We start from the raw sequence: 81080 nt of genomic DNA, 5'->3' as shown, positions 1-81080 counted from the left end.
TTGAGTTGGCGCTCTGGGATTTATCCCAAACAGCGAGTGCTCGCAACAACTTACGTGACCTCGGTCCAATTTATTCCGGACAGTAGTGGGCGAAAGCCGGGACCCACTGGGCGCGTGGGCTCGAGCGTGCGCTGCAGAACAGGTGGTGCCTGGCGCCAAGCGTTCCACGCTGCCGAGAGAAGCGTTGGGCTGGGCGGTTCAGGCCAGATGCGACCGGAACGTCGCCGCGCCTGGACCCAGTGGGTCCCGACTTTCGCCGGGATGACCCGAGATTTTCCACGGACAGCAGTGGGCGCTGGCCGGGATGACAACGCTGCAATTGAGTCGACCCATCGGTGAATCGGCTGCATCTTCGATGCTCTCTGGCGAGGCCGCGCCACGTCGCCGAACCCCTTCCACACCACGCTGTCTTTGATCCGTGCCATCACCTGCCGGCCTCGAGCGACTTATGCTTTCCAGCCGCTGACATCGCGCCGCCACAGAAAGGGCCATCGCATGACGTTCCCCGCCACACTGCACCGTGCCGCCGCGGCCGCGGCGGTGTGCCTGCTGGCCGCGTGCCAGGCCTATTCGCCGGGTGGGCTGAAACCGGGCACCACCCGGGCCCAGGCCGAAGCCGGCATGGGGCCGCCCACCGCGTCGTACCCGCTGGCCGGCGGCGGGCAACAGGTCGAATACGCACGCGGGCCGTTCGGCAAGCACACGTACATGCTGGCGTTCGACGCCGCAGGCCGGCTGACCGGCTCCGAGCAGGTGCTCACCGAGGCGAACTTCGCGCGCATCGCGCTGGGCCAGTCGCGCGACGACGTGCTGCGTGCCATCGGTCACCCGTCCGAAGTCAGGCGGCTCGGCTACCAGAAGCGCATGCTGTGGTCGTACCGGTACGACGCCCTCTTCTGCATCTGGTACCAGGTGAGCTTCGACACGGCCTGGCAGGTGGTGGACACCGGGTACGGCCCCGACCCGCTGTGCGACCACGACGAACGCCCGTGGTGAGCAGGGCGGTCAGAGGCCGGGCGTCTTCCAGGCCGCCCGTCGGCGCCAACGCGCCGCGGTGATCCCCGCCAGCCCCAGGCCGAACAGGGCCCACGTGCCCGGTTCGGGCACCGGAGCGGCGACACGCTCGTGCCGCGTGGGATAACCGGGGCTCATGCCCAGGATGAATTCTTCGTCCCCGCGGTACACCACGCCGGACAGGCCCGCCACCCACGGCTGGTCGATCACGTGCGGCGGGGTCGGGAATTCCGGGTCGAACGTGGCGACGAGCCGGTACGCCGCGCTGTCACCCGGCACCAGCGCGCCGAACAGGAACGTGATGGTGTCGGCCGCCCCGCTGCCCGGCGCCGCGTTGTCCACGACGATGGTGCCGCCCGCCCCTTGCAGGCGCGGAAACGTGAAGTTGCTGATGCGCAACCCCTGCAGGTCGAAATCGAGGATGCTGTTCGTGTAGACGTCACGTGCCGCCGACGGGTCGGAATCGGCAACGCTGGTGTCGTGGCGGATCTGGCCCACCGACCACCGGTAGCCCCAGTCGAGCGAGAAGATGTCCGCCCGCGCGGGGTGGGCGCCCCACAGGGCCGAACTGGCCAGCGCGATGGCGCAGGCACGTTTCAGGGTCGTTGTCATGGGAACTCCCGGGCGTGCGACGTGCACTTGGGGAATTTAAGGGGCGTCCGGCCCCCGCGGCGATTCAACCGCGACCGGCGCAGGGCCATCGGGCCCTGCGCACGTCACACGCGGGCGAGCACCGGCTTCAGCGCAGCGCCCGTGTGGCTGCGCACGTCGAGTGCCAGCGCCTCCGGCACACACTCCGCCACCACGGCACCGCCCTTGACCCCACCTTCCGGACCGAGGTCGATGATCCAGTCGGCCTCTGCGACCACGTCGAGGTCGTGTTCGATCACGACCACGCTGTGACCGCCATCGACCAGCCGGTGCAACACGCGGATCAGCTTTTCCACGTCGGCCATGTGCAGGCCCACGGTGGGTTCGTCCAGCACATACAGCGTGTGGGGCGCCTTCTGCCCGCGGCGGCCCACCTCGTCACGCACCTTGGTGAGTTCACTGACGAGCTTGATGCGCTGCGCCTCACCGCCGCTGAGCGTGGGCGACGGCTGGCCCAGCGTGAGGTACCCGAGCCCCACGTCCTTCAGCAGCTGCAGCGGGTGGGCGATGGACGGCATGCTCGCGAAAAACTCGACGGCCTCGTCGACCTCCATGCGCAACACGTCGCCGATGCTCTTGCCACGCCACGTCACCGCCAGCGTCTCGGCATTGAAGCGCTGGCCGTGGCACACGTCGCACGGCACCTTCACGTCGGGCAGGAAACTCATCTCGATGGTGCGCATGCCCTGCCCTTCACACGCCGGGCAGCGCCCTTCGCCGGTGTTGAAGCTGAACCGGTTGGGGGCATAGCCGCGCGCACGCGATTCGAGCGTGTCGGCGAAGAGCTTGCGGATCGTGTCCCAGAAGCCGATGTACGTGGCGGGGCACGAGCGCGGGGTCTTGCCGATGGGGGTCTGGTCCACCTCGAGCACCCGGTCGATCTGCTGCCAGCCCTCGATGCCGCTGCAGCCCGACCACTTCGGCTTCGCCCCCCGCTGGTTGATGAACGTCAGGTTGGCGAGCAACACGTCGCGCGCGAGCGTGGACTTGCCCGAGCCGCTGACCCCGGTGACCGCCACCAGGCGCTTGAGCGGCACATCCACCGTCACGTCCTGCAGGTTGTGCAACGCGGCGTTCGACACCGTCAGCACCGGGCCGTCGGCCATCTGGCGCCGCTGTTGGATCGGGTGCACCAGCGGATGGGCGAGCGAACGGCCGGTGACCGAATCCGGGTGGCTCGCGAGTTCGCTGACCGACCCCTGCGCCACCAGCGTGCCCCCCCGCTTGCCGGCCCCCGGGCCGATGTCGATGATGTGGTCGGCGCGGCGGATGGTGTCCTCGTCGTGTTCGACGACCACGAGCGTGTTGCCCTTCTCACCGAGCTTGTGCAACGCGTCGAGCAGGATCTGGTTGTCTCGCGGGTGCAGGCCGATCGTGGGTTCGTCGAGCACGTAGCACACGCCCTGCAGGTTGCTGCCCAGCTGCGCCGCGAGGCGGATGCGCTGCGCCTCGCCACCACTGAGCGTGGGTGCCGCGCGGTCGAGGGTCAGGTACCCGAGGCCCACCTCCTCCAGGAACTCGAGGCGGCTCCTGATCTCGCTGACCACGTCGCGGGCGATCTCGGCGTCGCGGCCCGCCAGCGCCAGCGATTCGACCCACTTCCGGCAGTCCGCCACCGACCACTGCGCGATCCACGCGATGGAATGGTCCTCGAACTTCACCGCCCGCGAGATGGCGTTGAGGCGCGTGCCACCGCAGTCGGGGCAGGCTTCGTCCACCACACCGTCGACCTCGGGTTCCTCGGACGGGAAACTCTGCTCGCGGCCCTTGTTGTCGTCGTCGCGCACCGAGTCGTCGAACGCCTTGCGCTGCTCGCGCGTGAGTGCGAGGCCCGTGCCCACGCAGGTGCCACACCAGCCGTGTTTGCTGTTGTAGCTGAACATGCGCGGGTCGAGTTCGGGGTAGCTCGTGGCACACACCGGGCAGGCGCGCTTGGTGGAGAACACCTTGACCTCGCCGATCTTGCGCGTAGGGGTGCCGGCGAGCATGGCGCCGCGCAGGGCGTTCAGCGGGCTCAGCAGGTGCATCACGCCCTTGCCCAGGTCAAGTGCCTTGGCGAGCAGCGACCGCAGTTCCGCCTCGTTGCCGGCGTCCACCACGAGGTCACCCACCGGCAACTCGACGGTGTGTTCCTTGAAACGGTCGAGCTTGGGCCACGGCTCGACCTTGACGAACTCGCCGTCGACGCGCAGGTGGGTGTAGCCGCGGGCCTTCGCCCATTTGGCGAGGTCGGTGTAGAGGCCCTTGCGGTTGATCACGAGCGGCGCCAGCAGGCCCACGTGCTGGCCCTTGTGCTGGCGCAGCAGCTGCGCGGCGATGCTTTCGGCGCTCTGCGGCATCACCGGGGCGCCGTCGTGGATGCAATGCTGGATGCCGAGCTTCACGTACAGCAGGCGCAGGAAGTGCCACACCTCGGTGGTGGTGGCCACCGTGCTCTTGCGGCCGCCACGGCTCAGCCGCTGCTCGATGGCCACGGTGGGCGGAATGCCGTACACCGCATCCACCTCGGGGCGGCCGGCCGGCTGCACGATGCTGCGCGCGTACGCATTCAGCGACTCGAGGTAACGGCGCTGGCCTTCGTTGAACAGGATGTCGAACGCGAGCGTGGACTTGCCTGAACCGGACACGCCGGTGACCACGCTGAACTTGCCGCGCGGGATGTCCACGTCGAGTGATTTCAGGTTGTGTTCGCGTGCGTTGACGATGCGGATCGAATCGCCATGGTCGCGGTTGCCACGGATGACCTGCTGCAGCGGGCGGCCCTCTTCCACCACGTGGCCGTTGAGGCCCATCTGGCGGTCGTAGTCGGCCAGCGCGCGGCCGGTGTGCGACGTGGGGTGCTGCTTCACGTCTTCCGGCGTGCCGGTGCACACCACGAAGCCGCCGGCGTCGCCGCCTTCCGGGCCCAGGTCGATCAGCCAGTCGGACGCGCGGATCACGTCGAGGTTGTGCTCGATCACGACCAGCGAGTGGCCGGCATCGAGCAACTTGCGGAACGCGCGCATCAGCTTCGCGATGTCGTCGAAGTGCAGGCCGGTGGTGGGCTCGTCGAACAGGAACAGCGTGCCCTTCCTGGCCACCGCCTGGCGGCTGGCCGTGGCGCCCTGCGCCGCCTCGGCGAGGAACCCGGCGAGCTTCAGGCGCTGGGCTTCGCCACCGCTCAGCGTGGGCACCGGCTGGCCGAGTTTCACGTACTCGAGGCCCACGTCGATGATGGGCTGCAGCACCCGCAGCACCTCGCGGTCGTTCGCGAACAGCTGCACCGCCTCGCTGACGGTGAGTTCCAGCACGTCGGCCACGTTCAGCTCGCGCACCAGGTCACCCGGCAGCCGGCGGTCGATCTTCACCTCCAGCAGTTCGGCGCGGAAACGTTTGCCGTCGCAGTCGGGGCAACGCAGGTACACGTCGCTCAGGAACTGCATCTCCACGTGTTCGAAGCCCGAACCGCCACAGGTGGGGCAGCGGCCGTCGCCTGCGTTGAAGCTGAACATGCCGGCGCCGTAGCCGCGCTGCTGCGCGAGCGGCGCCTGCGAGAACAGCTTGCGGATCTCGTCGAACGCACCCACGTAGCTCGCGGGGTTCGAACGGGCCGTCTTGCCGATGGGCGACTGGTCCACGAACACCGAGTCGCTCAACCAGTCGGCCCCGAGAAGGGCATCGTGTTCACCGGGCGTTTCGGTGGCCTTGCCGAAGTGGCGCTGCAACGCGGGGAACAGCACGTCCTGCATCAGCGTGCTCTTGCCCGAGCCCGACACCCCGGTCACGCACACCAGGTGCTGCAGCGGGAACTCGACGGTCACGTCCTTCAGGTTGTGGTCGCGTGCGCCCTGCAGGATCAGCTTCGCCGTGGCGTCCGTCACGAGGCGGCGGATGCCCATGCCCACCTGCTTGCGCGCACCCAGGTACGCGCCGGTGAGGGTGTCGGCGTGGCGGATGGCCGCGGGGGTGCCGTCGAATACGATGTTGCCGCCCCGTTCGCCGGGGCCGGGTCCCATGTCGATCAGGCGGTCGGCGGCCAGCATCACGGCCGGGTCGTGTTCCACCACCACGAGCGTGTTGCCCGCATCGCGCAGCCGGTGCATGGCCTCGACGATGCGGTTCATGTCACGCGGGTGCAACCCGATGCTGGGTTCATCCAGCACGAACATCGTGTTGACGAGCGACGTGCCGAGCGCGGTGGTCAGGTTGATGCGCTGCACCTCGCCGCCACTCAGCGTGCGGCTCTGGCGGTCGAGTGTCAGGTACCCGATGCCCACGTCGTTCAGGTACTTCAGCCGCGTGCGGATCTCGTCGAGCAGCAGCTTCAGCGCGTCGTCGAGCATCGAGCTGGGCAGCACGATGTTCGCGAAAAAGCGCTGGATGCGTTCGATGGGCACGAGCATCAGGTCGTGCACGGTCAGGCCGGGCAGCGCCTCGACCTGCGTGCGGTTCCACTTCACGCCCTGCGGCAGGAAACGTTTGGCCGGTGGCAGCGCCGCATCGGCGTCGGCCTTGCTGCCCAGCCGCCACAGCAGCGACTCGGTCTTCAACCGTGCGCCGGCGCAGGTGGGGCACGTGGTGTAGCTGCGGTACTTCGACAGCAGCACGCGGATGTGCATCTTGTACGCCTTCGATTCGAGGTACTCGAAGAAGCGCGCCACGCCGTACCACTGCTTGTTCCACTTGCCGCTCCACTGCGGCGACCCCTGGATGACCCAGTCCTTCTGCGCGTCGGTGAGCTGCGACCATGGGGTGTCGCGTGGGATGCCGGCCTCGCCGGCATAACGCATCAGGTCTTCCTGGTTCTCCTGCCAGGCGGGGGTCTGCAACGTCTTGACGGCGCCGCCGCGCAGCGTCTTCTTGGGGTCCGGGATCACGAGGCCCCAGTCCACGCCGATCACGCGGCCGAAACCACGGCAGGTCTCACAGGCGCCCATCGCCGAGTTGAACGAAAACAGCGCGGGCTGCGGGTCGGTGTAGCGCAGGTCGCTCTCCGGGCAGTGGAGCCCGGTGGAGTAGCGCCAGAGCACGGGCTCACCCTCGTCGGCGAGCACGTAGACGTTGACCCGGCCGCTGCCGCGCTTGAGTGCCATCTCGATGGCCTCGATGGCACGGACCTTCTCGGTGCCCTGCAGGCGAAAGCGGTCGGCCACCACGTCGAGCAGCTTGCGCGGCCCGGTGGGCGAGGCGATCTCGCGTTCGGCCTGCACCCGCGTGAACCCGCTCGCCGACAGCCACTGCGTGACCTCCTCGGCGGTGGTCGTGGCGGGCAGTTCCACCGGGAAGGTCACCGCCAGCCGCGGGTCGCCGTCGGCGGTGCGGGCCATCAGCTCCTCGTAGATGGTCTCGGGTGTGTCGTGGCGCACGAGCTGCGCCGTCTCCCGGTCGTACAGCTCCGCTGCGCGGGCGTAGAGCAGCTTCAGGTGATCGTTCAGCTCCGTCATCGTGCCCACCGTGCTGCGCGACGTGCGCACGGGGTTCGTCTGGTCGATGGCGATGGCCGGCGGCACACCGTCCACGCGGTCGACCGCCGGGCGGTCCATGCGGTCCAGGAACTGCCGCGCGTACGCGCTGAAGGTCTCGACGTAGCGGCGCTGGCCTTCCGCGTACAGCGTGTCGAACACCAGGCTCGACTTGCCCGACCCGCTCGGGCCGGTGACGACGGTCATGTCGCCCGTGCGGATGTCGAGGTCGAGGTTCTTCAGGTTGTGCTGGCGAGCGCCGCGGATGCGGATGAGACCGGATGACATGCGGGGGCCTGGGACGGAAGGGAGGCGGAGATTCTAGGCGGTCGAGTTTCCCCTTTCGAATCGGTGTCCGCGCCCCTTGCAGCGCATCAGAACGAGTGGCGAATGCCGCTGGCCAGCAGCGACGACTTGCCGCCGGCCGTCGGGCGCAAATCGGGCGTGATCGACGCCGTGCCCTGCGCACCGTTGTCCAGCGCACCGTAAGCGGCGAACAGCTGCGTGCGCTTGCTCAAGGCATAGCTGTAGGCCATCGACCAACCCGAGGTGTTGTCCACCAGCGCCGAGAACGGTGCCGACATGTTGGCCGCGCGGCGCCCGCGGTGCGCATCGGAGACCTTCAGCTTGCCGTACGACACGCCGACGGTGTGCGGGCCGGTCGGGTACGACGCGCCGATCAGGTAGGTGCGATCCGTGCCCTTGGAGCCCGGGATGGGCGTCGTCGAGCCCAGGGCAGCGATCGACGAGCCTTCGTGCGAGAAGACCGAGGCCATCAGCTTGACGCCGCTGACGGCGTACTGCGCGCCAACGGCGTAGTCGGTCTGCCCGACCTGGTTGCCCGCCAGCTCGGGGATCCTGTTGTAGACGAAGTCGACGCTGAACGCACCCGCGCCGTAGCCCATGCCCAGCTGCGTGAGCTTGGCGGCGCCCGCCGAGAAGGGCCCCCTCTCGCCCGCGCTTTGCAGCAGCGAGAACGAGAAGCCCCCCAGGCGCGGCGAGCTGTACATGACCGCGTTGCTGACGCGGGAGCCGACCGAGTCGACGTTCATCACCGGCGCGAACGCGCTGCCCGAGGCGATGGCCAAGTTGCCCAGCGGATCGGGGGTGAGCCAGCCGGTGGCGGTGTACTTGATGCCGAAGGCGCGCCCGGCCAGGTGGATTCGGCCGATCGTGACGCGGCCGAAGTCGCTTTGGAGGTAGAGGTTGGACTGACGGCCCAAGAACTTGCCGCCCTGGCCCGTCCCGCCGGTGTCCAGCGCCGGCTGGCCTTCCAGCACGAAGCCCGCGACGAGGCCTCCACCCAGTGACTCGGTGCCCGCGAAGCCCAGCGCGTTGGGGTTCAAGCTGCTGTTGATCTCCTTGCGCGAAGACGAACCGGTCGCCGACTGCCGTCCGGCATAGACGTCCACCGCACCGTACACGGTGACGGTGGACTGCGCCGCCGCCAATGGACTGAAGCAGCAGGCGGCGGCCATGGCGGTGCCGTGAAGCAGGGCTGAACGTGAATGGAAGGATGTGGGCATGGTTGTGTGCGGGTTGAATTGCCAGGTGGCGGTGAACGGGTGCGTTTGCGCTGCGGGAACTGGAAGCTGGGCTATGCGTCACTGGCAAGCCGGGCCGGACCGGGCGGCCCGGCCAGCTCCCTGGGCGCTCCAGCGGGAGCCGCGCCGTCGAGCTTCAACAAGCGGCTCGCGTTGCGCTTGAGGATCAGCGGCTTCACGTCGTCGCGAAACCCGGCCTCCTCGAAGTCCTTCAGCCAGCGGTCGGGCGTGATCATCGGAAAATCACTGCCGAACAGGATGCGATCCTTCAGCAGCGTGTTCGCGTACTGCACGAGCTGCGGCGGAAAGTACTTCGGACTCCATCCCGACAGGTCGATCCAGATGTTGGGCTTGTGCATCGCGAGCGATAGCGCTTCGTCCTGCCACGGCCAGGACGGGTGGGCAATGACGATCTGCATGTCGGGAAAGGCGATGGCCACATCCTCCAGCATCATCGGGTTGGAGTTCTGCAGCCGCAGCCCGCCACCGCAGCGCATGCCGCTGCCGATGCCGGAGTGCCCACTGTGGAACACGGCCGGCAGATGGTGTTCGTTGATCACCTCGTACAAGGGCCAGGCCATCTTGTCGGCCGGCTCGAAGCCCTGCACCGTCGGGTGAAACTTGAACCCCTTGACGCCATACTCCTCGACCAGCTTGCGGGCCTCGCGCGCGCCCATCTTCCCCTTGTGCGGGTCGATGCTGCCGAACGCGATCATGATGTCGCTGTTCTGCTGCGCCGCCTCGGCGATCTCCTCGTTGGGAATGCGGCGCCGGCCCATCTGCGTCTCGGCGTCGACGGTGAAGTTGACGAAGCCGATCCGCTTCTCGCGGTAGAAATCGATGGTCTCCTGCATCGTCGGCCGGCGGTTCGACCGGAAGTACTTGTCGGCCGCGCGGTCGTAGTCCTCGCCATAGTTGTCGAACGGATTGCGGCAGGACACCTCGAGGTGCGTGTGGGTGTCGATCGCGATGAGCTTCTCGATGTCCATGTCAGCCCTTCATGCAGCCAGTGCCCGCCCCTCGGTCAGTTCTCGGAAGTGAAGCCGACCTTCTTGACGATCGCCCCCCACGACGTGTTGTCGTCCTTCACAATCTTGGCCAGCTCGGCAGGCGTGCAGGCGCCCGCCTCGAAGCCCGTCTGCGCGAAGGCCTCGACCACATCGGGCGACATGACTGCAGCGCGAATCGCCGCCGCGGATCGCTGCGCGACCTCGGGTGACGCCTTGGCGGGCAGGAAGAAGGCGTACCACTCGCTCATCGTGAGGTTCGCGAAGCCCTGCTCGGCATAGGTCTGCACGTCGGGCGAGAACTTCGACCGCGCCGTGCCGGAGGTGGCCAGCAGGCGCAACCTGCCGCTTTTGAGGTAGGGCAGGAAGTCGCCGATCGGCGAGGTCATGGCACCCACCTGTCCGCCGAGCAGGTCCTGGATGCCCGGGGCCGAACCGCGGTACGGCACATGGCGCAGGTCGATGCCCGATTCCTTGGCCAGCAGTGCGCCGAGAAAATGCGGCGGCGTTCCTGCGCCGGGCGAACCGTAGCTCGCACCACCCGGGTTGGCCTTGGCCCAGGCCAGATAGTCTTTCAGTGTCTTCACCGACTCGGGCACCGCCGGGCCCACGCCGAACCCGAACACGGTGCGGCAGGCCGTGCTGACCGGCGTGACATCTTCGATGCGATAGGCGAGCTTGTCGTAGATGTGCGGGTACAGCGTGACGACGCCCGTAGGCGTGAGCAGCATCGCCGAGCCGTCTGCCGGGCTGCGCTTGAGCTCCTCCACCACGATGCGGCCACCCGCGCCCGCCCTGTTGTCCACCAGCGCCACCTTGGCGTAGCCGCCGCTTTGCAGCTTCTCCGCCACGCGGCGCGACACCCCGTCAGTGGTGCCGCCAGCAGGGAAGCCGCAAAGAATCTTGGCCGCATCGAGCGGCTGCGCAGATGCGAAAGCGGGCCAGCCGAGCGTGACAACGCCCGTTGCGGTGACGAATTGACGCCTGTTCAACATGAAACTCTCCTGAGGAAGCTGGTTGGTAGTGGCAATGGATCCGCGCGGCGCCGCCGAGGCGCGTGGGAAACGTCCGTCGATGTTCATGGTGTGTCCTTGGTTCGCGGCAAGATGGCGTGGGGGTCCGTGCCGCCGTAGAGCGCATCGACGATGGCCGCACGCTGCTTGAGCACGGCGCGTTGGTTGACCGATCCCTTGTCGGTCATCTCGTTGTGCTCCACCGACAGCGGTTCGACAAGCACGTGCGCACGCGCGACACGGTTCGCGCTGCCGGTGCCTTCGCGCCAGAGGCGATCGACAAGCTGCTGGAAGAACGCTCGCACCAGAGGATGGGCCAGCACGTCGGCCGCGGCGGTGTCGGCGCGAAGACCGGCGAACCTGCGGCACTCGTGGATGCGCGGAAAGACCAGCAGACTGATGTCATCGCGGTTGATCCCGGCCACCGCCGAGTCCTGCACCAGCGGCGAGCCCAGGGCCAGCACCTTCGCGCGCATGGTCCCGACGCTGACGAAGGTGCCGCTGGAGAGTTTGAAGTCCTCCCCGAGGCGGCCGTCGAACACCAGGCCCTGGCCAGGGTCGGCAGGATCGACGAAGGTGACCGCGTCGCCGCTGCAGAAGAATCCCTCGTCGTCGAAGGCCTCGGCGGTTTGCTCGGGCGCGCGCCAGTAGCCTGGCATCACGTTGGGGCCGCGAAAGCGGATCTCGGTCTTGTCGCCAAGCGGCACGAGTTTGACCTCGACACCCGGTGCCGGCAGGCCGATCCACCCGGCCTTGACGTCAGTGCCAACCGCGAAGGTGCAGCTTGGCGCCGTCTCGGTCATGCCAAGGCCGGTGATGACGCGGACGCGCTGGCCGATGGTGCGCTCGCCGTGGCGGTCGAGCCGATCCCACACGGGCTGTGCGAGGCTTGCGCCCGCGAACATGAAGGCCTTGACACGGGCGAAGAGCGATTCGCGCAGCGCGTCGTCGTGGTCCATCGCGAGCGAGAGCTCCTCGAAGCCCTTGGGCACGTTGAAGTAGATCGTGGGCGAGATCTCGCGCAGGTTGCGCAGCGTTTCGGCCATGCCGTTGGGCGTGGGCTTGCCCTCGTCGATGTACAGCGTGCCGCCGTTGTACAAGGTGATGCCAACGTTGTGGTTGCCGCCGAAAGTGTGGTTCCAAGGCAGCCAGTCCACGAGCACCGGCGGCTCGTCTGCCAGGAAGGCGAGGCACTGGCGCAGCATCTGCTGGTTCGCGCACATCATCCGGTTCGTGTTGATCACGCCCTTCGGGTCCTTCGTCGAACCGGAGGTGAAGAGGAACTTGACGATCGTGTCGGGTCCGGTGGCGGCATGCGCGGCCGCGACCTCCTCGCCGGGCGCGTGATCGAGCAACGCGCTGAACGGCGTGGTTGCACGACCCTCGATCGAGCCTTCGGTCAGCACCACGTCGACATCGGGTGCGGCCACGGCCTGGATCGCGCGGGCGTAGGCCGGGTCGCTGGCGAACACCAGGCCCGGCGTCGTCACCGCGAGGATGTGACGCAGCTTCGCATGGTCGATGGACAGCAGCGAATAGGCAGGCGACACCGGCACGTACGGAATGCCGATCCACATCGCAGCCATGGCGAGCGTCAGGTGCTCCAGGTCGTTGTCCGAGAGAATCGCGATCGGGCGCGCCACCGAGAGGCCGCGCCGCAGCAGCGCCTGGCCAACGCACTGGATGCGGTCGAGCATCTGCGCGTACGAGATGCGCTGCCAGTCGCCGCCATCCCGGCGCTTGGCCACGAAGATCCGGTCCGGAGCCTCGCGGGCCCAATGCGCGAACCGGTCGGCCAAGCGCGGCGGACAGGGCTCCAGTGGTTCGGCGGATCGCAGCCGGATGATGCCGCCTGGATGCCTGTCCGCGATCAACGAAGGGCAGCCGCCGACGCGCACCTCGCGAACAGGCCCGCTCATGATTGACGAACCTTGGCGGCACGCCCGTCGAGGCACGCGCGTACGCGCCCCTTGGCCGCCCTGCCGCTGATCGGGTGCCCGGTGCGCAAAAGGCCGGGATCGTCCCGCAGCGCTTCATGTCGGATGGATTCGTTCATGGTCGGATTCGCAATCTAGTTAATTTACTTAATTACTTTTCGACAAACAGGAGGGATTCCCCCTAGTTGACCGTCCACCGAAGAGCCGACGGCAACTGACACCCCCCTGCAACCCCCGCAGGCAACGGCATCCGAACGCGCCCGCCACACGATTAATTGCATTAATCAAATCAGGTGTTGCCAGGCCGAACCGGGAAGGCCCCTTCCCTCTGCCGTGCCGCCCCCCCTAGGATGCAAACGGACACAAAAACCGGCCGTTTCCCAAACGCCAACGCCTTAGTCTCTCGCCCCATCACACCGGAAAAAAGCAGCATGAGAACAAAGCTGAAACATTGGGGGGCGGTGGTGATGCTGGCGCTCGGGGCTTCTTCGTCAAGCCACGCGCTGGTATTCGCCGTCAATGAAGGCGTGACCTATCGGGTCACGAACGACGAGATCGCCGCGAAGTACGCAGCGATCGCGGCCGACCTGGGCAAGCTGCTCAAGCAGCCGGTCACGATCGAACCGGTCGGGTCGTACCCGGTGTTGCGCAAGGGCCTCGCCGCGAACTCGTACGACCTCGCCATGGTGCACCCGGCCCACGTGTCCATCCAGGCCATCAAGGGTTCGGGCTACCGCCTCGTGGCCATCACGAAGGGATACGAGGCCTACAGCGCCAACTTCCTCGTGAAGCCCGATTCGCCGCTGAAGTCACTCGCCGACCTCAAGGACAAGAAGATCGGCGCCCCCGACGAAGACTCGATCACGTCGTGGATGGTGCGTGCCACGCTGCGAGACGCGCTGGGTGGCGCCGACAAGGTGACGTACATCTACACCCGCTACCAGGACGCCGTGCCGTTCATGGTGGACAACAACTTCACGCCGTCCGGCGCCACGGCCGCGGGCAGTGTCATCAAGGGCTGGGAAGGCAAGGGGGGCCGGGTGCTCGCGAAGTCGCGTCCGGTGCCCATCAAGCACATCATCGCGGCCCCGAGCCTGACGGCCGAGCAGGTGCAGAAAGTGCGCGATTACCTCGTGTCCCTCGACACCACCGACGAAGGCAAGAAGAAACTCGAAACCACGAAGTACAAGGGCTTCGCGCCGTACGGCGAGGCCGAGATGCTGGCCATCGGCACGTGGCTCGGGTTGTGACCATGGCGCAGCGCGCCATCAGGGAATTCACAGGCCCGCGGCGCGGCACGGGCCACCCATAATCCGGCGCTGACCCTCTCCACACCGAGGCCACGCCAATGCAGCGCGGCCCGATCTCAGGGAAGATATTGTGATGACATCCACGCTCCAGCAGCTGCTGTCCGCCGGTGCCGACAACGACGTCGCCATCTCCGCGCCTTCGCGCCCGCCGCTCACGTACCGCGCGCTCCGCGACCTGATCGCCGGCACGCTGGCCAGCCTCAACGGGCTGGGCGTGGGCCGCAACGACCGCGTGGCCATCGTGCTGAACAACGGCCCCGAGATGGCCACCTGCTACATGGCCGCCGCCTCCGGCACCACCAGCGCTCCGCTGAACCCGGCCTACCGCGCCGACGAGTTCGAGTTCTACCTGACCGACCTGAACGCCAAGGTGCTGATCGTCGAGGCCGGCAGCACGTCGCCCGCGATCGACGTGGCAACAAGGCTCGGCGTGCGGGTGGTGAACCTGGTGGTGGCCCACGGCGCGCCGGCCGGCAGCTTCACGCTGTCGCCGCGCGAGGCCACGGCGGCCACGGCAGCGGCCCGGGGCGGGTACAGCGAGGCCGGTGACATCGGCATGGTGCTGCACACGTCGGGCACCACGTCGCGGCCGAAGATCGTGCCGCTGTCGGTGGGCAACCTGGTGGCCTCGGCCACCAACATCCGCACCACGCTGCACCTCACGCCCGCCGACACGGGCCTGAACATCATGCCGCTGTTCCACATCCACGGCCTGATCGCCGGGGTGCTGGCGCCGCTGTCGGCCGGCTCGCAGGTGTTCTGCACCCCGGGCTTCAACGCGCTGAAGTTCTTCGGCTGGATGGACGAGGCCAGGCCCACCTGGTACACGGCGGTGCCCACCATGCACCAGGCCATCGTCGGCCGTGCCAAGGGCAATGCCGAGACCATCGCGCGCAACCCGCTGCGGTTCCTGCGCTCGTCGTCGTCGTCGATGCCGCCGCAGGTGATCCGCGAACTCGAGGCCATCTTCAAGGCCCCGCTGATCGAGGCCTACGGCATGACCGAGGCCACGCACCAGATGGCATCGAACCCGCTGCCACCGCTGGCCCGCAAGCCCGGCACGGTGGGACTGCCCGCCGGCCCCGAAGTGGCCATCATGGGCGAGGGCGGCCAGCTGCTGGCCGCAGGCGAGATCGGCGAGATCGTCATCCGCGGCCCGAACGTCACGGCCGGCTACGAGAACAACCCCAAGGCCAACGCCGAAGGGTTCCTCGACGGCTGGTTCCGCACCGGCGACCAGGGCACGAAGGACAGCGACGGCTACGTGAGCCTCACTGGCCGCCTGAAGGAAATCATCAACCGCGGCGGCGAGAAGATCAGCCCGCGCGAGGTCGATGAAATCCTGATGGACCACACCGCCGTTTCGCAGGTGGTCTGCTTCGCGATGCCCCACCCGAAACTCGGGGAAGAAGTGGCCGCGGTGGTGGTGCTCAAGGAAGGCCAGGCCGCCACCGAACGCGAGCTCCAGGACTTCGTGGGCCAGCGTGCCGCCGAGTTCAAGGTGCCGAAGAAGATCCTGTTCATGGACGAGATCCCGAAGGGCGCCACAGGCAAGCTGCAGCGCATCGGGCTCGCCCAGAAGCTCGGGCTCTGAGCCCGCCGCACACAACAGCAGAGCACCCGGCAGAGGTGCCGCGGGCGTTGCACGCCCCACCGGTTTAGTCATCACTGGACTCAGGAGAGGAAGACCATGAAAAGCCGCACCGCCCTAGGCGCCGCCGCCGCCGCCGTTTTCACGAACGTCACGCTGGCCCCTGCCGCGTTCGCCTGGGAACCCACCAAGCCCATCGAGTTCATCGTGCCGGCGGGAACCGGCGGCGGGGCCGACCAGATGGCCCGGTTCATCCAGGGGGTGGCGGCCAAGCACAAGCTGACGTCGCAGCCCATCGTGGTCGTCAACAAGTCGGGGGGTGCCGGCGCGGAAGGGTTCCTCGACGTCAAGGGCGACAAGGGCAACCCGCACAAGATCGTCATCACGCTCTCCAACCTCTTCACCACGCCGCTCGCCACTGGCGTGCCGTTCAATTGGCGCGACCTCACGCCCGTGTCCATGCTCGCACTCGACCAGTTCGTGCTGTGGGTGAACGAGGAGTCGCCGTACAAGTCGGCCAAGGCCTACCTCGACGCCGCGAAGGCCCAGCCCGACAACACGCTCAAGATGGGCGGCACCGGCTCGAAGCAGGAGGACCAGATCATCACCGTGCTGCTGCAGAAGGCCGCCGGCAAGAAGATTACCTACGTGCCGTTCAAGGGCGGCGGCGACGTGGCGGTGCAACTCGTGGGCAAGCACATCGACTCCACCGTCAACAACCCCATCGAGGCCGAGTCCCACTGGCGCGCCGGCAAGCTGCGTGCGCTGTGCGTGATGGACAAGGACAAGATGCCGTACCCGGTCAAGCTGACCGCCTCGCAATCCTGGCAGGACGTGCCCACGTGCGCCTCCGCCGGCCTGCCGGTCGACTACCTGATGCTGCGAGGCATTTTCATGCCGCCCGGCGTCGCGCCCGACCAGGTCGCGTACTACCTCGACCTGTTCAAGAAGATCCGTGCCCTGCCCGAGTGGAAGGACTTCATGGAAAAGGGCGCGTTCAAGCAGACCGCCCTGGCCGGCCCCGAGTACGTGGACTGGCTCGGCAAGAACGAGCAGTTGCACCGCGAGCTGATGAAGGAAGCCGGTTTCCTGGCGAAGTGACGCCGGGGGCCCAGCCCCGCCTTCGGCCCCTGTTGGTTGATGCGGCCCCGCTTCGCGGCGGCTGCAGGGAGACGTGCATGAACGACAAGTCCTCGCCCACCGTGGGCAGCCGCTGGCCGGAGGCCATCGTGTCCGCCGCGCTCGTGGGGGCCGCGGCCCTCGTGATCGTGGACAGCCTGAGGGTCGGCAACGGCTGGGCCGACGACGGTCCGCAGTCCGGCTACTTCCCCTTCTACATCGGTGTGTTGCTGCTGCTGTCGAGCGGCACGGTGCTGGTGAAGACGCTGCTGCGCTGGCGCGGCGAGAACCCGGTGTTCGCCGACCGCACCCAGCTCGGCCGCGTGCTGGCCGTGCTGGTGCCGATGACCGTCTACGTGGGCGCCATCTGGCTCCTCGGCATCTACGTGTCGTCGTTCACGCTGATCGGCTACTTCATGCGGCGGCACGGGAAGTACGGCTGGCCGGTGACGGGCCTCGTGTCGGCGGCGGTGCCGCTGGTGGTGTACCTCGTGTTCGAGCGCTGGTTCCTCGTGCTGCTCCCCAAGGGCCCGCTCGAGAACCTGTTGGGGATGTGATGGACGAAATCTCCAACCTCATGCACGGGTTCAGCGTCGCGCTGACCCTGCCGAACATCGGCTTCATGCTCGTGGGCATCACGCTCGGCGTGCTGATCGGGGTGCTGCCGGGCCTGGGCGGCGCCAACGGCATCGCGATCCTGCTGCCACTGACACTGTCGATGAACCCCACGACGGCCATCATCATGCTGTCGTGCATCTACTGGGGCGCGCTGTTCGGCGGAGCCATCACGTCGATCCTGTTCAACATCCCCGGGGAACCGTGGTCGGTGGCCACCACGTTCGACGGGTACCCGATGGCCCAGCAGGGCCGCGCCGCGCAGGCGCTGACGGCAGCATTCACGTCGTCGTTCGTGGGCGCGCTGTTCGCGGTGCTGCTGATCACGTTCCTCGCACCGCTGCTCGCGAAATTCGCCATCCGCTTCGGCCCCGCCGAATTCTTCGCGGTGCAGTTGCTCACGTTCTGCAGCTTCGTGGGCATGAGCAAGGAACCTCCGGCCAAGGTGATCGCGTCGATGATGCTCGGTTTCGCGCTCGCCTCGGTGGGCATGGACAGCGTCACCGGCCAATTGCGCATGACGTACGGCTTCCCGGTGCTGCTGAAGGGCTTCGACTTCCTGATCGCGGTGATCGGCCTGTTCGGCATCGGCGAGATCCTGCTGACCATGGAGGAAGGCCTCGCGTTCAAGGGCAAGCACGCCAGGATCGATCCGCGTGTGGTGTGGGCCACGTGGAAGACGTTGCCGAGGTACTGGCTGACGTTCCTGCGGTCCACCGCCATCGGCTGCTGGATGGGTATCACCCCCGGCGGCGCCACCCCGGCCTCGTTCATGAGCTACGGCATCGCGCGGCGCATGTCGAAGGACCCCGACACGTTCGGCAAGGGCCAGATCGAAGGCGTGCTCGCGCCCGAGACGGCGGCCCACGCGGCCGGCACGTCGGCGCTGCTGCCCATGCTGACGCTCGGCATCCCCGGCTCGCCCACCGCCGCGGTGCTGCTGGGGGGCTTGCTGATCTGGGGCCTGCAGCCCGGCCCCATGCTGTTCGTGGAGCAGAAGGACTTCGTCTGGGGCCTGATCGCGTCGATGTACCTGGGCAACATCGTGGGGCTGCTGGTGGTGCTGACCACCGTGCCGTTCTGGGCCGCCATGCTGCGCATTCCGTTTTCGGTGATCGCGCCGGTCATCGTGGTGATCTGCGCCATCGGCGCGTACACGGTGCACAGCTCGATGTTCGACGTGGCGATGATGCTGGTGTTCGGTGTCGTGGGGTACCTGTTCAAGAAGTTGCGCTACCCTCTGGCTCCGCTGGTGCTCGCACTGGTGCTGGGCGACATGGCGGAGGCGAGCTTCCGCCAGTCGATGCTGCTGTCGCAGGGCAGCCTGTCGATCTTCTGGAGCAACGGGCTCGTCGGCGGCATCGTGGGCCTGGCACTCTTGATGCTGGGCTGGCCGCTGTTCGGAACCCTGAAATCGTGGCTGAAGCGCCCGTCGCTGTCGGCCCCCGCGCAAGGAAACGCATCATGAAGATTGCCGTGGTCGGCGCTGGCGCCATTGGCGGCTTCCTCGGCGCCCGCCTGTCGCTGGCCGGCGAGGACGTCACGTTCATCGCCCGCAACCGCAACCTGGCGGCCATCAACGCCAACGGCTTCCGCCTGATCGGCGAGGACGGCCGCGAACAGCACGCCACCGCCGTGCGCGCGGTGCAGGACATGGCGGCCGCGGGCCGCCAGGACGTGGTGCTGCTCACGCTGAAATCCCACCAGGTCAAGGACGTGCTGCCGGAACTGCGCGCCCTCTTCGGCCCCGACACCACGGTGGTCACGATGATCAACGGCGTGCCGTGGTGGTACTTCAACAAGCTGGCCGGGCCCCACGAGGGCCAGCGCCTGGAAAGCGTGGACCCGGGCGGCGTGATCGCGTCGTTCATCGAACCCGAACGGGTGATCGGCAGCGTGGTGTACCCCGCCGCCGAGCTGGTGGAACCCGGCGTGGTGAAGGTCATCGAGGGCAACCGCTTCACGCTGGGTGAACCCGACGGCACACGGAGCCCGCGCATCGAACAGCTGGCCGCCACCATGATGAAGGCCGGATTCAAGTCGCCGGTGTCGAAGGACATCCGCGCCGAGATCTGGGTGAAGCTGTGGGGCAACCTGAGCTTCAACCCCCTCAGCGCCCTGACCCACGCCACGCTCGAGGACATCTGCCGCTTCCCCGCGTCGCGCGCGCTGGCCGCGGCCATGATGCGCGAGGCCCAGGCCGTGGGCGAGCGGCTCGGCGTGGAATTCAAGATCTCGCTCGACAAGCGCATCGCCGGCGCGGAAGCCGTGGGCGCCCACAAGACCTCGATGCTGCAGGACGTGGAAAACGGGCGCGCCCTTGAACTGGAAGCGCTCGTGGGCAGCGTGGTGGAACTGGGCCGCATCACCGGCGTGCCCACCCCCACCATCGAGGCCATCTACGCCACCACCCAGCTGCTCGCCAAGACGCTCGGCGAACAGCGCGGGCGCCTCGCCATCCAGCCGGCCTGACACCGGCCGGCGGCGTCAGGCAGCCACGCCGTAGGTGTTGGCCAGCACCCCGATGCCATCGATCTCCACCTCGACGGTGGTGCCGGGTTTCATGGGCAGCACCCCGAGCGACGTGCCACAGAGGATCACGTCACCCGGCTGCAGCGTCATGTCGCGCGAGATCAGCGACACCAGCTCGGCCGGGCCGAATGTCATGTCCGACAGCGGGTAGTTCTGGCGCTCGCGCCCGCCCACGCGGGTGCGAACCGACGCGGTGGCCAGGTCGACCCGGGTCTCGATCACCGGGCCGAACACGCCGAACGTGTCGAACCCCTTGGCCCGGGCCCACTGCGGGAAACTCGGGTCGCGGGCGAGCAGCTCGATGGCGGTCACGTCGTTGGCGCAGGTGTAGCCGAAGATGTGGGCCGGTGCGTCGGCCACCGTCACCGCCGACGCGGTGCGCCCGATCACGATGGCCAGTTCACCTTCGTACGCCACGCGGCCGTCGTAGTGCGCGGGCGGGCGGATGGGCTGGCCATGGGCTGCGAAGCAGCTGCCGGCCTTCAGGAAGTACAGCGGTTCGGCGGGGCGCGTCCAGCCGTTCTTTTCGGCCGCCGCGTTGAAGTTGTTCCACAGGCCGATCATCTTGCCGGGCTGGCAGGGGATGAGCCACTCGATGCCGCTGGCCGGCAGGCGCTCGCCGGTGGGCTGGGGCGCCTCGAAGAGGTTCCCGGTGTGCACCACCACCTGGTCGCCGTCCAGCAGGCCCAGGGTGTCGCGTCCGCCATGGCGGAAACGCATCCATTTCATCGGGAGTCTCCTCGGGGTGTGCGCATGCGCATGCGTGTGCCGGCGATTTTGCCCGCTGGGGCGCGGGGAACAATCAGGGGCAGACCCCAAGCGGCGGCTACACCGGCACAGGACCGGAACGAGACGAAGAGGAAGCGCTAACCACCGTGGCGGACGCCAGGACCGCCACGGTGACTGCGGCCATGCGGTGAACCCTGTCCATGGCGCCCTTCTCCCTGAGCAGGTTCCAGTGTGCCGTCACCCGGCCCCGGCGACAACCTGTCAGGTCTGTCAGGTGACAGGGCGGTTCGAAGCTCGTTCGGAAAGGAACAGGCCTCACCGGCGCGCGGCACGGATGGCCCGCATCTGCGGCGACACGGCGGTGGCCGCGCCGTCGAACGGGACGTCGGTGGCCCCCACCCGGCGCAGGATGCGCGCCACGTAGGCCAGCGTCTCGGCATACGGCGGCACCCCGCGGTAGCGGTTCACGGCCCCTTCGCCCGCGTTGTAGGCGGCGGCCACCAGCGCCACGTCGCCCTGGAAGTACGCGAGCAGCCAGCGCAGGTACGACACCCCGCCGCGGATGTTCTGGGCCGGGTCGTACGGCCGGGTCACGTTGAACCGGGCGGCCGTTTCGGGGATCAGTTGCATCAGGCCCCGGGCGTTCTTGGGTGACAGCGCCGCGGCGTTGAAGTTCGACTCCGCCTCGATGATGGCCAGCACCAGCTGCGGCTGCACCTTCATCTCGGCCGCGGTGGCCTTGACGAGTTCGACGATGTGGGCAGGCGCGTTGGCTGGCACCGACAGCGGCACGGCCGGCACGCCCGAGCGCCCCTGCGCCACCACCGTGGCGCCCGGAACCGCGGGCAGCATGCACTCGGGCAGGTCGGCGCTGGGCCCGCCCACGGTGGTCAGCATGCGGATGGCCTGCGGCAGGCCCTGCTCGGCCGCGGCGTGGAAGAAAAACGCGGCCGTGGCGTCGCTGCGTTCCACGCCGCGGCCGTGGCTGTACATCCAGCCGAGGTTGTACTGGGACTGGGCGTCACCCATGCGGGCGGCCTGGCAGTACAGCGCGGCGGCACGGGCCCCATCGCGCGGCACCCCCTCACCGTTTTCATACTGCGCGGCCTCGTCCCGGATCAGCTTGGCCAGGAAGTTCTCGACGGCGGGCTTCTGGATGGGCACCGGCTCGGGGTCCGCCTCGGCCTGCGCGCGTGCAGCACCCGTGCCCAGCAGCAGGCAGGCGACCAGGAACGCGGCAATTCGGGAGGACAACGGCATGGACCAGGAAGCGGCGGGACAACACACTGCCTCCACTTTAGGCGGGCACTGCGCCTCCTGGCCACCCGCAAGGCCCCCGATCCCGGGGGGCCCGTCCCTCAGCTTGGGGATCAAGGCCCTAAAGCTTGCTGCTGCCCACCTCGCGGCGCGGCAGGCGGTGCCGCGGGTCGGCCTGGCCGCCCACGAGCGCCCGGCGGAGTCCCGACATCAGGTGGGCGCGGTCGACCGGCTTCACCCAATATTCGTACGCCCCGAGGCTCATGGCCTTGATGATGTCCATCGACAGCGCATCGGCCGTCAGCAGCGCCACCTTGAGGCCATCCGAGATCTCGATCATCAGTTCGCGCACCACCTCGAGCCCGCCGAAATCGGGGAGGTGCATGTCGAGCAGCACCAGATCGGGCTTTTCAGAACGGGCAAGCCGCACCCCATCGGCACCTGTGGTGGCCTTGATCAGCCGGATGCCCGGAAGCCCCGCCAACTGGGCTTCCATCAGCACCTGGTTGATTTCTTGATCTTCGATGTAGAGCACCGTGCCCTTGACTTCGTCCATCCCTTCGAGGGTGTGGTCCATGGTTCAGGCTCCTCTGCCATTGGCGCCGGTCGGCCAAGGCGTGAGCCAAGCATAGAACGCGCATCCCCCAAGGCAAGCGGCCAGCGCGTTCGCAACAGGGTCATCGTCGCCTCGGCGACACACGGGGCCGCAACAGGCGTATGCAAAATGGCGGGATGATGACGAACGACAACCTGTTTGCCGCCCTGCGCGACGCCTTTCCGGCCGACCTGGACACCCTGGCCATCGAAACGGCCGGCGACATCCCGCTGCGATACAGCTGGCGCGACCTCGACCGCGCCACCGCGCGCCTCGCCAACCTGTTCGCGAACCTCGACCTGCCGGCCGGCAGCCGTGTCGCCGCGCACGTGGACAAGTCGGTTGAGGCCCTGATGCTCTACCTGGCGGTGCAACGGGCCGGCCTCGTGTACCTGCCGCTGAACCCGGCGTACCAGGCCGGCGAGATGACCCACTTCCTGCGGGACGCCGAGCCGGCCGTGGTGGTGTGTTCCGGCGCCAACTTCGGCTGGGTCAGCAAACTGGCGTTCACCCATGGCTGTGGCCACGTGTTCACGCTGGACACCGACCGCACCGGCAGCCTGCTGGAGCGCGCCTCGTTCCATGCCGACGAGCACACGGTCGTGCAGCGGGCAGCCAGCGACCTCGCGGTGATCCTGTACACCAGCGGCACCACCGGCCGCAGCAAGGGGGCCATGTTGACGCACGGCAACATGCTGAGCAACGCCCGCACGCTGAAAACGTTCTGGGGATGGCGCCCGGACGACGTGCTGGTGCATGTGCTGCCCATCTTCCACATCCACGGCCTGCTCGTGGCGTGCCATGGCGCGCTGCTGAACGGCAGCCCCATGGTCTGGTTCGACCGTTTCGAGCCGGCACGGGTGCTTGCGCGGTTGCCCGGTGCCACGGTGTTCATGGGGGTGCCCACGATGTACGTGCGGCTGCTGGCCGAACCCGGGCTCACGCCCGAGGCCTGCCGCACCATGCGCCTGTTCGTCTCGGGGTCGGCCCCGCTGCTGCCCGAAACGTTCCGGGCATGGCAACAGCGCACCGGCCACACGATCCTCGAGCGCTACGGCATGAGCGAGACCGTGATGCTGACGTCGAACCCGTACGACGCCGCCCAGGGCGAACGCCGCGGCGGCACCGTGGGCCGCCCGCTGCCCGGCGTGGACCTGCGCATCGCCTCACCCGACACCGACAGCGGCAACGGGGGCATCGAGGTGCGCGGCCCGAACGTCTTCGCCGGCTACTGGCGCCTGGCGGAAAAGACGAAGGAGGAATTCACCGCCGACGGCTGGTTCCGCACCGGCGACGTGGGCCACATCGACACCGACGGCTACGTGCATATCGTGGGCCGGGCGAAGGACCTCGTCATCACCGGCGGCTTCAACGTCTACCCAGCCGAGGTGGAAGCCACCCTCGACGACCTGCCTGGCGTGCAGGAAAGCGCCGTCATCGGCGTGCCCCACCCCGACTTCGGCGAAGCCGTGGTCGCCGTGGTGGTGCCGAGACCGGGCGCCACCCTTGACGGCCCTACCCTCATCGCCGCCGTGAAGTCACACCTTGCGAACTTCAAGGTGCCCAAACACGTGGTTGTCACCGCCGACCTGCCACGCAATGCGATGGGGAAGGTGCAGAAGAAGGCGCTGCGGGAGCTGCATCAGGGGTTGTTCACTCCCTGACCTCCCCTCCCGGTGCGGGTCCACTGCGCGCTGCGAGTTGGGTTTTCTCTCTGGCGAGGCCGCGCCGGGTCTCGGCCCGGCAGCCGAACTCCTTTCTCTTTCCCGGCGGAAAGAGAGAAGGAGTCAAAGAGAAACGCCTGAACACCAGCTTCCCGGAACTTTGCTCGGGGGCTTCGAGTGGCCAATCCCCCGCGCGACCACTGTCTCCAGCGGCACCGTTACCTATCCCGCGCATCAAGGGTGCCGGCCCGCTTGGCCTCGCTGCGCATCGGCTGGTTCTCTGGTCACCCCGACGAAAGTCGGGGCCCACCGGCCCAATGGGTCCCGGCCGTCGCCCGAACAACAAGGTGGTATTGGGCGAGCGAGCGAAGCGAGCAACGCCCCGAAGCGCGTGCGCCAGGGGAGCCAAGCGCAGCGAGCGACAGATCAAGCTACCACCGAGCCCGGGTCCCCGGGCGACCGTGGGCTCCCCCATGGGGGGACCGGCGCGAAGCGCCGTAGGGGGCTCAATCCAAACTGAATTGGAGGCCAATCGAGATCATGTCGCCACCCGAGCCTCCGATGTTCTCGAAGTCCGCCCGCAGCGCGGCCTGTGGCACGAACTGCCACTTGACGCCGGCGCCGATGCCGAGTTCGACGGAGCCGTCGGAGTACGAGCGGCCCGGGCCGGTCTGCTTCATCTTGAAGTAGTGCGCGCCGAGCTTGCCGAACACCGACAGCGAGGTGGCGACCGGGAACGACGCGGTGCCGTAGGCGCCGGCAGTCCAGGCGGAGTCCTTGTACGTGTAGGCGCCGTTCTGGTACTTGTTGGAACCGTAGCTGGCGATCTGGCCTTCGATGCCGAAGATGTTGGTCAGCGAACCGCCGCCGAACAGGCGGATGCCGGTGCCAAGGTCGGTGTCACCGACGCTGCCGCCGAGGTAGGGCTTCGAGAAGCTGACCTGGGCCTGCGCACCGGCGGCCGCGGCCAGCGCGATCACGACGGCGGCGGCACGCAGCACGGCACGGGTGGTGGAATTGCGTTGCATCGTTCTTCTCCTGAGGTTCGAATGTGGCGGCCATTCCCCAACGGCCGACTGCGGCGCAGCTTACGGGCGAAGCGCGCCGGAGCCCCACCACGGCTCGTCAAACACGTGACAAGCCTTTGCGGCGCGTTGGTTGCCCACCACTCGTCGTAAGCAGACGCATCGAGGCGAAACCTGCGGCAACGCCGAGGCGTCAGCGGCCGTGCCAACTCGGTCACGTTCTGCGGGGCACCAGATGCCGCCCGGGGTCCGCGCCGGGCACGCCGGCCTGGCGCCACCCGAGACCCCGCCATACACCGCGTAACAACCTGCCACATCCAGCCCGCGACGGGCGGGATGAAATCGCGGCAGGCCTCCAGGGAAGGCCTGCGCGCCTGCGCCGTCCCAACACAACGACAACGAGACCCACACCATGGTTCCACACTCCGCCGCACCGGCCCCAGAGGCCGGGCGAGCCGACAGCACGGCCCTCGCGGGCGTCGTCACGGCCATTGCCAGCGCAGCGGCGCTCGCGGCCTGCGGCGGTGGTGGCATGCGAGACCCCATGGGTCCCACCGGCACCATCGAGCAACGCAACCTGCCCGGCTCCGGCGGTGACGAACCCGCAGCGTCCAGCACCACACCCACCCAGGTGGACGCCGCACGGTTCATGTCGCAGGCCACGTTCGGCCCCCGCTCGGCCGACGACATCGAGAAGGTGCGCGACCGCGGCTACGACCGCTGGCTCTGGGACCAGTTCAACGCGCCGGCGATGCTGCACTTCAGCTACCTCGACTGGCGCCGCATCACGCGCGACGACAACCGCGTCACCGACGACATGGCCTACGAGGCCATCTGGCTGCACTGGCTGCAGGGCGACGACCAGCTGCGCAGCCGCGTGGCGTTTGCGCTGAGCCAGATCTTCGTGGTGTCGAACAGCTCGGGCGCGCTGAGCCCGTTCGGCATGGCTGCCTACATGGACCTGCTGTACCGCGAGGCCTTCGGCAACTTCCGCACGCTGCTGCACGACGTCACGCTGCACCCGACGATGGGGTACTACCTCAACATGATCGGCAGCGAGAAGGAAAACACCAAAAAGGGCATCCGGCCGAACGAAAACTACGCGCGGGAGATCCTGCAGCTGTTCTCGATCGGCCTCGTGCGCCTGAGCCCTGACGGCAGCGTGCTGCGCGATGCCAACGGCACGCCGGTGCCCACGTACGACGAGGACGTGGTAAAGGGATTCGCACAGGCCTTCACCGGTTGGTCGTCCCCGAAGGGCCGCAACTTCCACGACATCGACGTCAATGTCGAGGCCAACTGGTTCGAACCGTTGAAGTCGTACCCCGAGTACCACTCGACCGGCGACAAGCTGCTGCTGGACAGCTTCGTGCTGCCCGCCGGAGGCACCCCCGAGGCCGACCTCGAGGTGGCCATCGACAACATCTTCAACCACCCGAACGTGGCGCCGTTCATCTGCCGCCAGCTGATCCAGCGGCTGGTGACCAGCAACCCGAGCGCGTCGTACCTGAGCGCCGTGTCGTCGGTGTTCAACAACGACGGTGCCGGCACGCGCGGCAACCTGCGTGCGGTGGTGCGGGCCATCCTGTTGCATCCCGAGGCACGCGACCCGGCACTCGGCGCCAACGGCCGCTTTGGCAAGCAGCGCGAACCGGTGCTGCGGTTCGCCAACTTCCTGCGCGGCCTCAACGCCACCAGCAGCAGCGGGCTCAACGACATCCACGAACTGGACGGCTCGGACAACTCGCTCGGCCAGAGCCCGATGCTGTCGCCCACGGTGTTCAACTTCTTCAAGCCCGACTTCACGCAGGCGGGCCCCATCATGGACCTGGGCCTCGTGGCACCCGAGTTCCAGATCACCACGGAAACCACCCTCGTTGGCGGTCTGAACTTCTTCGCCCGGTTCATCAACAGCGAAGGGTTCGGCAGCGGCGGCACCCGGCTGCGCGTCGACTACACCGCACTGCAGGCACTCGCGGCCGACCCGGCCGCACTCATCGCCCACCTCGACCTGATGTTCTTCAACGGGCAGATGAGCGCGTCCACCCGCCAGCGCCTGGCCACGATGCTGGCGGCCATCCCGGCCAACGACCCGAAGCGCCGCGTGAAGGCCGCGCTGATCGTCACGTCGCTGTCCCCCGACCACGTGATCCAGACCTGAGCAGGCGCGACCATGAACAACAAGAAGACCCACCGCCACTGCGCCGACGCCTACCCGCTCGGCACATCCGACCTGATGCCGCACCTGCCCGACCCGGCGCGGCGCACGCTGCTCAAGATGATGGGCGCCACCGGTGCCATCGGCGCCGCGTCGCACCTGCTGGCCCCCCTGACCGCGTTTGCGCAGACCACCACCGGCTCCGACTACAAGGCCATGGTGTGCCTGTTCATGTACGGCGGCAACGACGCCAACAACATGGTCGTGCCACGCGACGCCACCGAGTACGCGCTGTACCGCACCGGCCGCACGAACCTCGCGCTGCAGCAGAACCAGCTGCTGCCGCTGACCACCACGCCGGTGGCCGCGGGCACCACCGACCCGTCGCGCTACGGGCTGCACCCGGCCATGACTGGCCTCGCGAACCTGTACACGCAGCAGAAGATGGCGGTGATCGCGAACGTCGGTCCGCTGATCGCCCCCACCACGAAGGCCCAGTGGAATGCCCGCTCGGTGCCGCTGCCGCAGGGCCTGTTCTCGCACTCCGACCAGCAAGACGCCTGGCAGAGCGCCCTCTACGACACGATGGGCAAGACGGGCTGGGGCGGCCGCATGATGGAACGCCTGATCGCCGAAGGCAGCGTGAACCGCGGCTACGCGTGCATCTCGCTGGCCGGCGGCAACCTCTGGGAAACGGGCGACAGCAGCCTGCTCGCGTACAAGATGTCATCGTCGGGCAACTTCGGCTTTGATTTCTACAAGGCCGGCAGCACCACCGACCCGCTGACGCTGGCGATCCAGCAAACGCTCGCGGACCAGCGCCCCCACCTGTTCCAGCAGGCCTGGCTCAGCACCATGGGCCGTTCGATCGACATGCAGCAGGTGCTCAGCACGGCGCTGAAGTCGTCCACCGTGGGCACCGCGTTCCCGAACAGCGACCTCGGCCGCCAGCTCAATACGGTGGCCAAGCTCATCTCGGCCCGCACGAGCCTCGGCCTCAAGCGCCAGGTGTTTTTCGTGTCCATCGGTGGGTTCGACACCCACGGGGACGACCAGATGCAGCAGCAGAACCGCCTGTTCGGCGAGATCAGCCAGGCCGTCTCGGCCTTCTACCAATCCACCGTGGACATGGGCGTGGCCGACGGGGTCACGCTGTTCTCGGCCTCCGACTTCGGCCGCACGTTCGCGTCCAACGGCCAGGGCTCCGACCACGGCTGGGGCAGCCACCAGTTCGTGGTGGGTGGCGCGGTCAAGGGCGGCCAGGTGCTCGGCACGCTCCCGAACCACACGCTGAACGGCCCCGACGACACCGGCAGCGGCCGGTGGATTCCGACGATGTCGTCCGACCAGCTGTCGGCCTCGCTCGCGCGCTGGTTCGGCGCGCAGCCCGAAGTCATCAGCACCGTGCTGCCCCACGCCTCGGCGTTCAACACGCTCGACCTGTTGGCCTGACCGGCCGATCCGCCCGCCCTCCGCCAGCCTCACACCGCGATCCACCATGCCGTACACCCTCCCCACCCGCCTTGCCACCGCCGCCCTGTTCGCCCTCACGCTCGGGGCCACGCCGGCCTTCGCCCAGACCTCGGGCGACCCCGTCCGTGGCAAGGCGCTGTTCGAGGACACCCCCGGCGCCTCGGGCATCAACACGCTCGGTTCGTGCACGAACTGCCACGCGTCGATCCAGGACCGCCGTGCGTCCGTGGCGGGCAGCTCGGCCCAGTCGCCGGTGATCACGTTCGAGACCGCGATGAACAAGTTCGGCACCGCACTCGGCCGGGCGCAGATGCAGCAGTTCACGGCGCTGTCAGTGGACGACCGCGGGGCCATCGCCGCGTACATCGCCGACACCCCGGCGGTGAACGCCGCCACGCTGACCTTCACCGCCACGGCCATCAACACCATCACGGCCAGCCAGACGATCACGGTCACGTCGCCGCAGGCGCCGCTCGGCACGCTGGTGGTCTCGAAGATCGAGATCGCCGGCACCGGGGCCGCGAACTTCGGGCGCACCTTCGAATGCGATGCCAAGACATTCACCACCGCGGGCTCCGCCTGCTCGTTCAGCGTCTACTATTCGCCGAAGAACACCACCCTGTCGAACCCGGTGGTGACCATCACGATGAAAGAAGGCTCGAGCCCCGACATCCTGCGCCGCGTGACGCTCAACGGCAGCGTCTCCACCACCACGACCCCTCCCACCACCACGGCGCCGGAGGAGGATTCGGGTGGTGGCGCCATCGGCTGGGCGTGGCTCGCCGGCCTGGCAGCGGCCACCGTGGCCCTCGGCCGCCGCCGCCGCGCCTGAGACACCGAGGCCACCGCCGCATGGACACGAACAGCCTCTGCCCCCGGTGCGGCGGCGCGTTCATGTGCGAGGCCGAAACCGCGCTGCAGGCGCCCTGCGCCTGCTTTGCGGTACAGCTGTCGGACGCCGCGCGGGCGCTGCTGCGCGAGCGCTACACCACGTGCCTGTGCGTGGCGTGCCTGCGTGCGGTGCAGGCGGCCCTCGAGGCCGCCCCCGACCAGGCCGTCACGCCGCCGACACCGTCCCGCATGGCGTGACCCGCGTGCGGTGTGGGCCCCGCACCCTCGCCACCGTGTCGCTGGGCGATTCGGCAAACACCGCGCGGTAGTTCGAGGCGAACCGGCCGAGGTGGTTGAACCCCCAGTGCATGGCCGTGTCGGTGACGGAGCGGGTGCTGCCGGGGTCCGACAGCTCGGCGTACACCCGGTTGAACCGCGCCATCGTGAGCCACCGTTTCGGCGGCATGCCGGCGCCCTGGCGCATGGCCTGCTCCACCAGGCGCTCCGACGCGGCGCACAGCCGGCTCAGCGTGGCCGCGTCCACCTCCGCGCTCTGCGCGCCGAGCCGTACCACCGATTCCAACGCCCCCAGGATGCGCCGGCGCGTGCGGGCTCCGCGGGGTTCGGGCGAGCCGGGGCCGTGTGCCAGCGCTTCGGTCAGCGCATCGAGGAGCCCCATGTCACACAGCAGCATGGTGCCGGGGTCGGTGGCCGGGTCGGCGGCAAGCCGGTACCCGGCCTCGATCTGCTCGATGAGCTGCAAGGTCATCACCGGGTCGGGTTCGAATTGTTCGCACCCCGTGGCCGGCAGCACCAGCTCACGGCCCAGGCGGCGCACGGCGTGAGCCTGCAGGTGGTCGCGCGTCACCGTGACGGCCCGCCAGTGGGCGCCATGGGTGGTGACGTAATCGACCGTGGCGCCCTCGGCGAACACCTGCAGCGCGTCGGCTGCCAGCGGGCGCCCGTTCGTGAACACCAGGCCGCGCCGGAAGGGGGCGAGGCCGATGGTCAACGCCTGTCGGGGCAACACACCCTGCGCGTAGACCGCACAGCCGTAGTCACCCGCGTCCACCGCGAACTGCGGACCCACGCGGTTGCGCACGCGGATCTCCAGTTCGCCGGCACCCAGCAGGCGGTGTTCGATGTCACTCTGATGGACCACGGCGCGCAGGGCTTCGGGATCGAAGCGCCGGAACGTGCGGTCCGAGAAAGGATGTCCCATGGTTGTTCTCCCTGCGGTCTGAGACCGAATTGCCGGGCGGGTGTCTGCGCGGCGAACCGCTGCAGCCCGGAGAACATGGGATACCGGGCCCACCCTGGCGCGCAAAGCTTAGTACACACTCACGTGTTTGTGCAGCTTTTCCGCGCCATTCCCTGGGGGGGTGTCCATGCGGAATGCGGATAGTGGCGAGAAGGGGGCGCTCCTAGACTGGCCTTCCCTTGGCCTCCCACGAGGACTCCTCCATGTCCACGCTTCTTGCCTTCGAGATTCCCGTCACGGACAACACGCTCGACGACACCGGGCAGACGTCGATCGTCCACACCTCGTTCGAGACCGATCGCCTCGATCCCACCCGGCTCGAAAGCGCGCACAGCCTGCCACTGCGCCAGTTCCGCCTGCTCGCGGCATCGCCGCGGCGCCTCGTGCACCAGGCTTGCGATGACGGCACCCAGCAGGTGCACCTGCTGCAGGTCGACGCGGCGGTCTGCCTCGAGCTGGACCTGCCGCCCGGCAGCCGCTATCGCCTCACCAGCGGGTTGCCCGAAGGCCTGTACGTCGACCACGAGCCCGCGGTGCTGAACACCGTGCTCGAATCCGCCATGGGCGGACCGCTGCGCATCGTGAGCCGCCGGGGCTTTTCACTGGAACTGGTTTCCCGGCGCATGCCCGACGGCTCCGCGGCCCGGCGGCCGGGTACCACGGTGGATGCCCCGTCCGAACAGGTCGTGCGCCAGCTGCTCGACATCGCGCGCAGCCTGTGGATCACCCCCGCCGCCACACCACGCCGCCGCACGCCGGCCTCGCACGTGCTGGAGGTGGTGGAGCAGGTGCTGGCGGAACAGCCCTACGGGGTGCTGCATCCGTCCGACTTCGCCACGCCGGCCCGCATCTCGGTGCGCTCCCTCGAGCGCGCCCTCCAGCGTGCATACGCCATGGGACCGAAGCGATGGATCACCAACACGCGGATGAACACCGCGCACCGCCACCTGCGCGACCCGGGCCCCGACGACCGCACGGTCGCCCAGATCGCCCGGCGTTGCGGGTTCCTGCATGCCGGCCGGTTCTCGAAGGAGTACCGCGCGCTGTTCGGCGACTACCCGCACGAGGTGCTGTCGCCGCCCATTTCGTCGGGCACGGTGGCTCCGCGGGCCCTGACCGCGCCGCTCCAGGAAGCGCCGAGCCGCCCCTAGCTTGAACCCCCCATCGGGGACGGGTCGGGCGTAGCCCGCCCCTGGGGCCGGGGCCTTCAGAACCGGTGGGAATACCGCAGTTGCAGGAAGTCTTCGCCGGGGTTGGGTTCCTTGATGCCGGCGTTCGAGAAGTGCTGGAAGCGCACCGCCACGTCGTGTTCGCCCCGGTCCCCGAACGTCCGGCCCAAGGCCAGGTGGTCGCCGAAGTTGAAGCTCGTGCTGAAGCGCTTGTCCTCGGTGCGGTAGATCGGCAGCAACACGTTGGCGCCGATGCCCCCCTCGAGGTACCAGCCGGGGCCGGGGCCGCGCGGGTACAGGCGCACGACCGGTGTGATGCCCAACTGGGTCACCCAGGCATGCGAGCTCGTGGTGCGGTCGGCGCTGTCGCTGGCCCAGCGGCCGAACGAGATGTCCCAATAGCCGGTGAGCCGGCCCCAACCCACGTCCCGCTGCCAGGACCAGTCCCAGACGGCGCCCACCACCGCGGCGCTGGCGTGTTCGGCCACGCCGAGTTGCACGAAAACCCGCGTGGGTGCCCAGCGCGAACCGGTGTCGCCGGCCTGTGCGGCCACGGGCAGGAGCAGCAGCGACAACGCGGCGGCCAGCGCGTGCCTCGACAGGGGCCTGCGGATGTTGTTCGTGTTCATGATCACCGCATCGCCAGTGCTCACTTCCGCGGACGACCCTAGCGGGGTAGTGGAAACACAGCGGACAGATGGACGGATGCTAGGCCAGCATCCCGCTCCGGCACGGCAGAGGGGTCACTGAAAGATTGGCCGAGCCGTGGTACGGTCAACGGTTCGCCCCGACGCGGCCCCTGCCGGGGCCGCCTCGTGCACCGGCACGATCAGGAACCGGCGACGTCCGAGCGCGCCAGGGCGGCACGTTGCTGCATGGCCTGGCGCACCGTGGCGAGTTCGTTTGCAGGCACGGTGCGGCCGATCAGCTGCATGCGCTGCGTGTAGGCCTGCACCAGTTCCGCTTCCGTGGCGGGTTCGCGGTCGGCTGCCACGGCGGCAGGGGCCACCTCGTCGAAACGGGCGGTGCGGCCGGCCAGGGCGGTGCGGGCAGCCCAGGCGTCGTGGCCGGAGGCAGCGGCGTCAGCAGCCACCGGCGCGGCCGGCAGTTCGTCGAAGCGGGCGGTGCGGCCAATCAGCTGCATGCGGGCGGCGTGTTCGGCGTGTGCGGCCTGGGTCGCTTGGGTGTCGGCCGGCGCGGCGACCGCGCCTTGGGCTGCCATCAACAGGGCGCTGGCAGTGGCGAGGGCCACGGTGGCCGTGGTCAGGTGGGTGCGGAGGAAGTTCGTCATGGTGTGTCCTTGAGGGGGCGGAGTTGATAGGGTTAATACTAGGTTCATTCACCCAATCGAAAAAGCCTCCCCGACAGAACACGTTGTTGCCCCTGGTGCAACAAACCCCCCGGAAGATGTGCCCCGCGACCCGCGGTGCGGCGCGAACGGCTGATCGCCAGGCAACAAAAAGCCGGCGCCCCCCGAAGGTGGCGCCGGCCCAGGCAGGACCGAGTCCTGCGGCTGACTAGGGTTTCGACGCGGCCGAGGCCGCCGACTCAGCGGCGGGCGCCTCGATGCCATGTTTCTCACCGCTGATGTCGACGTCACCCCCCTTGCTGAGGAGCCACATCGCCAAGGCGGCAAACACGACGAATCCTGCTACGAGCTTCCACATGCCGGTCAGTCCTTTGCGTAGATGTCCACGTCCTTCGTCTCCTTGACGAAGAGCATGCCGACCACGAACGTGATGCTCGCGAAGATGATCGGGTACCAGAGCCCGTTGTACATGTTGCCCGTCTGGGCCACGATGGCGAGGCCGGTCGCCGGCAGCAGGCCGCCGAACCAGCCGTTGCCGATGTGGTACGGCAGGCTCATCGAGGTGTAGCGGATGCGGGTCGGGAACATCTCCACCAGCATGGCCGCGATCGGGCCGTACACCATCGTCACGTAGATCACCAGCAGCGTCAGGATCGCGACGATGAGCGGCTTGTTCATCTTCGCCGGGTCGGCCTTCGCCGGGTAGCCCTGGGCGCGCAGCTCATCGACGATGGCCTTCTTGAACGCGGCGTCCTTCGCCTTGGCCTCATCAGCCGGCAGGCCCTTCGAGCTGTACGACTCGATGACCTTGTCGCCGATCTTGATCGTGGCCGCACCCGTGCCCGACGCGTTGTCGTAGCTCACCGAGTTCGCGGCCAGCACCTGCTTGGCGATGTCGCACGAGCTCGTGAACTTCACCGTGCCGGTCGGGTTGAACTGGAACGAGCATTCCTTCGGGTCGGCGACCACCGTCACCTGCGACGCGGCCTGGGCCTTGGCGAGGTCGGGGTTCGCGGCTTCGGTCAGTGCGCGGAACAGCGGGAAGTACGTCAGCGCGGCAACCAGGCAACCGGCCATGATGATGGGCTTGCGGCCGATCTTGTCGGACAGCACACCGAACACGATGAAAAACGGCGTGCCGATCAGCAGGGAGATGGCGATCAGGATGTTGGCGGTGGCGCCATCGACTTTCAGCGGGCCGGTCAGGAAGAACAGCGCGTAGAACTGGCCGGTGTACCAGACCACGGCCTGGCCCATCGTCAGGCCCACGAGGGCCAGGATCACGATCTTCAGGTTCTTCCACTCGCCGAAGGATTCGGTCAGCGGGGCCTTGGAGGTCTTGCCCTCTTCCTTCATCTTCTTGAAGGCGGGCGACTCGTTCATCGACAGCCGGATCCACACGCTGATGGCGAGCAGGAAGATCGACACGAGGAACGGGATGCGCCAGCCCCAGTCGGAGAAGGCTTCCTCGCCGATCGCGGTGCGGGTGCCGAGGATGACGATCAGCGACAGGAACAGGCCGAGCGTGGCCGTGGTCTGGATCCACGACGTGAACGCGCCGCGCTTGCCGTGGGGTGCGTGTTCGGCCACGTAGGTGGCGGCACCGCCGTACTCGCCGCCGAGCGCGAGGCCCTGCAGCATGCGCAGCCCGATCAGGATGATCGGCGCGGCCACGCCGATCGAGGCATAGCTGGGCAGGATGCCGACGATGAACGTCGACAGGCCCATGATCAGGATGGTGACCAGGAAGGTGTACTTCCGGCCGATCATGTCACCGAGGCGGCCGAACACCAGCGCACCGAACGGCCGCACGATGAAGCCGGCGGCAAAGGCCAGCAGCGAGAAGATCACCTGCGATGCGGGGTCGAGGTTCGAGAAGAACTGCTTGCCGATGATGACGGCCAGGGTGCCGTACAGGTAGAAGTCGTACCACTCGAAGACCGTGCCGAGGCTGGAGGCGAAGATGACCTTCTTCTCCTCGGGGGTCATTGGCGTGGCTTTCGCCGGGGTTCCCGGCGTGGCTTTCGCCGCTGCAGTTGCCATGATGGATCTCCTGATTCAATGCTGTGGGGCTCACCCTGAAAGGGGGCTGGACGCATCTTGTGCGGGAGCCCTGACGGCGTTCTGACAGGAAGCTGAACGCTGGCTGACAAACTCCGGGGGAACCCTCGCTTTTCGTTTCTCATCGCGAGAGTGGCGCGTTTTGGCGGATAGGGACTTTCGCTAGTGTGGCGTTCCGCAGCGGCCGCGGCGTCGGTATCGTCCCGCTTTTGCCCGGCCACCGCCTCTTGTCATGAACACCTGCCTGTTCCGGTCCGCGCTGCTTGCAGCGCTCATCGCGATGCCCCCCGCGCTGCGCGCCGCCACGGTCACCGTGTCGCCCGACCAGGCCGGGCCGGCCGTGCCGCGCGCGGTGCTCGGCGGCTTCAACTATGGCAACTGGATGCCGGTCGCCGAGCAGCGCGAGGCCCTTGCCGCGGTGCCCGCCGGGGCGCTGCGTTTTCCCGCCGGCAATGCCGGCGACGACGCCGACCTCGACGCAGCGTCGCTCGGCGCGTTCGCGGCGGTGCTGCCGCTCGTGCCGGGCCGGCCCGGCCTGATGGTGCAGACGCGCGTGTACCAGGGCCGCGACGGCCGCCCCGCGGCCAACGGGCCGGAGGATGCCGCGTCGGCCGTGCGCCTCGCCCGCGAACACGGGCTCGACGTCACGTACTGGGAGATCGGCAATGAGCCCGACCTGTACGGCCCGGTGCGGGGCGATGCGTCGTGGACGGCGGAGCGCTATTGCGCCGTGGCCCGCGCGCAGGCCGCCGCCGTGCGGCGCGAGCAGCCCTCGGCGTTGATCGCCGGCCCGGCGGTCTCGGGCGCGGTGCCTTCGGCGCAGCACTTCCTCGAGGCGTTCGTCGAACGCTGTGGCGACGTCATCGACGTGCTCACGTGGCACCTCTACCCCACCGAGGGCAACGGCACCGACGAGGCCGCGCTCGCCACGGTGGCCGACGTCGATGCGTCCGTGGCCCGCTACCGCGCACTCTGGACCGACCCGAAGCGCAACCCGCTCGGGCACACGCGGCCGGTCCGCCTCGGGGTCACCGAGTACGGCCTGTCGTGGCGCACCGACCGGCCTCGCTTCCTGTCGGACCAGGTGGGGGCGATGTGGGCGATGGAATCCGCGCTGCGGCTCGCACGCGGTGGTGTCGAGGTGGCGCACTACTTCGCGTACACCACCACCGGTTTCCACGGCCTGCTCGATGTGGGCGGCGCGCCGCGCCCCACGTACTACGCGTTCCGCCTGCTCGGCGGTCTCTCGGGCCGCTTCGTCGGCGCGGCGTCCGACGACCCGTCGCTGTGGGCGCACGCGGTTCGCGATGGCGACGATGTCAGCGTCGTGCTGCTGAACACGCGCACCCGCGCGGCGGCCGTCAAGCTCGACGCTGGCGCGCTGAAGGTGCGGGACGCGCGCTGGTTCGACGCGCGCATCGCCGACGCCGAGCGGCCGCTGGGCATCCTGCCCGCCCGCAGGCAGCTGACGCTGCCGCCGCGATCGGTCACGCTCGTGCGCCTGCGCCGCTGAGCCGCGCGACGAGATAGTCGATCAGCACCCGCACCCGCAGCGGCATGTGGCGCTGCGCGGGGTACACCAGCGACATGGGCCGGGACCGCCCGGCGTACGGCGCGAGCACCTCCTTGAGCGTGCCGCGCGCGAGGTCGTCCTCGACGATGAAACGGTAGGTCTGGAGCAGGCCGCCGCCGTGGCGCACGAGCGTGACGGCGGCCAGCACGTCCTGCGCGCACAGGATCCCGCCGTCCACCGGCACCTCCAGGTCGGCGCCGTCGGCGCGGAACTGCCAGTCGATGGGCTGACCGGTGCTCGGCAGGGCGAAGCGGATGCAGTCGTGTGCCGCCAGGTCCGCGGGAGTCCGGGGCATGCGATGGCGGCGCAGGTAGGCGGGCGTGGCCACCACGACCAGGCCGGCATCCTCGAGCTTGCGGGCGACGAGCCCCGAGTCGGGCAGCGCGCGGGCGCGCAGCGCGAGGTCGAAGCCTTCCGCGGCGAAGTCGACGTTGCGGTTGTCCACGTGCACGTCGAGCCGGATGCCCGGGTGCTTCGCGCGGAACGCGGGCAGCAGCGGCAGCACGCGGTGGTGGGCGTACGGCGTGGGCAGGCTGAGGCGCACGGTGCCCGACGGTGCGGCCTGCGCGCCGCCGGCCGCCCGCTCGGCCTCGACGAGCTGGTTCAGCGCCTGGCGGCACTGCGCGAAGTACGCCTCGCCCGCGGCGGTGAGCGCCACGTGCCGCGTGGTGCGCGTGAACAGCCGCACGCCGAGCCGCGCCTCGAGCCGGGCGATCGAGCGGCTGACCGCCGCGGGCGTGAGCGATGCCGCCGCGGCGGCCGCGGTGAAGCTGCCGCGCTCGGCCGACAGGCAGAAGAGTTCGATGCTGCCGAGCATCACGTCGTCGAAATGGCGGGCCATCGATTCATTACCTCGCTGAACAAATGAAGTGATATGGGGTGACTTTATGTCATGAGACGTCATCAATACAGTCTGCCCATTCCCTTCACCCCACGGAGTTCAGCATGACCACACCCCGCATCGCCATCGTCTACCACAGCGGCTACGGCCACACCGGCCGCCTCGCCCGGGAGGTGGCGGAGGGCAGCGGCGGCACGCTGCTCGCGGTCGACGAGCACGGCCAGCTGCCCGAGGCCGCGTGGCGGCAGCTCGACGAGGCCGACGCGATCGTGTTCGGCTCGCCCACGTACATGGGCACCGCGAGCTGGCAGTTCAAGCGGTTCCTCGACGCCACGTCGGCGGCCTGGGCGGCCCAGCGCTGGAAGGACAAGCTCGCCGCGGGGTTCACGAACTCCTCCGGCATCAACGGCGACAAGCACGGCACCCTCTCCGCGCTGTTCACGATGTCGCAGCAGCACGGCATGCTCTGGGTGGGCACCGGCATGATGCCGGCCAACGTGAAGGCCTCGACGCGCGACGACGTCAACGCGCTCGCGTCGTTCGCCGGCCTCGCCGCCGCCACGCCGGCCGACGCGACGGTGGACGAGATGGTGCCGGGGGACCTGCGCACCGCGCGGCTCTTCGGCGAGCGCGTGGCCGCGGCCGCACGCCGGCTGGCACCGCGGGACTGACGCCGTGGACGCCCGGTTCGACGCGGTGGTGGCACTGCTGGAGGACTACTTCGACGGTCTCCACCACAGCGACACCGCGATCCTCTCGCAGGTGTTCCACCCGCAGGCGATGTACGCCACGGTGAGCGACGGCACGCTGCTGCAGTGGTCGATGGCCGAGTACTTCCCCGTGGTGGACCGCCGCCCGTCGCCGGCCTCGAAGGGCGAGCCGCGCGAGGACCGCATCGTGTCGATCGCGTTCGCCGGGCCGGTGACCGCGATCGCGCGGGTCGAGTGTGCGATCGCACCGCGGCACTTCATCGACCTGCTGACCTGCGTGAAGCTCGGCGGCCGATGGCAGGTGCTCGCGAAGGTGTTCCACGCCGAACGGCGCGAGGCCGTCACGCCGCAGGGAGCGCAGCCAGCAGGCGGTTGATGGCGTCGGGGCCGGCGAATCGCTGGTCGCCCCACACCACGGCGGGCAGCGGCCCGCCGGCGGCCGGGGGCACCACGGCGGCCGGGTTGCCGCGGGGCGCGAGCATGGCGCCCACGGCCTCGGGCGACCCGGTGGTCCATTGGTGCAGCACTTGCTGGCACGCCCACCGCCCGGCGCCACACGCCACCAGCAGCCGCACCCACGGCTCGGCGGCATGGCCCGCGGGCGGGGCCACGGGGCGGTAGTCGATCACCACCGAACGGCCTGCCATCGCCTGCGGCAGCTGCTCGAACAGCGCGAGCGTGCCGGGTGTGGCCAGGTCGAACTCGAACGACAGCGCGATCATGCGGGCAGCGGCGGGAAGCCGGGGTGCTCGCGCTTGCGGGTGTCGAGCACCACCAGCAGCGCGCGCCGCGCGTGGTCATCGATCTTCGACCACGAGGCGATCTCGTCTCGCATCCGGTAGCAGCCGCGGCACAGCCCGGACCCGGGGTCGATCTTGCAGACGTCGGTGCATGGCGACATCACGGACTGCACCACGTCGGCCACCGGCGCGTCGGTCATCGCTGCCAGCTGTTGCGGCGCCACGGCGAACACGCCGTTCGGATGGCCCGCGGCGGCCCACACCACGTCGAAGCGGAACAGCTCGCGGTCGATCAGCGTGACGGGGCGGTGCAGGTGCGCGACGGGCGACACACCGCCGATCGAGAAGCCGCTGCGCTCCTTCACGAACGCGGCATCGGCACGGCCCAGCGGGCCGGTGATGGCCGACACCTTGTGTTCGTCGACCCGCTGGTCGCCCGAGGTGACCACGAGCACCGCGGCGTCATCGGCCACGCGGCGGAAGATCACGCTCTTGGCGATCTGCCCGAGTTGCACCCCCAGCCCGTCGGCCGCCTCGCGTGCGGTGCGTGCAGCGACCGGCAGCGCGATGGGCTTGTGCACGTGGCCATGGGCCTCCAACCAATCGGTGACGCGTTCGAAACCGTCGTTCATGATTCGGCCCTCCCGCGGCGCGCGAGCAGCGCCTTGCCCACGCGCGACGACACCGGCCGGCCCAGCGCCGCCGCGATGGCCGCGGCCGCGTCGACGAGCCGTTCGATGTCGATGCCGGTCTCGATGCCCAGGCCGTTCAGCAGGTACAGCACGTCCTCCGTGGCCACGTTGCCGGTGGCGCCCTTCGCGTACGGGCAGCCGCCGAGCCCGCCCACGCTGGCATCGAACGTGGCGATGCCCATCTCGAGGCTGGCATAGACGTTCGACAGCGCCTGGCCGTAGGTGTCGTGGAAATGGCCACTGACCTCGGCGAGCGGGTAGTGCTTCAGCGCACGCGCCATCGCCGCCTGCACCTTGGCCGGCGTGCCGGTGCCGATGGTGTCGGCGATGCCGCAGTGGTCCACGCCCGCGTGCTTCATCAGCCGCACCACACGCTCCACCTCGTCGGCCGACACGTCCCCCTGGTACGGGCAACCGAGCGCACACGACACCGCGCCACGCACCTTGATGCCATGGCGGTGCGCCTCGGCCACCACGGGGCGGAAGCGCTCGAAGCTCTCTTCGATGCTGCAGTTGATGTTGCGCTGGCTGAACGCCTCGGTGGCCGCGGCGAACACGACGACCTCGTCGGGCCGCGACACGAGCGCGGCCTCGAACCCTTTCAGGTTCGGCGTGAGCACCGAATGCCGCACGCCCTCAGGACGCGCGATGGCGGCCATCACGGCGGCGTTGTCGGCCATCTGGGGCACCCACTTCGGGCTCACGAAACTGGTGACCTCGATCTCGCGCAGGCCCGATGCCTGCAGGTGGTGCACCAGCGCCACCTTGTGGGCCGTATCCACAGGCCGGGACTCGTTTTGCAGCCCATCGCGGGGCCCCACGTCGACGAGCGTGACGCGCTCGGGAAATGCCATGACTTATTCCTCACTTTGGTCACACGCGGGGCCAAACCCTCTTCCAGGGGGTATCTGCTGCGTGTGCATGGGAGGAAGATACCTGAACTCGCCAGGAAACCAACGTGTCAAGCCCTGCTCAACTGCGCATCGCCGCCCGCATCCACTACGCCCTCAAGGGCATGCTCGGTGAAGGCATCGATGTGGCAGCCATGCTGAACGACCCGGCAGAAGCACGCGAAGTGCTGTACGTGTGCCAGGCCTCCGGCAACGCCGAGCTGGTGGCCCTCGCGAACCAGTTCTTCGTCGCCAGCGAAGTGGCCCGCCTCGCGGACTCGTCGTCGCTGTCGAAGCCCAAGGCCAAGCCCGCGAAGGCCCATGCCGCGCCGCAAGACGCCGCCTGGGGCCAGGACACCTCCGGCTTCGGCATCTCGGAACCCGCCGACCTGCCCACCCAACCCAACCCGCGCACGCGCTGGTTGAAGAACTTCGCGCAGCGCCTCACGCGTTAAATCGGCCCCCCAGTCGGCTATCGCCTCCTGCCCCATGGGGCGACCCCGGGTCGGCCGGCAAAGCCGGTCCTCGCGGGTGGCTTGATGGGGCGCGTCGCTGCGCTCGCTTAGTCGACGCTTTTCACCACGGTATTGGCGTGCCGTCGTGGTCGAGGAAATGCCCGCTGTGGCTCGGGACCAAGTCGGCGATGGTCGACCGCATCGTGGTGACACTGTGCTCCACCGTGAGGTCGGCGCCCGCCCCGCCCATGTCGGTCTGCACCCAGCCCGGGTGGAGCGCCACGCAGACGGCCTGGTCGCCGAGCGAGATGGCCGTGTCCTTGAGCACCGAGTTGAGCGCGGCCTTCGATGCGCGGTACAGGCCGCCGTCGGCGTGGGTGCGTGCGCCGATGGACCCGAGGCGCGACGACAGCACCACGAGGCGCGCGCCAGGTGTGAGCGAATCGACGAACTGCGGAATGACCCGCATGGGCCCGAGCACGTTGGTGTGCATCACCGTGTCGAACTGGGCTTCCGTGGGGGCCTGCAGGCCCGGCAGGCGCGGGCCGAACACCCCGGCACACACGATGGCGGTGTCGAACGACTCGCCGTCGAGTTGCCAGGCCAGGCCCGCGGTGCTGTCGAGCCGCGCCACGTCGAGCCTCAGCGCCCGGGCGCCCAGCGCCTCGATCGCGGCGAGGCCTTCGTCGCTGCGCGCCGTGGCCACCACCCGGGCGCCGTCGGCCCGGTACTGGCGCACGAATTCGAGCCCGATGCCGCGCGACGCGCCGACGACGAGGACGTTCTGCCGCTTCACACCATCTCCAGCGCGAGCGCGGTGGCTTCACCACCGCCAATGCACAGTGCGGCCACGCCGCGGCGGCGGCGCAGCTTGCGCAGCGCTCCGAGCAGCGTGACGATGATGCGCGCGCCACTGGCGCCGATGGGGTGGCCGAGCGCACACGCCCCACCGTGCACGTTGACGATCTCGTGTGGCAACTGGTACTCGCGCATGGCAGCCATGGCCACCACCGCGAAGGCCTCGTTGATTTCCCACAGGTCCACGTCTCGCGGGGCCCAGCCAGCCTTGGTGAGCACCTTGTGGATGGCCCCGGCCGGGGCGGTGGTGAAGAGGTTGGGCGCCTGGGCATGCACCGCATGGCCCACGATGCGCGCGAGCGGCGTGGCCCCGAGCTGGACCGCGGTGCTTTCGCGCATCAGCACCAGCGCGGCCGCACCGTCGGAGATGCTGGAGGCGTTGGCGGCGGTGATGGTGCCGTCGGCCTTGAAGGCGGGTTTCAGCGTGGGGATCTTGTCGAGGCGGGCCTTGAACGGCTGCTCGTCCCACTTGATGACGTTCTCGCCGCCGCGCACCTTCTGCAACACGAGCGCCATCTCCCAGTCGAAGCTGCCGTCCTCGTTGGCGGCCTTCGCGCGCTGCGTGGACGCGATGGCGTAGTGGTCCTGCGCCTCGCGCGAGAAACCGAACTGCGCGGCGCATTCCTCGGCGTACACACCCATCGCGCGGCCTCCGGTGGGGGTGCGGTCGTAGGCGTCCTCCAGGCCGTCGAGGGCCATGTGGTCGAACATCTGCGCACCGCCGTAGCGCACACCCTTGCGCGCGAACACGAGGTGCGGGGCGTTGCTCATGCTTTCCATGCCCCCGGCCACCACCACCTGGGCGCTGCCGGCGGCGAGCATGTCGTGTCCGAACATCACGGCGCGCATGCCTGAGCCGCACATCTTCGACAACGTGACGGCACCCGCCGACTGCGGCAACCCGGCCCCGAGCGCGGCCTGCCGCGCCGGCGCCTGGCCCTGGCCGGCCATCAGGCAGTTGCCCATCAGCACCTCGTCGACCGAGGCGCCCTGGATGCCGGCACGTGCCACCGCGTTGCGGATGGCGATGGCCCCCAGCTCGTGGGCGGGCATGGCGGAAAAATCGCCGAGCAGGCCGCCGATGGGCGTGCGTGCAGCGGACGCGATCACGATGGGGTCGTTCATGGCCATCTCCTTCATCCTTCACAGCAGCAGCATCGTGCCGCGTTCGTCCTGGGCCAGCGCCTTGATGTAGGCCTGGAATTCGGGGTCCTCACCACGCAGCAGCATGGGCATCGCGTTGAAGAAGTCGTCGCGGCGGAGCCACTCGCGCATGTAGTCGTCCCACGAATTCCAGCGCCGCTGTTCCGTGGGGCTCATCTCGGGTTTGTACCCCACAAGGTACGCGCGCTCGAACAGGGAAATCAGCATGTCGAAGATCACGAGCCGCCGTTCGTTCTGCTCGGGGGTGGGGTCGGGCAGCGCGGACGTGCTGCGCAGGCGCAGGTCCGCATTGGCCAGCACGATCTTCAGGAAGTCGTTGTAGGCGTCGGAGAGCAGCTGGTAGCCCTCCTCTTCCTCGTTCTCCCGCTCGCGGCGCTGTTCGACGAGGAAGGCGCCGATGGCAAACGGCAGGCCGATCACCGTGACCAGGAAACTCGCCAGCTCGAGGATCTCATGGACGGTCATGCCGGCCCCGCCGTCATTTGGCGAGGGTGGCCTGGGCGGCGGCCTCGCGGGCACGCCGGAGGTTCTTGAACCTGCGCCGGGTGTCGTACGGGAAGACGTCGTGCACGTGGCCCGACAGGATGCGCTCCTTGTGGCCCTGCCAGAACGCCGCGTCCAGCAGGTCGGCGTGGTGCCGCATGAACACGTCGCGCACGTCGGGGTTGCCGAGCAGGAAGGGTTCGAAGGTCTCGGGGAACACGTCCTTCGGCCCCACCGCGTACCAGACCTCGGCGGACATCTCCTCCTCCGCGTTGCGAGGCGTGGGCACCTTGCGGAAGTTGCAGTGGGTGAGGTATTCGATCTCGTCGTAGTCGTAGAACACGACCTTGCCGTCACGCGTGACACCGAAGTTCTTCCACAACATGTCGCCGGGGAAGATGTTGGCGGCAACCAGGTCCTTGATGGCGTTGCCGTACTCCACCACCGCGTGTTCGATCTGCTTCGGCGAGGCCTCCTTGAGGTAGATGTTGAGCGGGATCATGCGCCGCTCGATGTACACGTGGCGGATGACCAGGTCGTTGCCGTCTTCCTCCAGCAGGCTCGGGCAGAAGTGCTTCAGTTCGGCGACCAGTTCGTCCTCGAACCGCGAGCGCGGGAAGGCCACGTTCGAGAATTCGAGCGTGTCGGCCATGCGGCCCACGCGGTCGTGCTGCTTCACGAGCAGGTACTTGCCCTTGATCTGCTCGCGCGTGGTGTCCTTCTGCGGCGGGTAGAAGTCCTTGATGATCTTGAACACGTACGGGAACGACGGCAGGTCGAACACGAGCATCACCATGCCCTTGATGCCGGGGGCGATGCGGAACATGTCGCCGCTGTGGCGCAGGTGGGCGAGGAAGTCGCGGTAGAAGAGGTTCTTGCCGTGTTTCTGCAGGCCGAGCGTGTTGTAGAGCTCGGTGCGCGGCTTGCGCGGCATCATCGACCGCAGGAACTGCACGTACGCCGACGGGATCTCCATGTTCACCATGAAGTACGCGCGGGCGAAGCTGAACAGCATCTGCAGGTCGGCCTCGCCGAACAGCGCGGTGTCGATGGTGAGCAGGCCGCTCGGCGCATGCAGGATGGGCAACGCGAACGGCGTTTCCCGGAACCCGTTGATGATCTTGCCCACCACGTAGGCGCCCTTGTTCCGGAAGAACAGCGAGCTGAGCACCTGGAACTGGAAATTCGCGCGCGGGCGGAAGTCGCCCAGCTCGGCGGCCACGGCTTCCTCGACGTGGCGCACGTCGCGGTGGATGTCCTCGAACTCGAGCTGCAGCTGGAAGTTGCCGATCACCCGCACCCACGTGTCGTGCATGCGGTCCTTGTCCGGGTAATACGCGCGGTAGGTGGGCAGCGCCGCCGGTTCGTCGTTCTCGATGTACTCGGTGGAGATGGCGGGCCGGACGAAGATGAAGTCGTTCTTGAAGTACGCGCGGTGCAGGATCTTCGTGGTGACCGAGTTGAAGAAGGTCTCGGCCAGCTCGGGCTGGTGGTGGTTGGTCAGCAGGCCGATGTAGTGCAGCTTGACCTGCTGCCACACCTCCATGCTGAGCTCGTTCACCTTGAACTCCGTCTGCAGCCGTTCGGCGGCCTCGTCCACCCGCACGTCGTAGAACTCGATGCGTTCGCTCTGGCTGCGCTGTTGGCCGTGCCAGTCGGCTTCCTCGAAGCGCTTCTTGGCGTCGGCACTGGTCTGCCGGAAGAGGCGGTAGTGGCGGTCGAAGCCGTCGAGCATGGCCTGCGCCACATCGAAGGCCCGCAGGTCGGTCAGGGCTTGCGGGAAGACGGCCAGTCGCATCGTCAGGTCTCCTGGGGGGCGTAGCGGCGGTGGATCGCGGCCAGCGCGAGGTCGTAGGCGTCGGTCAGGTGCCCGGGGCTCGACACGGAGATGGACAAGTCCTTCAGCCGCCCGTCGGCCAGCCGGTAGAACCAGCCGTGCACCGAGATCTTCTGGCCGCGCTCCCAGGCGTCCTGCACCATGGTGGTCTGGCACACGTTGAGCGATTGTTCGATGACGTTCAACTCGCACAGCGCATCGACCCGGCGGTCGGGCGGCACGGTGTCGAGCCACGCCTGGTGGTGGTGCCGCACGTCCTTCACGTGGCGCAGCCAGTTGTCGGCCAGGCCCACGGACACGTCGTTCAACGACGCGGCCACGCCGCCGCAGCCGGAATGGCCCACGACGATGATGTGCTTGACCTTCAGCATGTCGGTGGCGAACTGGATCACCGACAGGCAGTTCAGGTCGGAATGGACCACGACGTTGGCGACGTTGCGGTGCACGAACAATTCGCCGGGCAGCAGGCCGACCAGTTCGTTGGCGGGCACGCGGCTGTCGGCGCAGCCGATCCAGAGGTATTGCGGGGCCTGTTGGGCCAGCAGGTTGGTGAAGAAGCCCGGGGTACGGGCCTCCGTTTCCTGCGACCAGCGCAGGTTGTTCTCGAAAAGCTCTTGGAGTTCGGAAGGCATGGCCCGATTTTACCGGCCGGGGCCGCCGGGCCGGCCGGACGGGGCGATCCGGCGTGGACGCCTGAGCGACAGCAAGGGGACCCGGTCATCCCTAGAATGGGCCAAACGACCTCCTCGCCGCGCGTGGCGACTCCCCCATCATGGCGATGAACGAACTCGAACGACAACTGCAGTACCCCCTGGGGGAAACCCTCCCCGATCCGGGCCGCGCCCTCGAAATCGCTCCCGGCGTGCGGTGGGTGCGCATGGGCCTGCCCTTCGCGCTCGACCACATCAACCTGTGGCTGCTGCGCGACCGGCTCGACGGCCGCGAAGGCTGGACCATCGTCGATTGCGGCATCACGAATGCCGACACGCAGGGCCTCTGGGAACAGGTGTTCGCGAACGAACTCGACGGCCTGCCGGTGCTGCGCCTCGTGGTCACGCACATGCACCCCGACCACATCGGCCTGGCCGACTGGCTCACCGAACGCTGGTCCGGGCCGGGCCGCCCGTGCCGCCTGTGGATGAGTGCCACCGACTACACCAGCGCGCGCCAGGCCAGCCAGTCCACCACGGGGTTCGGCGGCGCCGCGGCCGCCGCCTTCATGGCCAGCCACGGGCTCACCGACCCCGGCTCCATCGAAAAGATCAAGGCCCGCACGAACTACTACTCGTCGATGGTGCCGAAGGTGCCCGCCAGCTACCGCCGCCTGCTCGACGGGCTGACGTTCGACGTGGGCGGCCACACCTGGCGCTGCATCTCGGGCTACGGGCACGCGCCCGAACACATGTCGCTGCACTGCGAGACGCTCGGCGTGCTGATCTCGGGCGACATGCTTCTGCCGCGCATCTCCACGAACGTCATGGTGACCGACATGGAGCCCGAAGCGAACTCGCTGACGCTCTACCTGCAATCGATCGAACGCTACCTCACGCTGCCGGCCGACACCCTCGTGCTGCCGTCGCACGGCCGCCCGTTCCGCGGCATGCACACGCGGGTGGGCCAATTGCACCAGCACCACGACGAGCGCCTGGCCGACGTGATGGCCGCATGCCGCGATGCCCCGCAAACAGCCGCGGGCCTGCTGCCTGTGCTGTTCAAGCGCCCGCTCGACTTGCACCAGACCACCTTCGCGATGGGCGAGTCCATCGCGCACCTGCACGCGCTGTGGCTGGGCGGGCAGCTGCAGCGCACGTTGGGCGACGACGGGGTGTTCCGCTTCTCGGTGGCCTGAGCAGGTGTGACCGAACCTGACACCTGGTTTCCAGGTGTGTCCGCCGGTGCACCCTGTATGCGGGGGGTACCGCGGCCGATCCCACGAATGGGGGGCGAGAAGCGCGCCGGTAGTGCCTAACATTCCCTTCGGATCTTAGGCACAGCGGGCCGCAATGCACGGCCCAAGGGAGTTATCTTGAACAAGTTTTCATTCATGGTGGCCGCGCTTGCTTGCGGCATCGCGTCTTTCGCCCACGCGAACACCACGTACGACGCTCGCTTCGCACTCGAGGACGGCCGGTTGCCGGCCCTGCGCACCGGCAGCCCGGTGTTCGACGGCCCGCACTCCCTGGGTGGCGAGTGGACGAACTATGGCAGCATCGATGCCACCGCCAACTCACGCGACTTGCTGTCGTCTGCGGTCAACCCTGACACCGGCGTGCTGGAGCACACCTGGGGCCAGTCCAACCACTCGGACAACATGCACCGTGCTGGCGGCCCGCCGATCTACATGGGCGAAAGCCACGCCTACATCAACGGCCCCAACGACTGGACGCACACGAACGTAGCCGCCACCGTCGGGTGGACCACCCTGCGCGCCGGCGTCGAGCTGACCGACCGGCAGGCTGACGCCAACGCCCGCGCCACGTTCACGCGCGATTTCTCGCTCGACGCCCATTCGTCGTTCACCTTCAGCGGTTTCGCCACGATCGACATCGTCGGTGATGCCAATCCGCTGTCCGCGTTCACGGCGTATGACACCAATGGTTCGTTCGCGTCCCTCACGCTCGGTGACCTGTTCGGCCGCGTGCGCACCACCATCGGCGCCAGCATCTGGGGCCTCGGTTCGGGCCTGACCGACATCTTCAGCTACAGCGTCGGCCCCGGCGGCCTGCTGGCGCTCACCATCACCAACAACAGCGACGCGGCGCTGCAAGGCTCCATCAACGCCGGCTCGTACGTCAACGTGTCCCCGCCCATCCCGGAGCCGGAAACGTGGCTGCTGTTGCTGGCCGGCGCCAGCATCGTGGGCTTCACCGCACGCAAGCGCCGGCCCGCGCACGCCGCACTGACCGTGCCGGCCTGACCGCGGGCAAACGCGTCACTTCACCGCTCCCCGCCGGGCCTCATACATCGCGGCCCGGTCGTTGCCTCCGAGTTGCCGGTACAGCAGCACCAGCTCGTCGAACACGAACGGGTCCGGTGCGCCGGCCTCGTCCCACTCGCGTTCGAGGCGCAGCTGGATGGCGATGGCCTCATCGAGGCGACCCAGCGCCCGCAACGTCCACGCCACCATCCACCGGGCCACGCGCGTCGCACCGGCCTGCCCGTTCTGCTCGCGCCACACCAGCGCGCGCTCGAACACCGCCAGCGCCTCGGGGTATCGCCCCATCGCATGCAAGGCACACCCCGCGTTGTTGAGCAGCGGCGCGCGCCACCGCGCGGCCTCGGGTTGCGCCGACCTCTCGGCAATCACCAGGGCTTCCTGCGCCCAATGCAGCTGCGCTGCGGATGTGTCGTCCACGAACGCCAACATGTGGAGTGCATCGATGGCCAGGCCGTCACGCCCGGCCTCGCGGGCCCACTGCACCGCGGCCAGATAGTCCGCGCGTGCGAGCGCACGTGCCTCGGGCGAGCGCTGCGCGGGCAGGTGCGTGGCCGAGACCCGCGCACGCCCGCGTTCCAGGGCGAACCAGGCCCGCGCCTCGGGCCCGGCGCCGGCCAGCTGCGGCGCCAGCGTGTCCAGCAATGCCAGTGCGCGGGTGAAATCGCGGCGCAAGCCATGCACGCGCGCCACCTGGGTGGCGAGGATCAGGCGGTCGTCGCCGGCGGCCGTGGCCATCGCGGTGGTGAACCTGCGTTCGCTCTGGTCGGGGCGAGAGAAGTCCCACAGGGGAGCGATGTCGATGGCCATGGCCGTTCCGAGGTGAAGGGTCAATGCGAGCAGGGCGGGTGTGCGGATCATGGGGCCGCCCGTTCGGGCAGATCGCGCGGCGCACCCTGGTCGCACTTGCGGCAAGCGAGGGTGCAGCCGAGCACCCCCTGGCGGCCTTCGGCGGTGGTGACCCACGGGCGCGAGGTCCAGGGCGGGTTGTGCCGCACGTGCTGCACGTGGCCACAGGCGAGTTCGGCCACCCAGTCGTGCTGGTCGTCCTGGTGGAATCCGACGATGGGCTGGTTCAAGGTCAGAGGCCGAGGCTGCGGGCCAGCAGCAGCCCCGACACCGGCAACGACAAGAGGAAGGGGGACTTCGGCACGGCCGCCACGCCGATGACCGAGGTGGTGAACACGTACCCTCCGACGATGCGGATCAGGGCCATGTCACCCGCGGCCGCGGCATGCACTGCCGTGTGCCCGGCAAGGATCAGCAGCGGACCGAACAGCGCGAACCAGAGCGCCGTGCGGCGCTCCTCGGGCCACTTGAACTGATTCGTGAAGCCATCACCGGCGGCGGCCTTCAACGGCCCGCGGAACTTGGCAAAGGTGTAGGCGACATGGCCGAGACCCAGCGCCAGCAACGCCCAGGCGGCCTCGGTGGTCATGGGCGGCACGGGCATGTGCGGGATCAGACGTCGGTGCGGCCGTGGTGCAGGATGAACTTCTGGAACGTCAGCACTGCCACGGTTGCCGTGGTGACGACGCTGAACAGCGCGATGGCGCCGAGCGCGCTCCAGAGCAGCACGGTGGCGAACGGCACGTCAGGCCAGAGCTGGGCCCCTGCCACGGCGGCCACGGCCGCCACCAGCACGACGGCAATCGCGGCCCTGGTGGCAGCCAGCGGAGAGATGGACAGCGGACGCATGGGGGACCTTTCGGCCGGTGCGGTGCGCACCGGATCCATCCGGATGCTGCCACCAATGCCGGTACACCACCACCCCCAGTTTCATCGCGGCACCGCCCCCTCGCCGGGACTCAGGGCGCAGCCGCCGCGATGGCCCGGTGGGCCCATGCCACGAGCAGGTCGCGGTCGTCGAGCAGCGCCTCCGGTGCACGGAAGTACGTCCGCACCTGGACCACGCCCTTTTTCGTGGTGTAGGAGAACGGGGCACTGCCCGCTGCCTCGTAGTCCGGCCGGGTGGTGTCGTTGACCCGCAAATACAAGGTGTTGCCCATCACCATCGCGAACTGCCGGCCGCCGGACTTGATGGCGTGCCCGCCAAAGAAGGTGCCCCCGGTGAGCGCGCCCAGCGGCGCCAGCTGGTCACGCACGTGGCGCACGAATTCGGCGTTGGCACTCACGACAGCTTCCCGTCACGGTGGTGCCGGAGCATGTTGCAGAAGAGCGCCCCCTGCTCGATGGCGTCGTCGAGCGCCACGTGGGTGTGGGGCATCGGGTCGAACCACTCGGCCGGCATGTTGCGCTTGGTGCTGTTGCGGTAGTCGGTGCGCAGCACCGCCATGGCGAAGGTTTTCATGTCGAGTGCCGAGTGGCTGAACGGGCTCTCGCCCACGAACCGCATCAGGTACCAGTAGACGAACAGGAAATCGAAACCCGCCGGGTAGGCCACGAACACCGGCTTGCCGGCCAGCGTGCGGATCCACGCGACGTAGCGTGCCATGGCCGCCTCGGGCGTTTCGAGGTTCGTGCGGCACGCGGCCCAGGCCTCGGGCTGGGTGGCCCACCACCGCGCCGTGTCCGGGTGCGCCGTGGCGCCCGGCAAGGTGTCGAGGTTGGCCGAGAAGGTGGCCACGAGCTGCTTGTCCGCCGTGTAGGCGGCGGAGCCGATGCTCAGCATCGAGTGCGGCCCCGGAATGGGGCCGTCGGTTTCGACGTCCGTGCTGATGTAGATCTCGTGAGAAGCCATGGTCAGCGCCGAGCGTCGGCTGGCGGCCCGGACACCCCGCATCGGGCTGCCGGGCTCACGGTTTCCTTGCAGCGGGCGTGGGCCTGCGGCGTGGTCTGCCATGGCCCGAAACAAGCCTGGCTCGCGTAGTACTGGCGCCAGAGCCGGTCGCATTCGCTGCCCGAGTTGTCCTCCACCTTGCTGCCCGCGGCTTTCCCGCCAGGCGCACGGACGGAAGGCGCGGGGTCGGGCGCCGCCGCCCGCCGCGCGTCCGCTTCGGCCTGTTCCGCCCGGGTTCGCTCCAGCGCCGCCGCCGCGGCGGCCTGCTCGGCCGGCGACAACTCGTACTTCCGGCCGTCGAGGTGCCGGGCCGTGCGCTTGTAGCGCTCGGGCACCGTGTCGGCCATGTGCGTGCGCCCCTGCTCGTCCACCCAACGGTAGATGTCGCCGGCCCGCGCCGCGCCCGTGGCCACCAGCAGCGCGAGGCAGCCCACCCGGAGACTCGATCGGGTCATGCCGTCGCGTTCGACGTTGACGATTGGCCTGGTTGCGCCAGGAGCACGATCAACACGATCCAGCCGACCATCGGGATCAGGCCGATCAGTTGCCACCAGCCGGTGCGGTTGGTGTCATGCAGGCGGCGGGCGCCCGCGGCCAAGGACGGCACGAGGGTGGCCACCGCGAAGATGCCGCCGAGGAACTCGCTGATCCCCGTGGTCACCAGGCTCCCGATCACGAGGAACAGCACAAACCACCAGTACTCGGGGCGTGTGGCCCGGCCGGTGAAGTCAGCGTACTTCTTGAAGCAAACCTGAATCGACTCTTGGAAGTTCATGAATAGCCCCTGTGATGCCCGTGCGCGGCGGCGGACGGTGCGGGCCACATCGTAGTGCAGCAACGGGGGCGTCGTCCTCACGCTTCGGGGGGAGGAGGTCCGTCACGGCCCGGCACGGTAGAAATAGTAGGCTGCCGTGTAGTGCATGCGGGCCTGCTGCCCCGCGTTGTCCGGCCCACACGGTGTGGCAGGGGCCGCCCCGCCCACGGTGTGGACGCGCTGGATGCTCGTTGTCTTGCCGAACAGGCCGGCACCCGTGACCGACTTCGCCGAGAGCAGCAGCCACGGGATCGCCGTGGCCATGGGCGCGGCCTCGCGGGCGGCGACCTCGGCCACCACCGTGCTGCCGTCCGGCCCCGCCCACGTGGGGCCGGCGTAGTGCGTGCCCAACGCCCCACCGGCGCGGTCCGACAGGGTGGCCTCCGGCGCGCGGAAGACCCAGCCGTGTGCGCCGCTGCCATCGGGTTTCAGTGCGCAATCGTAGATCTGTACACCCGAGGCAAGCGCCTCGAGGAACACCACCTGCCCGGCCGGCGGGCGCAGCGACGCGGGCACGTCCGGGGCGGTGACGGACGGCGAGAGGGCACAGCCGCCGGCCACCAGCAGGGCGGCGCACCCGGCGCCGGCAAATGGAAGTCGTGGGCTCATCGTCAGGTCCTTCGTTGAAGGTCGGAGGGCCCCAGTGTGGCACCACCGGTGCCACATGTCTGTCCCCCGGGCGAACGGTTCACACGCCCGACAGGTGCGCGTCGATCCACGGCGCCACCTGCGCGGCAAAGACACGCGCCAGGTCATGTCCACCACCGGCAACCACCTGCAGCCGCGCATGCGGCAGGAGTGCGGCGAGCCGCTGCCCCACCGCCACCGGGCTGATCGGATCGGTGTCCCCCCACAGCAGCAGCGCGGGCGCGGTGATCGACGGGATTTGCGCCGAAAGGTCTTCCCGGTGCGTGGCGAACCACGTGGGCAACGCGGGGTTTGCCGCCAGGAACCCTGCGCGCCAGTCCACTGCACCGAGTGCGGCCACGTCGAGGCCACCCGACGTGGCCGCGAGCACCAGGTGCGTGATGAGGTCCGGGCGGGCGAGTGCCGCGCGCAACGCCACCGCACCGCCCATCGACTGCGCGATCAAGGCGGTGGGACGGTCGATCCGCCCGAGCACCGCAGCGACCAGGTCACCGAAGCCCCGGCACGACGGGTGGGCCGGGGTGGGCCCGAACCCGGGCCAGCCGACATGGACCCGTGCCGCGGGGTGTTGCAGCAGGTCCGCGACGGGTTGCCAGAGGCCCGTGTCGCCGGACGCACCGGGGAGGAACAGCAGCTGCGTGGGTCGGAAGGTCATGGGCGCCATGGGGTCGGGTGGGCGCGACTGTAGGGCACGGCGGCGAGGAGCACGGTATCGGCGCCCGATTGCCACTCCGGAAGGTGCAACACCTGCACCCCAAAGTCGCAGGTGGCTGAGCCACAATCCGGCCATTCCAAATCCCCCCGTCCCCAGGAGCCCCATGTCCGACCTCGCCACCCGCTTCGAAGCCGCCCGCGCCGAGTCCAAGAGCCTGCCTGAAAAGCCCGACAACATGACGCTGCTGAAGCTGTACGCGCTGTACAAGCAGGGCAGCACCGGCGACGTGGACACGGACCGCCCGGGCATGACACAGTTCGTCGACCGCGCGAAGTGGGACGCCTGGAACGAGCTCAAGGGCCAGCCGCAGGACGAGGCGATGCAGGGTTACATCGACCTGATCGAATCGCTGAAGTAAACCACCCGCTCAGCGCTTGCGCGCGAGCCACGTCACCAGGGCCCACGTGGCGCCCATCACCACGAACGACACCAGCGTGGTGACGGTGCCCAGGGCGTAGATGGCCGGCGTCGTGACGGTGCTCGTGAGCCCCTGCAGTTCCAGCGGCAGCGTGTTGACGTCGCCGATGGCCTGCGACGTGCGGGCGATCTCGTCCCAGCTCAGCGTGAAGCCGAACATGCCCACGCCCACGAGGCTCGGCAGCACGAGGGGCAGCACCACGTGGCGGAACCCCTGCCATGGCGTGGCGCCCAGGTCACGGGCGGCCTCCTCGTAGGCCGGGTTGAAGCGGTTGAACACCGCCAGCATGATGAGCAGGCCGAACGGCAGCGTCCACGTGAGGTGGGCACCGAGGGCCGACGTGTAGAGGCCCATCGCGGTGCCGTAACCCTCGAGCATCCCCTCGAACCCCCAGCGCGCCAGCAACGCCTGCAGGCCGGTGTCCAGCAGCCGGAACTGCAGGCCGATGCCCAGCGACACCACGATCGACGGCATGATGAGGCTCGCCACCGCGGTGTAGAACAGCACGCCCGAGCCCCTGAGCTGCCGCCGGAACGCGAGGCCCGCCCCAAGCGACAGGCCCACGGTGAACAGCATCACCACGGCGCCGAGGGCCACCGACCGGCGGAAGGCGGCGCCGATGTCCACCACCCCCAGGCCTTCCCACAGCTTGCCGAACCAGTAGAACGAGACGCCCCGCATCGGGAAGGTGAGCCCGCCTTCGGGGCCCTGCAGGCTCAGCACGAAGATCACGGCCATCGGGCCGTACAGGAACAGCACGAACAGCGTGAACACGGCGGCCAGCGCGTAGAAGGCGGGCGTCCTGGTGTGGCGGCCCATCACAGCTCCCGGCGCAGGTCGACCACACGGGTCAGCGCCCACACCATCATCAGCGTGGTGGCAAGCAGGATCACGGCATTCGCCGCGGCCATCGGGAACTGCAGGTACGAGGTCTGCACCTGGATCACCTTGCCCACCGACGCGATCTGCTGCCCGCCCATCACGCCGATGGTCACGAAGTCACCCATCACGATGGTGACCACGAAGATCGACCCGATCACGATGCCGGTGCGGCACAGCGGGATCACGATGTTCCACACCGTCTGCCAGCCGGTGGCGCCCGAATCGCGCGACGCCTCGATCAATGCCGGGTCGATGCGTTTCATCGAATTGAAGATGGGCACGATCATGAACATCGTGTACAGGTGAACGAACGCGAGCACCACCGAGAAGTTGCTGAACAGCAGCCACTCCACCGGCGAGTCCACCACCCCGATCCCCATCAGGCCCTGGTTCACGAGCCCGTTGCGCCCGAGCAGCGGCACCCACGAGATCATGCGGATCACGTTCGACGTCCAGAACGGCACCGTGCACACCACGAACAGCAGCGTCTGCATCGACGTGGACGGCACGTGGAACGCGAGGAAGTACGCCACCAGGAACCCGATCACCAGCGTGATGGCCCACACCAGCACGCAGAACTTCAGCGTCGACAGGTACGTCTTCAGCGTGACACACAACTCCGCCGTGTTCGAGCAGCCTTGGAACACGTCCAGGTAGTTCTGCCCCGAAAACGCCGGGATCAACTCATAGTCCGTCGCCTGCCAGAAACTCACCGCCCCCACCAGCGCCAGCGGCAGCACGAGGAACAGCACGAACACCAGCGCGAACGGCGTGGCCTGGAGCCAGGGGGGAAGGTGCAGCGTTTTCATGCAGTGGGTCCCGGCGTCCGCCGGGATGACAAGGAGCGGAGCGACAGATCAAGCCACCCGCGAGCCCGGGTCCCCCGGGCGACCCGGGGCGCCCCCCTCGGGGGGGCAGGAGCGAAGCGACGTGGGGGGCCCTATGCACTTACGAATTCGTTCCACTTCTGGACCATGTAGGCGTTCTCGTCCATGATCGCGTTCCAGCAGGCGATGCCCCCCATGCGGTCCTCGTAGCTGCCGCCATCGCGCACCGCGCCGGCCTTCTGCAACACGTCACCGTTCGGTGACTTGATGTCCTTCGCGGCGGGTTTGCCTTCCATCCAGTACGCCCACTCGTAGGGCTCCATCCTGGCCTTGGCGGTGTCGAGCACGGCGCTGTAGTAGCCCTGGCGGTTCAGGTATGCACCGGCCCAGCCGTCGAGGAACCAGTTGATGAACTCATACACGGCATCGGCCTTGCGGCCCGTCACCGACTTGGGCACCCCGAAGCCGGCAGCCCACGCGCGGTAGCCTTCCTTCAGCGGCTGGAACGTGCACGCGATGCCCTTCGTGCGCACGGCCGTCACGGCCGGCGACCACATCGACTGGATCACCACCTCGCCTGAGGCCATCAGGTTGACGCTTTCGTTGAAGTCCTTCCACAGCGCGCGGAACTGCCCGGCCTTCTTGGCCTCGATCAGCACCTTGATGGTGAGGTCGATCTCCTTCTTCGTCATGTTCCCCTTGTCGGGGTACTTGTAGAGGCCCGCGGCCTCCACCACCATCGCGGCGTCCATGATGCCGATGCTCGGGATGTTCAGGATCGCGGCCTTGCCCTTGAACTCCGGGTTCAGCAATTCGGACCACGAGGAGATGGGCCGCTTGATCAGGTCGGGGCGAATGCCCAGCGTGTCGGCGTTGTACACGGTGGGGATCAGCGTCATGAACTGCGTGGGCGTGGCCGAGAACGTCTTCGACGTGGGCGACTCCAGGTACATCACCTTCTTCGGCGCGGTGCCCTGGTCGCCCACCTTCTTGCCCCCCACCTCGCCTTTCGTGAACAGCGGCGTGATCTTGTCGGCGTTCTTGATGCGCCTGGTGTCGATGCCGAGCAGGTTGCCGGTGGGCAGGATCTTCTTCAGCGAGAAGTACTCGGTGTCGATCAGGTCGAAGGAGTTCGGTGCGGTCACCGCGCGTTTCGTCACGTCATCGGTGGTGACCGGGATGTACTGGATGCGGATGCCGGTGTCGGCCTCGAACTTCTCGGCGATGGCCTTGTCCTGGTTCACGGCGGTGCCGAGGTAGCGCAGCGTCAGCTTTTCCTGCGTGTGCACGTACGGGAAGGCGATCGCACCACCGGTGGCCACCGCACCCTTGATGAGGTTGCGGCGCGTGGTGTCGATCTTCTTGGACGTCTCTGACATGGGTTCTCCTGGGGGACAAAAGAGCGGCGCTGATCGGTCAGGCCACGAGCGCGTGCGCCTCGGCCGACGGCCAGGACACGTAGACGGTTTCGCCGGGCGCAAGTGGCCCGGCGTCGAACTCGGCATCGGGCACGGTGGCGGTCCACGAGGTGTCGGGGCCCTCGGCCGTGGGCGACAGCTTCACCAGCACGCAGGTGCCCTGGTACTCGACCGCCCGCACCGCCGCCTCGCGTGCGCTGCCGGACGGCGCACGGTGCAGGCGCAGGCGATCCGACCGCACGGCCACGGGGCCCTCGGGCGAGTCGATCACGTTGTGGGCCCCCATGAACCGCGCGACAAACTCGGAGCGCGGGGCGTTGAACACCTCGCGCGGGGACCCCGCCTGCTCGACGCGGGCGTTGTTCATCACGACCACCTGGTCGGCGAGCGCCATGGCTTCTTCCTGCGAGTGCGTGACGTGCACGAACGTGAAGCCGAGCTCCTGCTGCCAGCGCTTGAGTTCGGCGCGCATCTGCACGCGCAGGAACGGGTCGAGCGCGGACAGCGGTTCGTCGAGCAGCAGCACGCGGGGTTCGGTCATCAGCGCGCGGGCGAGCGCCACACGCTGCTGCTGGCCGCCCGACAACTCGGACGGCAGGCGTTTTTCATACGGGGTCATGGACACGAGCGCGAGCAGCTCGCGCGCCCGCGCGTGGCGCGCCGCCACGTCGCGGCCGCGCATCTTCCAGCTGAACGCCACGTTGTCGAGCACGCTCAGGTGCGGAAACAGCGCGTAGCTCTGGAACATCATCGCGGTGCCGCGGTCGGCCGCCGGGCTGCGGGTGATGTACTTGCCACCCAGCAGGATCTCGCCGCTGCTGACCGACTCGTGCCCCGCGATCATGCGCAGCGTGGACGTCTTGCCGCAGCCCGAGGGCCCGAGCAGGCAGCAGTAGCTGGCCGACGGGATCTTGAGGTCGATGCCGGCCACGGCAACGGTGTCGCCATACCGCTTGACCAACGACGTGAGCACGAGGGAGGAGTCCTGGACCATGCGCCGGACTGTATGCAAACGGTGTGCCACAACCGGCTCAACGGCGACGCCCCGGAATGGGGCACCTGCGGCATTTCGCCCGGCGCGCGACTTGCTGCGGCCCATGCCTGCCGCCATCCATTTTGTATACACACCCCATGCAGATTCACGTGATCAACCCCAACACCACCGCGTCGATGACCGCCGCCATCGGGCGGGCCGCCGACGCGTGCGCCGCGCCGGGCACCGTCATCCGGGTGGTACAGCCATCGTTCGGGGCACCGTCCATCGAAGGCCACCACGACGACGTGTGGGCCGCCGCCGGGGTCACCGAACAGGTGCAGGCGGGGGTGGTGGCCGGTGCCGATGCGTTCGTGATCGCGTGTTTCGGCGACCCGGGCCTGGCCGCCGCGCGCGAGCTGTCGCCCGGCCCGGTGATCGGCATCGCCGAGGCGGCGTTCCATTGCGCATCGCTGCTGGCCACCGGGTTTTCGGTGGTCACCACGCTGTCCCGCACGTGCGTGATCGCCGAACACCTGGTGGTGCAATACGGCTTCGAACGGCGCTGCCGCGGCATCCACGGCACCGACATCGCGGTGCTCGAACTCGACGACCCGGCGAGCGACGCCTACGCCCGCATCCTGGCAAGCGCCCGCACCGCGCTCGCGCACGACCGCTCGGGTGCCATCGTGCTGGGTTGCGCGGGCATGGCCGACCTGTGCCGACGCCTGCAGGCCGAACTCGGTGTGCCGGTGATCGACGGCGTGGCCGCCGCCGTGAAGCTGGCCGAGTCGCTCGTGTCGCTGGGGCTGCGCACCAGCAAACACGGCGACTACGCGGCGCCGCTGCCGAAGGCCTATGCAGGCCTGGCAGCGCCCTTCTCGCCTAGAACGTCGCCCTGAACTGCGCTCCCAGCGTGCGCGGTTCGTTGATGAACCCGGTCAGGTTGTTGAAGTCGACGCCGCCGGTGACGCGCACCTGGTTCGTGATGTTGCGCCCGAACAGCGCGAGGTCGTACTTGCCGTCGCCCCACGTATAGCCGAGCCGCAGGCCGCCTTCCAGCAGCGACTTGCCGGTGAACTCGGCCGACTCGTACAGGAAGAAGTTGACCTTGCTGCGGTACGACCAGTCGGTGTACGCGTACCACTCGCCCGCGTCGGTGGGGATCGTGTACTTCGCGGTGAAGCTCGCGGTCCACTTCGGCGCCTGCGGCAGCGGGTTGCCGTCGATCAACGCCTGGCCACCGGCATTGGTCGGGTCGGTCACGGTGCAGCCGCCGCAGGTGGACACCGCCAGGTCGGCGTCGCGGATGCGGGTCTTGTTGTAGCTGCCACCCACACTCACCAGCAGTTGGTTCGTGAGGTACGCCTGGAAGTCGAGTTCGGCGCCCTGCCCCGTGGTCTTCTCGGCGTTGAGCAGGACGTTGCCGTTGCCGGCGCCGCCCACGGCGGTCAGCTGCTGGTCCTTCACCTGGTAGTAGAAGACGTTGAACGCGATGCGGCCCTTCTTGTCGAACAGGTCGGCCTTGATGCCGGCCTCGATCGACGTGTTCGTCTCGGGCTTCGCATCCGAAATGTCGTTGAACTGGCCCGGGCCCTGGACGCTCGCGGCGCGAAAGCCGTTGGCCAGCCGCGCATAGACGTTGGTGTCGGTGTTCAAGGCGTAGGTGCTGCCGAGGTCCCAGCTGACCTTGCTGCTGCTCGGGCTGGCCGTCAGTTGGCCGATGTCGGCGATCGTGGGGCGAAAGCCCGTGGCGAAGTACTCGCGCGTCGCGAACTCCTTCTTGTCATGCGTGTACCGCAACCCGCCGCGCAGCTTGAGCTTCGGATCAACGGCGTAGCTGACCGAACCGAAGCCCGCCCACGCGTCGTTCTTCTGCGTGGACAGCGAATGGCCGTTCTCCACCCCGCCGGCGGTGGAGTCGTAGCTGAAGCTTTCCATGTCGTACTTCTCGTGGAAGTAGTACGCCCCGGCCTGCCAGTTCAGCGGGCCACTGTAGAGCGACTCCACACGCACCTCCTGCGTGATCTGGCGGAGTGTCGGGATGCCGTCGGCCGTCTCGACCGAAAACGGAACGTCCCCAGGCGTGCCGCCGTCGATGTCACCCCGGTTGTACGTGCGGAGCGATTCGAACCCGGTGATCGAGTGCAGCGCGTAGTCACCCAGCCCCCAGCGCAGGCGCGCGCTGCCGCCGCGGGTCAGCAGCGTCGACTCGTTCCGGCCGTCCTGCGAGACCTTGCGCGGGTCGAAGCCGGCCACGAGGTCGTTCGTGCCGGGCTGTATGATGTTGGCGCGGAACACCCGCGCCGACCCGTCGAGGTCACGCCCGTGCAGGTTGAACAGCGCGCTGAAGTCCTTGTGCGGCTGGTACAGCAGTTGACCGCGGAGCGCGCTGTCGTTGTAGCCTTCGAGCTTGGGCGAGGGAGCGTCGGGCGCGGTGTTCTGGACGTAGTCGCTGCGCCGCTGGTTCAGGAACGACAGCCGCGCCGACCAGGCTTCGCCGATCGGCGTGTTGACCGCGCCCTCGGTATTGACGGTGTTGTAGGTGGCCCAGGACACGCTGCCATACCCTTCCACGGCGCGCGTGGGTTTCACCGAATCGAACTTCACCACACCCGCCGGCGAGTTGCGCCCGAACAGCGTGCCCTGCGGGCCGCGCAACACCTCGACCTGCTCCAGGTCGAAGATGGGGAACCCCTTGAGGATGGGGTTCTCCTGCACCACGTCGTCGTACACGAGCGAGACGGGCTGCGATGCATTGAGGCGGAAGTCGGTGTTGCCGTAGCCGCGGATGTAGAAGCGTGGGAACGCGCGGCCGAACGACGATTCGATGTTGAGGCTGGGCACACGCGCCGCCAGCGCGCGCACGTCCTGGCCGCCGGACGTGATGACGTCGAGCTTCTCGCCGCTCAGCGTCGACACGGCCATCGGCACGTTCTTGATGGGCTCGGCGCGGCGGTCGGCCGTCACCGTGACGGCGTCGAGCTGGGCCTCTGGCGGTGTCGTCTGGGCCAGGACGGGACACAACGGAAATGCAAGGCTCACCGCGAGGGCGAGCCGGGTCGGTGACACCGGGAACGGAACGGGCATGACGGCCTTTCGGGGAAGGGGTGGGAGGCCGTCGTCCTCCGCAATGACCGTGCCATCACCTTTTCAGCGGCTTGCCGGCACCCCGTCTCGCCACAGTGCCCAACGCGCCACGATGTCCTTCACCAGCACCCCGCCCACGCGGGCGAGGTTGTGGGTGGCGGGCACGAAACCACCCGACGCGCCGCTGGTGGACGCGGCCAGCGAGTCGCGTGCACTCTGCCCCGGATGGGGGCGGTCGAAGTTCGAGGCGGTGCGCAAAACGGCCAGGCGCTTCACGTCGAGGCGTCCCGCGGCCGCCGCGCGCGCGAGCGCGTTGTAGGTGGCGTTGTCTTCCTGTTGCGTGGTGCAGTACACCCCTTCGCCGTCGGTGAGCAGGCGCGTCCACGCGCTCGCGTGTTGCCCGAGGCGGTGCCCGTGCCACCAGGTGTCGCCGCCGAGCGTGTCGCACTGGATCACCTTCGGCGGCTGGTTGGCCGGGGGATGGCGGTACTTCGCACGGTAGGCCTGCGCGGCGGGGCTGTCTTCCAGCGCGACATCCCGCGTGAGCCGCAGCGCGGTCTGCAGCAGCGCCTCGTCGAGGCGGGCCACCTCGGTGTGGTATTCGAACTTCGGTTTTTCACCCGGGCCCTTCGTCATGATGCCGAAGTAGCCGTGGGGCCAGCTCGCGGGCATCTCGCGGGCATCGAGTTCGTGGGCGATCCCGAAGTCCACGAGCCAGCGGGCCCATGCGGCCGAACCGAGCGTGCCCTGCCCCGGGTCGATGCCGGCGATGCCCGCCACGAGGAACCAGGTGTGCGTGAGGTCCAGCGCCGGGCTGAGCGCCACGGCCAGCGTGGACGCGGCCGCGTTCGCGTGCCCCATGCCGGTGACGAGCAGGCACACGCCATCGGTGTTGCAGCGCAGGTTCGGGTTGTCGGGCAGCAGGCCCGCCACGGGCACCGCCTCGGTCAGCGCAAAGGGCTCGATCCACGGCTGCGCCTCGGGCTCGAACATGCTGATCACGAGCACCTTGACCTCGCGCGGGGCGGCGTGCAGCGAGGCACTGGCCACCAGCGCCAGCGCCAAGGCAATCCATCGGACTTGTTTCATCGTGCGGCCCTCCGTTGGCGCCAGGCGTCGAGGAACGCGAGCGTGACCGCGGCCTCGTTGGTTTCTGCAAGACCGCTCGAGAACAGCGCGCCCACGTCGGCGTCGAACCCTTCGCCGCCGGCCAGGTCGCTGAGTGAGCGGAACGCGATGTACGGCACATCGTTCGAATGGGCGACGTGCGCCAGCGCCGCCGTCTCCATCTCGAACGTCTGCGCCTGCAGCACACGGTGCAGGTAGGCGCGGTACGACGCGTTGGCGAGGAACACGGTGGCCGACACCCCGCGCCCGCCCACCTTCAGCCGCGGCGTCTCGCGCACGCAGAGCTTGTCATCGACCGAGCCGTCGGGGCGCGTGGCCTTGGGGCCGCAGCGCTCGAGGCGCGGGGTGAGGCCGCTGGCCACCCGCAGCATCTCGGCGTCCACGGGGTAGTCGAAGTAGAACGCCCCGGCCGGTGCGTTGCTGCTGTTGAGCACGTGGTTCTGGCGCATGTAGAGCCCCGTCTCGACCGGGCCGTGGGGGCCGTCGATGACGTAGGGCGGCAGCGGCTGGCCGTCGGGGCCGGTGGCGAGACTCAGCCCGAGGCACGACAGGTCGCGCGGCGTGCCGCAGGGCGACGGCAGCGTGGAGTCGGTGTTCCAGAACACCTCCATCGGCATGGCCCAGCGGTCGGGCACCGTCACGTCGCCCACCCGGTTGGCCGGGTCCACGCCGCCGGCGATGCCGCTCATCACGAGGCGCTCGATGCGGAAGTGGTCGAGCATCTGCTGCGTGACCAGCGTGGAATTCACCATGCTGACCCCGCTCAGCACGATCACCACCGGGTTGCCGCGCAACACGCCGGTGGTGAACCGCTTGCCGTGGATCGTGTAGACCCGCCGGCGCTGCGTCTGCGCGATCAGGATGTCGGCCTCCGCCCCGAAGGCGGACACGATGCCGATGCGGGGCGAACACTCGGTCAGGCAGCGCCGCTCGGCGGCAGGGGCCGCCGCACACCAGGCGGCGAGGAACAGGAAACACCAACGACTCGACCAGGCCACTTGACCTCCTTCGACAATCCACCGGTTGGGAAAACACCTCGACAGCCACGCGTTTGTACGCGGGGCGGCGCCCCACGCGCAAGTGGCGTTCTGGGGGTGTGTGCAAGGTTCAGGCCCGCCGGAAGAGGGGAACCCGGTTTCGGGCATCATCACGTCATGGCACGTTCACGCAACCTCCTGATCCTGTCGATCGCCCTCGCGGCCTCCTCCCTCGTGTTCGCCGACGACCCCGCGGCGGCGGCGCCGGGCCCCATGGAGCGCACCGGTGAAGCCATCGACCGCACCGCGCACCGCACCGGCGCCGCCATCGAACGGGGCGCCGAGCGCACCGGTGCCGCGGTCCAGCGCGGGGCCAAGCGCACCGGTGCCGCCATCGAACGCGGGGCACGGCGCACCGGCGCGGCCATCGGGCGCGGTGTGAAGCGCACCGGCCAGGCCATCGAACGGGGTGCGGAAAAGGTAGGCGGCGGGGCGTCGTCGCCGGGCTGAGAGGTCAGGCCGGCGGTTTCAGCTGGCCCATCATGACCGGCACCCCGGCCACCAGCGCGTCGATCGCGGCGCGCGTCTTCGACGGCAGGTAGCGGCTGCGCGGCCACACCAGGTGGATCTCGGCGCCTTGCACGCTCTGGCTGTCCATCACCAGGGCCAGCTGGCCCGCGTCGATGTGCCGCGCCATCAGCCAGCACGGCAGCAGCGCCAGCCCGGCGCCGGCACAGGCCGCATCGGCCATGGCCTCCAGGTCGTCCATGCGCAGCCGCGCGCCCAGGCGCACGTCGCGCAGGCTGCCATCGGCCGCCCGCACCGTCCACGGCAGCTCGTGGCCGTTGCGGGCGTAGGTCACCGCGGCGTGGCCTTCGAAGTCCTCCGCCGTTCGCGGGGTGCCGTGGCGGGCAAGGTAGGCCGGTGACGCGCAGATGCCCGCACCCTGCGTGCCCAGCCGGCGCGCCACGAAACTGGCGCTGTCGGCAAGCGCCCCGATCCGCACCGCGAGGTCGAACCCCTCGTCGATGACGTCCACCAGACGGTCCGAGAACGACAGGTCGATCTGGAGCCGCGGGTGATCGAGCGCGAGCTGGCGCAGCAGCGGCGCAACGCAGTACCGGCCGAACAGCACCGGCATGCTGACCCGCAGGCGCCCGCGGGGCTCGCGGCTGCCACCGTCGAGCACCGCCTCGGCAGCCTCAAGTTCACCGAGGACCCGAACGCAACGTTCGTAGAACGCCTGGCCGTCCTCGGTGAGGCTTTGCCGCCGCGTGGTGCGCTGGAACAGGCGCACGCCCAGGCGCTGCTCCAGGCGGCCGATGACCTTGCCAACGGCCGACCGTGACAGCTTCAACCGCTCACCCGCCACGACGAAGCTGCCCGACTGCGCGGTCTGCACGAACACCTCGATGCCGTCGAAACGGTCTGCCATCACGCCCCCGATTGGTTCCAGTTCGTCCCGTCAGTATCAACCAAGACCCACTATTTCCGAATCAAGGTCGCCAATAGCATCCGGACACCCCACTTCAGGAACCTTCCGATGCAAGCCTTCCACATCCGCCCCGGCGGCAACGCCACCAGCCTCGTGCTGGCCGATGCACCTCGCCGCCCTCTCGGCCCCAACGCGGTGCGCGTGCGCATCCACGCGGCCGGCCTGAACTACCGCGACCTGATGCTCGCGTGGGGACAGTACCCCGTGGGGCATGACGGGCCGGTGATCCCGCTGGCCGACGGGGCCGGCGAGGTGATCGAGACCGGTGCCGCGGTGACCCGCTTCAAGGCCGGCGACCGGGTCGTGAACACGTACTTCCCGGACTGGATCGACGGTGCCGCCTCGCCGGCCAACACGGCGGCCTCCCCCGGCGCCAGCATCGACGGCGTGCTGGCCGAAGAGGCGGTGTTCCACGAGGCCGCGCTGGCGGTGATTCCCGAACACCTCGACTGGGCCGAGGCCGCCACGCTGTCGTGCGCGGGCATCACGGCCTGGAACGCGCTCTTCGTGGCGGGGCGCCTGAAGCCCGGCGGTACCGCGTTGATGCTGGGTACGGGCGGCGTGTCGGTGTGGGCACTGCAGCTCGCCAAGGCAGCCGGGGCCCGCACGGTGATCACCTCATCGGACGACGGCAAGCTCGCACGCACGCGCCAGCTGGGCGCCGGCGACACCATCAACTACCGCACGACACCCGAATGGCAGGACGAGGTGCAACGCCGCACCGGCGGTGCCGACGTGGTGGTCGAGGTGGGCGGCCACGGCACGCTGCAGCGGTCGATCGCCGCATCGCGCATGGGCGGCCACATTGCCGTGATCGGCGGCGTGAGCGGTTTTTCAAGCGACCTGAACCTGCTGCCGCTGATCGCCGGGGCCAAGCGGCTGTCGGGCATCTTCGTGGGCAGCCGCACGATGTTCGACGACTTGCTGCGGTTCGTGGCACTGCACCGGCTGCGCCCGGTGGTGGACCAGGCGTTCGCGTTCGGCGATGCCCCGGCGGCCTACGCGCGCCTCGAAGGTGGCGGGCACTTCGGCAAGATCGTCGTGGACGTGTCGCGCCGCTAAGGAGCCACCTTCGGCAACCACAGGCCCGCGATCGTGTTCAGCTCGGCGAGCGCCGGCTCGGTGCGGGTGCGGCAATCGAACAGCACGGCATGGCCCTGCTGCGCCCGCACGAGCGTGAACGCATCGGCCACGGACCGGCTGTTGTCGAACATCAGCGTCATGTCGGCCAGCGGGGCCGCCTTCGCGATGGCCTGTTGCGTGCGCGGGAACCTCGATCGCAACGAGGCCTCGGGCACGCCGTGGCCGCCCTGGGTTCGGCGCGTCTGCACGCGCAGCATCGAGATCTCGACCGTGGCCAGGCCCACGAACAGCAGCACCACGAAATAGCCGGCGGCCTGCAGCTGCAGCACGGTGTCGGCCTTCGATTCCATGGTGCCGTCGGCACGCGGCCTCCAGTGCGAAAACACCGTCTCGAACGCAAACGGCATGCGCTTGTTCATGACGAGGCCGGTGAAGGCCTGCACGCCCTCCTGCGACAGCCGCTGCCAGCGTTCGTCGTCGTCACGCAGCCGCTGGGCCCACGGGGCGATGCGGCCGGTGGCGGGGTCGGGTGGCGGCAGGATGGACGCGGTGAGCCGGTCGGCGTTGACCAGCGGGATCTGCAGCCGGTGGGCGAGCCGGTCGTGCCAGAGCGTGGACTTGCCGGAGCCGTTGTGGCCGGCCAGGATGAACGCCGGCGGGCGCTGGCCGTTCGACGCGGTGCGCAGTGCGGTGTCGAGCAGGCCTTCGACACGTGGGATGCCGCGGGGGCGAACCTGCGTCGCCACCGGCTGCCGGCTCAGCGCTTGGTGGGCACGGCGCGGAAGCGCCCGCCGACCAGGCGGCCCAGGGTCTTGAGGCCGTCAGCGCTTTCGCGGACGACCAGCGTGGGGTCTTGCGGGTACACCGAGTAGGCGCTGATGCCTCGCCCGGAGCCGCTGCCGAACACCGACTCGCGGCGGATGCCGGGCTTGTTCAGGGCCTTGCCGGCCTTCAGCACCATGGCGTCGGCCCGTTCGGTGGGATCGAGGGCGGCGGGGGCGGCGTTGGCGGCATTCAGCCGCACCAGCACCAGGTCGTCGTTGAGCGTGGGGATGCGCGTGCCGCTGACCCGGATGTCACCGGCCCGGGTGTCCTTGAGGGGCGACACCTTGGGAGACGAACGGGCAGGGGATCTGGGCATCGGGCACACCACGGGGCATCGGGTGAAACAAGCGTATCACTGTCGGGCGGCAGGCGGCGCCTCGCGGGCCAGCAGCGCATCGAGGTTCTTCGCGATCTCGGCCTCGATCGACTTCTGGAACGCCCCCAGCAGCATCCCGAGCCGCGCGGTCAGTTCCAGGTGGCTGGCCGACACCACCAGTTGCCCCGACACCCCTGCCCGCTTGAACACCACGGTGTCGGCGGCCGCACCCGGGTCCACGGTGCACACCAGGTCGTACTTGCGGCCGGCTTCGCGCACCCATTGGCGCGCCAGTTCGCGGGCGCGGTCGAGGCCCAGCTGGTGGGGGCGGCGGATGTGGACGTCGGGCATCGAAACAGGCTTTCGGGGGTCAGGGAATCAGCGCGCCAGTGTGGCGTGGCGCTTGGCACGGGGCAAGGCGGCGATGCGCTTGACCTCCGCATAAAAACGGTGGAAATCCTCACCTTGCGCGCGGAACAGCGCCTCGAACTGCGGCACCTGCTCGTAGTAGGCACCGAGCACACCGAGGGCGGCGTTGTTGGCCCGCTCGAACCACGGGTCGTACCCGGCGAAACCGTCCCACGGCCCGGCCTTCAGCGTCGCGTACTCGGCACGCATCGCGTCCATGGCGGCGGCCTTCGCGGCGCGTTTGTCGGCGTCGCTGCCCGGGCCGCGGAAGATGCCTTCCAGCGCGCGGCGGGTCTTCAGCGTCAGCGCGCGGAAATCTTCGCGGCGGGCCTCGAGCCGTTCGTACTCGGTCCGCACCTGGTCGCTCGCGTGCGCGGCCAGCCAGCGCCGCACGCCGATGCGTTCCACCGCCGTGGCGAAGGATTCGTTGAAGACCGTGTCGCCCGGTGCGTAGGCCACCTGGTGCGCCAGTTCGTGGAAGATGAGCCGGGCCAGGTCTCCCTCGGGGTATCGGATGAAGGTACTGAGCAGCGGGTCGCTGAAGTACGCCCCCGGGATGCGGCCGAGCGTGGAGTACGCCGGCACGGGGTACACCCCGGCTTCGAACCCCTCGGCGCGCAGCGACGCCGCTTCGGCCTCGGCGGTGGGGCGGTCGAAGTAGCCGCGGTACCCCACGCAGCCCACGATCGGGAAGCACCAGGTCTTCAGCGTCAGGTCGAGTTCCGGGGCGGCCACCACGTTCCACACGGCGGCCGGGCGTTTCAGGTCGGCGTAGCGGCGGTAGCTGGCGTTGTCGGGCAGCTTCAGTTCCTGCACCGCGAAATCGCGGACGGTTTCGGTGAGCGCGAGGCGCTCGCGCAGCGGCGTGGGCGTCTCGGGGTCGGCCAGCCAGTCGGGCACCGGCCGCGCGCTGTTGAGCAACGAGAAATGCCCATGGATCGACTGCCCGTAGTACCCGAGGCCGCCGCAGCCGCTGACGCCGGCAAACAGCGCCGCCGCGGCTCCGCCCAGGAGCAGCCAGCGCTTCACGCCGGGCACACGTCCACCAGGCAGTCGTAGAACGACGGGGCCCGGCCGATGTCGGTGAGTTGCTGGTGGGTCAGTTCGTTGACGTTGGTGCCATGGGTGCCCAGCTTGCGCCACCAGATGCCGAGCCCGTGGACCACGCCGGGCCGCGCCCGTGTGCTGACCCGCGCGGTGCAGTGGTAGGCACCGCGGTCGTTGAACACCCGCACCGGCATGCCGTCGGCGATGCCCCGCGGTCCGGCGTCCGACACGTGGATCTCGAGCAGCGGCTCGCCTTCGATGTCGCGCAGGCTCTTCACGTTGACGAACGTGGAGTTCAGGAAATTGCGGGCCGGCGGCGAGATCATCGCGAGCGGGTAGCGGTCGGCCAGGGCGGGGTCGTGTTCGCGCGATTCGTAGTTCGGCACGTGGTCGGGCACCCCGAGCCCCGGCGCGTCGATCAGGCAGCGGCCGCTCGCCGTGGGGAAGTGCCCGTCGGCCAGTGGCGCCTCGGGCAGCGGCAGCTTGACCCACCCTTCGGCGCGCAGCCGGTCGAAGTCGACGTCGCGCGAGAACGCCACACGCGCCATGGCCTCGTCGCTGTCGGCGAAACACGGGTCGTCGAACCCCATGCGGGCGGCCAGGTCGCGGAAGATCTGCGTGTTCGACCGCGCCTCGCCCACCGGCGCCACGGCCTGTTCGTTGATCAACGCGTAGGTGTGGCCGTAGCTCATGTGCACGTCCAGGTGTTCGAGCTGCGTGGTGGCGGGCAGCACGTAGTCGGCGTGGTCGGCCGTGTCGGTCAGGAAGTGTTCCAGCACCACGGTGAAGAGGTCGTCGCGCCGGAACCCCGCCACCACCTTCGGCGATTCGGGGGCCACTGCCACCGGGTTGCTGTTGTAGACCACCACGGCCTCTACCTTGGGGCCGAAGCCGGGCGAGGCCTCGCGCAGCAGGTCGTTGCCCACCGTGCTCATGTTGAGCGTGCGCGGTTGGCGGCCGGCCAGCAGGTCGGGGCGCTGCAGGGCCTGGGCGTCCTTCGGGAACCAGCCCGAGGCCGACAGCAGCAGGCCGCCGGCCCGGTGGCGCCACGCACCGGTCAGGCACGGCAGGATCGCGATCAGCCGCACCGCGTTGCCTCCGCCCCGCACGCGCTGCATGCCGTAGTTCAGGCGGATGGCGGCAGGCTGGGTGGTGCCGTAGTCGCGGGCCAGGCCACGCACTTCATCGGGGGTCAGGCCACACACGTCGGCCGTGCGCTCGGGCGTCCACGCCAGCGCGCGCTCGCGCAGGGCGGGCCAGCCGTGGGTGTGGCGGTCGATGTAGTCGTGGTCGAGCCAGCCGTTGGCCACCAGTTCGTGGATCAGGCCGAGGGCCAGCGCGCCGTCGGTGCCCGGGCGCAAGGCCAGGTGCTGGTGGCACTTGTCGGCCGTTTCGGTGCGCCGGGGGTCGATGCACACGAGCTTCGCCCCCTGGCGCTTGGCCGCTTGCGCAAAGGTCCAGAAATGCAGGTTCGACGCGATCGAGTTGCTGCCCCAGATCAGGATCAGCCGGCTTTCCGCGAAGTGTTCCAGGTGCATGCCGATGCGGGCGCCGTACGTGGCCGCGAGGGCCTCGCTGCCGGCGCTGGCGCAGATGGTGCGGTCGAGCAGCGACGCGCCCAGCCGGTGGAAGAACCGGCGGTCCATGCTTTCACCCTGCAGCAGGCCCATGGTGCCGGCATAGCTGTACGGCAGGATGGCCTCCGGATCGCGCGCGGCGATCTCGCCCAGGCGCGCGGCGATGTCGGCCAGCGCCGTGTCCCAGCTCACCGGCTCGAACTGGCCGGCGCCCTTCGGCCCCACGCGCCTGAGCGGGGTCAGCACCCGGTCCGGGTGGTAGGTTCGCTCCGGGTACCGGGACACCTTGGTGCACAGCGCACCGTGGGTGGTGGGGTGGTCGGGATCGCCCTGCACCCGCACGGCGCGGCCGTTGTCGACGGTGATGCGCATGGCGCAGGTGTCGGGGCAATCGTGGGGGCAGGCACCGCGAACAGTGGCAATCTGGCTCATCCCCTCACTATTGCACAGCCTCGGCGCCACGTGCGGATGGCCGAGTAAACTGGATCTTCGATCTCGAACGGCGCGCGCCGGGCGCGCCGACCACCCGGGAGCCCACGAATGCAGTTGATCGAATCCATCCTCGCCGACAGCGCCGCCGCCACCGCGATTCGCCGCGACCTCCACGCCCATCCGGAACTCTGCTTCCAGGAACACCGCACCGCCGATGTGATCGCGCAGGCGCTGACGGACTGGGGCATTCCCATCCACCGCGGGCTCGGCACCACCGGCGTGGTCGGCATCGTCAAGGGCACCCGGGGAGACAGCCCGCGTGCCGTGGGCCTGCGCGCCGACATCGACGCGCTGCCCATCACCGAACACAACACGTTCCCGCACGCCAGCCGCCACGCCGGCAAGATGCACGCGTGCGGCCACGACGGCCACACCGCCACGCTGCTGGCCGCCGCCAAGCATTTCTCGAAACACCGCGACTTCGCCGGTACCGTGTACCTGGTGTTCCAGCCGGCCGAGGAAGGCGGCGGCGGGGCACGCGAGATGATCAAGGAGGGGCTGTTCGAGCAGTTCCCGATGGAGGCCATCTTTGGTGCGCACAACTGGCCGGGCCTCGCGGTGGGGCAGTTCGCCGTGCGATCCGGCCCGGTCTTCGCGTCGAGCAACGAGTTCCGCATCACGATCCGCGGCAAGGGGTCGCACGCCGCCATGCCGCACCTCGGCGTGGACCCGGTGCCGGTGGCCTGCCAGATGGTGCAGGCCTTCCAGACCATCATCTCGCGCAACAAGCGTCCGCTGGAAGCTGGCGTGATCTCGGTCACGATGATCCACACCGGCGAGGCCACCAACGTGGTGCCCGACAGCTGCGAGGTGCGTGGCACGGTGCGCACGTTCACACTCGAACTGCTCGACCTGATCGAACGCCGCATGCGCGACGTGGCGCAACACACCTGCGCCGCCTTCGAGGCCACGTGCGAGTTCGAATTCGTGCGCAACTACCCGCCCACCATCAACCATCCGGAAGAAACCGAGTTCGCGCGCCGCGTGATGGCCCAGGTGGTGGGGGAAGACAACGTGCAGGAGTTCGAGCCCACGATGGGCGCCGAAGACTTCAGCTTTTTCCTGCAGAAGAAGCCGGGCTGCTACTTCGTGATCGGCAACGGCGAAGGCGAACACCGCATTGGCGGCCATGGCCTCGGGCCGTGCATGTTGCACAACCCGAGCTACGACTTCAACGACGACCTGATTCCGCTCGGGGCCACCTTGTGGGTCCGGCTGGCGGAAGCGTGGATGCAGCGTTAGCCCCCGAGTCGGCCAGCAGCACGAGGGTCAGGATGCCTCTTTCTGGTGTCGCACGGCAAGGATCGTGACGGCATCCGGGTCGATGCGGTAGCGGGCGATGTAGCCGCCATCACCGAAGTCGATGATCCACTCGCGGAACTCGTCGGGCATGTCATCGATGGGGCGGCCGACGCCAGGTTGTTGCCCCAGCACCGTGACGCCGTGGCGAATGGCCTTCACCGCTCGTCTGGCCGCGTCGAGGTTCTTGGGTGCCATGAAGCGATAGAGGCGCTGCACATCGAGCAGCGCCGGTGGTGACCAGATCAGACGTGGCATCCAGGTGGCTCGATGTCGTTGCCCTGCTCAAGCTGAACCAGCCAGGCATCGGCCTCCTCGGCGGTCACATGCAGTCCAGTGGCGCGGTACTCTTCCCACGCCTTGAGCGTGTCCTGGCGGAATGCCTCCCGCTTCTCTTCGCGCTCAACGTATTGGGTGATCGCCTCGCGCATCAGCCAGTGCGACGTGCGATGGCGCGCGTCAGCCAGGCGCTTCACGCGGGCCTTGATGTCCTCGTCGATCTTGATCGCCACGGGGCGAATGGCAGGAGCAGTCATGGCGGCCTCCATCAAAGTATCTTAAGGTATTACCTTACCATACCCGCAACCGCTGTGCACTTTCGGCACGATCTGCCGAGCTTGCTCCCGTGGCGTGATCACGCGGCGTGACCGATGCTGCCCCACTGGCTGTTGGCCGCCAGCTGGTCGCGCAGGCGCACGATGCTTTGCGGCTCGCTCAGCAGGTGCATGCGTTCCTCGTTCGACAGGCGTTCGGTGTCCTGCGGGCCGATCAGGCCGCGCACCAGGCGGCGGCGGGCCTTGCCGCGCACACCCCACGTGGTGTTGCGCTGGCCCATGGCGGAGCGCACCACGTCGAAGAGCCACGGGTCGGTGACGGCGTCGCTCCAGCTCGGCAGCGGTTCGGCGTCGTTGGCGTAGGCCCAGGCCTGGCGCAGCACGGTGGGTGACCACGATTCTTCCGGCGTCACCAGCAGGTGGCGCGCCTTCACGCGTTCGCCGATGTCGGCCCGGCTGGTGGCCACCGTGAGCGGCACGGCGAACAGCAGCGGCAACGCCACCGGGGCGAGCCACAGCGCCGCGCCCGGCTCGACGGCCAGCGCCACGGCCACGAGCACCAGGACCACGGCCATGATGGGCAGGAACCGCTGCACGGCGACACCCCAGCCGATGTCCTGCGCTTCACGCGGGGGCGACTTCCAGTTGAGCTTCAGCCCGGTCAGCGCCACCACGACGAACATCGTGTGCGCCACCATGCGCACCGGCGCCTGCAGCACCGACAGCAGCCCTTCGAGCATGCCGCTGCGCACCAGCGCGCTGGTGCCGCCGTACAGGTGCTGTTCCTTTTTCATGATGATGGTGGCCACGCCGAGGATGCGGGGCATCGACAGCATGGCGCCGGTGGCGAGCCACAGGCCCAGCATCTCGAGCGGCACGCCACGCGCCGTGTTGAAGATGGCATACCCGCCAAAGAGCCACAGCGCCCCGCCCAGCAGCACGAAACCGAGCCACAGCGGCGCCGACAGGTACGCGAACGCGCCAGTCAGCAGCATGGCGCGGTGCACACCGTGCAGGCCGGGTTCGGTGAGCAGGCGGGCGTTCTGCAGGTTGCCCTGGCACCAGCGGCGGTCACGCGCGAGTTCCTCGAGCAGGTTGGGCGGCTGCTGTTCGTAGCTGCCTGGCAGGTCGTGCACGAGCCACACGTGGAAACCGGCACGGCGCATCAGCGCGGCCTCGACGAAGTCGTGCGACAGGATGTCGCCGCTCAAGCCGCCGCGGCCGGCCAGCGGGGCCAGCGCGCAATGTTTCATGAAGGGTTCGACGCGGATGATGGCGTTGTGGCCCCAGTAGTGAGACTCACCGAGCTGCCAGAACTGCATGCCGGCGGTGAACAGGCGCCCCGCCACACGGCCGGCGAACTGCTGCGCCCGTGCATGGATGGTGCTGAGGCCGCAGGCTTGCGGGGCCGTCTGGATGATGCCGGCCGTGGGATGGGCTTCCATCAGCTTGACCATCGTGACCAGGGCGTCACCGGTCATCACGCTGTCGGCGTCGAGCACCACCATGTAGCGGTAGTCCTTGCCCCAGCGGCGGCAGAAGTCGGCCACGTTGCCCGACTTGCGTTTCGTGCGGTGCTGGCGCCAGCGGTAGTACACCCGCCCGCACCCGCCGAGCGTGGTGCGCAGTTCGGCCCATGCAGCCAGTTCGGCGGCGCGCAAGGTGGGGTCGCTGGTGTCGGACAGCACGTACAGGTCGAACAGCCGCGAGCCGCCGGCGGCCGCCAGCGATTCACAGGTGGCGCGCAGACCCGCGAATACCGTGGCCACCTGCTCGTTGCAGATGGGCATGATGATGGCGGTGCGGGCGTCGGACGACAGCGGGTTGTGCAACACATCCTGGTACCGCAGCGCATGGGGGTCCCCCCGCAACTGCACCCAGAAGCCCATCAGGGCCGTGAAGAACCCGGCCGCCACCCACGCGAACAGCAGCGAGAACAGTGCGATCTGGCCCCACCGCAGGATGGCCACCTCGTAGACCGGCAGCACCTGCGTCAGCATGGCGGTGGCGCCCACGGCCGACAGGGCCACCAGCACCAGCAGCACGAGGCGGCGGCGCGATGCGGCCACTTCCCACGGCTGGCGCTCGGCCACCGCCGGGCCGCGGCCGGCGAACACCCCGGCCAGCCCTTCGAAGAGGCCGCGCCAGAAACCGCGCCACGGCGTGGCGACCATCGAGGCCCGCCGGATGGGCGGCGCACTGGGCCCCACGCCGGGCACGCGCGGGGTCAACGGGGACACCTGGGTGGGCGAGCCAACGCCGTCATGCCCCTGGCTCAGTCGGGCTGAATGATGGAGGTCCATGTTTCGGTCAATGCGTGAGTGGATTGCTGGAGGAATGCGCGCAGCTCGACTGGCTGCTTCGCGTCGGTTTGTTGAACGCGCAGGCTCATGCGCCAGGCGCCGTTGGCGGGGATGCGGTAGGCGTTGGCTTCGACGACCTTGCCGTTCGGGCCGACGCTGACCACCGGCTTCACGGTGGCGCCCAGGGGCAGCGCGTCGAGCGCCGGACCGGTGAAGTCGACGACGTATTGGGTTTCGTTCGGGGCCATCTCGGCAAAGCCGCGGCCCACGCGCGATTGCGTGGCCCAGCCGGCCGGTGGCCGCTGCTGGCGGTCGCCCTGCAGTTGCACCTGGTACGACAGCTCGAGCGGCTGGCCCGGGGCCGGCGCCTGGTCGGGCACCCAATAGGCCACGATGTTGTCGTTGGTTTCGTCGGGCGTGGGCCACTGGAACAGTTCGACGCGGCCCGGCCCCCAGGCGCCCTTCGGCACCACCCAGGCGCTCGGGCGGCGTTCGTAGCTGGCCTCGACGTCCTCGTAGCTCGAGAACGCACGGTCGCGCTGCATGAGGCCGAACCCCTTCGGGTCACGGGTGGCGAACGACGTCACGAGGGGGCGCTTCGGGTTGATCAGCGGGCGCCACAGCCACTCGCCCTCACCGGTGGCCACCATCAGGCCGTCGGAGTCGTGCACCTCGGGGCGGAACTCGCCGGCACGCGGCTGGTTCTCGCCGTGCTGAAACATGCTGGTGAGCGGGGCCACGCCCAGCGTGGTGACACCGGCACGGAAGTAGAGCTTGCTGCGCACGTCGGTCACCGTGGTGTCGCCCGGGCGCACCGTGAACTGGTAGGCGCCGGACACCCGCGGGGAGTCGAGCAGCGCGTGGATCACGAGCGCGGTGGCATCGGCCTCCGGGCGCTCGATCCAGAACTCCTCGAACCGCGGGAATTCCTCGCCCTGCCCGCCCACCGTGTCGAGGGCCAGGCCGCGGGCCGACAGCCCGTAGTGCTGCTGCTTGCCCAGCGCGCGGAAGTAGCTGGCGCCGAGGAACACGACCAACTCGTCCTTGTAGGCGGCGTTGTTGAGCGCGTAGTGGACGCGAAAGCCGGCAAACCCGAGGTCGCCCCACTGCTTGGGCGACACCTTGTTCTTGCCGTAGTCGAAGGCCTTGGGGTCGAACGCGATGTGGCGCACACCGGCGGCCGTCACCTCGTTGATGCGGACCGGCGCCGTCTGGAACTTGCCCAGGTGGAAGAACGCCAGCTCGAACGGCAGGCCTTCGGCACGCCAGGTGGACTGGGCCGGCTTGAAGCGGATGTCGCGGTACTGGTCGTAGTCGAGGTTGCGCAACTCGGCCGGCAGCACATGGCTGCGGGTGGCATACGGCTTGGCGGCCCGAGCCTGGGCGAGTTGCGCCACGTCGTCGAAGCCGAACGCGAGGGCCTGGCCGGCCGCCGCGAGCCACACGGCCAGACCGAGGGTCAGGCTGGCGACGGCGTTGCGGAACGGAGCGGGGTCACGCGGGGGCTGACGAAAGGCGTAGGGCAAATCCAGGTTCCTTGCAGTGAAGTCACGGGACGGCAAAAAGCCGCGGTGCGACGCTGCAAGCGCAATGAACATGCCAAATGAGTCAACCCCAATGAAATCAATGGGTTAGCGCAATTCGGGGGGATTGCCGGGCGACTGAACCCCGGTTTTTTGTCGCTGCCCAGCGACAGCGTTTGAGGCCGATTCGGGGTTTTCCCCTGCTGCGCCGCCGCAAATGCACTGTCGTTCATCAGCGACAGCGCGGCGGGCAGGTCACCTCATTCGGCGACGGGCGGGTCGGCGCGGAAGCGGCCGGGGGTCAGGCCGTGCTTCTGGAGCAGGCGGTAGAACTCGGTGCGGTTGCGGTCCGCCAGGCGGGCTGCATCGGCCACGTTGCCATCGGTCATTTTGAGCAAACCGACCAGGTAATCGCGTTCAAAGCGTTCCCGGGCCTGGGCAAAGCTGAGCACCTCGACGCTCGGCACCCGCAGCGCACGCTGCACCAGCGCCAGCGGGATCAGCGGCGTGGTGGTCAGCGCGCACACCTGCTCCACCACGTTGTGCAGTTGCCGCACGTTGCCCGGCCACACCGCGGTGGCGAGCGCCTTCAGCGCATCGGGGGCAAAACCATTCAGCGGCTTGTTGTATTTCTCGGCGAGCTTCGACAGGAAATGGTTGGCCAGCAGCGGGATGTCCTCGCGCCGGTCGCCGAGCGGCGGCAGCGTCAGGGCCACCACGTTCAATCGGTAAAAAAGGTCCTCGCGGAACTCGCCGTCGGCCATCGCGGCATCGAGGTCGCGGTGGGTGGCGGACAGGATGCGCACATCCACCGGGGTGCTTTCGTTGGCCCCCACGGGCCGCACCGACCGCTCCTGCAACACCCGCAACAGCTTGACCTGCAATGCCGGGGGCATGTCGCCGATTTCATCCAGAAACAAGGTGCCCCCATCGGCGGCCTGGAACAGCCCCTGGTGGTTGGCCACCGCGCCGGTGAAAGACCCCTTCACGTGCCCGAACAATTCGGACTCGAGCAGGGCCTCGGGAATGGCGCTGCAGTTCACCGCGACAAAGGGTTTGTGGGCGCGCGGGCTGGCCTTGTGGATGGCCTGCGCGAGCAGTTCCTTGCCGCTGCCGCTTTCGCCGCAGATCAGCACACTGGCGTCGGACGCGGCCACCATCTTGGCCTCGGCCAGCAGCTCGGCCATGCGGCTCGAGCGGCTCACGATGGCCTCGCGCCAGCGCTCGTCGCCATCGACCGGTTCGTGGGCCGGGGCACCGAGCGCGAGGGCCTGCCCGATCTTCTCGAGCAGCGCCTTGCCGTCGAACGGTTTGGTGAGGTACGTGAACACCCCGCGTGCGGTGGCCTCCACCGCGTCGGGGATGGTGCCGTGGGCAGTGAGCAGGATCACCGGCAACGCCGGGTGGCGCTGGCGGATGGCGTCGAACAGCGCGAGGCCGTCGCGGCCGGGCAGTTGCACGTCGCTGACGACCAGCTGAGGCCGGGCCACGTCGAGCTGGGCCAGAGCGTCCTCGGCGGAGGCGACGGCGGTGACGTGGTAGCCGGCCGCCGTGAGGCGCATCGACAGCAGCTTGAGCAGGTCGGGGTCATCGTCGACCAGCAGCAGGTTCGCGGGCATCAGGGCGCCTTCGGGGCAGTGGCGGGCGGCGCCGAAGCCGGCACCGCGGGAGGTTTCACCGGGGCCGACGGCGGCCGGGCGGTGAGGCTGCGTTCGATGTTTTTCAACGCCTCGAGCTTGTCGTTCGTCTGGGTCAGGTTGCGCTGGGCCTCGCGCAACTGGACGCCCTGGCGTTCGAGTTCGTTCTCGAGCTTGCGCTGCTCCACGAACCGGGCCGACAACAGCCGCGCGAGCGGCTGCCACGGGGCCAGGTCGGGGTTCGTGGACTTCACGATGGGGTCGAGCAGCACCGCGGCCCGCGCGAGGTCGCCGTTGTTGCGGGACTGCGCGAGGGCGAGCGACAGTTCGAGCACGACGGACGGCGACGCCGACTGGGCGTTGGCGGCCACCAGCGCATTCATGCGCGTGAGTTCCTGCCCCAGCTCGGCGGGCGACATCTGCCGCAACTGCTCGTGGTACGCGAGCAGCCGGCGGGCCGCGGCATCGGCCGGGTCCACCTGGGGCGGCGGCGGCGGCGGTGGGGGAGGCGGGGGAACGGGCACGGGGGCCGGTGGCGGGGGGACCACGGGCGCGGGCACGGGCTGGACCAGCGTGCACGCGGCCAGCACGAGGCTGCCGCCCGCCAGGGTCCAGGCACGGAGAAGGTCAGTCCGAAGACGCATGCGGTAGCTCGATGTGAAAGTGGGCCCCGGGCTCGTCGGGCAGCAGTTCGATCTGCCCGCCGTGCGCGGTGACGTATTCGTGGACGATGGACAACCCGATGCCGCTGCCCCGTGCCGCATCGGCCGGCTGGCGCTCGCCCCGGTAGAACGGCTCGAACACCCGGGCACGATCGGCCGAGGCCACGCCCGGTCCGTTGTCGACGATGTCGATGCACGCCCGGCCGGCTTCGCGGGAAACGGAAAACTGGATGGTACCGCCCGACGGGCTGAAGCGGATCGCGTTGGACAACAGGTTACCGAGGGCCATGCCCATCTTGTCGCCGTCGATCTCGGTCCACAGCGGCTCACCGTCGACCTGCACGCGCAGCAGCTTGGCCATCCACTGCAGCCGCTGCTGGTTGACGAGGTCGCCGATGAAGGCGACGAGTTCGGTCTTGCGGCGCACGAGCCGGCGGGCCTCGAAGGCGGCCGCGTTGAAGCGCAGCAGGTCCTCGATCTGCCGCTGCAGCACGACGGTGTTCTGCTGCAGGATGCGCACCACCTGCACCTGGTTGTCGTTGAGCGCGCCGGTGACCCCGTCCTCCAGCAACGACACCCCCTCGCGCAAGGCGGCAAGCGGGGTCTTCAGCTCGTGCGACACGTGGCGCAGGAACCGGGCCTTGTCGGAGTCGAGTTCCGCAAGCCGCAGCCGCAGCCACTCCAGGCGCTGGCCGATCAGCCGCACGTCGGCCGGTCCGCGGATGTCGATGGACTTTTCCAGGCGATTTTCGCCGAGGCCCACGATGGCGTTTTCGATGCGCTTGAGCGGCCGGGCGAGCCACAGCCCGAACACCAGCGCCAGCACGCCTGCCACGCCGATGGCCCCGAGGATCTGCTGCGCGAGGTCGACCCGCCGCGCCTCGAGTTCGTCGCGGAGCACCTGGTTGCGCTCCTCGGCCGCCTGGCGCACCTGGTCGGCGATGGTGGCGTTGAGCTGGTCGAGTTCGGCGAACGCGGCGGTGAGCGCCTGGTCGCGTGCACGCTGCGTGGGCGGCGTGCCCGTCAGCTGCGCCTCGATGGTCTCGAGCGTGATGCGCCACGCGTCGGCGGTCTTCTGCGGCAGCGTGCCGGCGGACAGCTGCGTGAGCGACACCCCCGCCTCGCGGGCGGCGTCATCGAAGCGCTGGCGCAGGTTGGGGTCGCCGAGCACCAGGAACTGGCGGGCCGCCCGTTCCATGTCCACGCTGCGTTCGGCCATCAACTGGGCGGCGGCACTGAGGGCCACGGCCTGGCGGGCCGCGGCGCTGCTCTGGCGCAACAGCCCTTCGAGGGTGAAGAGACCGCGCAACGACGCGGCGCTCAGCAGCGTGGCGATCAGCAGGAAGGCCACCAGCAGCAGCTGGCGGAAGGAGTAGCGGTGCAGGCTCATCGCCTGGGCACCGTCAATCGAACGCCGGCAGCACGTCGTCCTTGAGGGTGCCGCGGGCCTTCTCGAAATCGGGCATCACCGAACGGACGACGTCCCAGAACCGGGGGCTGTGGTTCATCTCGCGCAGGTGCGCCAGTTCGTGCGCCACGACGTAGTCGATCGTGGAGAGCGCGAAGTGAATGAGGCGCCAGTTCAGGCGGATGGACCCGTCGGCACTGGCACTGCCCCAGCGCGTCTGCGCCGAGGACAGGCTCAGCCGCTTGTACTGCACACCGAGCAGCTGCGTGAAATGGCGGCAGCGGTCCTCGAACACCCGGCGCGCTTCGCGCTGCAGCCAGCTCTGCACCGAATCGCGGATCTGTTCCGGCGTGGCGGTGTGGGGCAGGCCGATGTGCAGCGTGAGGCGGGGCACGCCCGGCAAGGCAGCCGCGTCGCTGTTGAGCACCGCACCGCCCGGCTTCAAGCCGGCACGGGCATCGAGCACGACGATGAGGGTGTCGCCCAGGTAGGGAATGGTGGTGCCGTCGCGCCACTCGACCTTCGCGGCCTGCAAACGCCGCGCGCGGTCCTGTTGTTCGCGCAGCTTGCGCAGGATCCAGTCGCCCTTCTCGACCAGCGCCCCGTCGATCTCGGCGAGGCCCACCCATTTGGGCGCGGACACGCTGAGGCCGTCCATGCCCACGACAAAACCGATGCTGCGGCGGCGGCCGCGCTTGAGGGCGTAGGCGACGAGGTGGCCGCTCAGGCGGATCTCGCGCTGGGCTTGCGGGTGCCGCGAGACCGCCGGCGCAGCCGACGGACTGGCAGGTGCAGCGGGCAGCCGCGGTGTGGGCGCAGGCGCCGAGACCATCGGCGGCGCATCGAGTGGAACGGACATCAGGGTGTGGGACGCCGGCGATCCATCATCGAACAGCGACAGCTGCATCGAACGGGGGGCCGGCACGGGACGCGTCATGGGCGCCCATTCTAAGCGGGGACCCGTGGCGGTCAGGCCGCAGGCTTGGCGTACGCCTCGGCGTCGAGGCGGCGCATCTCCGCTTCGACCCACTGCTCGACCTCGCGCATCAGGTCGTCAGGCGTGCGGCCCTCGGACGGAATGGGCTTGCCGATGGACACATCGACCGTGCCCGGCCGCACCATGAAGGACTTGCGCGGCCAGCAGCGGGCGGCGTTCACCGCGATGGGCACCACCGGCACGCCGGCGGCGATCGCGAGGCGCGTGCCCCCGGCCTTGTAGACCCCCTGGCCGCCGCGCGGTGCGCGGGTGCCCTCCGGGAACATGATCACCCAGTTGCCGGCGGCCATGTGCTTGCGCCCCTGTTCGGCCACGCGGTTCCACGCCTCGGTGCGGCGGC

The 81080-nt window shown here is 68.8% G+C and carries 81 protein-coding genes (1 of these 81 running past the window's edge); 24 read left to right on the top strand and 57 right to left on the bottom strand.

The features are described 5' to 3' along the window. The first annotated feature begins 495 nt into the window (after window positions 1-495). Window positions 496-996 (top strand): hypothetical protein, encoded by a 501-nt coding sequence (locus ASC87_RS22345; protein WP_056667600.1) that lies wholly within the window; start codon window positions 496-498, stop codon window positions 994-996. 9 nt (window positions 997-1005) lie between these two features. Here the strand turns inward: ASC87_RS22345 and ASC87_RS22340 are convergent, their stop codons facing one another. The 7 genes from ASC87_RS22340 to ASC87_RS32075 form a co-directional block, all read right to left on the bottom strand. After that, window positions 1006-1626: a PEP-CTERM sorting domain-containing protein gene (locus ASC87_RS22340; protein WP_056667597.1), complete on the bottom strand. Its 621-nt coding sequence runs from the start codon at window positions 1624-1626 to the stop codon at window positions 1006-1008. Window positions 1627-1730: 104 nt separating this feature from the next. Continuing rightward, window positions 1731-7394 carry an excinuclease ABC subunit UvrA gene (gene uvrA / locus ASC87_RS22335; RefSeq protein ID WP_056667592.1) on the bottom strand — a complete coding sequence of 1888 codons (5664 nt, stop codon included), beginning with the start codon at window positions 7392-7394 and terminating at the stop codon, window positions 1731-1733. 86 nt (window positions 7395-7480) lie between these two features. Continuing rightward, complete coding sequence (locus tag ASC87_RS22330) at window positions 7481-8632, bottom strand: porin (protein ID WP_082568841.1); 1152 nt, start codon at window positions 8630-8632, stop codon at window positions 7481-7483. A gap of 71 nt (window positions 8633-8703) precedes the next feature. Further along, complete coding sequence (locus ASC87_RS22325; protein ID WP_056667585.1) at window positions 8704-9639, bottom strand: amidohydrolase family protein; 936 nt, start codon at window positions 9637-9639, stop codon at window positions 8704-8706. Window positions 9640-9674: 35 nt separating this feature from the next. Further along, window positions 9675-10652, bottom strand: a complete 978-nt coding sequence (locus ASC87_RS22320) for a Bug family tripartite tricarboxylate transporter substrate binding protein (RefSeq protein ID WP_056667582.1) — start codon at window positions 10650-10652, stop codon at window positions 9675-9677. Window positions 10653-10735: 83 nt separating this feature from the next. Continuing rightward, window positions 10736-12589 carry a feruloyl-CoA synthase gene (locus ASC87_RS22315; protein ID WP_082568840.1) on the bottom strand — a complete coding sequence of 618 codons (1854 nt, stop codon included), beginning with the start codon at window positions 12587-12589 and terminating at the stop codon, window positions 10736-10738. Beyond that, window positions 12586-12726, bottom strand: coding sequence for a hypothetical protein (locus ASC87_RS32075; protein WP_157604209.1), 141 nt, complete (start codon window positions 12724-12726; stop codon window positions 12586-12588). Before ASC87_RS32075 ends, ASC87_RS22315 begins: the two co-directional genes overlap by 4 nt. A 312-nt stretch (window positions 12727-13038) precedes the next feature. On the opposite strand from ASC87_RS32075, the gene ASC87_RS22310 reads away from it, so the two are divergent. From ASC87_RS22310 to ASC87_RS22285, 6 genes are all read left to right on the top strand, one after another. Next, window positions 13039-13857, top strand: coding sequence for a phosphate/phosphite/phosphonate ABC transporter substrate-binding protein (locus ASC87_RS22310; protein ID WP_056667576.1), 819 nt, complete (start codon window positions 13039-13041; stop codon window positions 13855-13857). A gap of 133 nt (window positions 13858-13990) precedes the next feature. Further along, complete coding sequence (locus ASC87_RS22305) at window positions 13991-15511, top strand: acyl--CoA ligase (RefSeq protein ID WP_056667573.1); 1521 nt, start codon at window positions 13991-13993, stop codon at window positions 15509-15511. Between the two features lie 96 nt (window positions 15512-15607). Further along, window positions 15608-16609 carry a tripartite tricarboxylate transporter substrate binding protein gene (locus ASC87_RS22300; RefSeq protein ID WP_056667570.1) on the top strand — a complete coding sequence of 334 codons (1002 nt, stop codon included), beginning with the start codon at window positions 15608-15610 and terminating at the stop codon, window positions 16607-16609. 77 nt (window positions 16610-16686) lie between these two features. After that, entirely contained in the window at window positions 16687-17184 is a 498-nt protein-coding gene (locus tag ASC87_RS22295) for a tripartite tricarboxylate transporter TctB family protein (RefSeq protein ID WP_056667567.1), read from the top strand. Beyond that, entirely contained in the window at window positions 17184-18710 is a 1527-nt protein-coding gene (locus tag ASC87_RS22290) for a tripartite tricarboxylate transporter permease (protein WP_056667564.1), read from the top strand. Before ASC87_RS22295 ends, ASC87_RS22290 begins: the two co-directional genes overlap by 1 nt. Further along, window positions 18707-19714, top strand: coding sequence for a 2-dehydropantoate 2-reductase (locus ASC87_RS22285; RefSeq protein ID WP_056667561.1), 1008 nt, complete (start codon window positions 18707-18709; stop codon window positions 19712-19714). Before ASC87_RS22290 ends, ASC87_RS22285 begins: the two co-directional genes overlap by 4 nt. Window positions 19715-19729: 15 nt before the next feature. Here the strand turns inward: ASC87_RS22285 and ASC87_RS22280 are convergent, their stop codons facing one another. The 3 genes from ASC87_RS22280 to ASC87_RS22270 all read right to left on the bottom strand — a co-directional run bounded on the left by ASC87_RS22280 (window position 19730) and on the right by ASC87_RS22270 (window position 22337). Beyond that, the gene (locus tag ASC87_RS22280; RefSeq protein ID WP_056667559.1) at window positions 19730-20503 is read right to left on the bottom strand and encodes a fumarylacetoacetate hydrolase family protein; all 774 of its coding nucleotides are present in this window, start codon (window positions 20501-20503) and stop codon (window positions 19730-19732) included. Window positions 20504-20818: 315 nt separating this feature from the next. After that, on the bottom strand, window positions 20819-21763 hold the full coding sequence (locus ASC87_RS22275; RefSeq protein WP_056667555.1) for a transglycosylase SLT domain-containing protein: 945 nt from the start codon (window positions 21761-21763) through the stop codon (window positions 20819-20821). A 118-nt stretch (window positions 21764-21881) separates the two neighbouring features. Continuing rightward, entirely contained in the window at window positions 21882-22337 is a 456-nt protein-coding gene (locus tag ASC87_RS22270; protein WP_082568839.1) for a response regulator, read from the bottom strand. Between the two features lie 158 nt (window positions 22338-22495). Here ASC87_RS22270 and ASC87_RS22265 point away from each other — a divergent pair, with 158 nt between their 5' ends. Continuing rightward, window positions 22496-24019: a malonyl-CoA synthase gene (locus ASC87_RS22265; RefSeq protein WP_056667689.1), complete on the top strand. Its 1524-nt coding sequence runs from the start codon at window positions 22496-22498 to the stop codon at window positions 24017-24019. Window positions 24020-24525: 506 nt separating this feature from the next. Here the strand turns inward: ASC87_RS22265 and ASC87_RS22260 are convergent. Further along, the gene (locus ASC87_RS22260) at window positions 24526-25047 is read right to left on the bottom strand and encodes a porin family protein (RefSeq protein WP_056667552.1); all 522 of its coding nucleotides are present in this window, start codon (window positions 25045-25047) and stop codon (window positions 24526-24528) included. Window positions 25048-25456: 409 nt separating this feature from the next. Here ASC87_RS22260 and ASC87_RS22255 point away from each other — a divergent pair, with 409 nt between their 5' ends. Genes ASC87_RS22255 through ASC87_RS32515 form a run of 4 tightly spaced genes read left to right on the top strand, consistent with a single transcriptional unit; the run spans window position 25457 to window position 29764 of the window. After that, window positions 25457-27205, top strand: a complete 1749-nt coding sequence (locus ASC87_RS22255) for a DUF1800 family protein (RefSeq protein WP_056667550.1) — start codon at window positions 25457-25459, stop codon at window positions 27203-27205. Between the two features lie 12 nt (window positions 27206-27217). Further along, on the top strand, window positions 27218-28654 hold the full coding sequence (locus ASC87_RS22250; RefSeq protein ID WP_056667542.1) for a DUF1501 domain-containing protein: 1437 nt from the start codon (window positions 27218-27220) through the stop codon (window positions 28652-28654). 46 nt (window positions 28655-28700) lie between these two features. Further along, window positions 28701-29507, top strand: coding sequence for a hypothetical protein (locus ASC87_RS32520; protein WP_056667539.1), 807 nt, complete (start codon window positions 28701-28703; stop codon window positions 29505-29507). Window positions 29508-29527: 20 nt separating this feature from the next. Next, window positions 29528-29764: a cysteine-rich CWC family protein gene (locus ASC87_RS32515; RefSeq protein WP_056667536.1), complete on the top strand. Its 237-nt coding sequence runs from the start codon at window positions 29528-29530 to the stop codon at window positions 29762-29764. On the opposite strand, the gene ASC87_RS22235 is transcribed toward ASC87_RS32515, so the two are convergent. Continuing rightward, the gene (locus ASC87_RS22235) at window positions 29733-30728 is read right to left on the bottom strand and encodes a helix-turn-helix domain-containing protein (RefSeq protein WP_056667533.1); all 996 of its coding nucleotides are present in this window, start codon (window positions 30726-30728) and stop codon (window positions 29733-29735) included. The two genes, ASC87_RS32515 and ASC87_RS22235, sit on opposite strands and share 32 nt — an antisense overlap. Before the next feature lie 242 nt (window positions 30729-30970). Between ASC87_RS22235 and ASC87_RS22230 the strand changes: the two genes are divergently transcribed. Beyond that, complete coding sequence (locus tag ASC87_RS22230) at window positions 30971-31918, top strand: helix-turn-helix transcriptional regulator (protein WP_056667530.1); 948 nt, start codon at window positions 30971-30973, stop codon at window positions 31916-31918. 56 nt (window positions 31919-31974) lie between these two features. Here the strand turns inward: ASC87_RS22230 and ASC87_RS22225 are convergent, their stop codons facing one another. The 4 genes from ASC87_RS22225 to ASC87_RS22215 form a co-directional block, all read right to left on the bottom strand. Next, window positions 31975-32565 carry an acyloxyacyl hydrolase gene (locus ASC87_RS22225; protein WP_157604205.1) on the bottom strand — a complete coding sequence of 197 codons (591 nt, stop codon included), beginning with the start codon at window positions 32563-32565 and terminating at the stop codon, window positions 31975-31977. A gap of 200 nt (window positions 32566-32765) precedes the next feature. Next, on the bottom strand, window positions 32766-33227 hold the full coding sequence (locus ASC87_RS22220; RefSeq protein WP_056667522.1) for a hypothetical protein: 462 nt from the start codon (window positions 33225-33227) through the stop codon (window positions 32766-32768). A 226-nt stretch (window positions 33228-33453) separates the two neighbouring features. After that, complete coding sequence (locus tag ASC87_RS32630; RefSeq protein WP_164492009.1) at window positions 33454-33603, bottom strand: hypothetical protein; 150 nt, start codon at window positions 33601-33603, stop codon at window positions 33454-33456. Window positions 33604-33608: 5 nt separating this feature from the next. Beyond that, window positions 33609-35288, bottom strand: coding sequence for an MFS transporter (locus ASC87_RS22215; protein ID WP_056667519.1), 1680 nt, complete (start codon window positions 35286-35288; stop codon window positions 33609-33611). A 250-nt stretch (window positions 35289-35538) separates the two neighbouring features. On the opposite strand from ASC87_RS22215, the gene ASC87_RS22210 reads away from it, so the two are divergent. Continuing rightward, complete coding sequence (locus ASC87_RS22210) at window positions 35539-36819, top strand: hypothetical protein (RefSeq protein ID WP_056667516.1); 1281 nt, start codon at window positions 35539-35541, stop codon at window positions 36817-36819. Here ASC87_RS22210 and ASC87_RS22205 read toward each other — a convergent pair. Continuing rightward, on the bottom strand, window positions 36794-37720 hold the full coding sequence (locus ASC87_RS22205; protein WP_056667513.1) for a LysR family transcriptional regulator: 927 nt from the start codon (window positions 37718-37720) through the stop codon (window positions 36794-36796). The genes ASC87_RS22210 and ASC87_RS22205 overlap by 26 nt on opposite strands. 104 nt (window positions 37721-37824) lie before the next feature. Here ASC87_RS22205 and ASC87_RS22200 point away from each other — a divergent pair, with 104 nt between their 5' ends. Further along, window positions 37825-38391 (top strand): flavodoxin family protein, encoded by a 567-nt coding sequence (locus ASC87_RS22200; protein WP_056667511.1) that lies wholly within the window; start codon window positions 37825-37827, stop codon window positions 38389-38391. Window positions 38392-38395: 4 nt separating this feature from the next. After that, window positions 38396-38806, top strand: a complete 411-nt coding sequence (locus tag ASC87_RS22195; protein ID WP_056667509.1) for a nuclear transport factor 2 family protein — start codon at window positions 38396-38398, stop codon at window positions 38804-38806. Here the strand turns inward: ASC87_RS22195 and ASC87_RS22190 are convergent. From ASC87_RS22190 to ASC87_RS22180, 3 genes are read right to left on the bottom strand one after another with little or no spacing between them, the layout of a single operon-like run. Beyond that, window positions 38772-39152, bottom strand: a complete 381-nt coding sequence (locus tag ASC87_RS22190) for a hypothetical protein (protein WP_056667504.1) — start codon at window positions 39150-39152, stop codon at window positions 38772-38774. The two genes, ASC87_RS22195 and ASC87_RS22190, sit on opposite strands and share 35 nt — an antisense overlap. Further along, on the bottom strand, window positions 39149-39802 hold the full coding sequence (locus ASC87_RS22185) for a YbaK/EbsC family protein (RefSeq protein WP_056667502.1): 654 nt from the start codon (window positions 39800-39802) through the stop codon (window positions 39149-39151). Before ASC87_RS22185 ends, ASC87_RS22190 begins: the two co-directional genes overlap by 4 nt. Continuing rightward, window positions 39799-40716, bottom strand: a complete 918-nt coding sequence (locus ASC87_RS22180) for a hydroxymethylglutaryl-CoA lyase (RefSeq protein WP_056667500.1) — start codon at window positions 40714-40716, stop codon at window positions 39799-39801. The genes ASC87_RS22185 and ASC87_RS22180 overlap by 4 nt, the downstream gene beginning before the upstream one ends. A 104-nt stretch (window positions 40717-40820) precedes the next feature. Between ASC87_RS22180 and ASC87_RS22175 the strand changes: the two genes are divergently transcribed. Beyond that, window positions 40821-41207: a hypothetical protein gene (locus tag ASC87_RS22175; RefSeq protein ID WP_056667497.1), complete on the top strand. Its 387-nt coding sequence runs from the start codon at window positions 40821-40823 to the stop codon at window positions 41205-41207. Between the two features lie 121 nt (window positions 41208-41328). Here the strand turns inward: ASC87_RS22175 and ASC87_RS22170 are convergent, their stop codons facing one another. From ASC87_RS22170 to can, 5 genes are read right to left on the bottom strand one after another with little or no spacing between them, the layout of a single operon-like run. After that, window positions 41329-42003 (bottom strand): SDR family oxidoreductase, encoded by a 675-nt coding sequence (locus ASC87_RS22170; RefSeq protein ID WP_056667494.1) that lies wholly within the window; start codon window positions 42001-42003, stop codon window positions 41329-41331. Then, window positions 42000-43190, bottom strand: a complete 1191-nt coding sequence (locus ASC87_RS22165; protein WP_056667683.1) for an acetyl-CoA C-acyltransferase — start codon at window positions 43188-43190, stop codon at window positions 42000-42002. The genes ASC87_RS22170 and ASC87_RS22165 overlap by 4 nt, the downstream gene beginning before the upstream one ends. Window positions 43191-43208: 18 nt before the next feature. Then, window positions 43209-43694: a hypothetical protein gene (locus tag ASC87_RS22160; RefSeq protein ID WP_056667491.1), complete on the bottom strand. Its 486-nt coding sequence runs from the start codon at window positions 43692-43694 to the stop codon at window positions 43209-43211. 13 nt (window positions 43695-43707) lie between these two features. After that, window positions 43708-45510, bottom strand: coding sequence for a bifunctional isocitrate dehydrogenase kinase/phosphatase (aceK, locus tag ASC87_RS22155; RefSeq protein ID WP_056667486.1), 1803 nt, complete (start codon window positions 45508-45510; stop codon window positions 43708-43710). A gap of 2 nt (window positions 45511-45512) precedes the next feature. Next, window positions 45513-46181 carry a carbonate dehydratase gene (gene can / locus ASC87_RS22150; protein ID WP_056667483.1) on the bottom strand — a complete coding sequence of 223 codons (669 nt, stop codon included), beginning with the start codon at window positions 46179-46181 and terminating at the stop codon, window positions 45513-45515. Between the two features lie 146 nt (window positions 46182-46327). Between can and ASC87_RS22145 the strand changes: the two genes are divergently transcribed. Together ASC87_RS22145 and ASC87_RS22140 are read left to right on the top strand one after the other, a co-directional pair. Continuing rightward, entirely contained in the window at window positions 46328-47398 is a 1071-nt protein-coding gene (locus ASC87_RS22145) for an MBL fold metallo-hydrolase (RefSeq protein WP_056667680.1), read from the top strand. Between the two features lie 177 nt (window positions 47399-47575). Then, a complete protein-coding gene (locus tag ASC87_RS22140; protein ID WP_157604203.1) occupies window positions 47576-48466 on the top strand; it encodes a PEP-CTERM sorting domain-containing protein in 891 nt (296 codons plus the stop codon). Window positions 48467-48481: 15 nt separating this feature from the next. Here ASC87_RS22140 and ASC87_RS22135 read toward each other — a convergent pair whose 3' ends face one another. From ASC87_RS22135 to ASC87_RS22090, 10 genes are all read right to left on the bottom strand, one after another. Then, window positions 48482-49345, bottom strand: coding sequence for a tetratricopeptide repeat protein (locus ASC87_RS22135; protein ID WP_056667476.1), 864 nt, complete (start codon window positions 49343-49345; stop codon window positions 48482-48484). Next, a complete protein-coding gene (locus ASC87_RS22130) occupies window positions 49342-49563 on the bottom strand; it encodes a DUF3565 domain-containing protein (protein WP_056667472.1) in 222 nt (73 codons plus the stop codon). The genes ASC87_RS22135 and ASC87_RS22130 overlap by 4 nt, the downstream gene beginning before the upstream one ends. A gap of 2 nt (window positions 49564-49565) precedes the next feature. Next, complete coding sequence (locus ASC87_RS22125) at window positions 49566-49937, bottom strand: DUF6463 family protein (RefSeq protein ID WP_056667468.1); 372 nt, start codon at window positions 49935-49937, stop codon at window positions 49566-49568. Window positions 49938-49945: 8 nt separating this feature from the next. Next, entirely contained in the window at window positions 49946-50182 is a 237-nt protein-coding gene (locus ASC87_RS22120) for a hypothetical protein (protein ID WP_157604198.1), read from the bottom strand. Between the two features lie 110 nt (window positions 50183-50292). Continuing rightward, window positions 50293-50619, bottom strand: coding sequence for a TfoX/Sxy family protein (locus ASC87_RS22115; protein WP_056667463.1), 327 nt, complete (start codon window positions 50617-50619; stop codon window positions 50293-50295). Further along, a complete protein-coding gene (locus ASC87_RS22110) occupies window positions 50616-51185 on the bottom strand; it encodes a 3'-5' exoribonuclease domain-containing protein (protein ID WP_056667676.1) in 570 nt (189 codons plus the stop codon). Before ASC87_RS22110 ends, ASC87_RS22115 begins: the two co-directional genes overlap by 4 nt. A gap of 2 nt (window positions 51186-51187) precedes the next feature. After that, window positions 51188-51679 (bottom strand): DUF4124 domain-containing protein, encoded by a 492-nt coding sequence (locus ASC87_RS22105; protein WP_082568838.1) that lies wholly within the window; start codon window positions 51677-51679, stop codon window positions 51188-51190. Next, window positions 51676-51999 carry a DUF805 domain-containing protein gene (locus tag ASC87_RS22100; RefSeq protein ID WP_056667673.1) on the bottom strand — a complete coding sequence of 108 codons (324 nt, stop codon included), beginning with the start codon at window positions 51997-51999 and terminating at the stop codon, window positions 51676-51678. Before ASC87_RS22100 ends, ASC87_RS22105 begins: the two co-directional genes overlap by 4 nt. A 102-nt stretch (window positions 52000-52101) precedes the next feature. Beyond that, window positions 52102-52647, bottom strand: a complete 546-nt coding sequence (locus ASC87_RS22095) for a DUF3455 domain-containing protein (RefSeq protein ID WP_056667457.1) — start codon at window positions 52645-52647, stop codon at window positions 52102-52104. A 79-nt stretch (window positions 52648-52726) separates the two neighbouring features. Further along, window positions 52727-53341, bottom strand: coding sequence for an alpha/beta fold hydrolase (locus tag ASC87_RS22090; protein ID WP_082568848.1), 615 nt, complete (start codon window positions 53339-53341; stop codon window positions 52727-52729). 163 nt (window positions 53342-53504) lie between these two features. Here ASC87_RS22090 and ASC87_RS22085 point away from each other — a divergent pair, with 163 nt between their 5' ends. Further along, on the top strand, window positions 53505-53759 hold the full coding sequence (locus tag ASC87_RS22085) for an acyl-CoA-binding protein (protein ID WP_056667451.1): 255 nt from the start codon (window positions 53505-53507) through the stop codon (window positions 53757-53759). A 9-nt stretch (window positions 53760-53768) separates the two neighbouring features. On the opposite strand, the gene ASC87_RS22080 is transcribed toward ASC87_RS22085, so the two are convergent. The 4 genes from ASC87_RS22080 to ASC87_RS22065 all read right to left on the bottom strand — a co-directional run bounded on the left by ASC87_RS22080 (window position 53769) and on the right by ASC87_RS22065 (window position 57940). After that, window positions 53769-54638: an ABC transporter permease gene (locus ASC87_RS22080; RefSeq protein WP_056667448.1), complete on the bottom strand. Its 870-nt coding sequence runs from the start codon at window positions 54636-54638 to the stop codon at window positions 53769-53771. Next, complete coding sequence (locus ASC87_RS22075; RefSeq protein ID WP_056667445.1) at window positions 54638-55510, bottom strand: ABC transporter permease; 873 nt, start codon at window positions 55508-55510, stop codon at window positions 54638-54640. Before ASC87_RS22075 ends, ASC87_RS22080 begins: the two co-directional genes overlap by 1 nt. Before the next feature lie 131 nt (window positions 55511-55641). After that, complete coding sequence (locus ASC87_RS22070; protein ID WP_056667443.1) at window positions 55642-56907, bottom strand: PotD/PotF family extracellular solute-binding protein; 1266 nt, start codon at window positions 56905-56907, stop codon at window positions 55642-55644. A 37-nt stretch (window positions 56908-56944) separates the two neighbouring features. Continuing rightward, the gene (locus tag ASC87_RS22065) at window positions 56945-57940 is read right to left on the bottom strand and encodes an ABC transporter ATP-binding protein (protein WP_056667440.1); all 996 of its coding nucleotides are present in this window, start codon (window positions 57938-57940) and stop codon (window positions 56945-56947) included. A 137-nt stretch (window positions 57941-58077) separates the two neighbouring features. On the opposite strand from ASC87_RS22065, the gene ASC87_RS22060 reads away from it, so the two are divergent. Beyond that, window positions 58078-58821, top strand: coding sequence for an aspartate/glutamate racemase family protein (locus tag ASC87_RS22060; RefSeq protein ID WP_056667437.1), 744 nt, complete (start codon window positions 58078-58080; stop codon window positions 58819-58821). Here the strand turns inward: ASC87_RS22060 and ASC87_RS22055 are convergent. From ASC87_RS22055 to ASC87_RS22045, 3 genes are all read right to left on the bottom strand, one after another. Next, entirely contained in the window at window positions 58805-61009 is a 2205-nt protein-coding gene (locus ASC87_RS22055; RefSeq protein WP_056667434.1) for a TonB-dependent receptor, read from the bottom strand. The genes ASC87_RS22060 and ASC87_RS22055 overlap by 17 nt on opposite strands. Before the next feature lie 63 nt (window positions 61010-61072). Continuing rightward, the gene (locus ASC87_RS22050; RefSeq protein WP_056667431.1) at window positions 61073-62098 is read right to left on the bottom strand and encodes a purine nucleoside permease; all 1026 of its coding nucleotides are present in this window, start codon (window positions 62096-62098) and stop codon (window positions 61073-61075) included. Beyond that, window positions 62095-63135, bottom strand: coding sequence for a 5'-methylthioadenosine/S-adenosylhomocysteine nucleosidase (locus ASC87_RS22045; RefSeq protein ID WP_056667429.1), 1041 nt, complete (start codon window positions 63133-63135; stop codon window positions 62095-62097). The genes ASC87_RS22050 and ASC87_RS22045 overlap by 4 nt, the downstream gene beginning before the upstream one ends. A 156-nt stretch (window positions 63136-63291) precedes the next feature. Between ASC87_RS22045 and ASC87_RS22040 the strand changes: the two genes are divergently transcribed. Next, window positions 63292-63624, top strand: coding sequence for a hypothetical protein (locus ASC87_RS22040; RefSeq protein ID WP_056667426.1), 333 nt, complete (start codon window positions 63292-63294; stop codon window positions 63622-63624). A 4-nt stretch (window positions 63625-63628) separates the two neighbouring features. Here ASC87_RS22040 and ASC87_RS22035 read toward each other — a convergent pair whose 3' ends face one another. Beyond that, entirely contained in the window at window positions 63629-64549 is a 921-nt protein-coding gene (locus ASC87_RS22035) for a LysR substrate-binding domain-containing protein (RefSeq protein ID WP_056667421.1), read from the bottom strand. A gap of 108 nt (window positions 64550-64657) precedes the next feature. Here ASC87_RS22035 and ASC87_RS22030 point away from each other — a divergent pair, with 108 nt between their 5' ends. After that, window positions 64658-65671 carry an NAD(P)-dependent alcohol dehydrogenase gene (locus ASC87_RS22030; protein WP_056667418.1) on the top strand — a complete coding sequence of 338 codons (1014 nt, stop codon included), beginning with the start codon at window positions 64658-64660 and terminating at the stop codon, window positions 65669-65671. On the opposite strand, the gene ASC87_RS22025 is transcribed toward ASC87_RS22030, so the two are convergent. The 5 genes from ASC87_RS22025 to ASC87_RS22005 are packed head-to-tail and all read right to left on the bottom strand — an operon-like array spanning window position 65668 to window position 70297. Beyond that, window positions 65668-66438 (bottom strand): toxin, encoded by a 771-nt coding sequence (locus ASC87_RS22025; protein WP_200954448.1) that lies wholly within the window; start codon window positions 66436-66438, stop codon window positions 65668-65670. The genes ASC87_RS22030 and ASC87_RS22025 overlap by 4 nt on opposite strands. A gap of 11 nt (window positions 66439-66449) precedes the next feature. After that, window positions 66450-66833: a hypothetical protein gene (locus ASC87_RS22020; protein WP_157604196.1), complete on the bottom strand. Its 384-nt coding sequence runs from the start codon at window positions 66831-66833 to the stop codon at window positions 66450-66452. Between the two features lie 36 nt (window positions 66834-66869). Next, window positions 66870-67184 (bottom strand): polyhydroxyalkanoic acid system family protein, encoded by a 315-nt coding sequence (locus tag ASC87_RS22015; RefSeq protein WP_056667413.1) that lies wholly within the window; start codon window positions 67182-67184, stop codon window positions 66870-66872. A 27-nt stretch (window positions 67185-67211) separates the two neighbouring features. Next, window positions 67212-68270 (bottom strand): aminopeptidase, encoded by a 1059-nt coding sequence (locus tag ASC87_RS22010; protein ID WP_082568846.1) that lies wholly within the window; start codon window positions 68268-68270, stop codon window positions 67212-67214. Next, window positions 68267-70297 (bottom strand): molybdopterin-dependent oxidoreductase, encoded by a 2031-nt coding sequence (locus tag ASC87_RS22005; protein ID WP_056667412.1) that lies wholly within the window; start codon window positions 70295-70297, stop codon window positions 68267-68269. The genes ASC87_RS22010 and ASC87_RS22005 overlap by 4 nt, the downstream gene beginning before the upstream one ends. Before the next feature lie 108 nt (window positions 70298-70405). Here ASC87_RS22005 and ASC87_RS22000 point away from each other — a divergent pair, with 108 nt between their 5' ends. After that, a complete protein-coding gene (locus ASC87_RS22000) occupies window positions 70406-71599 on the top strand; it encodes a M20 aminoacylase family protein (RefSeq protein ID WP_056667409.1) in 1194 nt (397 codons plus the stop codon). 27 nt (window positions 71600-71626) lie between these two features. Here ASC87_RS22000 and ASC87_RS21995 read toward each other — a convergent pair whose 3' ends face one another. From ASC87_RS21995 to ASC87_RS21955, 9 genes are all read right to left on the bottom strand, one after another. Then, window positions 71627-71914: a type II toxin-antitoxin system RelE/ParE family toxin gene (locus ASC87_RS21995; protein ID WP_056667406.1), complete on the bottom strand. Its 288-nt coding sequence runs from the start codon at window positions 71912-71914 to the stop codon at window positions 71627-71629. Then, window positions 71902-72192 carry a CopG family ribbon-helix-helix protein gene (locus tag ASC87_RS21990; protein ID WP_056667403.1) on the bottom strand — a complete coding sequence of 97 codons (291 nt, stop codon included), beginning with the start codon at window positions 72190-72192 and terminating at the stop codon, window positions 71902-71904. Before ASC87_RS21990 ends, ASC87_RS21995 begins: the two co-directional genes overlap by 13 nt. A 98-nt stretch (window positions 72193-72290) precedes the next feature. Then, window positions 72291-74513, bottom strand: coding sequence for a glucans biosynthesis glucosyltransferase MdoH (gene mdoH, locus ASC87_RS21985; protein WP_082568836.1), 2223 nt, complete (start codon window positions 74511-74513; stop codon window positions 72291-72293). Then, entirely contained in the window at window positions 74486-75976 is a 1491-nt protein-coding gene (locus ASC87_RS21980; RefSeq protein WP_056667663.1) for a glucan biosynthesis protein G, read from the bottom strand. Before ASC87_RS21980 ends, mdoH begins: the two co-directional genes overlap by 28 nt. Window positions 75977-76296: 320 nt before the next feature. Beyond that, entirely contained in the window at window positions 76297-77655 is a 1359-nt protein-coding gene (locus ASC87_RS21975) for a sigma 54-interacting transcriptional regulator (protein WP_056667401.1), read from the bottom strand. Beyond that, on the bottom strand, window positions 77655-78317 hold the full coding sequence (locus ASC87_RS32065; RefSeq protein ID WP_157604195.1) for a hypothetical protein: 663 nt from the start codon (window positions 78315-78317) through the stop codon (window positions 77655-77657). Before ASC87_RS32065 ends, ASC87_RS21975 begins: the two co-directional genes overlap by 1 nt. Then, complete coding sequence (locus ASC87_RS21965; RefSeq protein WP_056667394.1) at window positions 78301-79725, bottom strand: ATP-binding protein; 1425 nt, start codon at window positions 79723-79725, stop codon at window positions 78301-78303. Before ASC87_RS21965 ends, ASC87_RS32065 begins: the two co-directional genes overlap by 17 nt. Window positions 79726-79738: 13 nt before the next feature. Then, window positions 79739-80680, bottom strand: a complete 942-nt coding sequence (locus tag ASC87_RS21960) for a M48 family metallopeptidase (protein WP_082568833.1) — start codon at window positions 80678-80680, stop codon at window positions 79739-79741. A 32-nt stretch (window positions 80681-80712) separates the two neighbouring features. Beyond that, window positions 80713-81080: the end of a 1-acyl-sn-glycerol-3-phosphate acyltransferase gene (locus ASC87_RS21955; RefSeq protein ID WP_056667391.1), read on the bottom strand. It continues 382 nt past the right edge of the window; only the last 368 of its 750 coding nucleotides appear in the window; its start codon lies beyond the right edge, outside the window — the gene reads right to left on this strand; the stop codon is at window positions 80713-80715.

The sequence above is a fragment of the Rhizobacter sp. Root1221 genome (assembly GCF_001425785.1).
Taxonomy (GTDB): Bacteria; Pseudomonadota; Gammaproteobacteria; order Burkholderiales; family Burkholderiaceae_C; genus Rhizobacter.
Note: the sequence above shows the minus strand (reverse complement) of the source record. Positions and strands in the feature narration are given on the sequence as shown.

Excerpts from the sequence above, each read along its gene's own strand:
- ASC87_RS22305 (WP_056667573.1), top strand. The coding sequence starts at position 13,991 with ATGACATCCACGCTCCAGCAGCTGCTGTCCGCCGGTGCCGACAACGAC.
- ASC87_RS21975 (WP_056667401.1), bottom strand. The coding sequence starts at position 77,655 with ATGCCCGCGAACCTGCTGCTGGTCGACGATGACCCCGACCTGCTCAAG.
- ASC87_RS22030 (WP_056667418.1), top strand. The coding sequence starts at position 64,658 with ATGCAAGCCTTCCACATCCGCCCCGGCGGCAACGCCACCAGCCTCGTG.
- ASC87_RS32075 (WP_157604209.1), bottom strand. The coding sequence starts at position 12,726 with ATGAACGAATCCATCCGACATGAAGCGCTGCGGGACGATCCCGGCCTT.
- ASC87_RS22035 (WP_056667421.1), bottom strand. The coding sequence starts at position 64,549 with ATGGCAGACCGTTTCGACGGCATCGAGGTGTTCGTGCAGACCGCGCAG.
- ASC87_RS22145 (WP_056667680.1), top strand. The coding sequence starts at position 46,328 with ATGAACGAACTCGAACGACAACTGCAGTACCCCCTGGGGGAAACCCTC.
- ASC87_RS22345 (WP_056667600.1), top strand. The coding sequence starts at position 496 with ATGACGTTCCCCGCCACACTGCACCGTGCCGCCGCGGCCGCGGCGGTG.
- ASC87_RS22005 (WP_056667412.1), bottom strand. The coding sequence starts at position 70,297 with ATGAGCCAGATTGCCACTGTTCGCGGTGCCTGCCCCCACGATTGCCCC.
- ASC87_RS22060 (WP_056667437.1), top strand. The coding sequence starts at position 58,078 with ATGCAGATTCACGTGATCAACCCCAACACCACCGCGTCGATGACCGCC.
- ASC87_RS22255 (WP_056667550.1), top strand. The coding sequence starts at position 25,457 with ATGGTTCCACACTCCGCCGCACCGGCCCCAGAGGCCGGGCGAGCCGAC.
- ASC87_RS22135 (WP_056667476.1), bottom strand. The coding sequence starts at position 49,345 with ATGATCCGCACACCCGCCCTGCTCGCATTGACCCTTCACCTCGGAACG.
- ASC87_RS22310 (WP_056667576.1), top strand. The coding sequence starts at position 13,039 with ATGAGAACAAAGCTGAAACATTGGGGGGCGGTGGTGATGCTGGCGCTC.
- ASC87_RS21960 (WP_082568833.1), bottom strand. The coding sequence starts at position 80,680 with ATGACGCGTCCCGTGCCGGCCCCCCGTTCGATGCAGCTGTCGCTGTTC.
- ASC87_RS22260 (WP_056667552.1), bottom strand. The coding sequence starts at position 25,047 with ATGCAACGCAATTCCACCACCCGTGCCGTGCTGCGTGCCGCCGCCGTC.
- ASC87_RS22105 (WP_082568838.1), bottom strand. The coding sequence starts at position 51,679 with ATGACCCGATCGAGTCTCCGGGTGGGCTGCCTCGCGCTGCTGGTGGCC.
- ASC87_RS22225 (WP_157604205.1), bottom strand. The coding sequence starts at position 32,565 with ATGAACACGAACAACATCCGCAGGCCCCTGTCGAGGCACGCGCTGGCC.
- ASC87_RS22070 (WP_056667443.1), bottom strand. The coding sequence starts at position 56,907 with ATGTCAGAGACGTCCAAGAAGATCGACACCACGCGCCGCAACCTCATC.
- ASC87_RS22340 (WP_056667597.1), bottom strand. The coding sequence starts at position 1,626 with ATGACAACGACCCTGAAACGTGCCTGCGCCATCGCGCTGGCCAGTTCG.
- ASC87_RS32065 (WP_157604195.1), bottom strand. The coding sequence starts at position 78,317 with ATGCGTCTTCGGACTGACCTTCTCCGTGCCTGGACCCTGGCGGGCGGC.
- ASC87_RS21965 (WP_056667394.1), bottom strand. The coding sequence starts at position 79,725 with ATGAGCCTGCACCGCTACTCCTTCCGCCAGCTGCTGCTGGTGGCCTTC.
- ASC87_RS22065 (WP_056667440.1), bottom strand. The coding sequence starts at position 57,940 with ATGGTCCAGGACTCCTCCCTCGTGCTCACGTCGTTGGTCAAGCGGTAT.
- ASC87_RS22015 (WP_056667413.1), bottom strand. The coding sequence starts at position 67,184 with ATGCCCGACGTCCACATCCGCCGCCCCCACCAGCTGGGCCTCGACCGC.
- ASC87_RS22275 (WP_056667555.1), bottom strand. The coding sequence starts at position 21,763 with ATGCCGTTGTCCTCCCGAATTGCCGCGTTCCTGGTCGCCTGCCTGCTG.
- ASC87_RS22100 (WP_056667673.1), bottom strand. The coding sequence starts at position 51,999 with ATGAACTTCCAAGAGTCGATTCAGGTTTGCTTCAAGAAGTACGCTGAC.
- ASC87_RS32630 (WP_164492009.1), bottom strand. The coding sequence starts at position 33,603 with ATGTGGAAGCTCGTAGCAGGATTCGTCGTGTTTGCCGCCTTGGCGATG.
- ASC87_RS22285 (WP_056667561.1), top strand. The coding sequence starts at position 18,707 with ATGAAGATTGCCGTGGTCGGCGCTGGCGCCATTGGCGGCTTCCTCGGC.
- ASC87_RS22235 (WP_056667533.1), bottom strand. The coding sequence starts at position 30,728 with ATGGGACATCCTTTCTCGGACCGCACGTTCCGGCGCTTCGATCCCGAA.
- ASC87_RS22265 (WP_056667689.1), top strand. The coding sequence starts at position 22,496 with ATGACGAACGACAACCTGTTTGCCGCCCTGCGCGACGCCTTTCCGGCC.
- ASC87_RS22080 (WP_056667448.1), bottom strand. The coding sequence starts at position 54,638 with ATGGGCCGCCACACCAGGACGCCCGCCTTCTACGCGCTGGCCGCCGTG.
- ASC87_RS22110 (WP_056667676.1), bottom strand. The coding sequence starts at position 51,185 with ATGGCTTCTCACGAGATCTACATCAGCACGGACGTCGAAACCGACGGC.
- ASC87_RS22295 (WP_056667567.1), top strand. The coding sequence starts at position 16,687 with ATGAACGACAAGTCCTCGCCCACCGTGGGCAGCCGCTGGCCGGAGGCC.
- ASC87_RS22315 (WP_082568840.1), bottom strand. The coding sequence starts at position 12,589 with ATGAGCGGGCCTGTTCGCGAGGTGCGCGTCGGCGGCTGCCCTTCGTTG.
- ASC87_RS22125 (WP_056667468.1), bottom strand. The coding sequence starts at position 49,937 with ATGCCCGTGCCGCCCATGACCACCGAGGCCGCCTGGGCGTTGCTGGCG.
- ASC87_RS22200 (WP_056667511.1), top strand. The coding sequence starts at position 37,825 with ATGACCACACCCCGCATCGCCATCGTCTACCACAGCGGCTACGGCCAC.
- ASC87_RS22165 (WP_056667683.1), bottom strand. The coding sequence starts at position 43,190 with ATGAACGACCCCATCGTGATCGCGTCCGCTGCACGCACGCCCATCGGC.
- ASC87_RS22250 (WP_056667542.1), top strand. The coding sequence starts at position 27,218 with ATGAACAACAAGAAGACCCACCGCCACTGCGCCGACGCCTACCCGCTC.
- ASC87_RS22055 (WP_056667434.1), bottom strand. The coding sequence starts at position 61,009 with ATGCCCGTTCCGTTCCCGGTGTCACCGACCCGGCTCGCCCTCGCGGTG.
- ASC87_RS22050 (WP_056667431.1), bottom strand. The coding sequence starts at position 62,098 with ATGAAACAAGTCCGATGGATTGCCTTGGCGCTGGCGCTGGTGGCCAGT.
- ASC87_RS22075 (WP_056667445.1), bottom strand. The coding sequence starts at position 55,510 with ATGAAAACGCTGCACCTTCCCCCCTGGCTCCAGGCCACGCCGTTCGCG.
- ASC87_RS22220 (WP_056667522.1), bottom strand. The coding sequence starts at position 33,227 with ATGACGAACTTCCTCCGCACCCACCTGACCACGGCCACCGTGGCCCTC.
- ASC87_RS22320 (WP_056667582.1), bottom strand. The coding sequence starts at position 10,652 with ATGTTGAACAGGCGTCAATTCGTCACCGCAACGGGCGTTGTCACGCTC.
- ASC87_RS22095 (WP_056667457.1), bottom strand. The coding sequence starts at position 52,647 with ATGAGCCCACGACTTCCATTTGCCGGCGCCGGGTGCGCCGCCCTGCTG.
- ASC87_RS22085 (WP_056667451.1), top strand. The coding sequence starts at position 53,505 with ATGTCCGACCTCGCCACCCGCTTCGAAGCCGCCCGCGCCGAGTCCAAG.
- ASC87_RS22205 (WP_056667513.1), bottom strand. The coding sequence starts at position 37,720 with ATGGCCCGCCATTTCGACGACGTGATGCTCGGCAGCATCGAACTCTTC.
- ASC87_RS21990 (WP_056667403.1), bottom strand. The coding sequence starts at position 72,192 with ATGACTGCTCCTGCCATTCGCCCCGTGGCGATCAAGATCGACGAGGAC.
- ASC87_RS21995 (WP_056667406.1), bottom strand. The coding sequence starts at position 71,914 with ATGCCACGTCTGATCTGGTCACCACCGGCGCTGCTCGATGTGCAGCGC.
- ASC87_RS22330 (WP_082568841.1), bottom strand. The coding sequence starts at position 8,632 with ATGCCCACATCCTTCCATTCACGTTCAGCCCTGCTTCACGGCACCGCC.
- ASC87_RS22180 (WP_056667500.1), bottom strand. The coding sequence starts at position 40,716 with ATGGCATTTCCCGAGCGCGTCACGCTCGTCGACGTGGGGCCCCGCGAT.
- ASC87_RS22120 (WP_157604198.1), bottom strand. The coding sequence starts at position 50,182 with ATGCGTCCGCTGTCCATCTCTCCGCTGGCTGCCACCAGGGCCGCGATT.
- ASC87_RS32520 (WP_056667539.1), top strand. The coding sequence starts at position 28,701 with ATGCCGTACACCCTCCCCACCCGCCTTGCCACCGCCGCCCTGTTCGCC.
- can (WP_056667483.1), bottom strand. The coding sequence starts at position 46,181 with ATGCCTTCCGAACTCCAAGAGCTTTTCGAGAACAACCTGCGCTGGTCG.
- mdoH (WP_082568836.1), bottom strand. The coding sequence starts at position 74,513 with ATGGACCTCCATCATTCAGCCCGACTGAGCCAGGGGCATGACGGCGTT.
- ASC87_RS22040 (WP_056667426.1), top strand. The coding sequence starts at position 63,292 with ATGGCACGTTCACGCAACCTCCTGATCCTGTCGATCGCCCTCGCGGCC.
- ASC87_RS22210 (WP_056667516.1), top strand. The coding sequence starts at position 35,539 with ATGAACACCTGCCTGTTCCGGTCCGCGCTGCTTGCAGCGCTCATCGCG.
- ASC87_RS22020 (WP_157604196.1), bottom strand. The coding sequence starts at position 66,833 with ATGCCCAGATCCCCTGCCCGTTCGTCTCCCAAGGTGTCGCCCCTCAAG.
- ASC87_RS22300 (WP_056667570.1), top strand. The coding sequence starts at position 15,608 with ATGAAAAGCCGCACCGCCCTAGGCGCCGCCGCCGCCGCCGTTTTCACG.
- ASC87_RS22000 (WP_056667409.1), top strand. The coding sequence starts at position 70,406 with ATGCAGTTGATCGAATCCATCCTCGCCGACAGCGCCGCCGCCACCGCG.
- ASC87_RS22160 (WP_056667491.1), bottom strand. The coding sequence starts at position 43,694 with ATGACCGTCCATGAGATCCTCGAGCTGGCGAGTTTCCTGGTCACGGTG.
- ASC87_RS22090 (WP_082568848.1), bottom strand. The coding sequence starts at position 53,341 with ATGACCTTCCGACCCACGCAGCTGCTGTTCCTCCCCGGTGCGTCCGGC.
- aceK (WP_056667486.1), bottom strand. The coding sequence starts at position 45,510 with ATGCGACTGGCCGTCTTCCCGCAAGCCCTGACCGACCTGCGGGCCTTC.
- ASC87_RS22185 (WP_056667502.1), bottom strand. The coding sequence starts at position 39,802 with ATGAACGACGGTTTCGAACGCGTCACCGATTGGTTGGAGGCCCATGGC.
- ASC87_RS22190 (WP_056667504.1), bottom strand. The coding sequence starts at position 39,152 with ATGATCGCGCTGTCGTTCGAGTTCGACCTGGCCACACCCGGCACGCTC.
- ASC87_RS22280 (WP_056667559.1), bottom strand. The coding sequence starts at position 20,503 with ATGAAATGGATGCGTTTCCGCCATGGCGGACGCGACACCCTGGGCCTG.
- ASC87_RS22325 (WP_056667585.1), bottom strand. The coding sequence starts at position 9,639 with ATGGACATCGAGAAGCTCATCGCGATCGACACCCACACGCACCTCGAG.
- ASC87_RS32515 (WP_056667536.1), top strand. The coding sequence starts at position 29,528 with ATGGACACGAACAGCCTCTGCCCCCGGTGCGGCGGCGCGTTCATGTGC.
- uvrA (WP_056667592.1), bottom strand. The coding sequence starts at position 7,394 with ATGTCATCCGGTCTCATCCGCATCCGCGGCGCTCGCCAGCACAACCTG.
- ASC87_RS22215 (WP_056667519.1), bottom strand. The coding sequence starts at position 35,288 with ATGGCAACTGCAGCGGCGAAAGCCACGCCGGGAACCCCGGCGAAAGCC.
- ASC87_RS22230 (WP_056667530.1), top strand. The coding sequence starts at position 30,971 with ATGTCCACGCTTCTTGCCTTCGAGATTCCCGTCACGGACAACACGCTC.
- ASC87_RS22270 (WP_082568839.1), bottom strand. The coding sequence starts at position 22,337 with ATGGACCACACCCTCGAAGGGATGGACGAAGTCAAGGGCACGGTGCTC.
- ASC87_RS22290 (WP_056667564.1), top strand. The coding sequence starts at position 17,184 with ATGGACGAAATCTCCAACCTCATGCACGGGTTCAGCGTCGCGCTGACC.